General features: G+C 36.8%; 119 protein-coding genes, 12 tRNA genes, 3 rRNA genes, 3 pseudogenes, 1 riboswitch and 1 other annotated feature (2 of these 139 running past the window's edge). Of the genes and pseudogenes, 40 read left to right on the top strand and 97 right to left on the bottom strand.

Features of this window, described 5'->3' with window-relative positions; translation table 11 throughout:
- The 5 genes from tsaD to MHI02_RS03625 form a co-directional block, all read right to left on the bottom strand.
- Positions 1–553: the 5' portion of a tRNA (adenosine(37)-N6)-threonylcarbamoyltransferase complex transferase subunit TsaD gene (gene tsaD, locus MHI02_RS03645; RefSeq protein WP_060668712.1), read on the bottom strand. Its footprint begins 458 nt before the window's first position; only the first 553 of its 1,011 coding nucleotides appear in the window; its start codon is at positions 551–553; its stop codon lies beyond the left edge, outside the window.
- A complete protein-coding gene (gene rimI / locus MHI02_RS03640) occupies positions 550–999 on the bottom strand; it encodes a ribosomal protein S18-alanine N-acetyltransferase (protein ID WP_047185555.1) in 450 nt (149 codons plus the stop codon). The genes tsaD and rimI overlap by 4 nt, the downstream gene beginning before the upstream one ends.
- Positions 1,000–1,001: 2 nt before the next feature.
- The gene (tsaB, locus tag MHI02_RS03635; RefSeq protein ID WP_060668713.1) at positions 1,002–1,700 is read right to left on the bottom strand and encodes a tRNA (adenosine(37)-N6)-threonylcarbamoyltransferase complex dimerization subunit type 1 TsaB; all 699 of its coding nucleotides are present in this window, start codon (positions 1,698–1,700) and stop codon (positions 1,002–1,004) included.
- Between the two features lie 12 nt (positions 1,701–1,712).
- A complete protein-coding gene (tsaE, locus tag MHI02_RS03630; protein ID WP_186301056.1) occupies positions 1,713–2,165 on the bottom strand; it encodes a tRNA (adenosine(37)-N6)-threonylcarbamoyltransferase complex ATPase subunit type 1 TsaE in 453 nt (150 codons plus the stop codon).
- Between the two features lie 365 nt (positions 2,166–2,530).
- Positions 2,531–2,607, bottom strand: a tRNA-Met gene (locus MHI02_RS03625).
- A 250-nt stretch (positions 2,608–2,857) separates the two neighbouring features.
- Between MHI02_RS03625 and MHI02_RS03620 the strand changes: the two genes are divergently transcribed.
- Positions 2,858–3,691 (top strand): metallophosphoesterase family protein, encoded by an 834-nt coding sequence (locus tag MHI02_RS03620; protein ID WP_052771736.1) that lies wholly within the window; start codon positions 2,858–2,860, stop codon positions 3,689–3,691.
- 113 nt (positions 3,692–3,804) lie between these two features.
- Here the strand turns inward: MHI02_RS03620 and MHI02_RS03615 are convergent, their stop codons facing one another.
- The 4 genes from MHI02_RS03615 to MHI02_RS03600 form a co-directional block, all read right to left on the bottom strand.
- The gene (locus MHI02_RS03615) at positions 3,805–4,638 is read right to left on the bottom strand and encodes a carbohydrate ABC transporter permease (protein ID WP_060668714.1); all 834 of its coding nucleotides are present in this window, start codon (positions 4,636–4,638) and stop codon (positions 3,805–3,807) included.
- A gap of 6 nt (positions 4,639–4,644) precedes the next feature.
- Positions 4,645–5,514, bottom strand: a complete 870-nt coding sequence (locus tag MHI02_RS03610; RefSeq protein ID WP_047185559.1) for a carbohydrate ABC transporter permease — start codon at positions 5,512–5,514, stop codon at positions 4,645–4,647.
- Positions 5,511–6,599 (bottom strand): ABC transporter ATP-binding protein, encoded by a 1,089-nt coding sequence (locus MHI02_RS03605; RefSeq protein ID WP_047185560.1) that lies wholly within the window; start codon positions 6,597–6,599, stop codon positions 5,511–5,513. The genes MHI02_RS03610 and MHI02_RS03605 overlap by 4 nt, the downstream gene beginning before the upstream one ends.
- A gap of 71 nt (positions 6,600–6,670) precedes the next feature.
- Complete coding sequence (locus MHI02_RS03600) at positions 6,671–7,951, bottom strand: ABC transporter substrate-binding protein (protein WP_060668715.1); 1,281 nt, start codon at positions 7,949–7,951, stop codon at positions 6,671–6,673.
- Positions 7,952–8,382: 431 nt separating this feature from the next.
- Here MHI02_RS03600 and motA point away from each other — a divergent pair, with 431 nt between their 5' ends.
- Together motA and motB are read left to right on the top strand one after the other, a co-directional pair.
- Positions 8,383–9,183 carry a flagellar motor stator protein MotA gene (gene motA, locus MHI02_RS03595; RefSeq protein ID WP_060668716.1) on the top strand — a complete coding sequence of 267 codons (801 nt, stop codon included), beginning with the start codon at positions 8,383–8,385 and terminating at the stop codon, positions 9,181–9,183.
- Positions 9,173–9,940, top strand: a complete 768-nt coding sequence (motB, locus tag MHI02_RS03590) for a flagellar motor protein MotB (RefSeq protein ID WP_341165638.1) — start codon at positions 9,173–9,175, stop codon at positions 9,938–9,940. The genes motA and motB overlap by 11 nt, the downstream gene beginning before the upstream one ends.
- Positions 9,941–10,624: 684 nt before the next feature.
- Here the strand turns inward: motB and ltrA are convergent.
- The 17 genes from ltrA to MHI02_RS03505 all read right to left on the bottom strand — a co-directional run bounded on the left by ltrA (position 10,625) and on the right by MHI02_RS03505 (position 21,634).
- The gene (gene ltrA / locus MHI02_RS03585) at positions 10,625–11,884 is read right to left on the bottom strand and encodes a group II intron reverse transcriptase/maturase (protein WP_047183676.1); all 1,260 of its coding nucleotides are present in this window, start codon (positions 11,882–11,884) and stop codon (positions 10,625–10,627) included.
- Between the two features lie 595 nt (positions 11,885–12,479).
- Positions 12,480–12,594, bottom strand: a 5S ribosomal RNA gene (rrf, locus tag MHI02_RS03580).
- Between the two features lie 68 nt (positions 12,595–12,662).
- Positions 12,663–15,579 (bottom strand): 23S ribosomal RNA (locus MHI02_RS03575).
- A gap of 530 nt (positions 15,580–16,109) precedes the next feature.
- A 16S ribosomal RNA gene (locus MHI02_RS03570) occupies positions 16,110–17,675 on the bottom strand.
- Together the 16S, 23S and 5S rRNA genes form the textbook arrangement of a ribosomal RNA operon.
- Before the next feature lie 533 nt (positions 17,676–18,208).
- Entirely contained in the window at positions 18,209–18,559 is a 351-nt protein-coding gene (locus tag MHI02_RS03565; RefSeq protein ID WP_341165637.1) for a hypothetical protein, read from the bottom strand.
- 953 nt (positions 18,560–19,512) lie between these two features.
- Positions 19,513–19,586: transfer RNA gene (locus tag MHI02_RS03560), tRNA-Ile, on the bottom strand.
- Between the two features lie 13 nt (positions 19,587–19,599).
- Positions 19,600–19,673 (bottom strand) — tRNA-Gly (locus tag MHI02_RS03555).
- A 185-nt stretch (positions 19,674–19,858) separates the two neighbouring features.
- Positions 19,859–19,935, bottom strand: a tRNA-Pro gene (locus tag MHI02_RS03550).
- Positions 19,936–19,942: 7 nt separating this feature from the next.
- Positions 19,943–20,019, bottom strand: a tRNA-Arg gene (locus MHI02_RS03545).
- Between the two features lie 32 nt (positions 20,020–20,051).
- Positions 20,052–20,135 (bottom strand) — tRNA-Leu (locus MHI02_RS03540).
- A gap of 12 nt (positions 20,136–20,147) precedes the next feature.
- Positions 20,148–20,220, bottom strand: a tRNA-Lys gene (locus MHI02_RS03535).
- Between the two features lie 131 nt (positions 20,221–20,351).
- Positions 20,352–20,426 (bottom strand) — tRNA-Gln (locus tag MHI02_RS03530).
- Between the two features lie 6 nt (positions 20,427–20,432).
- A tRNA-Asp gene (locus MHI02_RS03525) sits at positions 20,433–20,509 on the bottom strand.
- Between the two features lie 12 nt (positions 20,510–20,521).
- A tRNA-Glu gene (locus MHI02_RS03520) sits at positions 20,522–20,593 on the bottom strand.
- A gap of 11 nt (positions 20,594–20,604) precedes the next feature.
- A tRNA-Ser gene (locus tag MHI02_RS03515) sits at positions 20,605–20,695 on the bottom strand.
- Positions 20,696–20,699: 4 nt separating this feature from the next.
- Positions 20,700–20,774, bottom strand: a tRNA-Asn gene (locus MHI02_RS03510).
- 401 nt (positions 20,775–21,175) lie between these two features.
- A complete protein-coding gene (locus MHI02_RS03505; protein WP_341165636.1) occupies positions 21,176–21,634 on the bottom strand; it encodes a SprT family protein in 459 nt (152 codons plus the stop codon).
- Between the two features lie 444 nt (positions 21,635–22,078).
- On the opposite strand from MHI02_RS03505, the gene MHI02_RS03500 reads away from it, so the two are divergent.
- Entirely contained in the window at positions 22,079–23,563 is a 1,485-nt protein-coding gene (locus MHI02_RS03500; protein ID WP_047183650.1) for a catalase, read from the top strand.
- Positions 23,564–23,623: 60 nt separating this feature from the next.
- Here MHI02_RS03500 and MHI02_RS03495 read toward each other — a convergent pair whose 3' ends face one another.
- From MHI02_RS03495 to map, 14 genes are all read right to left on the bottom strand, one after another.
- Positions 23,624–25,783, bottom strand: a complete 2,160-nt coding sequence (locus tag MHI02_RS03495) for a Tex family protein (protein ID WP_379566671.1) — start codon at positions 25,781–25,783, stop codon at positions 23,624–23,626.
- Positions 25,784–26,157: 374 nt separating this feature from the next.
- A complete protein-coding gene (locus tag MHI02_RS03490; RefSeq protein ID WP_225344141.1) occupies positions 26,158–26,760 on the bottom strand; it encodes an indirect negative regulator of sigma-B activity in 603 nt (200 codons plus the stop codon).
- Positions 26,757–27,548: an RNA polymerase sigma factor SigB gene (sigB, locus tag MHI02_RS03485; RefSeq protein ID WP_060668397.1), complete on the bottom strand. Its 792-nt coding sequence runs from the start codon at positions 27,546–27,548 to the stop codon at positions 26,757–26,759. The genes MHI02_RS03490 and sigB overlap by 4 nt, the downstream gene beginning before the upstream one ends.
- Positions 27,520–27,999 carry an anti-sigma B factor RsbW gene (gene rsbW, locus MHI02_RS03480; protein ID WP_060668398.1) on the bottom strand — a complete coding sequence of 160 codons (480 nt, stop codon included), beginning with the start codon at positions 27,997–27,999 and terminating at the stop codon, positions 27,520–27,522. Before rsbW ends, sigB begins: the two co-directional genes overlap by 29 nt.
- Position 28,000: 1 nt before the next feature.
- Positions 28,001–28,330, bottom strand: a complete 330-nt coding sequence (locus MHI02_RS03475) for an STAS domain-containing protein (protein WP_047183654.1) — start codon at positions 28,328–28,330, stop codon at positions 28,001–28,003.
- Between the two features lie 86 nt (positions 28,331–28,416).
- Positions 28,417–29,430 (bottom strand): PP2C family protein-serine/threonine phosphatase, encoded by a 1,014-nt coding sequence (locus MHI02_RS03470; RefSeq protein WP_047183655.1) that lies wholly within the window; start codon positions 29,428–29,430, stop codon positions 28,417–28,419.
- An 87-nt stretch (positions 29,431–29,517) separates the two neighbouring features.
- Positions 29,518–29,922, bottom strand: coding sequence for an anti-sigma regulatory factor (locus MHI02_RS03465; RefSeq protein WP_047183656.1), 405 nt, complete (start codon positions 29,920–29,922; stop codon positions 29,518–29,520).
- Positions 29,923–29,925: 3 nt separating this feature from the next.
- On the bottom strand, positions 29,926–30,282 hold the full coding sequence (locus MHI02_RS03460; protein WP_047183657.1) for an STAS domain-containing protein: 357 nt from the start codon (positions 30,280–30,282) through the stop codon (positions 29,926–29,928).
- Between the two features lie 4 nt (positions 30,283–30,286).
- Positions 30,287–31,156, bottom strand: a complete 870-nt coding sequence (locus MHI02_RS03455) for an RsbT co-antagonist protein RsbRA (RefSeq protein ID WP_047183658.1) — start codon at positions 31,154–31,156, stop codon at positions 30,287–30,289.
- Between the two features lie 320 nt (positions 31,157–31,476).
- The gene (locus MHI02_RS03450) at positions 31,477–32,295 is read right to left on the bottom strand and encodes a DnaD domain-containing protein (protein ID WP_341165635.1); all 819 of its coding nucleotides are present in this window, start codon (positions 32,293–32,295) and stop codon (positions 31,477–31,479) included.
- A gap of 82 nt (positions 32,296–32,377) precedes the next feature.
- Positions 32,378–32,596, bottom strand: a complete 219-nt coding sequence (locus tag MHI02_RS03445; protein ID WP_341165634.1) for a sigma factor — start codon at positions 32,594–32,596, stop codon at positions 32,378–32,380.
- Positions 32,597–33,131: 535 nt separating this feature from the next.
- Positions 33,132–33,257, bottom strand: coding sequence for a hypothetical protein (locus MHI02_RS03440; protein ID WP_255449129.1), 126 nt, complete (start codon positions 33,255–33,257; stop codon positions 33,132–33,134).
- Positions 33,258–33,520: 263 nt separating this feature from the next.
- Positions 33,521–34,252 carry a type II CAAX endopeptidase family protein gene (locus tag MHI02_RS03435; RefSeq protein WP_052771605.1) on the bottom strand — a complete coding sequence of 244 codons (732 nt, stop codon included), beginning with the start codon at positions 34,250–34,252 and terminating at the stop codon, positions 33,521–33,523.
- 205 nt (positions 34,253–34,457) lie between these two features.
- Positions 34,458–35,198 (bottom strand): type I methionyl aminopeptidase, encoded by a 741-nt coding sequence (map, locus tag MHI02_RS03430; RefSeq protein WP_341165633.1) that lies wholly within the window; start codon positions 35,196–35,198, stop codon positions 34,458–34,460.
- 300 nt (positions 35,199–35,498) lie between these two features.
- Between map and MHI02_RS03425 the strand changes: the two genes are divergently transcribed.
- From MHI02_RS03425 to MHI02_RS03415, 3 genes are all read left to right on the top strand, one after another.
- Positions 35,499–35,723, top strand: a complete 225-nt coding sequence (locus MHI02_RS03425) for a DUF1659 domain-containing protein (protein ID WP_047183662.1) — start codon at positions 35,499–35,501, stop codon at positions 35,721–35,723.
- 34 nt (positions 35,724–35,757) lie between these two features.
- A complete protein-coding gene (locus MHI02_RS03420; RefSeq protein WP_047183663.1) occupies positions 35,758–35,976 on the top strand; it encodes a DUF2922 domain-containing protein in 219 nt (72 codons plus the stop codon).
- Between the two features lie 70 nt (positions 35,977–36,046).
- The gene (locus tag MHI02_RS03415; RefSeq protein WP_084823992.1) at positions 36,047–36,181 is read left to right on the top strand and encodes a YvrJ family protein; all 135 of its coding nucleotides are present in this window, start codon (positions 36,047–36,049) and stop codon (positions 36,179–36,181) included.
- 391 nt (positions 36,182–36,572) lie between these two features.
- Here the strand turns inward: MHI02_RS03415 and MHI02_RS03410 are convergent, their stop codons facing one another.
- The 6 genes from MHI02_RS03410 to acpS all read right to left on the bottom strand — a co-directional run bounded on the left by MHI02_RS03410 (position 36,573) and on the right by acpS (position 41,244).
- Complete coding sequence (locus tag MHI02_RS03410) at positions 36,573–36,896, bottom strand: general stress protein (RefSeq protein WP_341166096.1); 324 nt, start codon at positions 36,894–36,896, stop codon at positions 36,573–36,575.
- Positions 36,897–37,116: 220 nt separating this feature from the next.
- Positions 37,117–37,479 (bottom strand): type II toxin-antitoxin system PemK/MazF family toxin, encoded by a 363-nt coding sequence (locus tag MHI02_RS03405; RefSeq protein WP_047183667.1) that lies wholly within the window; start codon positions 37,477–37,479, stop codon positions 37,117–37,119.
- A gap of 5 nt (positions 37,480–37,484) precedes the next feature.
- Positions 37,485–37,769 carry a CopG family ribbon-helix-helix protein gene (locus tag MHI02_RS03400; RefSeq protein WP_047183668.1) on the bottom strand — a complete coding sequence of 95 codons (285 nt, stop codon included), beginning with the start codon at positions 37,767–37,769 and terminating at the stop codon, positions 37,485–37,487.
- Positions 37,770–38,230: 461 nt separating this feature from the next.
- On the bottom strand, positions 38,231–39,265 hold the full coding sequence (locus MHI02_RS03395) for a LolA family protein (RefSeq protein WP_341165632.1): 1,035 nt from the start codon (positions 39,263–39,265) through the stop codon (positions 38,231–38,233).
- Positions 39,266–39,315: 50 nt separating this feature from the next.
- A complete protein-coding gene (locus MHI02_RS03390) occupies positions 39,316–40,830 on the bottom strand; it encodes a bifunctional ADP-dependent NAD(P)H-hydrate dehydratase/NAD(P)H-hydrate epimerase (RefSeq protein WP_047183670.1) in 1,515 nt (504 codons plus the stop codon).
- 57 nt (positions 40,831–40,887) lie between these two features.
- A complete protein-coding gene (acpS, locus tag MHI02_RS03385) occupies positions 40,888–41,244 on the bottom strand; it encodes a holo-ACP synthase (RefSeq protein ID WP_047183671.1) in 357 nt (118 codons plus the stop codon).
- A gap of 128 nt (positions 41,245–41,372) precedes the next feature.
- Here acpS and MHI02_RS03380 point away from each other — a divergent pair, with 128 nt between their 5' ends.
- Positions 41,373–42,146 (top strand): rhomboid family intramembrane serine protease, encoded by a 774-nt coding sequence (locus MHI02_RS03380; protein ID WP_047183672.1) that lies wholly within the window; start codon positions 41,373–41,375, stop codon positions 42,144–42,146.
- 268 nt (positions 42,147–42,414) lie between these two features.
- Here the strand turns inward: MHI02_RS03380 and MHI02_RS03375 are convergent, their stop codons facing one another.
- On the bottom strand, positions 42,415–43,896 hold the full coding sequence (locus MHI02_RS03375; protein WP_047186201.1) for a DEAD/DEAH box helicase: 1,482 nt from the start codon (positions 43,894–43,896) through the stop codon (positions 42,415–42,417).
- A gap of 415 nt (positions 43,897–44,311) precedes the next feature.
- On the opposite strand from MHI02_RS03375, the gene MHI02_RS03370 reads away from it, so the two are divergent.
- Together MHI02_RS03370 and MHI02_RS03365 are read left to right on the top strand one after the other, a co-directional pair.
- Positions 44,312–45,223 carry a DMT family transporter gene (locus MHI02_RS03370; protein ID WP_341165631.1) on the top strand — a complete coding sequence of 304 codons (912 nt, stop codon included), beginning with the start codon at positions 44,312–44,314 and terminating at the stop codon, positions 45,221–45,223.
- 27 nt (positions 45,224–45,250) lie between these two features.
- On the top strand, positions 45,251–46,099 hold the full coding sequence (locus MHI02_RS03365; RefSeq protein WP_341165630.1) for a DegV family protein: 849 nt from the start codon (positions 45,251–45,253) through the stop codon (positions 46,097–46,099).
- Between the two features lie 138 nt (positions 46,100–46,237).
- On the opposite strand, the gene MHI02_RS03360 is transcribed toward MHI02_RS03365, so the two are convergent.
- Both MHI02_RS03360 and MHI02_RS03355 read right to left on the bottom strand, forming a co-directional pair.
- Positions 46,238–46,924, bottom strand: a complete 687-nt coding sequence (locus tag MHI02_RS03360) for an alpha/beta hydrolase (protein WP_047186204.1) — start codon at positions 46,922–46,924, stop codon at positions 46,238–46,240.
- A gap of 236 nt (positions 46,925–47,160) precedes the next feature.
- On the bottom strand, positions 47,161–47,646 hold the full coding sequence (locus MHI02_RS03355) for a YppG family protein (RefSeq protein WP_047186205.1): 486 nt from the start codon (positions 47,644–47,646) through the stop codon (positions 47,161–47,163).
- 304 nt (positions 47,647–47,950) lie between these two features.
- Positions 47,951–48,052: riboswitch (guanidine-I (ykkC/yxkD leader) on the top strand.
- Positions 48,053–48,324: 272 nt separating this feature from the next.
- On the opposite strand from MHI02_RS03355, the gene MHI02_RS03350 reads away from it, so the two are divergent.
- The 4 genes from MHI02_RS03350 to MHI02_RS03335 all read left to right on the top strand — a co-directional run bounded on the left by MHI02_RS03350 (position 48,325) and on the right by MHI02_RS03335 (position 50,246).
- Positions 48,325–48,666: a DMT family transporter gene (locus MHI02_RS03350; protein ID WP_047186206.1), complete on the top strand. Its 342-nt coding sequence runs from the start codon at positions 48,325–48,327 to the stop codon at positions 48,664–48,666.
- On the top strand, positions 48,666–48,980 hold the full coding sequence (locus MHI02_RS03345; protein ID WP_047186207.1) for a DMT family transporter: 315 nt from the start codon (positions 48,666–48,668) through the stop codon (positions 48,978–48,980). Before MHI02_RS03350 ends, MHI02_RS03345 begins: the two co-directional genes overlap by 1 nt.
- A 104-nt stretch (positions 48,981–49,084) precedes the next feature.
- The gene (locus MHI02_RS03340) at positions 49,085–49,603 is read left to right on the top strand and encodes a GNAT family N-acetyltransferase (protein ID WP_047186208.1); all 519 of its coding nucleotides are present in this window, start codon (positions 49,085–49,087) and stop codon (positions 49,601–49,603) included.
- 28 nt (positions 49,604–49,631) lie between these two features.
- Complete coding sequence (locus MHI02_RS03335) at positions 49,632–50,246, top strand: FMN-binding negative transcriptional regulator (RefSeq protein WP_047186209.1); 615 nt, start codon at positions 49,632–49,634, stop codon at positions 50,244–50,246.
- A 108-nt stretch (positions 50,247–50,354) separates the two neighbouring features.
- On the opposite strand, the gene MHI02_RS03330 is transcribed toward MHI02_RS03335, so the two are convergent.
- Positions 50,355–50,675, bottom strand: a complete 321-nt coding sequence (locus tag MHI02_RS03330) for a thioredoxin family protein (protein WP_047186210.1) — start codon at positions 50,673–50,675, stop codon at positions 50,355–50,357.
- Positions 50,676–50,696: 21 nt separating this feature from the next.
- Complete coding sequence (locus tag MHI02_RS03325; RefSeq protein WP_047186211.1) at positions 50,697–51,509, bottom strand: DUF368 domain-containing protein; 813 nt, start codon at positions 51,507–51,509, stop codon at positions 50,697–50,699.
- Positions 51,510–51,676: 167 nt separating this feature from the next.
- Between MHI02_RS03325 and MHI02_RS03320 the strand changes: the two genes are divergently transcribed.
- The 4 genes from MHI02_RS03320 (at position 51,677) to MHI02_RS03305 (ending at position 54,137) form a co-directional block, all read left to right on the top strand.
- On the top strand, positions 51,677–52,006 hold the full coding sequence (locus tag MHI02_RS03320) for a PadR family transcriptional regulator (RefSeq protein ID WP_047186212.1): 330 nt from the start codon (positions 51,677–51,679) through the stop codon (positions 52,004–52,006).
- Position 52,007: 1 nt separating this feature from the next.
- Positions 52,008–52,700 (top strand): DUF1129 family protein, encoded by a 693-nt coding sequence (locus tag MHI02_RS03315; RefSeq protein ID WP_047186213.1) that lies wholly within the window; start codon positions 52,008–52,010, stop codon positions 52,698–52,700.
- A gap of 355 nt (positions 52,701–53,055) precedes the next feature.
- Positions 53,056–53,244 (top strand): hypothetical protein, encoded by a 189-nt coding sequence (locus MHI02_RS03310; RefSeq protein WP_047186214.1) that lies wholly within the window; start codon positions 53,056–53,058, stop codon positions 53,242–53,244.
- 35 nt (positions 53,245–53,279) lie between these two features.
- On the top strand, positions 53,280–54,137 hold the full coding sequence (locus MHI02_RS03305; RefSeq protein WP_341165629.1) for a dimethylarginine dimethylaminohydrolase family protein: 858 nt from the start codon (positions 53,280–53,282) through the stop codon (positions 54,135–54,137).
- Between the two features lie 433 nt (positions 54,138–54,570).
- Here MHI02_RS03305 and MHI02_RS03300 read toward each other — a convergent pair whose 3' ends face one another.
- On the bottom strand, positions 54,571–55,452 hold the full coding sequence (locus tag MHI02_RS03300) for an IS3 family transposase (RefSeq protein ID WP_052771788.1): 882 nt from the start codon (positions 55,450–55,452) through the stop codon (positions 54,571–54,573).
- Positions 55,449–55,748: a helix-turn-helix domain-containing protein gene (locus tag MHI02_RS03295; RefSeq protein ID WP_052771711.1), complete on the bottom strand. Its 300-nt coding sequence runs from the start codon at positions 55,746–55,748 to the stop codon at positions 55,449–55,451. Before MHI02_RS03295 ends, MHI02_RS03300 begins: the two co-directional genes overlap by 4 nt.
- Positions 55,749–55,836: 88 nt before the next feature.
- On the opposite strand from MHI02_RS03295, the pseudogene MHI02_RS03290 reads away from it, so the two are divergent.
- Positions 55,837–56,344, top strand: a pseudogene (locus MHI02_RS03290) (transposase); the annotation flags it as partial.
- A gap of 127 nt (positions 56,345–56,471) precedes the next feature.
- Here the strand turns inward: MHI02_RS03290 and MHI02_RS03285 are convergent.
- The gene (locus MHI02_RS03285; RefSeq protein ID WP_047184976.1) at positions 56,472–56,909 is read right to left on the bottom strand and encodes a hypothetical protein; all 438 of its coding nucleotides are present in this window, start codon (positions 56,907–56,909) and stop codon (positions 56,472–56,474) included.
- A gap of 23 nt (positions 56,910–56,932) precedes the next feature.
- Complete coding sequence (locus MHI02_RS03280) at positions 56,933–57,373, bottom strand: hypothetical protein (RefSeq protein WP_216884275.1); 441 nt, start codon at positions 57,371–57,373, stop codon at positions 56,933–56,935.
- A gap of 468 nt (positions 57,374–57,841) precedes the next feature.
- Here MHI02_RS03280 and MHI02_RS03275 point away from each other — a divergent pair, with 468 nt between their 5' ends.
- A complete protein-coding gene (locus MHI02_RS03275) occupies positions 57,842–59,194 on the top strand; it encodes an IS1182 family transposase (protein ID WP_047184974.1) in 1,353 nt (450 codons plus the stop codon).
- A 63-nt stretch (positions 59,195–59,257) separates the two neighbouring features.
- On the opposite strand, the gene MHI02_RS03270 is transcribed toward MHI02_RS03275, so the two are convergent.
- From MHI02_RS03270 to MHI02_RS03250, 5 genes are all read right to left on the bottom strand, one after another.
- Positions 59,258–59,446: a hypothetical protein gene (locus MHI02_RS03270; protein WP_047184973.1), complete on the bottom strand. Its 189-nt coding sequence runs from the start codon at positions 59,444–59,446 to the stop codon at positions 59,258–59,260.
- A 76-nt stretch (positions 59,447–59,522) separates the two neighbouring features.
- Positions 59,523–59,894: a hypothetical protein gene (locus tag MHI02_RS03265; RefSeq protein WP_047184972.1), complete on the bottom strand. Its 372-nt coding sequence runs from the start codon at positions 59,892–59,894 to the stop codon at positions 59,523–59,525.
- A 124-nt stretch (positions 59,895–60,018) separates the two neighbouring features.
- Positions 60,019–60,252, bottom strand: coding sequence for a hypothetical protein (locus MHI02_RS03260; protein WP_047184971.1), 234 nt, complete (start codon positions 60,250–60,252; stop codon positions 60,019–60,021).
- A gap of 181 nt (positions 60,253–60,433) precedes the next feature.
- Positions 60,434–60,694, bottom strand: a complete 261-nt coding sequence (locus MHI02_RS03255) for a hypothetical protein (RefSeq protein ID WP_047184970.1) — start codon at positions 60,692–60,694, stop codon at positions 60,434–60,436.
- 23 nt (positions 60,695–60,717) lie between these two features.
- Complete coding sequence (locus MHI02_RS03250) at positions 60,718–60,900, bottom strand: hypothetical protein (RefSeq protein ID WP_047184969.1); 183 nt, start codon at positions 60,898–60,900, stop codon at positions 60,718–60,720.
- 389 nt (positions 60,901–61,289) lie between these two features.
- Between MHI02_RS03250 and MHI02_RS03245 the strand changes: the two genes are divergently transcribed.
- Positions 61,290–61,694: a hypothetical protein gene (locus MHI02_RS03245; RefSeq protein WP_047184968.1), complete on the top strand. Its 405-nt coding sequence runs from the start codon at positions 61,290–61,292 to the stop codon at positions 61,692–61,694.
- Positions 61,695–61,883: 189 nt separating this feature from the next.
- Here MHI02_RS03245 and MHI02_RS03240 read toward each other — a convergent pair whose 3' ends face one another.
- The 3 genes from MHI02_RS03240 to MHI02_RS03230 all read right to left on the bottom strand — a co-directional run bounded on the left by MHI02_RS03240 (position 61,884) and on the right by MHI02_RS03230 (position 62,953).
- On the bottom strand, positions 61,884–62,198 hold the full coding sequence (locus MHI02_RS03240; protein WP_047184967.1) for a hypothetical protein: 315 nt from the start codon (positions 62,196–62,198) through the stop codon (positions 61,884–61,886).
- A gap of 134 nt (positions 62,199–62,332) precedes the next feature.
- Positions 62,333–62,533, bottom strand: a complete 201-nt coding sequence (locus MHI02_RS03235) for a hypothetical protein (RefSeq protein WP_047184966.1) — start codon at positions 62,531–62,533, stop codon at positions 62,333–62,335.
- A 162-nt stretch (positions 62,534–62,695) separates the two neighbouring features.
- The gene (locus MHI02_RS03230) at positions 62,696–62,953 is read right to left on the bottom strand and encodes a hypothetical protein (protein WP_047183629.1); all 258 of its coding nucleotides are present in this window, start codon (positions 62,951–62,953) and stop codon (positions 62,696–62,698) included.
- A gap of 143 nt (positions 62,954–63,096) precedes the next feature.
- Here MHI02_RS03230 and MHI02_RS03225 point away from each other — a divergent pair, with 143 nt between their 5' ends.
- Entirely contained in the window at positions 63,097–63,519 is a 423-nt protein-coding gene (locus MHI02_RS03225; protein WP_060667835.1) for a hypothetical protein, read from the top strand.
- Between the two features lie 30 nt (positions 63,520–63,549).
- Here MHI02_RS03225 and MHI02_RS03220 read toward each other — a convergent pair whose 3' ends face one another.
- The 5 genes from MHI02_RS03220 to MHI02_RS03200 all read right to left on the bottom strand — a co-directional run bounded on the left by MHI02_RS03220 (position 63,550) and on the right by MHI02_RS03200 (position 68,517).
- The gene (locus MHI02_RS03220) at positions 63,550–63,876 is read right to left on the bottom strand and encodes a hypothetical protein (RefSeq protein ID WP_047183630.1); all 327 of its coding nucleotides are present in this window, start codon (positions 63,874–63,876) and stop codon (positions 63,550–63,552) included.
- A 56-nt stretch (positions 63,877–63,932) separates the two neighbouring features.
- Positions 63,933–64,115 carry a PspC domain-containing protein gene (locus MHI02_RS03215; RefSeq protein WP_047183631.1) on the bottom strand — a complete coding sequence of 61 codons (183 nt, stop codon included), beginning with the start codon at positions 64,113–64,115 and terminating at the stop codon, positions 63,933–63,935.
- Between the two features lie 284 nt (positions 64,116–64,399).
- Positions 64,400–66,223, bottom strand: coding sequence for a translational GTPase TypA (typA, locus tag MHI02_RS03210; RefSeq protein WP_047183632.1), 1,824 nt, complete (start codon positions 66,221–66,223; stop codon positions 64,400–64,402).
- A 273-nt stretch (positions 66,224–66,496) separates the two neighbouring features.
- Complete coding sequence (locus MHI02_RS03205; RefSeq protein WP_341165628.1) at positions 66,497–67,828, bottom strand: sensor histidine kinase; 1,332 nt, start codon at positions 67,826–67,828, stop codon at positions 66,497–66,499.
- 2 nt (positions 67,829–67,830) lie between these two features.
- Positions 67,831–68,517 carry a response regulator transcription factor gene (locus MHI02_RS03200; protein ID WP_047183634.1) on the bottom strand — a complete coding sequence of 229 codons (687 nt, stop codon included), beginning with the start codon at positions 68,515–68,517 and terminating at the stop codon, positions 67,831–67,833.
- Between the two features lie 351 nt (positions 68,518–68,868).
- Here MHI02_RS03200 and MHI02_RS03195 point away from each other — a divergent pair, with 351 nt between their 5' ends.
- Positions 68,869–70,218, top strand: coding sequence for a S1C family serine protease (locus tag MHI02_RS03195; protein WP_341165627.1), 1,350 nt, complete (start codon positions 68,869–68,871; stop codon positions 70,216–70,218).
- 573 nt (positions 70,219–70,791) lie between these two features.
- Here MHI02_RS03195 and MHI02_RS03190 read toward each other — a convergent pair.
- The gene (locus MHI02_RS03190) at positions 70,792–71,472 is read right to left on the bottom strand and encodes a TraR/DksA C4-type zinc finger protein (protein WP_047183636.1); all 681 of its coding nucleotides are present in this window, start codon (positions 71,470–71,472) and stop codon (positions 70,792–70,794) included.
- Positions 71,473–71,687: 215 nt separating this feature from the next.
- Between MHI02_RS03190 and MHI02_RS03185 the strand changes: the two genes are divergently transcribed.
- Both MHI02_RS03185 and MHI02_RS03180 read left to right on the top strand, forming a co-directional pair.
- Positions 71,688–72,569, top strand: a complete 882-nt coding sequence (locus MHI02_RS03185; protein WP_047183637.1) for an NAD(P)-dependent oxidoreductase — start codon at positions 71,688–71,690, stop codon at positions 72,567–72,569.
- Between the two features lie 234 nt (positions 72,570–72,803).
- A pseudogene (locus MHI02_RS03180) lies at positions 72,804–73,990 on the top strand (MFS transporter).
- Between the two features lie 22 nt (positions 73,991–74,012).
- On the opposite strand, the gene MHI02_RS03175 reads toward MHI02_RS03180, so the two are convergent.
- A complete protein-coding gene (locus MHI02_RS03175) occupies positions 74,013–74,318 on the bottom strand; it encodes a hypothetical protein (protein WP_047183639.1) in 306 nt (101 codons plus the stop codon).
- Positions 74,319–74,620: 302 nt separating this feature from the next.
- On the opposite strand from MHI02_RS03175, the gene MHI02_RS03170 reads away from it, so the two are divergent.
- On the top strand, positions 74,621–74,851 hold the full coding sequence (locus MHI02_RS03170) for a hypothetical protein (protein WP_145524149.1): 231 nt from the start codon (positions 74,621–74,623) through the stop codon (positions 74,849–74,851).
- Between the two features lie 260 nt (positions 74,852–75,111).
- Here MHI02_RS03170 and MHI02_RS03165 read toward each other — a convergent pair whose 3' ends face one another.
- Both MHI02_RS03165 and MHI02_RS03160 read right to left on the bottom strand, forming a co-directional pair.
- Positions 75,112–75,309, bottom strand: a complete 198-nt coding sequence (locus tag MHI02_RS03165; RefSeq protein WP_047183640.1) for a cold shock domain-containing protein — start codon at positions 75,307–75,309, stop codon at positions 75,112–75,114.
- Between the two features lie 234 nt (positions 75,310–75,543).
- Positions 75,544–78,381, bottom strand: coding sequence for a 2-oxoglutarate dehydrogenase E1 component (locus MHI02_RS03160; RefSeq protein ID WP_341165625.1), 2,838 nt, complete (start codon positions 78,379–78,381; stop codon positions 75,544–75,546).
- Positions 78,382–78,943: 562 nt separating this feature from the next.
- Between MHI02_RS03160 and MHI02_RS03155 the strand changes: the two genes are divergently transcribed.
- Positions 78,944–79,027, top strand: coding sequence for a putative holin-like toxin (locus MHI02_RS03155; RefSeq protein WP_225344134.1), 84 nt, complete (start codon positions 78,944–78,946; stop codon positions 79,025–79,027).
- A gap of 224 nt (positions 79,028–79,251) precedes the next feature.
- Here the strand turns inward: MHI02_RS03155 and MHI02_RS18520 are convergent.
- Positions 79,252–79,551, bottom strand: a pseudogene (locus tag MHI02_RS18520) (transposase); the annotation flags it as partial.
- 198 nt (positions 79,552–79,749) lie between these two features.
- Here MHI02_RS18520 and trhO point away from each other — a divergent pair.
- Positions 79,750–80,727 (top strand): oxygen-dependent tRNA uridine(34) hydroxylase TrhO, encoded by a 978-nt coding sequence (gene trhO / locus MHI02_RS03150; protein ID WP_047183642.1) that lies wholly within the window; start codon positions 79,750–79,752, stop codon positions 80,725–80,727.
- 560 nt (positions 80,728–81,287) lie between these two features.
- Here trhO and MHI02_RS03145 read toward each other — a convergent pair.
- The 13 genes from MHI02_RS03145 to ytzI all read right to left on the bottom strand — a co-directional run bounded on the left by MHI02_RS03145 (position 81,288) and on the right by ytzI (position 94,636).
- A complete protein-coding gene (locus MHI02_RS03145; protein ID WP_047183643.1) occupies positions 81,288–82,010 on the bottom strand; it encodes an amino acid ABC transporter ATP-binding protein in 723 nt (240 codons plus the stop codon).
- Positions 82,003–82,662 carry an amino acid ABC transporter permease gene (locus MHI02_RS03140; RefSeq protein WP_047183644.1) on the bottom strand — a complete coding sequence of 220 codons (660 nt, stop codon included), beginning with the start codon at positions 82,660–82,662 and terminating at the stop codon, positions 82,003–82,005. Before MHI02_RS03140 ends, MHI02_RS03145 begins: the two co-directional genes overlap by 8 nt.
- Positions 82,663–82,689: 27 nt before the next feature.
- The gene (locus MHI02_RS03135; RefSeq protein WP_047183645.1) at positions 82,690–83,523 is read right to left on the bottom strand and encodes a basic amino acid ABC transporter substrate-binding protein; all 834 of its coding nucleotides are present in this window, start codon (positions 83,521–83,523) and stop codon (positions 82,690–82,692) included.
- Between the two features lie 147 nt (positions 83,524–83,670).
- Positions 83,671–84,834 (bottom strand): amidohydrolase, encoded by a 1,164-nt coding sequence (locus tag MHI02_RS03130; RefSeq protein WP_204798830.1) that lies wholly within the window; start codon positions 84,832–84,834, stop codon positions 83,671–83,673.
- A gap of 169 nt (positions 84,835–85,003) precedes the next feature.
- The gene (gene proS / locus MHI02_RS03125) at positions 85,004–86,443 is read right to left on the bottom strand and encodes a proline--tRNA ligase (protein WP_060667828.1); all 1,440 of its coding nucleotides are present in this window, start codon (positions 86,441–86,443) and stop codon (positions 85,004–85,006) included.
- A 100-nt stretch (positions 86,444–86,543) separates the two neighbouring features.
- Positions 86,544–86,767, bottom strand: a binding site (T-box leader).
- A 522-nt stretch (positions 86,768–87,289) separates the two neighbouring features.
- Entirely contained in the window at positions 87,290–87,775 is a 486-nt protein-coding gene (locus tag MHI02_RS03120) for a DUF456 family protein (RefSeq protein WP_204798258.1), read from the bottom strand.
- A gap of 47 nt (positions 87,776–87,822) precedes the next feature.
- A complete protein-coding gene (locus tag MHI02_RS03115) occupies positions 87,823–88,443 on the bottom strand; it encodes a glycerol-3-phosphate acyltransferase (protein WP_047184958.1) in 621 nt (206 codons plus the stop codon).
- A gap of 73 nt (positions 88,444–88,516) precedes the next feature.
- A complete protein-coding gene (locus MHI02_RS03110; RefSeq protein WP_052771694.1) occupies positions 88,517–89,950 on the bottom strand; it encodes an ABC transporter ATP-binding protein in 1,434 nt (477 codons plus the stop codon).
- Positions 89,951–89,968: 18 nt separating this feature from the next.
- Positions 89,969–90,784, bottom strand: coding sequence for an ABC transporter permease (locus tag MHI02_RS03105; protein WP_341166095.1), 816 nt, complete (start codon positions 90,782–90,784; stop codon positions 89,969–89,971).
- A 5-nt stretch (positions 90,785–90,789) separates the two neighbouring features.
- Positions 90,790–91,782 carry an ABC transporter permease gene (locus tag MHI02_RS03100; protein ID WP_341165624.1) on the bottom strand — a complete coding sequence of 331 codons (993 nt, stop codon included), beginning with the start codon at positions 91,780–91,782 and terminating at the stop codon, positions 90,790–90,792.
- Between the two features lie 12 nt (positions 91,783–91,794).
- Entirely contained in the window at positions 91,795–93,387 is a 1,593-nt protein-coding gene (locus tag MHI02_RS03095) for an ABC transporter substrate-binding protein (protein ID WP_047184956.1), read from the bottom strand.
- 128 nt (positions 93,388–93,515) lie between these two features.
- Positions 93,516–94,481 carry a Gfo/Idh/MocA family protein gene (locus MHI02_RS03090; RefSeq protein WP_052771693.1) on the bottom strand — a complete coding sequence of 322 codons (966 nt, stop codon included), beginning with the start codon at positions 94,479–94,481 and terminating at the stop codon, positions 93,516–93,518.
- On the bottom strand, positions 94,478–94,636 hold the full coding sequence (ytzI, locus tag MHI02_RS03085) for a YtzI protein (RefSeq protein ID WP_371690292.1): 159 nt from the start codon (positions 94,634–94,636) through the stop codon (positions 94,478–94,480). The genes MHI02_RS03090 and ytzI overlap by 4 nt, the downstream gene beginning before the upstream one ends.
- A gap of 542 nt (positions 94,637–95,178) precedes the next feature.
- Here ytzI and ehuB point away from each other — a divergent pair.
- From ehuB to ehuA, 4 genes are all read left to right on the top strand, one after another.
- On the top strand, positions 95,179–96,060 hold the full coding sequence (gene ehuB, locus MHI02_RS03080; protein ID WP_052771692.1) for an ectoine/hydroxyectoine ABC transporter substrate-binding protein EhuB: 882 nt from the start codon (positions 95,179–95,181) through the stop codon (positions 96,058–96,060).
- Positions 96,061–96,156: 96 nt separating this feature from the next.
- Positions 96,157–96,825 carry an ectoine/hydroxyectoine ABC transporter permease subunit EhuC gene (ehuC, locus tag MHI02_RS03075; protein WP_047184955.1) on the top strand — a complete coding sequence of 223 codons (669 nt, stop codon included), beginning with the start codon at positions 96,157–96,159 and terminating at the stop codon, positions 96,823–96,825.
- Entirely contained in the window at positions 96,822–97,541 is a 720-nt protein-coding gene (gene ehuD / locus MHI02_RS03070; RefSeq protein WP_341165623.1) for an ectoine/hydroxyectoine ABC transporter permease subunit EhuD, read from the top strand. Before ehuC ends, ehuD begins: the two co-directional genes overlap by 4 nt.
- Positions 97,541–98,314, top strand: a complete 774-nt coding sequence (gene ehuA, locus MHI02_RS03065) for an ectoine/hydroxyectoine ABC transporter ATP-binding protein EhuA (RefSeq protein ID WP_060667822.1) — start codon at positions 97,541–97,543, stop codon at positions 98,312–98,314. Before ehuD ends, ehuA begins: the two co-directional genes overlap by 1 nt.
- A 434-nt stretch (positions 98,315–98,748) precedes the next feature.
- Here the strand turns inward: ehuA and murB are convergent, their stop codons facing one another.
- The 4 genes from murB to MHI02_RS03045 all read right to left on the bottom strand — a co-directional run bounded on the left by murB (position 98,749) and on the right by MHI02_RS03045 (position 102,222).
- Positions 98,749–99,666 carry a UDP-N-acetylmuramate dehydrogenase gene (gene murB / locus MHI02_RS03060; RefSeq protein WP_047184952.1) on the bottom strand — a complete coding sequence of 306 codons (918 nt, stop codon included), beginning with the start codon at positions 99,664–99,666 and terminating at the stop codon, positions 98,749–98,751.
- 196 nt (positions 99,667–99,862) lie between these two features.
- Positions 99,863–100,678: an alpha/beta fold hydrolase gene (locus MHI02_RS03055; protein ID WP_047184951.1), complete on the bottom strand. Its 816-nt coding sequence runs from the start codon at positions 100,676–100,678 to the stop codon at positions 99,863–99,865.
- A gap of 158 nt (positions 100,679–100,836) precedes the next feature.
- Positions 100,837–101,220, bottom strand: coding sequence for a YbaN family protein (locus tag MHI02_RS03050; RefSeq protein WP_047184950.1), 384 nt, complete (start codon positions 101,218–101,220; stop codon positions 100,837–100,839).
- A 201-nt stretch (positions 101,221–101,421) separates the two neighbouring features.
- Complete coding sequence (locus MHI02_RS03045; protein ID WP_047184949.1) at positions 101,422–102,222, bottom strand: histidinol-phosphatase HisJ family protein; 801 nt, start codon at positions 102,220–102,222, stop codon at positions 101,422–101,424.
- A gap of 174 nt (positions 102,223–102,396) precedes the next feature.
- Between MHI02_RS03045 and hisZ the strand changes: the two genes are divergently transcribed.
- The 8 genes from hisZ to hisIE are packed head-to-tail and all read left to right on the top strand — an operon-like array spanning position 102,397 to position 108,884.
- Positions 102,397–103,641 (top strand): ATP phosphoribosyltransferase regulatory subunit, encoded by a 1,245-nt coding sequence (gene hisZ, locus MHI02_RS03040; protein ID WP_341165622.1) that lies wholly within the window; start codon positions 102,397–102,399, stop codon positions 103,639–103,641.
- Positions 103,642–104,268 (top strand): ATP phosphoribosyltransferase, encoded by a 627-nt coding sequence (gene hisG / locus MHI02_RS03035; RefSeq protein ID WP_047184947.1) that lies wholly within the window; start codon positions 103,642–103,644, stop codon positions 104,266–104,268. It abuts the gene before it with no gap.
- Positions 104,269–104,273: 5 nt separating this feature from the next.
- Complete coding sequence (gene hisD / locus MHI02_RS03030; RefSeq protein WP_060667819.1) at positions 104,274–105,560, top strand: histidinol dehydrogenase; 1,287 nt, start codon at positions 104,274–104,276, stop codon at positions 105,558–105,560.
- Complete coding sequence (hisB, locus tag MHI02_RS03025; protein ID WP_060667818.1) at positions 105,553–106,137, top strand: imidazoleglycerol-phosphate dehydratase HisB; 585 nt, start codon at positions 105,553–105,555, stop codon at positions 106,135–106,137. The genes hisD and hisB overlap by 8 nt, the downstream gene beginning before the upstream one ends.
- Positions 106,138–106,162: 25 nt before the next feature.
- Complete coding sequence (gene hisH / locus MHI02_RS03020; protein WP_060667817.1) at positions 106,163–106,771, top strand: imidazole glycerol phosphate synthase subunit HisH; 609 nt, start codon at positions 106,163–106,165, stop codon at positions 106,769–106,771.
- Positions 106,768–107,490: a 1-(5-phosphoribosyl)-5-[(5-phosphoribosylamino)methylideneamino]imidazole-4-carboxamide isomerase gene (gene hisA / locus MHI02_RS03015; RefSeq protein WP_047184943.1), complete on the top strand. Its 723-nt coding sequence runs from the start codon at positions 106,768–106,770 to the stop codon at positions 107,488–107,490. Before hisH ends, hisA begins: the two co-directional genes overlap by 4 nt.
- Complete coding sequence (gene hisF, locus MHI02_RS03010) at positions 107,480–108,238, top strand: imidazole glycerol phosphate synthase subunit HisF (RefSeq protein ID WP_047184942.1); 759 nt, start codon at positions 107,480–107,482, stop codon at positions 108,236–108,238. Before hisA ends, hisF begins: the two co-directional genes overlap by 11 nt.
- Before the next feature lie 4 nt (positions 108,239–108,242).
- Complete coding sequence (gene hisIE / locus MHI02_RS03005) at positions 108,243–108,884, top strand: bifunctional phosphoribosyl-AMP cyclohydrolase/phosphoribosyl-ATP diphosphatase HisIE (RefSeq protein WP_222115728.1); 642 nt, start codon at positions 108,243–108,245, stop codon at positions 108,882–108,884.
- Between the two features lie 39 nt (positions 108,885–108,923).
- Here hisIE and MHI02_RS03000 read toward each other — a convergent pair whose 3' ends face one another.
- The 7 genes from MHI02_RS03000 to fni form a co-directional block, all read right to left on the bottom strand.
- On the bottom strand, positions 108,924–109,616 hold the full coding sequence (locus tag MHI02_RS03000; protein WP_060667815.1) for a SurA N-terminal domain-containing protein: 693 nt from the start codon (positions 109,614–109,616) through the stop codon (positions 108,924–108,926).
- 111 nt (positions 109,617–109,727) lie between these two features.
- Positions 109,728–110,684 (bottom strand): siderophore ABC transporter substrate-binding protein, encoded by a 957-nt coding sequence (locus tag MHI02_RS02995; RefSeq protein ID WP_047184940.1) that lies wholly within the window; start codon positions 110,682–110,684, stop codon positions 109,728–109,730.
- A gap of 529 nt (positions 110,685–111,213) precedes the next feature.
- Positions 111,214–111,969 (bottom strand): iron ABC transporter ATP-binding protein, encoded by a 756-nt coding sequence (locus MHI02_RS02990; protein WP_047184939.1) that lies wholly within the window; start codon positions 111,967–111,969, stop codon positions 111,214–111,216.
- A complete protein-coding gene (locus MHI02_RS02985) occupies positions 111,963–112,913 on the bottom strand; it encodes an iron chelate uptake ABC transporter family permease subunit (protein ID WP_047184938.1) in 951 nt (316 codons plus the stop codon). Before MHI02_RS02985 ends, MHI02_RS02990 begins: the two co-directional genes overlap by 7 nt.
- On the bottom strand, positions 112,903–113,856 hold the full coding sequence (locus tag MHI02_RS02980; protein ID WP_047184937.1) for an ABC transporter permease: 954 nt from the start codon (positions 113,854–113,856) through the stop codon (positions 112,903–112,905). Before MHI02_RS02980 ends, MHI02_RS02985 begins: the two co-directional genes overlap by 11 nt.
- Positions 113,857–114,532: 676 nt before the next feature.
- Positions 114,533–115,252 (bottom strand): DsbA family oxidoreductase, encoded by a 720-nt coding sequence (locus MHI02_RS02975; protein ID WP_047184936.1) that lies wholly within the window; start codon positions 115,250–115,252, stop codon positions 114,533–114,535.
- 70 nt (positions 115,253–115,322) lie between these two features.
- Positions 115,323–115,343: the end of a type 2 isopentenyl-diphosphate Delta-isomerase gene (gene fni / locus MHI02_RS02970; protein ID WP_047184935.1), read on the bottom strand. The gene runs 1,029 nt beyond the window's last position; 21 of the gene's 1,050 nt are visible here — the last part of the coding sequence; the start codon falls outside the window, past its right edge; the stop codon is at positions 115,323–115,325.

Here is a 115,343-nt window from a genome sequence, read left to right as displayed (position 1 = left end):
GTGGACCACCTGGATAGGGAAGTCCTAGCATACGCGCTACTTTATCATAAGCTTCACCAGCAGCATCGTCACGAGTTTCTCCAATAACTTCATATTGTCCATGCTCTTTCATAATGACAAGCTCTGTATGTCCACCAGAAACAATTAATGCTAATAGAGGGAAATCAAACTCCTGTTCCAAACGATTTGCGTATATATGACCAGCTATGTGATGCACACCAACTAAAGGTTTTTGTTTTGCAAAAGCCAAAGCCTTAGCTGAATTTACCCCTACTAACAAAGCCCCTACTAGCCCTGGACCTTCTGTAACAGCAATTGCATCAATTTCATTCCAAGTAATCTGTCCTTCATCAAATGCTTGTTCTAACACTAGTGTCATTTGTTCTACATGGTGCCTGGAGGCAATTTCAGGTACAACTCCTCCAAATCTCTTATGACTTTCAATTTGAGAAGAAACAACGTTAGAAATAATCTCCGTCCCATTTTTCACAATGGCAACGGCTGTTTCATCACAACTTGTCTCAATTCCTAATATAATTGTGTCTTTACTCATACTATATTCACCCACATGACAATAGCATCTTCTCCGCTATCCGTATAATAATTTTTCCGAATCCCACCGGGTACTAAGCCAAACTTACGGTATAACTTTTGTGCAGCTATATTGGACACACGTACTTCAAGAGAAAGTCTCTTCACCTGGACACTTTGAAGCCATTGCATGACAAATTTGAATAGTTTTTCACCTAGTTTTTTACCTCTATACTCCGGTAGAATAGCAAGATTTGTAATTTGTGCATCGTCTATCACAATCCACATTCCTACAAACCCGACAATTTTCTTATCTATCTCCATAACATAGTAATACGCATGTTCATTATCTATTAATTCCTTATAAAAGATATCTGTTGTCCATGGTGTCGTAAAGGATGCTTTTTCCACTTCCATTACCTGCTCCACATCAGCAAATATCATTTCTCGAATAACCAATTCTGCCATTTTTACTTATTTTCCTTTTGCGCTTGTAGCCATTTGGCCTCAGCTTCTGCCAATCTTAAATAGTTTGGTGTTAATGTATGTGTCTGATCCGCTTCTTTATATAACCCAGCTAAACCTAAGAATCCTGGATTCGCTATATGAAAAGGCCCTTCCGGAATAATCGCTAAATCTCCTAAAACACGATGAATACTATCCTTATGTTTGATTATATCAGGACTCAAACATAATACCTTTTTATGATCATCTTTTAATTTCAATAAAGCATCTTCCATTGGTAAATTCTTTTCTTCATATACTATTTTCAACCTAGAACCTTGGGATTGATAAATACCCGTATAAACCAACCCCCGCCTAGCATCAAAAAATGGGAATACATATCCATCAAAAAATCGTCCTTGATATGCAAGTACTTCCAAACTTGAGACACCTACTACAGGAATTCCCAAAGCCCAAGCCATTGATTTAGCTATGGAAAGCCCGATACGAACTCCAGTATAAGAACCTGGACCTTTTGCTACGACAATTTTATCTAATTGATCTGGTGTTAGTGAAACTTCCTTCATCAATTTCTCAATTGCAGGCATTAGGCGAACGGAGTGATTCTTTGCTATATTCGTAACCATTTCTCCAATTATCTCATCATCTTTTAATAGAGCAACACCCATTGCTTGATTAGACGTATCAATTGCAAGAACGTTCATATATTGTAACTCCTAACTCATCAATTCATTAATGATAGATTCAAAATGGGAACTATTCGACAAAAACTCTAAAATCCTCGAATCCCCATTATATTTTATTCTTATATCAAGTCGATTTGTCGGTAAATATTCCTCGATAAATTGAGCCCATTCAACAACAGACACGCCATTACCATTGAAATATTCGTCAAATCCAATATCCTCATCGGAATCTTCTAATCGATACACATCCATGTGATACAATGGTAGCCTACCCTCATATTCCTTCACAATGGTAAAAGTTGGGCTATTGACTGTGCGTTTTACCCCTAAGCCTTTTGCAATTCCTTTGGTGAATGTTGTCTTTCCAGCCCCTAGGTCACCTTCAAGTGTTAAAACATCGCCTGCTTCAAGTAAAGAAGCCAATCTTTCTCCTATTAATTTAGTTTCTTCCGCACTATTCGAAACCATTTGGTGTTTACTCACTTATTCACCTACTTTTTATAACTTTAGCCTATCTCAAGAGCATAAATTATTTTATTCAAACTACCCTAATGATAGCAAAAAGAATAAGAAAAGAAAAAATTAATGTGACAAAGTAAGGAATTTTAATACCGATTTATTATGTTTTTCAGTGTATATAAAAATAGCTTAATTATTTATTTTGAATACTAAAAAACACATGATTTTATGATTAAATCATGTGTATTTAAAAGTAATCTTATTTAAAAATGGCGGTCATTTCCTTTATAGTAAATTTCCGCTACAAGAGAATATTCATAAAGATGAGTCGTTTAATCATACTTTATTTACTGATTCCTAATTAGCTTACGAAGTTAATTGGAATATTTTGGTTGCGGGGATAGGATTTGAACCTATGACCTTCGGGTTATGAGCCCGACGAGCTACCAGACTGCTCCACCCCGCGATATGAGAAAATTTTATGGTATGCATGCCCTAAAAGATACCATGTGCTTATGAGGTTACTCATACACAACCCTAATCAAATAGGACCAATATAATATACCATATTGCTTACTGTTCTGTCAATAAAGTTTTTAGAATCAAACTGATGATACCAATTTCTATTAACTTTAACCAATCTTAACACATTATCCACTTTCCGTTAATATTCCACCGCTATAATGAAGATAACAAAAAATAAGGAGAGGATAATTTTGAGAATTGCTATTTTTGGAGATTTACATTACCCATCTATGATTCATAAAGATAAGGAGGTAAAAGAAGCTAGAGATGAATTTTATGCTAAATTTCTTCAATCCTTTTTTGAAATTAAAGCAGATTACTATGTTTCCCTCGGTGATTTAACCAACTTTGGAAAAGATGACGAATGGCATGAAGTCTATGAAATCATTCGAAAATACGATAAACCATTTATTCACACTTTTGGCAATCATGATTTATACGGTATTCCAAGAGTAGAGGCATTAAACATTTCCAATATGAAACAAAATATTTCGATTGAGACCGATCAAGTAAACCTTATCTCCTTAGAAACGGCCCGTGATCACAATCATGAAGACCATAGCGGTTACTTAAGCGACGAGCAGTTAGAATGGTTGGAAGATGAACTTGTACAAAGTGAGGAAAAACTTGTAGTTATCTTGGCCCACCATCCGGTTTACGACACAACAGCAAATTCGAATTATCCATACCTATCAATCGTACCTGAAGTACCCATTATTAATATTTTACGTAAAAAGAAAGGGAACGGAATTTATATAAATGGCCATAATCACAAAGATTCGATTGAAACGATAGATAACTGGACCTTTGTTCAAACAAGTGCTGTACTAGATGATCAAAGTATCCGCTTATTGGAAATAGATGATAAAGAAATATCCATTCAATCTATTCATATAGGGAACTCAGAACTAAGGGGACTTGCGGAAATAATCGGTTCAAACATGAATCATTTTCAATTGAATCCTCTAGGTATTGGCACCACACCAAACCGGGAAAAAATAATTAGGAAAACTTTATATGTCTAAGATAAACCAAGGCCCCTACTCGGTGCCTTGGTTTTTTAGAAAAGATTAGATCTTAGCGACTACAAAGTTATTTAGAAAAAAGTGAGCCTCTTCTCAAAGCCCACTTCCCTTATTCACTTAACCCCTGTATACGTAAATGCCCGAATAATTTGACGTTGTGCAAAGAAAAAAGTAATCAAAATCGGGATAACTAGAATAACGTTACCGGCCATTAAAATATTCCACGCGACACCACCATCCACTTGGCGCAGCTGCGCAATTCCAACAGGAAGGGTACGTGCCCTTTCCGTTGTTGTCATAACAAGTGGCCAGAAATAATCGTTCCAGTGTGTAATAAAATTGAATAGCCCCAATGTAATTAATGTTGGTTTGGCCATTGGCACCATCATTTTCATCATTATTTTAAACTCCGATGAATTGTCCAAACGTGCCGCTTCTAATAATTCTTCCGGAACTTGCTTAAACGTTTGGCGCAACATGAAAATCCCGAATGCACTTGTCGCAAATGGCAAGATTAATCCCCATAAGGTATCAAGAAGCCGCCATTCACTTAAATTTAAAAACACAGGCAAGAAAATAAGTTGAGCAGGAATCATCATAGTCACCATAACTAACCCAAACAAGATATTTTTGCAGCGAAATTCATACCTTGCAAATGCATATGCAGCAGGAATTACCGTAATAAATTGCAACATTAAAATACCAACCGAAACAATGACACTATTTATAAAATATTGCAGAAATGGCCCGGAATTCCATGCTTCCATGAAGTTTTCCCATATAAGTTCATCTGGAAGCCATTTTGGTGGAAAAATCATCGTTTCTCCTAATGTTTTTAAACTTGTGGAAATCATCCAGATAAACGGCATAGCGAAGATAATAACGACCACAATCAAACCAATCACATTCAATATTTTTATAGGTAAGGATGTTTTCAACGTATACATTCCCTTCTATTGATAATGAACTCTTTTACCTAGAACTTTAAAATAAATCAATGTAACAATGCTTAGAATGACTAATAATATCACACCAGCTGCAGAAGCATAGCCAATTTTAAAGAAGATAAAACCATTTTCATATATGTAGTACACAAGGGTATTCGTTGAGTTAAGCGGTCCACCCTTTGTAATAATGCTGATCGTTTCAAACACCTTAATGGAGTCCAAAATACCAATAATTGTTAGGAAAAATATGCTTGGCGATAACATGGGAAACGTAATTTTCGTAAATCGTCGAAAGCTACTAGTTTGATCCAAGGCAGCCGCTTCATATAAATGTTTTGGAATACTTTGTAATCCTGCAATAATAATTAAAGTATAGTACCCAATATTTTTCCACACCGCGATAATAATAAGTGAAGCTAAAGCTGTATTTGGATCCGTTAGCCATGGCACTTTATCCATCCCAACCAAACTTAAAATCCAGTTTAGTAAACCATAGTCCGCATCCATAATCCACATCCACAGCATCGCAATCGATACAAGGGAAATAATATGTGGACTGAAAACCGCACCTTGAACAAAGCTGTACATCCAGCCTCGCCTGTTTAACCAAATAGACATAAGGAGCGCAATACTAATTGAAAACAACACCGTGAAAAAGGTGTACATCAACGTATTGCGAATTACTTGCAAAAACATCGGATCCGATAGCAATGCTTTGAAATTTTCAAGGCCAACAAATGTTTTATCAGGACTAATGAAATTCCAATCATGAAAGCTTAAATAAATCATGTAAAAAATCGGTTGAATGAAAAATACTAAAAAAACGATGATTGCGGGCGTGATTAAAAGGTATGGGCGCCACTTCGCTACTTTCATATGAGCACCTCTCCCCTAACCTCTTTACCCATACTTTCAAAAGGAAGTTCATCCACATAAACCCGATTACCCTGTGTGTCAAAGTAATACAATTTATCAAATGGAATGGTGACATGAATTTTTTCTGTATTCATTAATGGGTTGTTAAAGCTTTTTACTTGAAACTGCCCTGCATCGCTATTCACCAAATACAATGTTTCAGATCCCAGTGTTTCTATTGTCAACAATTCACAAGGTAGATGTATTCCGGAAGTCGTTTCCTCTGCTGTTTGTATTTCCACATGTTCCGGCCTAAAACCAATGTAAAAAATTCGCTCATCGATTATCTTTCCAAGTTTTCCTTCTAACATTGCGATTGATATAACATTCATTGCTGGTGTACCGATAAATTGCGCTACAAATTGGTTTGCCGGATTATGATACACTTCCATCGGTGCTGCCTGCTGCATAATGTGACCTTTATTTAAAATAACAATCTCATCTCCCATCGACATTGCTTCCACTTGATCATGAGTCACATAAATAAAAGTAGTTCCTAAGCGTTTGTGTAATTGGATTAACTCCGTCCGCATTTGCCCCCGTAATTTCGCATCTAAATTAGATAATGGTTCATCAAAAATAAAGACATTTGGCTTTTTTACCATTGCTCGAGCTAATGCTACACGTTGACGCTGTCCACCAGACAAGTTTTGTGGCTTTTTATCTAAATACTCGGTAAGGTCCACAATCTCCACGATTTCATCTACCATCTTTTTCCGCTCTGCTTTTGGTATTTTCATATTTTCCAGGCCAAATTCGATGTTCCCTTGCACCGTCATCGTTGGGTATAATGCATAGTTTTGAAAAACCATGGAAATTCCTCTTTTCCCAGGCGCCACTTCATTCACTAAATGATTGCCAATCCAAATTTCACCAGAAGTAACTTCCTCCAAACCAGCGATAAGTCGTAGTGTCGTAGATTTCCCACATCCTGAAGGACCAACCAAAACAGTAAACGATCCATCTTGAATTTCCAAATTCATGTCATCCATTACTTTGTTATTCCCATATACTTTCGATACATTTTTTAATTGGATTTTAGCCATGTTATAACCCCTTAACGTTAAATTGATACATAGGAACGTGACACAAAACGCCCGTTCCTATGTGAAACCATTTATTTAATCAAACTTGCTGAACGCTCAGCGGCTTGATCTAACACATCCTGTGCATCTAGGCTTGTATCAAGCATTAAACGTTGAATTTCTTCTATAAGAATTTTTTGTACTTCAGGATATCCTTCAATCATTGGGCGGGCATTTCCATATTGTAATTGGTCTACCGCAACTTTAAATTGCGGTTTTTCCTCATAGAGCTCTTGCATCGTATCAGATTCCACAGAAGAAAGTCTGCTTGGCAAATATCCAGTGTAGCTACTTGCATAAGCGGTCTGTTCTGGAGCAGTCATAAATTTAATGAACTCCCATGCAGCTTGTTGTTTTTTCTCATCCAATCCAGAAGTCATAACTAAATTCGCTCCACCAGTTGGGACACTACGTTTTTCATTTTCAGGGAACATAATCGTTTCTAATTTATACCCATTTTCTTCCGCTAGTTGCATCATTAAAGTTAAGTCAGCTGTAGAAGAGAAATACATTCCCGCACGACCAGTAGCAAAATCCTGTCTTGCCATGTCAGCTGCTTGTTGTGGTTCTCCACCTGGAACACGCATCCTTCCCTCTATCACCATTTCCTTCCAAAAATTTAGAGCCTCTACTCCACTTTCTCCGTTAAAAGCAATCTTTCCATTCTTATCGAACATTTCTCCACCAGCTTGAGCAACAAATGCCTCATAGAACCAAATATCTACCGGCATCGAAATCCCAACATGTTCATCATCTGTTAATTTTTCTGCTACTAATTGAAAATCCTCCCAAGTTTGAATAGACTCAGGGTCAATCCCTTTTTCTTCAAACATCGTCTTATTAATATAGACAATAGGAGTACTTCTTAAATAAGGAAGGCCATAGAGCTTGTCATCTACATAAGAGTTCCCCATTAAACCAGGATTAAAATCTTCCATGTTAATTTCTTCCGCATCTTCTTCCACAAATTTTGATAAATCTTGGATCATATCGGATTTTGCAAATGTTTCAATTGAAGAAATTTCATTTTGTGTTACTTCAGGAGCATTACCAGCTGCAAACGCTGCTTGTGTTTTTGATTGTAACTCATCATAGTTACCTTGGAATTCCGCAGTAACATGGATTTCATCCTGCATTTCATTAAATTGTTTCACTAGATTTTCATTGTTTTCCCCAATCTTATCTCCCCATGCATACCAATATGTAATTTCAATTGGGCCATCACGGTCTGAATTAGCTGCCTCACCATCTCCACAAGCCACTAGTAAAAGCATCATCGCAATGAATATTAATAAATACGAAACCTTCTTCATATTCCCATTCCCCCATTGTTTTTAAAATTGGAATTCTAGTTACCGATTAATGAAATGCTTCTCCTCTGTGAATACAATTATTAATGTAACAGATAACTATTAACTAGATTTAAAGTCAATGTTAACTTTTGTTAATAGTAGCTTCTATCTAAAGGTGCGTATTCAAAATGAAGGATGAAAAATTGACTAAGAATATGTTCTAGGGAATGAACGTATAGAACAGATTTTTGCATAGAAGAACGGACATTGCTGAAAATGTCTTTGCAGAAGAAGTTATAGACGGAATACGGTATCCGATTAACAACAGACTTTACGAAAAATATATAATCCTATTATCAACTATCCTGTTATTTTTACCGATATATAAGTTATGGGATAGGTTGCTAATTAAAATCAACCTATTGTTAAACTTTAAGGAGGTATAACAACTAATGGATATAACATCGGTCATTGGTTTAATTTTAGGGATAATTGCAATAGGTATTGGGATGGTACTTAAAGGTGTTGGTTTAGGTGCCTTAGTCAATCCAGCTGCCATTTTAATTATCCTATTAGGAACGATAGCAGCCGTTACTATTGCCTTTCCACTGAACACTTTAAAAAAGGTACCAGCGCTCTTAAAAATACTATTTACGGAGAATAAGCAAACGGACAATAAAGAATTAATCCAAACATTTGGAGAGATGGCAGATCAAACTCGTAAAGAAGGACTACTGTCTTTGGAAAGTCAATTAACTAACATGGATGATCCATTTATTAAGTCTGGGATTGAACTCGTTGTAGATGGGCAGTCTCCCGACTATATTAAAGAAGTGTTGATAGAAAAAATCGATGCAATGGAAGCAAGGCATGAAGAAGGTGCGGCAATTTTTACGCAAGCAGGAACCTATGCACCAACACTGGGAGTATTAGGAGCCGTAATTGGATTGATTGCTGCATTAGGGGATATGACAGATATCGAGAAGCTGGGCCATGCAATCTCTGCTGCTTTTGTCGCAACATTATTAGGAATTTTTACTGGATATGTCTTATGGCATCCGTTTGCTAATAAATTACGGGAAAAGTCAAAACAAGAAATTCGGCAAAAAGAGCTGATTGTAGAGGGGATTCTATCCGTTGCTAATGGAAATTCTGCGATGATGGTGAGAGATAAATTAGGAGCTTTTATCGCAACAAAGGAACTTGCTGAACTAAAAAAAGAAAATAATCAACGGGAGGATCATGATGCGTAGAAAGAAAAAGAAAAGTAATCACATTAGCGAATCATGGCTCCTTCCGTATTCTGATTTGTTGACATTATTAGTTGCATTATTTATTGTACTTTTTGCCATGAGTGATATTAATGCTGAGAAATACGAACGACTCTCCCAAGTGTTTGAAAGTGAGTTTTCTTCTGGTGGAATTGGAATTCTAGACCAGAATAAGCAACCTAATGAGATACCTACAGCACAAAAGGAAGACGATGAAAATGATGAAAATAAAGAAAAAAATAAAACAAGTAGTGAACTCGAGCTTGAAAAGTTGCAAGGCATTCAGGGTAGTATTAATACCTATATCCAGGAGCAACATCTTGAAGGGGATATAGGAACCAAATTAACGGAAGAAGGACTATTAATTACGATTGTAAATAATGTCTTCTTTGACTCTGGTAGTGCTGAAGTGAAGAAAGATGAAGAAAAGGTGGCAAGAGAAGTTTCTAATTTACTTGTTGCCGATCCACCGCATGAAATCGTAATTAGTGGACATAGTGATGATGTGCCAATTCATAATTCTGGCTATGCATCAAATTGGGACCTAAGTGTAACGAGAGCACTTAATTTTATGCAAATTATCCTAGAAAATGAGAAATTAGATCCTGCCCTGTTTAGTGCGAAAGGATATGGCGAAAACAAGCCTGTTGTTCCCAATACAAGTGCAGAAAACAGGGAGAAAAATAGACGTGTAGAAGTACTAATTCTGCCTAATTATGAAATTAATATCACAGAGTGAATATCTTTGTATAAAGAAAACTTCCGTTAGTGGGGCTTTCCTTCATCCCCCACTGATGGTTATTCGCACTTACCGAACCTTTACGGGCAGTAAGACTCCCACCCACCTTTTGTTTTCCCAGAAGCTTAAGGTGGGAGTCTTACTGCCCGTTTAGGTAGGATAAAAAATACTAATCTACGAAGGCAACGCTAAGCTAAGCCCTTCATTTTATTTTTTGAAGGGCTTAAATGATTACTTCATGTAATTTTAGCCGTTTGTTGATTTAAAGATGATATACTAGATTCTTTTCTTATTTATTATAGCTTCCAAGATTTTACGTCCTATCTTACCAAAAATATAAGAAAGAACAGAAATAAGTTGATATTCACATCTTGAAGTATCTTATGGATGTGATTCTGTTCAGCCGTATAATTATGGACCAACTTTTTCCGACCGTTTCCTAATAGCGTATCCCTTTTAAAAGATCCGCCAAATTATTTTTGACCCGGTTGTAGTGTTGGTATAACTAGAAACAATTGAGGTTTATACTTCTTTTTTGGCTATAAATCCATTTTCATGATAAATAGCAGTGGCATACCCTTGGACGCTATGGTGGTTTTCCTATCTGCAATCGAGTAGGAGGAGGCGACTAACCTCCGACCTCTCACACCACCGTACGTACGGTTCCGTATACGGCGGTTTCATTTAAGTCCAACGTAATGTTTGATATCGATAATATAGACTCTTCAGCCCTTGGTTTGACCAGTATCGGTCACCAAGGGCTTTATGCAAGATTGGGCTATTGGCTATTCGCCAATAGGCTTTCCTTGTGTTTGCCCATTCCCACGCTTTTCCCTTATTGATTCCTTGTTTCATTAAGTTCTTATACTTTGTTTTGACTTTCTTCCACTCCTTCCAACGTATCATTCGCAGCCTTCTTCGAATCCAGCTATCTAGACCTTTAAATATAGAAGGTGTATCTGCCAGTTGATAATAACCAAGCCAGCCCACTAGGTATCGATTTAACTTCTCAATCCTATCCTTCATGTTCATAGACTTCCTTCTAGAAGTTAGTTCTCTAATACGTTGTTTGAAACGTTGGACACTTTCTTTAGAAACCCGAATCTTCGGTTTTTCCTTATGGACAGTGAAAGAAAAGCCAAGGAATTTGCGTTTCCATGGACGGTCTACTGCACTTTTCTGTTCATTTACTTTTAATTTAAGTTTTCCTTCGATGAATTTAGTAATACTTTTCATCACTCGCAAACCGGCTCTTTTGGAGCGTACATAGATATTACAATCGTCCGCATAGCGGACGAAATGAAGTCCTCTTTTCTCCAGTTCCTTGTCTAACTCATCTAGGACAATATTTGAAAGTAGTGGACTTAATGGGCCACCTTGCGGCGCTCCTTCTGTGTTTGGACGCACTATCCCGTCCTCCATTACACCTGCTTGTAGATATCTGCGAATTAGTTTAAGCACTCTGGAATCATTAATCCTTTGGCTCAATGTACGCATTAATCTATCGTGATTAACTTTATCAAAGAATTTCTCTAAATCCATGTCGACGACCCAACGATATCCTTGTTTAATATAGTTTCTTGCTTCTCTTACAGCGTCATGACCTCGCCTTTTAGGACGAAATCCATAGCTATGTTGAGAGAATGTTGGGTCATAAATATCTGTTAGGACTTGTGCAATTGCTTGTTGGAGGAATCGGTCCATCACAGTAGGAATCCCCAACTTCCTCTTCCCGCCGTTTGGTTTCGGGATTTCGACACGACGAACGGGTTGAGGATAGTAGGTTCCCTTTTCGAGTTGTCCTCGAATGGTAGTCCAGTGTTCCAAGATATGCGCTCGTAGGTTTTGTACGGGCATTTCATCTACACCGTGACTTCCTTTATTTCCTTCTACGCGTGTTAGCGCTTGTATTAAGTTTTCCCGTGATAGTATTCTCTCCAACATGGTATCTAACTCCTACGTGAATTGTCCGTCCTTCTTGTGTGGCAACTACTTTCAGCCCTTCTAATGTCCCCCACGGATTCACCGTTTCCTCCATTAGGAAGGAATAAATGTTTCTGCTTCATTAAGTGTTGCGTACGTAAAGTGGCAATTCTCCTTAAATGATTCAGCCCTTCCTAGATATTCTAGAAGTATCTAGTACTATGGCTTCTGCTGATTTCTGATAGTTCAGCGAACATTCGCATGTTCGGTTACGCAATGTGTTGCGCATTTCTAACAGACCTCCCCGGGTAAGGATGCAATCTTTCCTTCCACCTATCTGCTTCATTTACTCTGTATCACCTTCGACAGAAAGGACTTTGTTTTGTTTTGCAAACTCATCCAATGATACCTAGCCTTATATGAAGTTTGTGTTCCTCAGACCGGAAGTTTGCCGCCCGCTTCCTTCAGATTCCGCGTCACCACGGACACCCTTGCGTTGAGCTAACCGCTACTTCTGTCTTCACGGCTCGGGACTTTCACCCTAGAGATTGCACCCATGCCGGGCGCACAAAAAGACAGGATATGATTTTTCTATCATATCCTGTCTTTCCATATTGCCTGGCGGCGTCCTACTCTCGCAGGGGGAACCCCCAACTACCATCGGCGCTGGAGAGCTTAACTTCTGTGTTCGGTATGGGAACAGGTGTGACCTCTCCGCCATCGCTACCAGACAATTGATATTCAATTAGGATTTGTATCCTGAAAACTAAATAAGAGTAAATCAAGACATGAAAAGAAATTAGTTAAGTCCTCGATCGATTAGTATTTGTCAGCTCCACGTGTCGCCACGCTTCCACCTCAAACCTATTAACCTCATCGTCTCTGAGGGATCTTACTCATTTAAAATGATGGGAAGTCTCATCTTGAGGGGGGCTTCATGCTTAGATGCTTTCAGCACTTATCCTTTCCATACGTAGCTACCCAGCTATGCTCCTGGCGGAACAACTGGTACACCAGCGGTATGTCCATCCCGGTCCTCTCGTACTAAGGACAGCTCCTCTCAAACTTCCAACGCCCACGACGGATAGGGACCGAACTGTCTCACGACGTTCTGAACCCAGCTCGCGTACCGCTTTAATGGGCGAACAGCCCAACCCTTGGGACCGACTACAGCCCCAGGATGCGATGAGCCGACATCGAGGTGCCAAACCTCCCCGTCGATGTGAACTCTTGGGGGAGATAAGCCTGTTATCCCCGGGGTAGCTTTTATCCGTTGAGCGATGGCCCTTCCATGCGGAACCACCGGATCACTAAGCCCGACTTTCGTCCCTGCTCGACTTGTAGGTCTCGCAGTCAAGCTCCCTTCTGCCTTTACACTCTGCGAATGATTTCCAACCATTCTGAGGGAACCTTTGGGCGCCTCCGTTACCTTTTGGGAGGCGACCGCCCCAGTCAAACTGCCCGCCTGACACTGTCTCCGAACCGGATCACGGTCCTGGGTTAGAAGGTCCATACAGCCAGGGTGGTATCCCACGGATGCCTCCACGTAAGCTGGCGCTCACGTTTCTAAGGCTCCCACCTATCCTGTACAAGCTGCACAGACATTCAATATCAGGCTACAGTAAAGCTCCACGGGGTCTTTCCGTCCTGTCGCGGGTAATGCGCATCTTCACGCATCGTATAATTTCACCGGGTCTCTCGTTGAGACAGTGCCCAAGTCGTTGCACCTTTCGTGCGGGTCGGAACTTACCCGACAAGGAATTTCGCTACCTTAGGACCGTTATAGTTACGGCCGCCGTTTACTGGGGCTTCGGTTCTAAGCTTCGGGCAAAAGCCCTAACTCTTCCCCTTAACCTTCCAGCACCGGGCAGGTGTCAGCCCCTATACTTCGCCTTTCGGCTTCGCAGAGACCTGTGTTTTTGCTAAACAGTCGCTTGGGCCTATTCACTGCGGCTCTACTCCGTAGAGCACCCCTTCTCCCTAAGTTACGGGGTCATTTTGCCGAGTTCCTTAACGAGAGTTCTCCCGCTCACCTTAGGATTCTCTCCTCGCCTACCTGTGTCGGTTTGCGGTACGGGCACCTGTGACCTTGCTAGAGGCTTTTCTCGGCAGTGTGAAATCAGGAACTTCGGCCAGAAGGCCTCCCCATCACAGCTTGAAATGGCCAGGCGGATTTGCCTACCTGACTTTCTCACTGCTTGGGCGCACACATCCATCCGTGCGCATTCCTTATCCTACTGCGTCCCCCCATCGCTCAAACGGTCATGAGGTGGTACAGGAATATCTGCCTGTTGTCCATCGCCTACGCCTTTCGGCCTCGGCTTAGGTCCCGACTAACCCTGAGAGGACGAGCCTTCCTCAGGAAACCTTAGGCATTCGGTGAAAGAGATTCTCACTCTTTTTTCGCTACTCATACCGGCATTCTCACTTCTAAGCGCTCCACCAGTCCTCACGGTCTGACTTCACAGCACTTAGAACGCTCTCCTACCATTGTTCGTAAGAACAATCCACAGCTTCGGTGATACGTTTAGCCCCGGTACATTTTCGGCGCAGAGTCACTCGACCAGTGAGCTATTACGCACTCTTTAAATGGTGGCTGCTTCTAAGCCAACATCCTGGTTGTCTAAGCAACTCCACATCCTTTTCCACTTAACGTATACTTTGGGACCTTAGCTGGTGGTCTGGGCTGTTTCCCTTTCGACTATGAACCTTATCACCCATAGTCTGACTCCCAAGTTTAAGTATCTGGCATTCGGAGTTTGACTGAATTCGGTAACCCGATGAGGGCCCCTAGTCCAATCAGTGCTCTACCTCCAGTACTCATCATCTTGAGGCTAGCCCTAAAGCTATTTCGGAGAGAACCAGCTATCTCCGTGTTCGATTGGCATTTCACCCCTACCCACACCTCATCCCCGCATTTTTCAACATACGTGGGTTCGGGCCTCCAGTCAGTGTTACCTGACCTTCACCCTGGACATGGGTAGATCACACGGTTTCGGGTCTACGACCGCATACTAAATCGCCCTATTCAGACTCGCTTTCGCTACGGCTCCGTGTCTTCCACTTAACCTTGCATACAATCGTAACTCGCCGGTCCATTCTACAAAAGGTACGCCGTTACGCATGAACGCGCTTCGACTACTTGTAGGCACACGGTTTCAGGTACTCTTTCACTCCCCTCCCGGGGTGCTTTTCACCTTTCCCTCACGGTACTGGTTCACTATCGGTCACTAGGGAGTATTTAGCCTTGGGAGATGGTCCTCCCGGATTCCGACGGAATTCCACGTGTTCCGCCGTACTCAGGATCCACTCCGGAGGAAATTCTTTTTCGATTACAGGGCTGTTACCCTCTTTGGCTAACCTTTCCAGGTTGATTCATCTAAAGAATTTCTTTGTAACTCCTTGTGGAGTGTCCTACAACCCCAGAGAGCAAGCTCTCTGGTTTGGGCTGTTTCCGTTTCGCTCGCCGCTACTTGGGAAATCGCATTTGCTTTCTCTTCCTCCAGGTACTGAGATGTTTCAGTTCCCTGGGTGTGCCTCTTATGCCCTATGTATTCAGACATAAGTCCTGTTCCATTACGAACAGTGGGTTTCCCCATTCGGAAATCCTCGGATCTATGTTTACTTACAACTCCCCGAGGCATATCGGTGTTAGTCCCGTCCTTCATCGGCTCCTAGTGCCAAGGCATCCACCGTGCGCCCTTATTCACTTAACTAAGTTTACAATGAATAAGCGTGCTATTATATAGCCTTGCTTTAAATCTAGCTTCAGCTCCTAACGACTAGCGTACTTCCTTCACCTTCGTGCGATAAGTCAACATCGATTCACTTTCGTTCATCGTGTTTCCTTTATCTCCTTCGGCTCAGTCCAGTCCGTACGTCGTTGAACAGTCGCTTCAGCCTTTTAATTGATGTCGTTTGATTACTCTTATTTAGTTTTCAAGGTACAAAGTTCCAAAGAGATTTGCTCTCTCAAAACTGAACCAAACAACACAGTATGCTTCATCCAAATTAGGATGTTCCGTAATGTCCAGCTGCAGCACCCAGCGACTAGCAAACTTCCTTTACCTCCGCGCGATAAAGAAGACTTGCCGACTGGTGAAACCAGAGGCTTAGTCGCACTTATACCCTTGTGGTGTAAGTCAACATCGATTCACTTACGTTCATCGTGTTTCCTTTATCTCCTTCGGCTCAGTCTAGTTTGTACGTCGCTAACCGGGTGCTTCCGCTTTTCGTATATCCTTAGAAAGGAGGTGATCCAGCCGCACCTTCCGATACGGCTACCTTGTTACGACTTCACCCCAATCATTGGTCCCACCTTCGGCGGCTGGCTCCAAAAGGTTACCTCACCGACTTCGGGTGTTACCAACTCTCGTGGTGTGACGGGCGGTGTGTACAAGACCCGGGAACGTATTCACCGCGGCATGCTGATCCGCGATTACTAGCGATTCCGGCTTCATGTAGGCGAGTTGCAGCCTACAATCCGAACTGAGAATGGTTTTATGGGATTTGCTTGACCTTGCGGTTTCGCTGCCCTTTGTACCATCCATTGTAGCACGTGTGTAGCCCAGGTCATAAGGGGCATGATGATTTGACGTCATCCCCACCTTCCTCCGGTTTGTCACCGGCAGTCACCTTAGAGTGCCCAACTTAATGCTGGCAACTAAGATCAAGGGTTGCGCTCGTTGCGGGACTTAACCCAACATCTCACGACACGAGCTGACGACAACCATGCACCACCTGTCACTTTCGTCCCCGAAGGGAAATCCCTATCTCTAGGGAGGTCGAAAGGATGTCAAGACCTGGTAAGGTTCTTCGCGTTGCTTCGAATTAAACCACATGCTCCACCGCTTGTGCGGGTCCCCGTCAATTCTTTTGAGTTTCAGCCTTGCGGCCGTACTCCCCAGGCGGAGTGCTTAATGCGTTAACTTCAGCACTAAGGGGCGGAAACCCCCTAACACCTAGCACTCATCGTTTACGGCGTGGACTACCAGGGTATCTAATCCTGTTCGCTACCCACGCTTTCGCTCCTCAGCGTCAGTTACAGACCAGAGAGTCGCCTTCGCCACTGGTGTTCCTCCATATCTCTACGCATTTCACCGCTACACATGGAATTCCACTCTCCTCTTCTGCACTCAAGTCCTCCAGTTTCCAATGACCCTCCACGGTTAAGCCGTGGGCTTTCACATCAGACTTAAAAGACCGCCTGCGAGCGCTTTACGCCCAATAAATCCGGACAACGCTTGCCACCTACGTATTACCGCGGCTGCTGGCACGTAGTTAGCCGTGGCTTTCTGGTTAGGTACCGTCAAGGTCAGGTCAGTTACTACCTGACTTGTTCTTCCCTAACAACAGAGTTTTACGATCCGAAAACCTTCTTCACTCACGCGGCGTTGCTCCGTCAGACTTTCGTCCATTGCGGAAGATTCCCTACTGCTGCCTCCCGTAGGAGTCTGGGCCGTGTCTCAGTCCCAGTGTGGCCGATCACCCTCTCAGGTCGGCTACGCATCGTTGCCTTGGTGAGCCTTTACCTCACCAACTAGCTAATGCGCCGCGGGCCCATCTATAAGTGACAGCTTACGCCGCCTTTCAAACTTCTTATTATGCAATAAAAAGTATTATCCGGTATTAGCTCACGTTTCCGCGAGTTATCCCAGTCTTATAGGTAGGTTGCCCACGTGTTACTCACCCGTCCGCCGCTCTTTCCACTAATTTCATCCCGAAGGGATGAAATTAGCTTCCAGCGCTCGACTTGCATGTATTAGGCACGCCGCCAGCGTTCGTCCTGAGCCAAGATCAAACTCTCCAAAAAAGTTTGTTTAGAATTAACATAATTAATTCTATCTCTTAGCTTCTAGAAGTGTTACCTTCTATTTTAAAAGAAAAAGAGTTTCTTTTATCTTAACATACTGGTTGTTTTGTTCAGTTTTCAAAGAGCAAATTCATTTAATCGCTTCGTAACAGCGACTTTTATAATATATCACTTTTAGCATCTCATGTCAACAATTATTTTTAATTAGTTGTCGTTAATTAGATGCGCCTTTCAGAAGCGACAATGAATACTATAGCATCCTTATCAATCAATTGTCAACAGTTTTTTCAAGAAATTTTTGCGATGTGTTTTTTTGTTTTGCGAACAAAAATAAAACCATCATTTTTGATCAAAAAGTTGAGCAACATTTTTTGAAAATAACACTTAAATTGGACATGGGTATCCTATTATCCAGAAATTCGACTTTAGGATTTTCAATTATTCAAAATCTAGAAAGTTTAAGATATGAGAATTCTTTTTCGCTGTCCCTTTAATCTTTAATAACTTTTTATCTATAATAAACCATAACTTCTTTAATCTAGATAAAGGAGGCTTAGACTATATTCCCCTTTAAAAACAGATACAGGAAATCGATATTTTTGTATGCTCATTTGATATTCTGTATTAATCGTTATTTTTTCCCAGATATCTTCTGTGAAGGCGTAATCCCTCTCTTTATAAATAATCTGGGCTTTATCATTTATTTCAATTGCTTGATTTTTACCTTCATCTTCTAATTCAACAACCAACTCAAATTTATCACCAGTTTTTTGTTTATTAATCACTTCGAAAGTTCCAAAAGAAGAAACGAAATACAAAAAGTGATTAGACATAAAATAAGCAATAACAAGACCAACAAATATGTAAATATATTTTTTCTTCATTCTATCCCCCTTTATTTATTTTTCTTTAGGCAAAGCGTAACATTTTTTCCCATTAATTGGGTATAATTAATTTGAAATTTTATTATTAATTCACCCATTCTAGGTTGATGTAAATGAACCTCCCCTTTTTTCTTGAACACATTATTGATATTCACACTCCTGAACTAAGTAATGATAATGACTCCAAATGCCGTCTAGATTTAAGTAACAAAGGCTGTGGTTTTTAATCTACAATAAAAATAAGAAGACTTTCATCATTGGGAATTCCTTCATCCCCAATGATGGTTAGTCACACTTATCGGATCTTTACGGGTAGTTAATCTCCCACCCACCTCCTTTGTTTCCTAGGGGGGTTCTGGGCTAACAATTAAAAGCCTTTGAATTATTCAACAGAAACAACAAATTAGGAGAAATAAAAAAGAAATTCCTATCAATAAGGGTTAGAATAAAGGTAGTATCGCACTTAACCTTTCTAGGAGGAGAGCATTGTATTCCGTCAGTTTATGAACAAACAAAAAAATAGAGCCATAGTTTGAAATTTTTTTCAAACCACGACTCCACCCTCACAAGTTGTGTATATGGTAACATAGAACTTTCAAATAAAAAGTTTAATACTCGGGGTACACAGAAAATACTTTTAAAGTTAATTTCAAGTTGTTGGAAACTAATTTAAACGGAAAAACATTCACCGAAAAATTCATTCATCATATTAAAGACGAAATAAAGGTATATTTCTACATATCTAATAATCTAGGTATCGTCTTTATTATCAATTGAGAGGAAAACATGAAAGGTACTACAAAGTATATAGCTTCGAGGGATAATTATTATAAGAAAAGAAAAACAGCCGTCATCTTGTCGATGTAAGTATAGGAACAAATCTAGTTATGAGGTAACCTAGATCCCCTAAAATTACAGTAGATACAAGAGGACGAGCCGAATGTCTTGTTGGATGGGCCTGAGTGGACTTGAACCACCGACCTCACGCTTATCAGGCGTGCGCTCTAACCAGCTGAGCTACAGGCCCATTATAAAAATAATGGAGCGGGTGATGGGAATCGAACCCACGACATCAGCTTGGAAGGCTGAGGTTATACCATTTAACTACACCCGCGCAATATAATAAATTTGTACTTCAGATTCAATCTCGACCAACATGCCTCTCCATCTACAAGCCTATTCAAGGAAGTCAATACTTCGAGGCAACTCGTAGATTATTCGGTAGAAGTGTCGCTCGTGGCTGAGGTTATACCATTTAACTACACCCGCATATATAATAGATTGATAGAAAAGTAATAATGGTCGGGAAGACAGGATTCGAACCTGCGACCCCATGGTCCCAAACCATGTGCTCTACCAAGCTGAGCTACTTCCCGATAATAATGGCGCGCCCGAGAGGAGTCGAACCCCTAACCTCTTGATCCGTAGTCAAACGCTCTATCCAATTGAGCTACGGGCGCAATAATGTAATAAAATAAATTATAGTTCATGATGCGGTCGAGAGGACTTGAACCTCCACGGGATTAACTCCCACTAGGCCCTCAACCTAGCGCGTCTGCCATTCCGCCACGACCGCAAATATTAAAAGTGAGCCATGAAGGATTCGAACCTTCGACCCTCTGATTAAAAGTCAGATGCTCTACCGACTGAGCTAATGGCTCGTAATATTTAAAGGTTTTAGTTCTTTTCATAAAAAAATACTATTGCATCAATAGTATTTAAGACCCGCCATTAAACTCTAACAATACATGTAAAGCAGATTAATATAAGGAATTAATACAAAAAGAAAAAATGGCTGGGCCACTAGGATTCGAACCTAGGGTACACGGGATCAAAACCCGATGCCTTACCGCTTGGCTATGGCCCAATTGAATGGCGGTCCGGACGGGACTCGAACCCGCGACCTCCTGCGTGACAGGCAGGCATTCTAACCAACTGAACTACCGGACCTATTTATAAAGATGACCCGTACGGGATTCGAACCCGTGTTACCGCCGTGAAAGGGCGGTGTCTTAACCGCTTGACCAACGGGCCACTATGTAAAGTGGCGGAGAAGGAGGGATTTGAACCCTCGCGCCGCTATCGCGACCTACACCCTTAGCAGGGGCGCCTCTTCAGCCTCTTGAGTACTTCTCCAATATGGCTCCACAGGTAGGATTCGAACCTACGACCGATCGGTTAACAGCCGATTGCTCTACCACTGAGCTACTGTGGAATAAAATTAATTCTTCTATATTCTACTGCATTAACATATGTTTATTTTTAACATTTATTATTAGCAGCGACGTTTTATATAATAAACGATTTAAAGTGGATTGTCAACTGTTTATTAAGATTTTTTTATCATCGCAAAACTTAAAAATAAAAAATCCGAAACAGCTTTATTAATTTATCATGGATAAAAAAATCCGTCAACATTTTTGTAAAAGTTGTAGGAAAACAACGTAAGTCGCTTTTCCTAGTTACCATCTTTCATAAAGGATTCACTAACACACATCCTTATAAGGTATAAGTTATTTTTAAGAAAGTTTATTTTCAACATGTACAGACTTACTTTCTACATAAGTGTAACTTTCGCAGAAGCTAATAACGAACGCCAGTATTTCAAAAACGTTTTTATTCTTCTATTAATATAAGCCTACCTCTACATTTACCGCACCTATATTTATTTGTATCTACTCTACGCTTTCTCTTATATTCATAGTGACAGTCTTTACATCTATATAAGTACTTATACATATTTGCTTGTGAAGGCAAAGGTTTGCAATGCCTTGGAGATCCGGTCTTTTTTAATAATTTCTTAAAATCTGCATCTCCGTGTTTATACCCTTTTCCGTCTATATGTAAATGATAATGACATAATTCATGCTTAATGATTCCGATAAATTCACCAGTTTCCGTCTCTACAGCATATTTTGGATTTAACTCAATTAATCTTTCAGAAGGTAAATACCTACCTCCTGTTGTACGTAAACGATGGTTAAAAACTACCTTGTCTGTGAAAGGTTTGCCGAAGAATTTCAACGATATATCATTAACCAAATTAACTAATGATTTCTCATTTAATGGATCCATTTGAAAACACCTCATTATACTTCTATATCTTATCATATCATAAAAATAAGTTATATAATCATTCTGTTAGTTCCTTTTTAATAACTTCACTCTTACCAATAACATTTACTTGTTTAAAATTATTGTAATTAAATATTGATTTTTAATTGTAATGTATTATAATATGAATTGGGAGTGATTTTAATCCATTCCCGATTATCACATTAAGTGATAATCGTCCTTTTCAATTCATATGGATTTAAATATATACACGCTACATAGATTTATCCCACCTGAAGTCTACGTTATAAAGGTTAAATCTATTTAGAGAACTTGGTATTCGTCAGGCCTTTAGGCGGATGCCTGAGTTACATTTATGCAGAGAGAAAGTTTAATACTTTCCTATCTGCCAGAGTAGTAGTCTTAGATTACTAGAACAAATATTATTCGGAAGGGGATAATACAATGAGTGAAGAAAAGAAAAAACTAACTACCGCATTTGGTGCTCCAGTACCTAATGATGATGATGTTAAAACGGCAGGTAAACGCGGTCCACTATTAATGGAGGACTTCTGGTTTATTGAAAAGCTTGCACATTTCGATAGAGAAGTAATTCCTGAACGCCGTATGCATGCAAAAGGTTCCGGTGCATATGGAACATTTACCGTAACGAATGATATTACTAAATATACAAAAGCGGATATTTTCTCCGAAGTTGGTAAGAAGACGGATATGTTCATTCGCTACTCCACTGTAGCTGGTGAACGTGGTGCACCAGACGCTGATCGAGATATTCGCGGTACAGCAATGAAGTTCTATACAGAGGAAGGTAACTGGGACTTAGTTGGGAACAACACTCCTGTTTTCTTCATGAGAGATCCTAAGAGATTTCCAGATTTAAACCATGTTGTGAAACGCGATCCAAAAACAAATATGCATAGTTCACAAGCAAACTGGGATTTCTGGACATCACTTCCTGAAGCACTTCACCAAGTAACGATTGTAATGAGTGACCGAGGAATTCCAGCAAGCTACCGAAATATGAATATGTTCAGTAGCCATGCGTACAGTTTAATTAATGCAAATAATGAGCGTGTATGGGTGAAATTCCACTTTAAAACACAACAAGGTATTAAAAACCTAACAGATCAAGAGGCTGAAGTTTTAAGAGGTAAAGAACCAGATAGCCATCAAAAAGATTTATATCATGCTATTGAAAATGGGGACTATCCAAAATGGACCATGTACATTCAAGTCATGACAGAAGAACAAGCAAAGGAATTGCCGTACAATCCATTTGACTTAACAAAAGTTTGGTATAAAAAAGACTTCCCTTTAATTGAAGTTGGGGAAGTTGAACTTAATCGTAATCCTGAAAACTATTTTGAAGAAGTGGAGCAAGCTGCATTCGCACCAACCAACATCGTTCCTGGTATTGGATTCTCACCAGATAAAATGTTACAAGGTCGCCTGTTCTCATACGGGGATGCACAACGTTATCGTTTAGGTGTAAACCACTGGCAAATCCCAGTTAACTATCCGAAGAACGCAAAGAATTTCCATCCTTACCACAGAGATGGTCAAGGAAGAGTAATCCCTGCTTCTGGTGGTCGAATCTCCTACTCTCCAAATAGTTATGGAGAATGGCAAGACAGTAAAGAACATCAAGATCCATTATACGATGGTGGCGGAATCGGATACTATGATTTCCGTGAAGACGATGATCTTTACTTCGAACAACCTGGTAAGTTATTTAACCTAATGTCTGAAGAGCAACAAAACCAATTATTCGGAAATACTGCTCGTGCAATGGAAGGAACAACAAAGGACATCCAATTACGACATATTACCAACTGTTACAAAGCTGATCCTAAATATGGTGAAGGTGTTGCAAAAGCTTTAGGAATTTCCCTAAGTGAAGTAGAAGCTGCAATTGGTGTAGAAAAATAAACCACAAAAAACCAAGGTGAACTAAAATGTCACCTTGGTTTTTTTCATTATCTAATTCCATTACTTCTCATTCCGTACCATCGATAAAGCAACTCTTCCTTTATCCACATCAATATCTTCTACCCATACGGTAACAACATCCCCGACTGATGCAATATCCATTGGGTGTTTGACAAACTTATTCGCCATTTTTGATATGTGTACAAGCCCATCCTGTTTGACACCAACATCGACAAACACACCAAAGTCTACCACGTTACGAACTGTACCTTGCAATTCCATACCCGGTTTCAGATCTTCTAATGTCATGACATTTTGTTTCAATAATGGTTGTGGAAAGTCATCACGCGGGTCTCTTTCTGGACGACTTAATGCATTTAAGATGTCTACTAAAGTAGGTTCTCCAATTTCTAATTGTTCCGCTACTTCTTTTTTATCCAATCCATTTATTTTATCTCGGATTTTTTCTGTCCCAATATCACTTATCGTACAGTCCATCATTTCTAAAAGTCTTTCTATACTAGGATAGCTTTCTGGGTGAATGGGAGTTCTATCCAATGGATTCGCTCCATCAATAATGCGTAAAAATCCAATAGCTTGTTCATAAGTCTTCGCACCAAGTCTTGGTATTTTCTTCAATTCTTGACGCTTCGTAAATTTCCCCTCTTCATTTCTGCGTTTCACAATATTATTTGCAACGGTTTTGCTTAAGCCTGAAACATATTGTAATAAAGAAGAAGATGCTGTATTCACATTTACACCCACTTGGTTTACGGCTGTTTCTACAACAAAGGTTAATGACTCATTTAATGCTTTTTGGCTTACATCATGTTGATACTGACCGACACCAATTGATTTAGGATCGATTTTCACAAGTTCTGCCAATGGATCTTGTACACGGCGCGCTATAGAGGCTGCACTCCGCTGTTCTACTTGTAGGTCAGGAAATTCCTCACGGGCAAGTTCTGAAGCAGAATACACACTTGCTCCAGCTTCATTAACAATGATGTAAGGTATGCTTAGCTGATTGTTAGAGATAACATCTGAAATAAATTGTTCGGTTTCTCTTGATGCTGTTCCATTTCCAATCGCTACTAATTCAATATGAAACTTCCTTACGATTTCCATAACTATTTTCTCAGATCCAACTACATCATTCTTTGGTGCAGTCGGATACATGACCCCAACATCAAGTACCTTTCCAGTTTCATCCACCACAGCTAATTTACAACCTGTACGATAGGCCGGATCGACACCAAGAATCGTTTTTCCTTTTAATGGCGGCTGTAATAATAGATTTTTTAAATTTACTGCAAAGACATCAATCGCTTGTTCTTCTGCTTTTTCAGTTAAGCTCGCTCTAATCTCTCTTTCAATGGATGGTTGTATTAAACGCTTATAACTATCTTCTATTGCCGCCTTCAATATTGCCTTGATTTCTTCGTTTGTTTGTTTTTTAATGACTTTATTCTGTAAAAATTCATGAATTCGTTCTACAGGTGGTTCAATGGATACCTTTAATATATCTTCCTTTTCCCCACGATTTAATGCTAGGATTCGATGGGAAACAAGCGAGCGAACCGCTTCATGATATTCATAGTACATGCCATAAACACGTTTTTCATCTTTTTCTTCATCTTTTACTTCTGATTCAATCATTCCTCGCTTAAATGTTTCTTCCCGAATATAATCACGAAACTCCGCATCATCTGAAATCCATTCGGCGATAATATCATTTACTCCCGCCAATACATCTTCCACCGTATGTAATTCGTGTTCTTCAGAGAAGTATTTTTGCGCTTCTTCTTCTACTTGAGCAATCTCTTGGTCCCAAATTAATTCAGCAAGAGGCTCTAGCCCCTTTTCTTTTGCAATCGTTGCTTTTGTTCTTCTCTTTTGTTTATACGGACGATATAGATCTTCCACTCTTTGCAGTTGGGTTGCGGCTTTTATTTCCTTTTCTAAGTCATCAGTTAATTTCCCTTGTTCCTCTATAATCCGAAGAACTTCTTGTTTTCTTTCTGATAAATGGACCGCATATTGATACCTGTCTTGAATATTTTTAATCTGAACTTCATCAAGTCCACCAGTAACTTCTTTCCGATACCTGGCAATAAAAGGGACTGTATTTCCTTCACTTAATAATTCAATAACCTTTTCCACAATATTGACTTTTACTTCTGTATCTTTAGCTACTAGTCCTACAATATCTTGTTCCATATCTACTGCCATTGATAAGCCTCCTTAAGCAATCATTAGAAAACTTGGCACCCACTATTAGGCTGGGTAGACGCCATAGTTACACTTATGCAAATCTATACGGTGGGGCAAGTAATCGGAGCCCCAAACAGGAAAGATCTTTATACTTTCCTTCCTGCAAAGACGTACAACCTCCCTATATCTTACCACATTGTGTTTTAACGTGAACTTTTTAAAAAACTAAGCATCCCCAAGCCTTTTGGGAGGTGCTTAGCTGCTCCAAGGCGGACCTTTACGGTGGGGCGAGTATTCTGGCTCCAGTCAGGAAGTTTTTCACACTGCCTGTCTGCCAAACATGAAAAAAGACCGACACCCCTACTCTAATGTCAGCCATCTTACGCATCTCTATAACTCATTGCTATTAACGTTGTATCATCAGAACGATCCTCTTTGCTTATGAATTTATAAGCCCTCGTTATACTCTCCACATCTTTCTTATTCTCAAAGGATAACTTGGTTAATTCACTATCCAGTACCCCATCAGAAAACATAATAAAATTCGAAATTCCTTCAAGTTTTCCCCTTATTACTTTACATGGCCTTTTAAAACCACCTAAATAACCTGTATTAGGAATACTACGTTTTTTCTTTCCGCGAATAACTTGTAATATCCCGATGTTTCCGACAGAAGAAAAAGAATAAGAACGTTGACTAAAATCCATTTTTAATATTCCTAATACAACTCCTCGTTTCCCTATTAATTGTTCATTGGCCTTGGATAGGATTTGTTCTACTTCAACATCCGGGTTCTTTTTTATAATATCTATGACAATTTCAGATGATTCGTTTGCATATTTTCCACTACCAAGACCATCTGCTAGCGCACAAATGAACCCTTTCTCTGTTTCTTTGTAGAAGTAACTATCTCCGCAATAATAATTGCCATTTTTCGGTTTTTGGAAGATAGAAACTTCTATTTTGTTATTTGTAAAACTCAATCGAAAACCTCCGTACTATTAGATTGAATGGCTTCTCGCAACCTTCTTAAAGCTCGTCTTTGCAGTCTAGAAACATGCATTTGAGATATTCCTAGTTTTTCTCCTGTTTCCTTTTGGCTCAAATTCTCGAAATATGTAAATCTTATAATTTGTTGTTCCCGTTCTGATAAAACTGGGAGGATTTTTTCCAAAATAATCTTGTAGTCGATGGTGTTATAACCACCTTCTTCAGATCCAATTAAATCAATTAATGCAACCGTTCCACCTTCAGAATCCGCCTCAACCTTTTTATCCACAGAGAGTGCATTGTAACTTTTGCCCATTTCCATGGTTTCCAAAATTTCCTCTTCTGAAGCATCCAAGTAATCTGCTATTTCTTTAATAGTTGGAGATTTTTGATTCGTAGCCATTAAAACATCTACCGCTTTTTTAATTTTAGGGCCCAACTCTTTAATACGACGCGGAACATGGACACTCCACGTTTTATCACGAATATAACGTTTAATTTCACCAATCATTGTTGGAATTGCAAAAGACTCAAATGATTTTCCAAATGATGCATCGTACCTTCTAACTGCAGCTAATAAACCAATCATTCCTACTTGTACGAGGTCTTCGTGTACTGTAGAGTTTTTCGAATACTTCATAGCGATGGATTCTACAAGGTTTTGGTATCTAAGAATAATTTTCTCTTGTGTGGCCTTATCTTCAGGGTTTTGTTGGAGATGTTCTATCCACTGGTAAACCTCATCTCTTCCTTTATGATTGGCTTGAGACTTGGTCATCATCTAAGTCCACCCCTACCCCATTTAAATACTTCGTCATTAACACAGTAACTCCATCCAGACCATTATTGATTTGAACCTTATCCATCAAAACTTCAATTAAAAATAGTCCAAATCCGCCTTCCCTGAGATCCTCCATTGATTCAGACTTTTTGTAGGGTCCTATTTTACTTTTCACCTCGTTTAATTGGAAACTTTCTCCGTCATCAGCCACCATTACTTCTAAACGATCCTCATATACACCAAAACTAATGGTTATTTCTCCTTCTCCCTCTTTGACACCACCATGTGTAATAGAATTCGTAATCGCCTCCGAAATGGCAACCTTAATATCTTCAATTTCCTCATAAGAAAAGCCTATTCGATTCGCTATTCCAGATAATGTCAAACGAATCACACCAACATATTCCGCTTTTGCTGGTATTTTCATTTCTATCAAGTCAACATTGCTCATATCATCTCTCCACCTTGTTGATGCGTTCTAAATCCATAATTTCATGTAATCCAGTTATGTTAAAAACACGGTAAACACGATCACTAAGATTAATCATCTTTAATTTACTACTATTCTCGTTCGATGACTTTAACGCACTTATAAAGACCCCTAAACCCGTACTATCCATATATGAAACGAATTCCATATCAACTTCGACTTCATTTCCGGTCATTTTTGTCAGAGGTAATAATTTTTCCTTTAGTTGTGGTGCAGTGTAAACATCAATTTCCCCCGAAAGACGAACTACACTTTTATTTCTTTCCTCCACAATATCAATGTTTAGTTCCATTATTCTTCCCCCCTAGTTCTTTAGCTCTATATAACCTTTTATCACGTTAATTATCGTTAGTAGACTTTACCCAGTTTCTAAAGACTTCAAACTTCTTTTTTTAAGATGATTAATGTAAAGTCATCTCTTCGTTTAAAATCTTGAAGCTGTTCGAAGTATTTAAATACATGTTCGACCATTTCTTGCGCAGAAAGATCTTTATATTTCTTAATAGGATCCAGCACTTCCTGAGTTTCAATAAATCGACCTTGGTCTTTTGTTTCTGTTACCCCATCCGTTAAGAATATGACCATATCACCTGGTTTCATTTCTAACATATATTCTTGATACTGAACATTCCCTAGCACACCTAAAGCTAGACCCTTCGTTTTTAATTCTGTAAACTTGTTTTCTTTTGCATTGTAATAAAAGCCAGGTTCATGACCCGCTGAGGAAAATCGAAGTTTATTGTCTCTAGGGGAATACTGTGCATAAATCATGGTAATAAACATATTTGGATCAACGTTTCTCTCCACTACACGATTAAGATTTTCCAAAATAACGTTAGGTTTCATAGATTCCTCTGGATAACTATCTATTGCATATTTAATCATGGACATGGACAATGCTGCAGGAATCCCTTTTCCAATCACATCGGCTATTGCGAGACCAATTGTGTCATCTTTCCCTTTAACAAAATGATAGTAGTCTCCATTTAATTGATGCGCAGGTACACTAATTGCCCCAATGTCTATCCCTTTCGCTTGAGGAATTTCTGTTTTTAAAAGTGTATTTTGCATTTTTGCCGCTACGGAAATCTCAGACTGAATAGCAAATTGTTTTTCCTTTAAAGATTGTATTTCTTGTTGTTTGATCCCATAGGAAATCATCGCTTCCAACAGAAAGTTCATAGAATGCTTAACTTCTTGAGAAAGCTCCGGGTATAGCTCTTCTAATGCTTGAATGTGCATATCGACAATCTCTTCTGGCAATATATTATTCTTCAAGAAAGATTTACTCATCATTTCTACTCCATATAAGGAACGCTCATCTTGAGTTTCAATAAATGATTTTAATAAGTCTTTGTAACCTTCTATGCTTGAATTGATTACTTCCCCCATATACTTCCTCCTAATCCATTTGCGACTCTACTAAAAATTGATAAGTGCATACGTCTAAATATGTATACACCTATCAATCTAGTATCATTAACGAACTAACTTCTTAGTAGTAATTTTCGTTCCTTTTCCCATTTCAGATTGGATAACAAATTCATCCATTAATCGTTTTACTCCAGGAAGTCCAGCACCTAAACCTCCTGATGTCGAATATCCATCCTGCATTACTTGACCAATATCTGCAATGCCCGGGCCTGAATCTATTGCTATTATGCTTAGTCCTTTACTTTCCATGGTATCTATTTTTTCAAATATTATTTGACCACTTTTGGCATACAAATAAATATTTCGGGCTAGTTCCGATACAGCTGTTGCAATACGCGCTTGGTCCACAATTCCAAACCCTAATTCTTTTGCCATATCTCTTGCAACATGTCTCGCACCGACTATATCCCATTCTTTTTGTATTCTTACGCAGGACGATTGAGGTTTCATGAATTATTCCCCCAATTCCTGATGTAATTTAATAAGGCCTTGCTCTAAATTTAACGCAGTTGGGATATTTTGTAAGTGAATTCCTAATTCAATTAACGTCATAGCAACTGCTGGTTGTATGCCAGTTAAAACCACTTTCGCCCCCATCAGATCTGACATCGCTACAACATCCCCAAGAACTTTGGCAATGAATGAATCAATAATTTCAACCGATGTTAAATCGATGACAACACCCGTTGCACCAGTTGTATAGATTTTGTCTAGTAGGTCTTCTTGAAATTCTATCGCAGTTTTATCATCTATTTCCGTTTGGATAGAGATTAATAGATAATTATGTAATTTTAAAATAGGAATGCGCATCTAATTACTCCCCTTTTAACGATTCAATTAAGTCTCCAATGTTGTCTTCACACGGCGTTACATCGGTTACTTTTCTATTTGTCATTTCTAAAGCTGCCATGAATCCTTTTTTCAACGAACTTTTCGTAGGGAAATTAGTTAAATCAATACCCAAATTTACTATGGTTTGTGCAATTTCTGGTCGAATACCTACTAAAATACACTTGGCTCCAATTAACCGTACCGCCTCAGCAGCTTGAATCAAATGATGGGCAACCATCGTATCAACTACTGGTACCCCTGTAATATCAATTAAAACTACTTCTGAATTATGAGTAATGACACCTTGAAGTAAGCTTTCCATAATTAGCTTTGCTCGATCTGTATCAATGGTTCCAATTAGTGGCATGATGGTAATGCCTTCAATCACAGGAATAAGGGGGGCAGACAATTCTTGCAAAGCAACACGTTGTAGGGAAACGATATTCTCCCAATTTCCAGTATATTCATTTACTAATACACGAATTATCGGTTCTACCCAGCGATCCACACTAGATAAAACATTGGATATGGAATCCGTATCCATACTATCCGATTGACTCAAAATAAAATTAATCGTTACTCTTCTAAAGACTTGTAAACCATCTGTAATATAGCTTAAAGGCCAGCCGAGGCTGATAATCTTTTCCGAGAATGTTTCAACCGCCTTTATGGCCCCTTGATTTTTAATGCTCGTAAAGATAACCTCTACAAATTCCCGGTTCGTATTATCGTACATATCATCTGATATCGTAGCGGTACGATTAGCTTCTTTTAATCTCGCAACTTCCTCAAGCCACATTTCTACAATCGTTTCACTATTTTCAACAACAATCCCTTTAAATTTAGAGTCCATATATGATCCTCCGTTTTGAATATAAAAGTTATAAATATTGTTTCATAATATAATATTTTCTGCAAACAAACATAATATATTATAGCACAAAATGAATACTCATAGTGTATCCTGATATCTTGCTCACCAGTGCTGATATCCCAGCGGTGGTTGCTGATATCTTGGCCACGAGTACTGATATCCGTGGTGGTTACCGATATCTTGCTCACCAGTGCTGATATCCCAGCGGTGGTTGCCGATATCTTCCCTATGAGTACTGATATCTCAGTGGTATATGCTGATATCCTAGCAAACAGGACGATGGACCCGTACTCCATCATCTACACATACCCCAATTCTTCCTTCAACTTCTTGATCTTCAACCGGGTGGCTTCTATTTCTTCCGGATCAACCTCCATCCCTTTATTCCGATCTTCTACTCGCCTATTCTTTCCCTTTTGTTCTTTAAACCAATCCGGAACCACTTCACGTCGTCCACTAGTAAAATAATGATAGTTTCGCCGCTGTTTCTTATTTCGAAATTCTATGTCATCTTCTCTCACTTCATTCATACTTCGAATCCCTTTCTTTTCCCATGCCAGCAAGATACACTTCACTGTCCCCAAACTTGCTTTATTCCGCTCCAATGCTCGCTTCATCGCTTCCATCACTAACAGCTCTCCTACGTCATCCACCCAGCAGCTCAATGACTCCATGACGAAAGGGCTCATTACACCAAAGTTTTCTTGATAAAAATGAAATACTTCCTTTTCCTCGTTTTTTCGTTTCGTTACCCCTTTCCCAGCTAACTCCTTTTCAGTTGAAATCTTATCTACTCCATCCATACTCGAATCCTTCTGTTGTTGCTCATCTCCTCTTTCCATCAAACTAATCATCCGATAAACCGGCGCTTGATTACCACCTTGAGGTTCATAGACAATGTATCCTTTTTCTTTTAACTCCGTACGTGCCCGCTTAAAACTAGATTCAGTCAAACCTGATTTAACTCTTAACACCGTCCCTGCCACGCGAAATTCGCACCTCCACCTAGTCTTATTATTGATATGCATCAGCGCATACCATAGGGCAATTGCCGAACTAGATAGTGGGTTATATTCAATAGAATCATAAAATGCATTCATTTCTTTTATGTAATTCATCCTTTTCATCCCTTTCATATTCTTCATTTGTATCTACTTTCCGTTTTTAGTTTTCTTCCTTCTGTTCGTCCTTGGTTTTCTTTCAGATGAGATCAATGAGGCGATTGCGAATGGTGTAGTTGAAGTAAGTGGCGAAGGGGCCTTTATTTGGCTCATATTTTTGGTGAGCGGTCCACATGGCAAACAACCCTTCTGCGTAAAAGTCACCGAGTGGATCTCGAATGCCAAGCTTGTGCATGTGATAATAAATACGTTTCTCATTTTGTTTAAAAATCTCTTCAAACTTATCGTTTTCCTTCAATTTAAAAAACCTCCCTTTTTCCTGTGCCGCATTTATCATAATCAAACCAATAAAAACGGTAAAGGAGGCTAACTTCGCAAAAACGACAAACTTTGACATATTTCTACTAGATTCTACCCTGATTTCTTGCAAAAATGACGTTTCTGCAAGAGGTTTTGTAAGTTAGCAAGTTTTTGCATCTTTTGGACTCCACTTTGTCTATTTTTGTCGAATGGAAAAAGGCACTTAAAAAAACACCATGCCAAGCCGACCGTAGTAGAAGTAGATATATTTTCTTTTTGTTTCGTTTTGTTTATATAATGTGCTCGCTCTTCGGTTCGTTTTGCAGTTCTTTTACCGGGCCATACCTCGGCCTATAAGCAGTCCGTATAGAGGTCTAAGTTGTAAAAATCCCTTTTCCGAAAATGATCAAACGTTTGTTTGAGTTTTCGCCTTTAACTTTATGTTCCAAAATAAGCGCTCAAAATAGCCCACCACCTTTTTTGGTGATGAGCTCGCTTCAAACTTGTTAAACACATTGAACTGTTCAACATCTTCATAATACGATGTAGAATCCCCATTCATTAATCGGCCAACAATTGAAATATTTGTGGCTTTGTACAACCGCTGTTAGTACTAAGCTAAATTGAGCAATCAAACTGAATGCCTCATATGTCATCATCGGCATCATCCCCTTTCTTTAAAGGAAGTTTAGCCGCCACCTTGCTTTATGTAGATGCTATGTAATATTCCTTTCCTCTGAATATCGTTTAGTTTGAAGGTAGCCATAGACCTGTCCCTATGGTTCTCTAAATGTATATGTCTGAATTAAATCAAATTATAATAAATCATTGCATTAATAAGTGAAATATATGATCCTCTTTCCTTCTAGTGCCGGAACCAGGCTTCTTTTTCCACTTTCAGGCACTCATCCGACTCACCATATCAGAACACCCCCATAAATTCTAACGTTATAACAATTGCCGGTAAACCATTATTAAATATATGTACTAATATAGAATCTAAAATATTTTTCCTTCTGTGATAAGACAAGAAAAAAACGACACCCATACATCCGTACATTAAAAAGGAAATAATATTTGTCGGAGAATGCATGAGGCCAAAAACTAATGAAGTTATGATCAATGGCAACCAAAAACGTTTCTTACTAAACAATAAATTAGCACCTATCCCCCGGTATGTTAATTCTTCCGCTATTGGCACAAGAATACTTAGTGATAGTACAAATAGGAAAAAGTAAAACGCTAAGAAATCCCCCGAATTATCCGTTATGGACATTATTGCTTCATCATTAGCTGTCATGTCTTCTCCATGTATCCAAGTAATTAACAATGTACCAACTACAGCAATAACTCGTGCCATCAAAAAGAAAAGAAAGGCAAATCCAAGGTCACGTAATCCTATTTTTTGTGCTTTTTCATTCGAATACCTGATATATCTTTTCCACAAAAATATGATTATGCTAATAGTTAGTACGAAAAAAACAATTCCAAATACACTATTTACCATGGTTGAAAATTGACTTTGGGATCCTATTAAAATAACTAATATTTGCAAAGGTGCAAGTGATAATATCATAAATCCAATAAACTTTAGTATGCTAAATAAGCGTTGTTTCATATTTCTTTCTCGTTTTGTATTATTTATTTGTTCCATAAAACCCTCTCTTTCCCCTATTTATTAACATTACATCATATACGACTTGTTAATTAATTTAACATTTCCACTGTTAAATACAAGGGGTAATTAGGATATAAACATAAAAGAGGCAGGGACATAACTAGCCAAAAATAGTAAAATAAAAACGTTCCAAGCAATAAAAAATTTGATTATTTATACTCGTATCGCTTAACAATCGCTCCTATAATGTAGTAATAATCGGGCCATCCTTTGTAAGAATAATCGTATGTTCGTATTGAGCTACAAAGCTTTCATCGGTTAAGAAGGTCCATCCATCTTCGGATTGAAAAACTTCCTCTTCCAATGTAGAGATAAAAGGTTCAAAGGCAATTACCATACCTTCTTTTAAAATCTCATCATCCCAACGAGAGTAGTAATTAAAAATATGTTCCGGTGCTTCATGAATAGAGCTCCCGACACCGTGTCCGGTAAGATTTTTTATGACTGTTAAACCATGCCGTTTTGCCACATTGTGTACAACTTTTCCGAGCGCACTTTTTTTCGAACCTGGTTTTGCCTTCTTAAGTCCGGCGTCAAATGCTTCCTTAGCAACGTCACATATTTTCTGTAAAATTATCTCTCCATTCCCAACCACAAAGGAAATTCCGGTGTCTGCAAAATAACCGTTTTTCGAACCTGAAACATCAATATTTACAAGGTCCCCTTCTTGAATGGTCCGTGCCCCCGGGATCCCGTGCGCTACTTCTTCATTTATGCTAATACATGTATATCCAGGGAAATCATATTCTCCTTTTGGTGCAGAATGAGCCCCCGCCTTTTCAAAAATCTCTCCCGCAATTTCATCGAGTTCTTTTGTAGTAATTCCAGGTTTAGTACAATGGACTAATTCATCTCGAATCGCTCCGCAAATTTTACCAATTTCTTTTAATCCATTAAAATCCTCTTCAGTCTTTGCAATCATTGTATGGCCTCACTTTTTAAAGTAGTTTTTAATCAGAGTTCCATTTAGATTCTAGCATAAAGGAGACTTCCATCGTAGGAGTTTTCCTTCATCCCCCATATTTTAGTTTAGGGAGCCTTTCTTTTTTCTCAATTGCCATGAATCTTATCATTTCCGAATTAATATCGAGTCGAAATACAACACGTTCTTTTCCCCTTTTGCTAGAGGGCGACCGTAAGTAAGCCCACGCAAAAATTTACAAAAGCTCCCCCCTCACCCCGATTCCTTTCGATTGTATTTATGAAAGGAGGTGAGAAACAGATGGCAGCATTCGAATTAACCAAGTCTACTTTACAACTCGTTTTAAATGATGGGAATGATTTCAAAACTGGTATGCCAGTATACAAGTATAAGAGTTTCAACAATGTAAAAACTTCTGCAACGGCAGATCAGTTATATGCTGTAGCAAATGCTTTTGCTGGTTTACAAAATCGCCCATTGTACAACATCATTCGCAAGGACACGGCTGATGTTACTGCTGAGTAAAGCCCGACAAAAATAATAGAAAGGAGTGAGAGAGTTGAGAAAATTAGAGCTTAAATTTACAAACGAAGATGGAAAAGTAGTTACATTTTCACTTGAGAACCCTATCGAACCAGTAGATCCTTCAGCTGTTAGTGCTGCAATGGATACGATCATCAACGAAAATGCTTTTACATCAACTGGTGGGGATTTAGTAGAAAAGCATAGTGCTCGAATTGTTGAAAACACTGTGGAAGAAATTGATATTGCAATTTAATCTTAAGAATTTAGACCAGCGGATGTTTATCGCTGGTCTATTTTACTAAACAAAGATTGGAGGTTTTTCAATGGAAGCTTGGATAGTATTCATCACAGATGTAGGTTTCCCTGTTGCGGTCACGTTTTACCTATTACACCGTGTCGAAGGGAAACTAAATCAATTGATCGAATCGATACATGCCTTGCCAGAGAAAATGAAATGATTGGCATAACAGCTTCACTTTTTAGTGGGGCTGTTTTACCTCCGTTTATGTAAATAATACCCCACTTTTAAACTTTCCCTTGTGACTATCATACTTCTAAGTGGGCATTTGTTTTTCGCGAAATTTTGAAGTTGTAACGTAGAAATCCAAATAGGAATAGGAAAAAGGCGACGGAATAATGCTTTCTTCTTCGCATTCCGCTACTCATTCACCTTATGATAGCTGTTCTTATAATAGAAAATATCTCATTAGCAGGAAATTATATATAAGGAAAAAGCTCAAGGATAAGTTTCACCTCAAGCTTTTTTCATTTACGTTTCCACTATTAAATACAAGTGTTAATTAGGTTATATGCATGAAAGAGCAAACTCATGAAGTCTACTCTTTCTCATTAAACTGCTTTTGCAATTACTACTATGCGTCCTCGATCCAATTCTTCTTCAAATCGTTGAGCTTCTAAATTAGATAATCCTAAAGATTCCATTTTAGAGCGCAATTCATCTCCACGAGAACGAAATACATTTGCTATTGAATTAACGATACCTTGTTCCGCTACTCCGATATCATTTGTATTCATTGCATTTGTTAGATTTTCAGAGCGATCTTTACTATGAGCCAATAGGTAGACCTCATCTCTTGTAAACCCTTGATTTAAAAATTGCTCAATTGCCTCTTTTGCCTGTACGTCATTTTCTACTAATTTTACCTGTTCGATTTTAACTACCTCCTAGATTAGAATCGTGACTAGTAGATTTTCGTGATTAGGGTAAGTAAGAAGTGTAACTTAACTTCTTATTAGATATATAACCGTTATGTAAAAATTAAAACTACTTTTTTTATCTAATAATTTCGTATATGCATTTTTACCACAATGATACAGCGTCTATCTTTACCAAAATAAAAATACCCTCTCCTAAATTAAGGAAGGGTACTCTTTAATGACCGTTGTAAATCTCTTTCAACCCGAGACTTATTTCTAAGGCTTGGTTAATTTTTTTCATCATTTCTTCATCTAATTTTGTTATCCTGTCAGTTAGTCGTTGCTTGTCTAATGTACGAATTTGTTCTAATAATATTACCGAATTACGATCAAACCCATATTTTTTGGCATCAATTTCAACATGGGTTGGTAGTTTTGCTTTTTGTATCTGTGCGGTGATTGCTGCAACAATGACAGTAGGGCTAAATCGATTACCGATGTCGTTCTGTAAAATTAATACTGGGCGAACTCCACCCTGTTCTGATCCAACAACCGGTGATAGATCAGCGAAATATACCTCGCCTCTTTGAACGATCAAATTAATTACACCCCGATCACAGTACGCTTAAAGGTGATTTCAGCCTCCTCTTCAGCTTGAAAAGCTTCCGAAGCAATGGTTAGATTAATGCGGCCCATTTCTTCATACCCACGTCGCATTGTTTCACGAAATTGCTGAATATGTTCATTCTTTTTATGTTGGAGATAATTTCTAGTTGCCTGACATATGAAATCACTTAAGTCACTATTTTCATATTTCATTAATCCATCCACCTCATTTAGTAGGTTTGTTGGTAATTTTACCAGTACTTCTTGTAAACTCTCTGACAAACCAATGCACCTCCGCCAACTGTTGAACGTTCTTTTAAAATGTCTACTCTATAATAGCATTGAATACCTTAGTTTGCAAAGGGGTCACGTGAGTTTTTTTAGAGAAATAAGAAAGAAAGAATAAAATTTTGACGTATTTCATTTTATTATAGGAATAGCCTTGTCTAGCCCCAGCCCCCAGGGACTAGTGGACTTCCCTCTCTTCCATATATCTCTAACCGGACGCTTGTGCTTTTGCTCTAAAAAACTACATTTAATCGTAATATCATTCCAAAAACCAATCACCTTTCAGCAAATTTCGTATGATCCTATATACCGCTTTATAAAAATGCACTCCTGTAAACTATATGCAATTATAAAAAAAACATACATCATTTTTAATTAAATCCATCATTGTTATATTTTTCCAAACAAAAGCAGACCCCCCTTTCTTAGCTGTGAGCCTGCTATAATATTCCATGTTATTTCACTGCTTTTACTTGAACGGATTGCGCAACTTGAATAAGCTCTTCCTTTGTTAATTCCTCACTAGAAAGTTGATAATTAACCCCATTGTAATTCCATTCAATTTTATTTTCATCTAAGGCTGCGATTGTATTTCCTAAATTAACAATATCTCCTTCTACTTCTTGTGGAGAGCTTAAAGTCGGTACTACATCTAAACGTTCTTGAATCAATGTAAAGTGTTTTTCTCCTGCAAAAGTAGAAATAATTCGTTTTCCATTTTCTAAATCAACTTCTCTTTGTTCTTTCACTTCAGCTCCAGCTGTAAACTCAGGCATTACTACTTCCAAAACATCTTCAGTAGTATCCTCTTCTACCTCGGTAGATGTTTCCTTACTAGCACCATCATTGGATGGCATGTTTTTCTCCATAGAGAAATCATCTTTTTTAAATGTAGGATTCAACTCAAAGTTAGAAAACTTCACTTCTACCAAAGCATTTTCGTCTTTGTCCAACACTTTTACTAAAGTAGGGGTATAGGTTTTCTTATCAAAATGTACTTCTTGGAATGGTAAATTGTTATTACTTTGATAGTTTGTTTTCGTTTTAAAAATATAACTATTTTCCGTTGACTTAAACGTTGCTTCCTCATCCCCGGCAATATCTTCTATCAGTGATTGGTATAAATATGGCTGACTTCCGTTATTCGGCCACTCTGTCTGGAATTTAAAACTTTTCTCTAGTGCAGGTGTTAATACAAAAACACCTTCCTTATTTTTCAAGATAATTTGCTTACCTTTTTTGTCCGCTTCACTTGTAAGAGCAATTCTGTAAAAATCTTCTTTTTGATGCCAAATATCAATATTGAATTTTTGTTCCTCTTGACCCGTGTTCATCGACATTTCGGCTGCTGCTTTATACCCTGACATTTCTTCAACATTCTTCTGGAGTTCTCCTACAACATCTTCTTGCGACTTTTCCCCACATGCTGCTAAAACAAGCACGATTAAACCGAATACCATCAGCTTTAAAGATAAATTTAGTCTTTTCATTTACATATCTCCCTTGTCTCAAAACATCAGGGAACTTGATATCACGCAGTTTAGAAAAGGGTACGATATACGTTTGGAATACCAGAAATAACATCAGTTGCCATTAAATCATAGTAAGTGTTCTTTTCTTCTATTTGTAAATCTGCCGCCTTACCATGAACATAGCATGCATTACACAATGACTGCAGTAGATCATCATGTTGTAAAACCATTGCTAGTATGATTCCTGTTAAAACGTCACCACTACCACCTTTTGCAAGTCCTTGGTTTCCTGTTGTATTTACTATTTGTCTGCCGTCTGGAGAAGTAATGATCGTAAACTTCCCTTTTAATACAACGTAAACCCCATATTCTCTAGCAAAATCTAAAGAATATTGAAATGGCGATAATAAGAGTTCCTTTATAGATACATCTAATAACATTGCCATTTCCCCTGCATGTGGCGTTATAATCGTTGGCGCTTGTCTCTTCTTCACTATCGATAGACTGGATTTCAGATGGTATAATCCATCCGCATCAATGATAAGAGGACAGTTTGCTTGCATGATTGTTCGCACTAAATTCGTCGTTCCTTCTTTTCTCCCCATTCCAATACCAATGGCTATCGCATCATAATTGGAAGTGGAAATAGAAGTATCATTTACAAGAAATCCATTCACGTCAGAAAGAGGTATGCTCATTGCTTCCGGACAATTAGATGTAATGATTGGGATATTCTCTTTAACCGTAGCTGCAGTTATTAAACCCGCTCCAGCTTTTAAAGCCGCTTGTACAGTCATTGTGATGGAACCAGGCATCACTAGACTTCCTCCAACAATTAATCCTCTACCGTGATTTCCTTTATATGAAAATGGGTTTCTTTTTGGCATCGTTTCCTTAAAAAGTTGTTCACTCCATAGCTCCCTTTTGGAAAATTGGCTTAACACCTTTTTCGGAAATCCAATCGATACGGTTTCCCACTTTCCATAAAAAATTGCAGTCGTTTGGAGAAAAGCACTTAACTTCGGAGCACCAATCGTAAATGTATAGTCGGCTTGTACACTTTCAAAATCTGTTAAGCCTTCATCTGAAGGAAGTCCACTAGGAATATCAACAGAAATAATCATTACATTAGCCTCATTGATTTTCCTTACATATTCCTTAATTGGGCTTCTTAACGGACCATAAACTCCTATTCCTAATATACAATCAACTAGGACGTCCGTTTGTGAGAGAATGATGTCAAACTCATCATTCTCCTTTAATAAAAAGACATCTCCACCGCAATTTAGAAATATTTGCTTATGATAGCTTGCATCCCCACCAATCTTCTTATCCGGAACCAATTGTACCGCTTGTACTCGGTAACCATCTTCCATCAATGTCCTTGCGATAACAAACCCATCACCGCCATTATTACCTGGACCAATAACGATGGTGACCCTATCCTCTTTCCTAATTACTTGTTTTACTTTTTCACTAACGGCTCTACCCGCATTTTCCATTAATACTTTTCCATCCAGCCCGATTTCCTTCATTGTGTAATGATCCACATCGTACATTTCTTCTGCAGTGACAATATTCAACTTGTTCCCTCCTGCTGCATTAAAATATATGAGACAACCTATACAAATATGCAAATGTTATTCTTGTTCCATAACAACCTGGGCAACAGCATAAGATTTACTATGAGTAATCGATAGGAAGATTCTCTCTTTCTCTAAGCCACGAACTTGGACGATAGGAGCACCTAATTCATTTGGTAAAACTTCTATATGTTGAAAGCTTAATTTACCAATCCCGGTACCTAATGCTTTTGCAACAGCTTCCTTTGCGGCAAACCTTCCTGCTACAAATTCAATTCTGCGGTTGTTATTTTCTAATGTATAATATAAATCTTTTTCCTTTTTAGTTAAAATTCTATCTATAAACTTTTTATTCTTTATACTTTTTTGAATTCGATCTAATTCAATAATATCAATACCGATGCCTTTTATCATATGAAAACTCCTAACTTTATACCTTCATAATAGTCATTGTTCATGATTTTAAGTATTATAATAGTTAATAGTACACATATTTAAACTATATAGAAATTATTTTAATTTTGGGAGGAATTACCCTTACAATGTTTATTCGTTATGAACGAAGTATTAAAGAATTTATTGTGAATTATCCGATCGTCTCTACTTTAGTTATTATCCATCTCGTTTTATGGATTATTATAGACTTCCTCTCGCTTCCATTTGGTGCGTTAATTGAAGCTTGGGGTGTTGGCAGTAATTTATTAGTTGCCGAGGGACAATATTGGCGGTTAATTACTCCGATCTTTTTACATGGAGATTTGATGCACGCCTTATTTAACTCCTTTTCCCTTGTTTTATTTGGTCCAGCATTAGAGCAAATGGTTGGTAAATCAAAATTCCTGTTTGGCTATTTTGGAGCGGGAATCATAGGCAATATCGGAACTTTCATTTTTGGTCCGGAAAATTATTGGCATCTTGGTGCCTCAGGAGCAATTTTTGGATTGTTTGGTATTTATGTATTTATGGCAATGAATCGGAAACACTTGATAGATCAAAGTAGTGCACAAATGATCCGCGTGATTTTAATTTTCGGTCTTATCATGACCTTTTTCCGTTCAGGGATAAATGTATATGGGCATTTGTTTGGTTTTATTGGTGGTTTCCTTCTTGCACCACTCGTTTTAAAAAATGCGAGAATTTATTCTCCATGGGGAAATAGTAATCGTCACAACTATCATTATGATGCTAAGGAAGTTCAATTTAATCCAAACCGATGGAGAAGGAAAAGATGGCTTCCAGAAAATATAAGAAAAAATTGGTTACTAATTATCATTGGAATTTTAGCTGCCATTGGACTTTTGAGTAGATTTTTTTAGTAGGGAGTCCGAGTGCTGATATTTAAGAATGAGTACTGATATACGGGAATGACTGCTGATATCGGAAGGTCGAGTACTGATATTTGAGAATGACTGCTGATATCCGGGGGCCGTGTGCTGATATATAGGATTGAATCTGCTGATATCCGTTGCCTGTGAGTACTGATATATAGGAATGAATACTGATATCGGGTAGGAAAGCGACAAGGTTTCTAAAAATGAGAACAAAAAATGAGGATAATCCCTACCAAGGATCATCCTCATTTTTTTATTTACTATTATTACGGCTCTTTTGGTAATTTCCTTTGCGGTTTCTTCCGCCCTGGTTCCTGCCACCTTGGTTTCTGCCACCTTGGTTGCGTCCGCCATAGTAACGTTTGTTGCCTGAACCTGATCTGTTTCGTCTGTCGCCACCTTTTGCCTTTTTGACGCTAATTGGAGCAACAGATGAAATCGTTACAGGGGTATCTTTACGTTCTTTGGTCATTAATTTAAGAGCAGCCGCTATAACAGTTACAGAATCATGATTTTCTAATAATTCATTTGCTGCTTCATGGTAATCTTTTAGATCATGTCTTTCAATCGTTCTCAACAATTTATCTATCGTTAATTGTTGTTTACCTCTTTGAGCATCTTTATAAGATGGAGGCATTAGACGCTTCATTTTACTTTTTGTTACTTTCTCAATTAAGTTTAAATGCGCCATCTCACGTGGAGTGATAAACGAAATAGCTTCCCCTGTTCTTCCAGCCCGACCTGTACGACCAATACGGTGTACATAGCTTTCTGGGTCTTGCGGAATATCAAAGTTATATACGTGAGTTACTCCTGAAATATCTAAGCCTCTCGCAGCAACATCTGTCGCTACTAAAACATCAAGACGTCCATGCTTAAATTTATTTAATACAGACATACGTTTACCTTGGGTTAAATCGCCATGGATCCCCTCAGCACGATAGCCCCTAGCCTGCAATCCTTCCGTGATTTCATCCACACGTTTTTTCGTTCTTGCGAAAACGATAGCTAAGTCTGGTGAATGAATATCTAAGTGGTTGTTCAATGTTTCGAACTTTTGTTTTTCAGGAATTTCAATAAAGTATTGATCAATATTCTCTACCGTCATTTCCTTCGCTTTCACTTTTACCTCTTTCGGATTATTCATTAAGGTAGTCGCAATTTCGCGGATTTCTTTAGGCATTGTTGCAGAGAATAGTAATGTTTGATGACCTTCTGGAATAGCTTTTAAAATTTCACGAATATCGTCAATGAAGCCCATATTCAGCATTTCATCCGCTTCATCTAATACTGCAATTTGAACCATACTTATATGGATTGTTCTTCTTCTCATATGGTCCAGCAATCTTCCTGGTGTAGCCACAACAATTTGTGGGCCGTCTTTCAATGCACGAATTTGGCGATCCATCGGTTGTCCACCAAAAATAGCTAATGCACGGACTCCAGTATGTCTACCAATTCTATTTAATTCCTCAGCTACTTGTATTGCAAGTTCTCTTGTCGGAGCAACAACAAGTCCTTGAATCTTTCTTAATTTCGTATCTACTTTTTCAAGCATTGGAATTCCAAACGCCGCCGTTTTCCCCGTCCCCGTTTGCGCTTGTCCAATCACATCGTTACCTTCAACTCCGAGTGGTATTGTTTGTGCTTGTATTGGTGTCGCTTCTTCAAATCCCATATTATTTATTGCTTTCAAAATAGGGGCTGAGACACCTAAATCTTTAAATGTAGTCACCTAATAGTCTACTCCTTTTTTTGTGAAAATTTCTGCAAAAGAGGCCATCTAAAACATTTTCTCATACTTTATTTAAATAGTGTTTCCATCTTATTTAAAGGTAAACTTATATAAAATCACAATTTTATTGACATTCATCATTGTAAAGTATTAGAAAACTTGGTATCCACCAAGCTTTTAGGCGCATGCCTTAGTTGTACTTATGCAAGTGGGAATGATTTTCATACTTCCCTTCTGCCAAAAAAGGCGTCACCAAAATTGGTAAGAGGCCTCAAACTACGCATTCTTTATCATACCACAAATACATTCATAATATCTACTACCTAACCAGTTTCGTGATTTTTTGAACACTGCATGGTAAAATATAATAATACTACTGTTATATTTACATACATAATTTGAAAGGGAGTTGATCATGCGCATCCCTCCATTTAATCCATATATTGCCGTAATCATTGGTGTAATTGCTGTATCTTCGTCACCGATTTTTGTCAAATTAACAAACGGCGTACCATCGGCAATTATTGCTAATTATCGATTACTAATTGCTTTTTTAATTATGACACCTATTATATTATCTAAGTATCGTAAAGAATTTCGAAATATAAATTATAGAGATTGGATATTAGCTGTTATCTCTGGAATATTCTTAGCAGCGTATTTTGTATTATGGTTTGAATCACTTAATGATACTACCGTAACAAGCTCCATTATTTTTATTACAATCCATCCAATTTTTGTTTTTTTAGGAACATATTTTTTATCACAAGAACGTTTCTCATCCGGCTCCACCATTAGTTTAATTATTATTTTATTTGGTAGCGCTATTATTGGCTGGGGAGATTATCAAGAGAGCAATGCCTTTATTTATGGGGACTTACTAGCTATTGTAGCATCCATTTCCTTAGCTATTTATATCCTATCAGGACAAAAAACACGTAAAAGTTTATCCTTAATCACCTATACCTATATCGTGTACGGTGTTGGAATGATAACACTATTATTATATAACATCATCATGCAAAATCCGTTCGGAAATTATTCAATGAAAAACTGGTATATCTTTTTAGCTTTAGCCGTCATTCCAACATTTTTGGGGCACTCTTTATTTAATTGGGCAATAAAATGGCTAAATAACTCGACTGTATCCATGGCCATTGTTTTCGAACCAATTGCTGCAACATTATTAGCATACATTATGCTTAAGGAAACCATGATTTGGTCCCAACTATTAGGCGGTACGATTGTTATTTTTGGTCTGTTTTTATTTATATTAAGCACCTCAAGAAAAAACAGCGTTACGATATCTAAAAAGAGTAATAAATAATTCTAACTTATATAAGTAGGTGTATACATGAATATACAATTAATGACGGATGGTGGGGCAGATATTCCGAATTGGTTAAAAGAATCATTGCATATTAAAATTGTCCCACTGTATTTACATTTTAGTGATGAACAATATAATTCGGATCAAGTTGAGTCACAAAAACTCTTTAAAAAAATTAAAGATTTAAAAGAACTACCGCGCTCATCAACACCAAGTCCAAATGATTTTTATCAATACTATAAAGAAATGGATCCAAACAAACCAATCTTAATGCTAAGCATTTCAGGAGGCTTAAGTAGTTCATATGAAAATGCGGTTGCAGGAAAAAACATTCTTGAAGAAGAACCTAATCGGCAAATAGAAGTGATCAACACGAAAACAGCTTCTTGTGGTATTGCTTTACTATTGCATGAATCTGGAAGGAAAATAGAAGAAGGTCTTACCTTTGATGAACTAGTAGAACATATACATGGAAGGGTTCAGCAAACAGCAACATTATTTGTATTAAAAACATTAGAAAACCTTGTTATCGGTGGACGATTAGATAAAGTAAAAGGCACCATCGCAAAAACCCTTAATATCCGCCTATTAATGCGGGGTAGTGAAGAAGGAACGATTGAAGTAAGTGAAAAAGTGCGAGGCGATAAAAAATCCATCCGACGATTGATAGAACAAATTGGAGAACAGGCAAAAAATATGGAAGATAAAATTATCTCTATGTCACATGGCGACGATGAAGAACGCGCCAAAACCATTCTTAGCCAAATACAAGAAAACTTTAAATTCAAAGATGCCTTGTTAATGGAAACCGGACCTTTAATCTCCACATATGGAGGAGAAGGAGCAATCGTCATTTCCTTTTTTAAAGATTAGTTAGGATACTTGCACTTATAGAATTCTTTGCGGTGGGGCTTGTAATCGGAGCCCCAGATGGGAAAGATTATGATGCTTTCCTACTTGTGAACAAAATTTACTAAATAAGAGAGATTGGATCATCAACCTATCTCTCTCTTATTTCAACAGAAAGTCATATACCATTTGGTTTAATGTATCTTTATCTTCCCCTAAACAAATCAAATGCTTGGAACTTTCAAATAACACAAGCTCTTTCTCCTCTGAACTTAATTCTTTATCCAGATCATAAAGCGTTTTAAACGGAACCATTCCATCTTGCCTACCTTGTGCAATTAGTACTGGTGCCTTCACCTCATGTAAATATGGCTTTGTAAACTTGACTAATTTCATAAATTCAATATTTGCCTTCATCGGTACCGTTCCCAATTTATTTTTATAATGTGTGTATAGTTTATTCTCATCTAACGTTCCCTTTACACTATCCTCTACAACTTCGCCGATATCATGAGCAATTTGTTTAAATGATAAGTATTTTCTCGCTGGTGCAAGTAGTACGAGTTTTTCTATTGTATATTTTGCTGCTAAGTAAGCCGCAATCATCCCCCCCATAGAAAAACCAATTAAGTATATTCTTTTAAATCTTTCAGTCATTCTCTGCAAAACTTCTTCCGCTGCATCAATCCATTCTTTATATGTTGTGTCCTTCAAATCCAGCTCTCTACCATGACCGGGAAGTGTAGGAACTTCTATATGCCAATCGGTATTTTCTTTTAAAAAGTTAACTAATGGATTTACTTCATATGGTCCACCAGTAAAACCATGGATAACTAAACAACCTATCATATAGACCCTCCTTATCCCAATTTAACTTTTATTCTAATGTAAAGTTAGAATAACCGAGACTAAGGTAATTATTCTTTATATAATTACCCCCTTTCTAAATTCTATAAGGAATACTTCCATTAGTTGCACTTAACCTCTACGGGCAGTTAATCTCCCACCTGCCTTCTTTATTTTCCAAGAAGCTTGAGGTGAGATAAACCCCGGTGAAAAAAGAGGCTGACATGTATTCAATTGTATCAGCCTCCTGCTCTAAAGTTTTTCATAAAGGAACTAAATTGTTGAAATATCGGGGCCACTTGGTGATACGTCTGTGCCAACTGACCAACCGTACCAAGAACTTTATCAAGATCCAATTGGCCATTCTCTTTTTGAAATTGCGAGATTACATTCGGAGGCATCCCAGGTTGTTGCTGTTGAATTTGATTCGGTTCAAACGCGGCATTATTCGGCCAATTCATTGGTTGTTCTGGCTTTTGAAAATACTCATAAGGTGTTTGATTAGCATGTTCGCTCATCGGCTGTTGTTCCATCGGGAATGATTGTGGATGACCCGGTAGAAACGATTGTGAAGGATTCATTCCTTGTTGTTGATTCCATGATGACGCCTGTGAATAATTCGGCTCCTGTTGATGAAAGGCTTGCGGAAATGGATAATTCATTGGAGTCGATGAGCGATAATAGGGTCGGTCAAAATGGGGATGAAAGTTAGTTCCATAATACATAATGACACCTCTTTTTCTTCCTGACCTATAAATAAATTATGCATAAAAGATTAAATGTGTGTAATACAGCCGTTTACATTATTAGAAAACGTGGCATTTGCACTTATGCAATTCTTTAAGGTCGAGGGAGTAATCGGAGCCCCAGACGGGAAAGATTTTTATGCTTTTACAGATTGAATATATTCCATCTATTATTTTACTTATATTCTACTCTACCAGTTATATAAGCAACAAATAAACCGACTACATAAAATAAACTTGAATCATCTTTAAATTTGTGTATAATGGGAAGAAATTGCAACCATTAAATGTTTTCTAGGGTTCCGCAACTCTACCATGTTGGTCTGGTCCGAGAGAAAACTCATAGTGAACTACTATGTCACGGAGGGATAAAAGCCCGGGAGAAACTGTTTTAACAGTTGTCTCCCAGGGCTTTTTTCTTTGTAAGAACAAAGGAGTAAGCGCCCGTTTAGCGACGTACGGACTGGACTGAGCCGTAGGAGATAAAGGAAACACGACGAACGGAGTGAGTCGATGTTGAATTATCGTACGGAGGTGAAGGAAGTCTCGCTAGTCGCTGGGCGCTGGAGCCGGACGTGGCCTTTTCTGAATAATTATCCATATGCAGCAAATTTTATAATTTCCTAGTAAACAATAATATAGTTGGAGGTGTTTTTCATGAACCGAAACTGGATTAAAGTGTTTGTTGCAGCCTTTTTGGAAGTTTTTTGGGTGATTGGTTTGACACACGCATATGATTTTTGGACATGGACTGGAACTGTTATCGCTATTGTAATTAGTAATTATTTAATGATTACAGCAGCGCAAGTACTTCCAGCTGGAACGGTCTATGCCGTTTTTGTAGGATTAGGAACAGCAGGCACTGTCATTGCGGGGATTCTTTTCTTTGGAGAATCATTCAAATGGGGAAAAATTATTTTAATCATAACACTATTATCTGGAGTGATTGGTTTGAAATTAGTCACACCTGATAAGTCTGAAGAAGGAGCTGAATCCTGATGGCTTGGTTTACATTGATTTTGGCGGGATTATTGGAGACATTTGGTGTTGCAATGATCAATCAACTCTCTGTCAATCGAAATTGGAAAACAGTCGTTTTACTAATTTTAGGGTTTGGTTCAAGTCTTGCATTACTAAGTTATTCGTTGCAATTTATCCCTATGGGAACAGGTTATGCAATTTGGACAGGAATTGGTGTTGTTGGTGGTGCACTAATTGGGATGATATTTTATGGTGAATCAAAGAACTGGAAGAGGATTGTTTTTATAACAATGGTTTTATGCTCAGCAATTGGACTTAAACTTGTCACATAACAAGGGAAATTCATATTTATTTAAAGTCGCATTGCACCTTGTATAAGGAAATGGGATAAATCTCTACCGAATTAATATTATGATTAAAGGAGCGAATCATTCAGATGTCTATAGTTATTAATGAATGCACAATGAAGGATGTAACAGAACTTCAAAAAATCAGTTATAACACGTTTTATGAGACCTTTTCCCCGATGAATTCGGAGGAAAACATGAAAACTTATATGGAAGGTGCCTTCAACATAAAGAAATTGGAGGAAGAAATATCAAACCCTTCTTCAACGTTTTACTTTCTATATGATCATGATGAACTAGCAGGTTATTTAAAAGTAAATGTCAATGAAGCCCAAACAGAAGAAATGGGGAAAGAAGCGCTAGAAATTGAAAGGATCTATATCAAGAAGGAATTTCAGAAAAAGGGGCTCGGAAGGCATCTTTTAAACAAGGGGTTGACAGTCGCTAAGGATCAAAATAAGAGGAAAATTTGGTTAGGTGTATGGGAACATAACGTGAATGCCATCCACTTTTATCATAAGGCGGGTTTTGTTCAGACTGGTACTCATTCTTTCTACATGGGGGAAGAAGCCCAAACAGACCTAATTATGATGAAAGTGGTTGAGTGACTCACTAAAATTACGGGAGAGTGATGATATGTTTATTCCTTCTCATTTCTTAATTCAGGACGATGAAGAACTTTATCAAATGATAGAAGAGTATGGTTTTGCCACTTTATTTTCGCTGAATGAAGGAGAGCCCACCGCTACACAAATACCTTTAATGATGAATGAAGACAGGAAATATCTATATGGCCATTTTGCACGATCGAACCCGCAATGGAAAGATATCAATCAACAGAGGATTCTTGCTATTTTTAATGGCCCGCATTGTTATATTTCACCATCTTGGTACGAGACAAATAGAGCAGTACCTACATGGAATTATGTTACCGTACATGTTTATGGGCATGTTGAACTTGTTGAAGGAAAAGAATTAGAGGACTCATTAAAGGAGCTTGTATTAAAATATGAAGGTTCCGATAGTTCCTATCAATTAGATGAGGTCGAGTCCAAATATATGGAAGCTCAAACTAAAGGGGTTGTAGGATTTAAGATAAAGATCGATAAAATGGAAGGTAAGGCTAAATTAAGTCAAAACCATCCCCAAAAACGACAAAGATTAATCATTCAAGAGCTTGAACAGTCTGGACGGGAAGACGAACAAAAGATTGCTTCCTATATGAAAAGAAACTTAGAGGCGAAGAAATGACTACTTTTTACACCGTCTTCCAATGAGGGCGGTGTGATGTAGTCGGGTCATTAAATGGGAAGCGTAAAAAAAAGACGACCATTCTTTTTGAACGATCGTCTTTTTAGTTTAACCTAGTTGTTGATGCAAAAACTCTGTAACAGATTCTGGTGTTTTAGTGTAGGCACTATGTTGATGCGCTAATTTCTCACCATTTTGGAAGATTAAAATGCTTGGTATACCCATTACTTCATATTCTTGTGCAATACCTTCGATTTCATCCGTATTTACTTCATACCATTTATAATTATTGAATTCCTCTAGAATTCCTCCAATAAACATATCCATCCGTTTACAATCCGGACACCAATCAGCGAAGAATTTCACAATGACTGGTTCTGAACTTTGAATGACTTCGTTAAACTTTTCTTTTGTTTGAATATATTCCATCTAAGTCCACTCCTTGTTATTTTACTTATATTCTACTCTACCAAGTATATAAGCAACAAATAATCCGACTGCAAATGTTAGGATACTCAACAATATTAATGATGTTTCTGAAGGAAAGCCAGGAAATACTACAAAAACAGATCCGATTACTAGTCCAATAATAATGGCAAAGGTTACGGTGTAATGATTTTCTAAAAAGTAATTAATTACTTTACTCATAAATAAAATTCCCAGCACAATTCCTATACCTGTTACAATAATAATATCGAATTGTAAATTACTTATTGCGGAGATGATTGTCGTATACATACCTAGAAGTAATAACATAAAAGACCCACTAATACCTGGAAGAATCATCGCGCTACTTGCAATAAAACCAGAAACAAAAAGTAAAATATAAGTCGTTCCTGTTATATTTTTAATAACATCTCCCTCTGACGGGCTGAAAAATGCCATGGAACCAACGATAATAATACCAATTGCTAATAATATAAAATGCTTTGCTTTAAAGGTATTCTTTGCATCTGCTTTATGAAACAAGAAAGGCAATACACCAAGAATCAAACCTAAAAAGAAAAATTTGGTTGGAGCAGGATAATGTTCAAATAACCATTCAATCACATTAGCCAATAGAAATATAGCGGTAACCATTCCTATACCTAAAGGAATTAAAAATCCTAAATGTTTCTTCCACTCTTTTCCTAGAAAACCGTTTATTGCAGCAATTAATCTGTCATAAATACCAAGTAATACAGCAATGGTCCCCCCACTAACTCCTGGTATGACATCACTTGCCCCCATAATTAAACCACGGTAAATATTTTTCCATTCCATAAAATATAAAGCTCCTTTTTATTAAAAAGTAATAGCTGAAAATATCATATCAAAAATTCTTTAAAAAGAATACGAAATACTTTATAATATAAAACAAAGCTACTTTGCAAAACAAGATAGCTAATATTTTTAGGTAACTATATGGCTATACAAGGTAGGTGTTTTTCATGTCTAGGCGTAGTCAATTACTAAAAGGCGTTTTAGAAGGGTGTATCTTATCTATTATTAAAACAACTCCCACTTATGGCTACGAATTATCAATGAGGTTACAGGAATATGGTCTATCTAATGTAAGCGAGGGTTCTATTTACCCTATCTTACTCCGACTTCAAAAAGAAAAATTAATTGTTGGTGAAATGAAAGACTCCGACTCTGGACCAAAGAGAAAATATTATCAACTAACAGAAGAAGGAAAACAATCACTACATAATTTTATCGAACAATGGGAGTCCATTAAGGAACCTGTGGAATCCATCTTAAACAAAGGAAGGGAATAATATGGATGCAAAAGATATTATTAAGTTAAATAACGAAAAAAGAGAACTACTAAGTGAGGTTAATAAGGAATATTATGAGGATATGTTATCTTACATTCGGTTATCCACAAATAAATCGGAACAACAAACAGAAGAAGTACTTCTAGAATTATTGGAGCATTTACTAGAAGCTGATCGTAATGGGCAAACAGCTAAAGAGGTATTTGGAGAAGATTTAAAAGCTTATTGTAATGAATTAATATCGGAAATACCAGGAGAAAAAACTTCCAAAAATGTATCGTTCATTGCCTTTCTGATTCTCGATTTGGCATCTATTATCCTTATCTTTCAAGGTGTGATTGGATTTGGCCTTTATTACTTTTTTGGCCTAGGTAACAATTATTTTTCTATTCCAATCGGCTCCGGATTACTTATTGTAGTTATAAATATGATATTACTAGCAGTAACTATCATGATTATAATAAGATGGTTAAAAAACTCCTCGTTTAAAGAAAAGAAAACTAAAAAGTGGGTTGAATTCCTACAAGTTTGGCTGATTTGTACGGCCTATATAGGATTATCAGTCTGTATCTTTATTATAACACCTGACTTTGGTAGAACAATAAATATTCATTCACTAACAATCATCATCATTGGCGTAGCTCTGTACATCGTTAAAGTCATCATTAACAACAAATATAGAATAACAAAGTAATGCTCATCAAACAGATGAGCATTTCTAACTTTAGGAAATACTACTCTATTGACCATTGGGACACATCTTATCCATGTTGTTGCGACTTTTATTTTCTCTTTGAATATGCTAATTGTATTCATCGCTTGAGTCGAGGTATATGATTGTAATATCATGATTAAATGATTATTGCATACAAAAGTCCACTTTGCAGGCGGGATAATCCCAGTTCTTCTTATAACAATCATTTTCCCCTGATTAGCACCCCCCTATTGGCATGTTTAACCCATTGTTTTGGTATACTATGAAGGTTACTTAACATTTTTTAACAAAAAGGATATAAAATATATAGTGAAGGTCTTAAGGAGGGAAAATAGTGAAACGCTATCTTACTGTCATTCTTATTTTGCTTAGCATCGTGTTTATTATCATCGGGATCGGTTTAGACCTGTATTGGAGTGGGATGGTAGGTTGGGGACTAGCTTTTATTTCCCTTATTTTCGCTGTATATTTCACAAAATATATACCTAATGATAAAAAGGAAAGAGAATCAGAGTCCAAGTAATCCCTCGTTCAATCTAATCATTGGGAGGAAACAAAATGGAAAATCCAACATTGGACCAGAATTTCCGTATTAGTTGCTTTAATGAATACGATCCGTTAAAGCATGTTATTGTTGTTCCACCTAACTTCATGAAAATAACAGATGTGATTAATGTAACGCAACGGCATTACATTCAAGAAAATATTAATACTGCTGTCGCCATGAAGCAACATACTCATTTTATTGAAACATTAAAGAACGAAGGAATTCATGTCATTTCTTTTGAGCCGAAAAAGGAATTAAATGAGCAGGTGTTCACACGAGATATTGGTTTTACCCTAGGGAATAAGTTTTTTCTTGCTGCATTAAACAAAGACTTAAGGAAACCTGAAAGTAATGTATTAAAAGAATGGCTAGATGAAAGGAAAATTCCATTTCATCAAATCCAAACAAAGTCCATAGAAGGCGGAGATGTAATAGTAGATAACAACAAAGTATGGGTCGGGGTAAGCAATCGAACCACGCTTCCTGCTATCCACCACTTACAGACCATACTTTCGGATTTTCAGGTAATTCCTGTCCCAATCCGAAAAGATATTCTTCATTTGGATTGTTCGTTTAATATCATCAGTCCTGACACAGCAATTATTTTTAAACCTGGGATCAACGAATCTTCTCTTAAAGATTTACAACAACATTATCATCTAATTGACGTAACGGAAGAGGAACAATTTTCTTTAGGCCCCAATGTCCTTTCCATTGGTAATAAAAAACTAATTAGTATTTCTTCAAACAAACGTTTGAACAAGGAATTAAGCCGTCGAGGATTTGATGTTAAAGAGGTAGAGTTTTCTGAAATCATTAAATCGGGTGGTTCATTCCGATGTTGTACTCTTCCATTGGTTAGGGGTTAGCTAAATGATATCAATGGATCACGGACAAAATGCCCCTCTTTTTACTTTGAAACGTCCATGAGCGAGCCCATCACGGACAAAGCGCTTCTCTTTTTACCTTGAAACGTCCATGAGCGCGCTTGCACCTGGTTCTGTCAAGTAGACAGTACTGAAGTGTCTCTAAATTTTTACTCAATACATTGTCTTACCAAATATTTGAGCTCTTATCATATCCACCACCCTTGCCAGGCATTTGGGTTCGTGGTGGTGAATAAAGTGGCGAATCGGGAAAAATAAAGCTATTAAAGCTCCCTATTCGCACACACAGCGTACCACGAACCATCTCTTCTAAGCTCTCGTTGGTCGGGGCCCCTATCCCCAACACAACGAATCGCCAAGAAGAGGCATGCCTGGCAAGGGCAAGCAGCTCCGCTGTGGCTCCCTGCATGCATTTTTAACTGGCATAACGCTTGATGTATTTTACGGGACTTGTTTGTAATTTTGTGTTGATTCGATTATGATTAAAGTAATGGATATATTGGTTTGCCGCATTTTGAACTTCAAATACATTCTTTGCATTTTCAAAGAAGCATTCTATTTCACACTTGTAATGACTAAAGAAGTTCTCAATGCATGCGTTGTCCCAGCAATTGCCTTTGCGAGACATAGATGGGGTGAGGCCCATCTCTTTGACACGCATTTGATAACCAGCGTTTGTGAATTGTGTGCCTTGATCACTATGTAGAATGGCACCTTTCACAAACTTTTTTTCTTTTAAACGATTTAATGCTTCGTACACAAGTTCTATATCTTGACGATGACTAATTGCATACGCCACAATCTCGTCATGAAATAAATCTTTAATCGCACACAGATAAATATATTTGTTTGGTCCCTTTTCCACTGGTAAATAGGTAATATCAATCGCAAACTTTATTCCAGGTTTCTTCGCTTGAAAGTTGCGGTTTAATAGATTAGGTACTTTTTTATTTATTTCGTTACGCTTGACAGAACGCCTTTGACGGATTTTACAACGAATACCATATTTCCGCATGATCTTGGATACACGCCTCTCTCCAACCTCAATGCCATATTCATCTTTTAATGCCATTTTCATTCTTTTTCTCCCCAACGTACCACGATGTTTATGATGTAATTTGATGATGTAGTTGTATAATTCTTCATCCCTTTGTGCCTGAACACTACCCCCTCCACGTTTTTTCCATTTATAATAACCAGATCGTGATACATCAGTCAGTTGAACTAACATCGTAACAGGATAATCTTTCTCATTCGCTTCTATAAAGGAAAATTGTACCTCTTTCTGCTTTCTCACATCCTTTCCAGCTCCAAAAGCTTTTTTAAATATTCAATTTGTAATGCTTGTCTTTCGATAATTTCATCTTTGGTTTCCTCTTCTTTTCGTTTCTGTTTACCTATGCTTTTCATACCTCTTGTATCTTTTAACGCTTCATAACCTCCTTCACGTACTTTATTAACCCAACGATTCGCTACTCGAGGTGCACTAATGTTATATTCTTTTATCAAATCACGGATCGCGTGCCCCTCGAAATATTTTTCAACTACTGTTTTCTTTAATTCATAACTGTATCTTTTTAGTTGTCTTGCCATATTCATCCCCTAATTTCTATCTTTTTCTACTATAAGATTATCAAATGAATAGGACACTTTCTAAAATTGTCTACTTTACTGATACAATAACAACCGAAATCGGACACCACTTATTACATACAATCAATATCGAAAGGAGAAGAAAAAGAAGCATAAGAACAACGCTTTTCATGTAGATAATTGGGATTATAAGGAGGACGAAGATACCTTTCTGTGCCCAAATGGACGGAAGGTACGGTTTAGCCATCATTCCAAACGAACAGACAGGTACGGATTCACCCGTGAATTTAAAGTGTACGAATGTGAGGACTGTTCGGGCTGTCCACTCCGCGATTTATGCACGAAAGCAAAAGAAGGGAACAACCGAACGGTCTACATGAACGAAAAGTGGGAGGCCCAAAAAGAATATGTACGTACGAAGCTTTCAGACGAGAAAACTGGTGAAATTTACGGTAAACGTAAAATTGACGTAGAACCAGTGTTCGGTTTTCTGAAGGCTAATTTGGGTTTCACTCGTTTTTCTGTCAGGGGAAAACAGAAGGTGAAAAATGAACTAGCATTTGCGTTGATGGCGGTGAACTTGAGAAAAAACGCCGTCATGGACGGTAAAATAATGGCGGAAGATGGAAAAAAGCCACAAAAAAGGTTCCAAGCAAATTTTTTATTGCCTGGAACCTTTTATTTTACTATTTTTGGCTAGTTATGTCCCAGCCTCTTCAAATACTAGTGACTCGAAAGAATCATTTTACAAACAGGAAATGTATTATCTTCATCATTCATAAATTTTTCTAGCACATTTTTAGTTACTTCTAATGTGAAGATTTTTTGATCGTCTTCAGTAAGCGAAAATAATTCAATTACCTTTTGATGGAATTCCTGGATGGTAGGGAATTTACCTGTTTTTCTAAATTCCCTCTCAGTTTTACTAATTAATAAGGGTAATTCGTGATACTTAGTTCCATCAATATTTAATTTTAAGAAGACATATTCTAAATCATGAACACCTAACCTATTTTTTTCTTCAATAATATCGATTAGTAGATTAGTTGCCTTTTCAAGTTTTTGAGTCAAACTGTAGACCTCTTGATCAAGTCTATCAATTTGTGGGAGACTATCTTCTATTTTTTGTACTCTGGCCTCTAATTCTGAAACATTGAACATATTATCCCTCACTAATTAATATTTTAAACTGGAGCAAGAATTTTGATGGCTTCTACAATTACACTAGCTGCAATTCTAGCCGGAGTTTTACCAATTGGTCCCTCAAGTGCTCCTTTAATCGCAGTTTCCATTTTACCATAGGTTAAATTTTCCGCCTTTTCTAGCTTTCTCAAAGCTGGTTTTACGTGAGAGTTCATTACTTGACCAACTTTAACTGCTGCATCTTTTCCTAGGATTTTACCAACATAATTTGTAATAGTTGTAGTATTTTTAATAGCCCATTGTAGAGATTTTTTTACAGCGTAACTTGGAACAGAGTAGGTTTGAACCCCACCTGGATTAGTACTAACTAAAGATACATTACGACTATTAAGGTAGTTTTTTTCATTTTCAATGAAGTCATCACCAAAAACTTTAACACCATTAATCTCATAATCCTTGCCAAAACTAGCATAATCAAGCACTAAATCTTCAGATACCTCTTCAGTAAATTCTACTGTTGAAGCACTAACCTGTTGACCATAGACTCAAAAAATCGATAATAGCATTACCAATGAAGTCAAGGATCCTAATATTTTCTTAAACATTCTTTCTCCCCCCACTTTATATGAAAATATTGACAAATCCAAAACTGATAATAACAAGGTATATTGGTTCTGTCAAAAAATACCAAAGGAGTTAAAATCACCTTGCTATTTTTTATATACAAACTTGGACAAATCATAAGTGATGTAGCCAAAGAATTGGAAATTGAAAATATAGATACTCATTCATATTAGTACTTCTTTTTATTTGGTTATAGGAGTAAATTTCATAATTCTTAGCCCTTGAGCCCCAAGGGGTTTGAAACACAAAAAAGGAAGTACCTCCCCAGATCCTGTATAATGGTAGTCGACTATAACAACCAAAAAAAGACTGGAGGAATACTTCCTATGACCATTATACGACAACAAAGCTTATTTGGCATCCAAGAATTATACGAGATGGAACCTACCCAACGTTATGAATCGATTATTTTCGCGGTAGATTTAGATTCTATCTACCTTGAAATAAACAAACAGTTACGTCTTGGTGCACCCGTGGAACTGAATTACGCTGCCATGATTATTTCTATGTTTGTACGAATTGTGGAGCGCATCCCAACGATAAAAGATTTAATCAAGCGACTAAATGACGACTTTGTATTTAAATTGAATTGTGGATTTCTTGTTTCTGATAACACCCCTTCAGAAGCGGCTTATTCTCGAGTTTTAACGAGGCTAAGTGACTCTAAGATCCTCGAAAAGGAACAAGAAAAAGTGGTCCTTCAGGCAATAGCGGAAGGCTTTATCACCGATGACACTGTAGCTATTGACGCAACTCATTTTGAAGCACGTGGTCAAGCGCCACCAAAAGAAGAAAAACCAAAATCCGAACCAAAAAAACGTGGGCGTAAATCCAAGGATGAGCGGGAACAATGGCTGATAGAACAGGCAGAAAAAGAAGCTAATCTTCCCATTTTCGAAAAGAAAATCGAAGCTCAATTGGACGTACCTTTAGCTGAATTGCGTGCTGAAGTTCCCAGGGACCCAAAATGGGGTGTGAAAAAGAACAGCGAAGGTAAAAATGTATTCTGGTACGGCTACAAAGGACATTTAGCTGTTGGTACATCTAGCCAATACATTTTACAGTCTCTTTTTTCGTCGGGAAGTTTGAATGATGGGAAGGCTGCAATCCCACTATTAAAGGGTGTGGATGAGCTTCCTCTTCCGTTTTTGCGCTATGAGGTAATGGATGCTGGTTATGACTATGAACCATTTTATGAACAAGTCCATCGTATGGGAAATCTGTCCGTCATTGCTTATAATAAGAAAAATGAAAGCGAGCCAATAGGCTTTGATAAAAACTTTGCCCCAACCTGTTTTCGGGAGCATACCTATCGATATGATAGCTTTGACACCAAATACGAAACATTGAAATATACAAGACCAAAAGAGTACAGTGACTGTCCTTTAGCTAATGAAGGCATCTGTCATAAGGTTTATAAAGTGAAAATCACTACAGACCTTAGGAGATATACAGCGCCAGCCCGTGGTTCTGAAGCTTGGAAAAAACTGTTTAAACGCCGTTCGGCTGTAGAACGAGTTAATGCCTATCTCAAGGAATTCTTTCAACTTAACAATGTCCGCTATCGTACCGGAAAACGCGCAAAAGTTCACTTTGACATCGTGACGCTTATTTATAATGCTTCAAAATTAGCTGTAGACCGTATTAATGTATTATTAAATCAACAACAAGCCGCTTAAATAGAAATTTTTAAAAATGCATTTTTAAAATTCTGCAGGTCTTTGTGTTTTTAAAAAGAGCAATTATGAAATTAATTCAATTGATTTCCAATACTTTTGAACAAAAAAAGTTGTTCCAACAAATATTAATAATCCGCATAATTTAAAAATGAACTTAGTTATAAATGCTGCGCCATCGTTTTCAATAGCATATAAAGTAGCTCCAATAATAATTCCCACCAAGCCCAGTAATAAAACTAAGAAAGTTTTCATTTTGGCTATTAGCCTCCCCAAATTTAAAATAATGTAAAAAACTCGAAGGAATAGCACTATAATATAAAGATCAACATCATTTATACCTATTTTTGTTGTATTCTATAGCTTTCTCGTGAGCATCCTCAATGGACAATCGATAAAAGTCTGGTTCTTCGGATTGTTTTGTTTTAGTCACAGAATAAATAGAATCCGATTTTTGTTCCATTTCGTAATTCAGAATACGAATGCTTTCCCATACCTTATTCTCATAAGGTCTATCCCCGGGAAACGGAATAGGGTGATATCCTCTATAAGGTTCAAGTTGTACCTTCTGATAATTGCCTTTTTCTTTGTCGTACCTTTTTACGGTATAGGTTTTTCCTCCATTGAATTGTATAATGTCACCGATACCAATTACTTCAAATTTTTTCCTCCTTTGCAAGTTACTTTTAAACTTACGAAACACATTACTCACCCTTTCTTACTCTATTCATCACTTGTACGATAATACTGCCAGTTGATTGGATAAGGTTGCTTTTTTTGCGTTCTATTTGCTGTATTAAAACACCATATAATTGAATTTTAAAATCTTATACATTGACATTGGTTGTTCTTTTACTCTGAACGTACGCTCCGAAGAACAATCCCCCAAAAATAGATGTAATTGAAACAAATAGCAATTCCATCAGTGAGTAGTCCCAACTAATTGAACTAATGAAAAAAGTAACCAAGAGTTTAAATATATAATAGTTAATTGCTAATGGAATAGATATGATAAGACCAAATAATAGAACAAATTTAAATCTATCTGGTTGTTTTCGCATCTTTATCCTCTCAATCTTTATAAGCTATTTTTATCCCTCATATTAAGTACAATTAAACCTTCAAAAATGTTTCATTAACAAACAGACCTTCCAGTTACTAAAATAATCATCGTCACTTACTTTAGTAATGCGCCCGTTACTTGAACAAGATTCTTTTTGTACAACATAAACATTAACGTATTTAACTACTCGTATTCGCCTGTTTGTAATCCATAAATAAGAATACAGCAAAAAGAATAAGTTGAATAAGACCAAAGGAATCCAAGAATGCTGTAAGAACAACTTCACCTTGAACGAATACTCTTGTCACAAATAAAACCAATGAATGTAGCACCATAATATAGATAAGATTTCTAAACTTATATTTTTTTATAATGAAGTATAACATCATACAGACGGCCAATACCGTAACAATTAACATAAATGTTTCACTATAATTCAAACACAAACACCTCCATCTCTTTCCTACAAAAATACGCTTTGAATTAGCGTAATGGTTGTAACTAATGCAGATAAAGATCCTGCAGACAGTAAGGTTATCATTTTCCACCAGTTTATCTCTTTAGAAGGTTTTTCAGCCTCTCGAGTCACCGTAATCCATATAGCCATAGATACTATTACTAAGATGAAAGTAACTTCTTTAGACATATTTGACTCCTCCATCATTTATATTAATCTCCGTACCTTATGTACGAATTAGAAAAATTAAAGTTTCACTATTAAAGTAATGAACAAATTAGCTTAACAATCACTTTTCATATATTGGCATTATATTTTGTAAAATAGGCACCTATAATCAACAAAATTATGAAATAGACCAATTCAATAATCCCATAATATTGCTTGTTTAAGGAATTACGGCATTATAACACACCTTTCTAAAAAATATCCATGACCTAATTAACGTATATAAAATGACTTGTCAAGCTATTTTATATAAAACTAAATAAATCATCTGTTTTAAATTTTAGGTATAGTGCATCGCCTTACAAATTATGTTATTGTATGCAGGTAAGAATCGTTAGAGGGGGAATTACATGCTAAAGGTTATAGCCGCTTTCTTAGCTCCTTTCGTATTATCTTTCTTTTTTATTCTATATAATCTGCTAGGCATGATATTAAGTAATGATCCACTAACCTTTTCTTTCGGAGGGTTCTCTTTCGTTTATATTTTTGCATTACCAGCTTTTCTTTTCATTGCAGTACCAGCTTCCTTTATAATTGAACGTGTTAATAAGGGTGTAAGATGGTTAAATTACATATTAGCAGGAATTATCGGTGGAGGAATTGTAATTTTTATCAATACAGTTAATAGTAATCAAGACTTTGTATATACCCCTGATGCCATAGTTGCATACATGCTAGCAGGCTTTTCTTTCTACCTAACAATCTTGATTTTAGAAATATTAGAGCAGAAGTTTCAAAATAATGAAGATAATTGATGACATTAAGCGGCAAGTTTTGTCTGACAGTATTTAACTTTGTTTAAATCAAAAAATATTCATCTAAATTGATCAAAGTTTTAAGATGCCCTGTCTAGGTTACATAGGAACAAAAAGCCTAAAATGAGCAAGGGATAATCTCTTCAGCCATTTCGGGCTTATTAACGCTCAAAATAGTTTAAATCTGATTTAATAATGTATTCCCTTATTAGAAAACACATTTATTTCATATTGTGCTAAATCATCTTTAGATAAATTATTTTCTAGGTATTTCTCAACTTTTGGTATATCATTTTTATCATAAACATCTACGGAAATCGCAGGTTCTCCCTCACTAGATTCCCCAAATCCACCAATTTGGGTACTTTGCACTTTATATTTATCCCATACAGAATCAACTACCCCATCTACACTGTATGGCTCTTTCTGTGCAAACCCGATAAAAGTAAAAGCAGCAATAACACACATTAAAACTAATATTCCTAACTTCCTTTTTATCCCCATTTTTCAAACCCCCGTTACTTATACTTATTACTTGAAATATTATTTCATAAAATTCTCCTAATTCCAGTACAATTTTATTTCATTATTGCCCTCGTTAATACAATAACTCTTCCCTGAGAATTCTCACTATTAAATCATTTTGCATTAATTTTCTTCGCTTTCCTTTGGGAAAATCTTATTTTATTTCCAATCAAACCACCGATTAAAGCTGATAACCCTGAAATAGCCATTGATATAAAAAAGTTGGCATTAGGAATTAAAATCTCGGAAAGGAAAATTACAATTCCAACAAATAGGCCAGTAAACAAAGCCCATTCAATGTTCCTTTTTTTCATTTTCACCCACCTAAATTATAACGATAAATTTAATAATATTACGTTTATCTTTGAAAAAGGTTTCGAACCACCATTCTGCTACTTCCCTACAATCTTTTTAGCGAAAAAGGGACTTATTTCTCTTAAAGATAAGCACCAGTTAATAAAAATCATTTAAAATAACTAGTTATCAAAAATCACTATTAGTAAAACAATGGTTAGCCCTATGATAGCTCCCATATCAGTTGAAGTTTTTTTACCTTCTTTCCTTTTTTCGAAAACGGTTATGGTCTTACCCATCATAACTAATATTAAAGATATACTTATCACGATATAACTAAAAAGGGAATTAAATGAAGCATCGGCAATTAAAACAATTGATGTTGGAATTAAAATCAATAACAAAGCACTTATATACAAAAATGGTCTTAATTTACTCATATCTTTATAACCACCCCTTATAGTTTGTTTTTTACTTTACTGTTCTTTACTTCAAAAATAAACGCACAATCTCCTTGTTGAAGTACCTCACCCGTTAGGTATTATTATTCTATCTTAGGTTACTCTAAAACTGGGGTGATTCGGTGCTTCAGAAAACGTTACTTTCAATAATTCTTGTTTTCTTCCTTTTCAATTTATCTACGGTAAATGCTCAGGATAATAAAAGTATTGAGATTATGGATATTGTAAAAAATGAGATAATAAAAACAACACCAACGGATTCTAGCATACAATTAGAGACTGAGAAAATCATTAAAGAAATCGATGGTGTCGTTAAAGCATTCAAGCCAATTCCAGACAAAGGTTATATGATTAAAATTCCCTTGGAACCATCTTATCAATTAGAAAATAAATGGATTAACGCTTTAATTGATGAAGTTATAATTATTATTCCTGAGACGGAAAAACCTTTCTTACTTATCTTTGACGATGAAAATAACTCTTATTTTTTTACATTCCAAATAAAAATTGATAAGTTGTTAAAAACATTAGGATTTCCCATTTGAAAGACCTTTCTTCGTTGCCCTTTTTTAACTCTAAGGTTCTTGAAAGCCAACCGTCGCCATAAGAAACACAATGAAATAAAAACCCAATGCTAAGACGTTTAACCCAATTAAACTTATTCTTAAATCACCTTTAATTCCTAGCCACCCAAGAACTATTCCCAGCACACCAAACACAAAAGGTAAGAAAAAACTTAACTTCAAAATAAAGGAAAATGATTCGCTCAAAATTGGAAGAATAGTCAAAGCAGCAAAGACAAGAGATAATAGAGAAAAATACTTTTCTGTAATCTTTGAGTTACTTTTTATTATAAAATAGTAACTCACAATAAGAATGGCTAATAAAATAATCCAAACCATTATGACATCCACCTCTTTTCACAAATACACCAATTAGCTACATATTAATTCTTTCTTTACAATAACAAAGGGCTATCAGGAAGTATTGTTGCAAGGATTAAATAAATAACAAAATTAGCAGGTAGAAAAATAAAAATTAGCCTTACTCCCAATGAAGAAATACCAAAATAATCGGCAATTCCCCCACATACTCCAACCACTCCCCTATCCGTTGATGATTTTCTTAGTTTATTATTCAACGCTACTCCCCCCTTAATATATTTTTTAAAGAAACCTACTCTACTATAGTTCTACGTATCTCTAATTAAAATGTTTCATTGCACTAACCCGCCCATTAGCTTAAGAATAATTCTTCACAAACCCGTTATTATTCTAACATAAATATTCAGAAATTCTTTTGCTTTACAGGAATTAACATAGCTAATAACGCCCTTTTGATAGAAACACTAATATCTTATCAAAACCAAAAAATAGCCCTACCATTTAATATGGTAAAGCTATCTCTAATAATAATTTTTATTTATTATTTACTACGCTTCGCTGCTTTTTCACGCTCATTTTTATTCAAAATCATTTTACGTAAACGAATGGATTCAGGAGTAACTTCACAATATTCATCGTCATTTAAATATTGAAGAGCCTCTTCTAAAGACATTTGGCGTGTTTTACGAATCGTTGCTGTTTGGTCTTTCGTAGCGGAACGAACGTTTGTTAAGTGTTTTTCTTTCGTAATGTTGACTGTTAAATCATTTTCACGATTATGTTCACCAACAATCATTCCAGCATAAACTTCTGTACCAGGGCTAACGAAAATGACACCACGATCTTCTAATTGCATAATTCCATAAGTAGATGCTTTTCCATTTTCTAAGGCAACTAGTACACCTTCACGGCGACCACCAACTTGTCCTTTAATAACAGGTTCATATGCTTCAAATGTATGATTTAAAATTCCATAACCATGTGTTTGGGACATAAATTCTGTAGAGTATCCTAAAAGTCCACGAGAAGGAACTTTAAATTCTAAACGAACTTGTCCATTACCATGATTCACCATATCAAGCATTTCACCTTTTCGTGCACCTAGTGATTCCATTACAGCACCAGTATATGCTTCTGGAACATCTACTTGTACACGTTCTACTGGTTCACAAGGAACACCATCGACTTCCTTAATGATAACTTTTGGTTTGGAAAGTTGTAATTCATAGCCTTCACGTCTCATATTTTCAATTAAAATAGATAAGTGAAGCTCTCCACGCCCAGAAACAGTCCATACGTCTGGAGAATCGGTTGGATCTACCCGTAAACTTACGTCTGTTTCTAATTGCTTCATTAAACGTTCTTCAATTTTTCTAGATGTAATAAATTTACCTTCGCGACCCGCAAAAGGGCTGTTATTTACTAAGAACGTCATTTGTAAGGTTGGTTCATCAATTCGAAGCCATGGCAATGCTTCTGGATGTTCCTGAGAGCAAACAGTCTCTCCAACGTTAATATCTTCTAAACCAGAAATCGCTACAATATCTCCTGATTTAGCTTCTTCAATTTCGATACGTTTCAAACCAGTGAAGCCGAATAATTTGGAGATACGGAAATTTTTCTGTGTCCCATCCTGTTTCATGACAACTACTTGCTGTCCAACTTTAATGCTTCCTCGAACAATTCGTCCAACCCCAATTCGACCTACATAGTCATTGTAGTCGAGTAGTGTAATTTGAAACTGTAAAGGTTCTTCACTTGTATCAACCGGAGCAGGAATATGATCTAAGATCGTCGTAAATAAAGGATCCATTGTTTCTTTCTGGTCATCAGGTTCTAATCCAGATGTTCCGTTTAATGCAGATGCATAAACAACCGGGAACTCTAATTGATCGTCGTCTGCTCCAAGTTCGATGAATAAATCAAGAACTTCATCAATAACTTCCGCAGGTCTTGCATTAGGACGATCGATTTTATTTAACACAACGATTGGTGTTAATTTTTGTTCTAAAGCTTTCTTTAGTACAAATCTTGTTTGTGGCATCGTACCTTCATAGGCATCCACAACTAAAGCAACACCATCCACCATTTTCATGATTCGTTCTACTTCTCCACCGAAGTCAGCGTGTCCCGGTGTATCTAAAATATTAATCGTTGTATCATGATATTTTACTGCTGTATTTTTTGCCAAAATGGTAATTCCACGTTCACGTTCTATGTCACCAGAATCCATCATCCGTTCATCGACTTGTTCATTTTCACGGAATGTTCCGGAGTATTTCAATAATTGGTCGACTAGAGTCGTTTTTCCATGGTCTACGTGGGCAATAATGGCGATATTACGTATATCTTCTCTTAATTGCATAAAGTACACTCCCTTTTTAGAAAACTTGGTATTTGCCAAGCTTTTTAGGCAAATGCCTTAGTTGCACCTAAGCAGGAGGGATAGATTTTTGTGCTTTCCTGTCTGCGAAAGTGAACCTTCACTAAAGTGGTTCCACTCTAGCGTTCGTGCTTATCTATAATCTTCTGGTTGCTCCGTAGTTTAGAACTTCCAGTCATACGAGAAAGTTTCATGAAAACTAGACAATTATATCACATAATGTGCTTTAATGGATTATCTTTTTAAAAAAAATATCTATTTTGTAAAGGTTATTGTAAATTTCGCACCACCCAAATCGGATTTACCTGCAACAATCTTTCCTTTTGAATGTTCAATGATCGTATGTGCTATCGCTAATCCGAGACCCGTTTCTCCATCTTTTCCTTTTACAAATCGATGAAAAATATGCGAAGCAAACTCTTCAGGAATTCCCGGTCCATCATCTTCTATTTTAATGACAATGTCTCCATCTTTCTTAACAGCACTAATCACAACCTGTGATTTTGCGTGACGAATACCGTTGAAAACTACATTTAATAAGGCTCTCAACAATTTTTCCTCATCCGCATATAGTTGTATATTATTTTCTACTCGATGGCTTAAAGTTATTCCTTTTTCATTTACTATTGGTAAGGCACGATCAACAATCTGACCAACTATCTCTTCCACCTTTATGTTAGTTGGATCGTAGGAATTTACTTCTGTATCTAGTTTGGCGAGAAGAATCATTTCGTTAATAATACCTTTCAACCTGAGAACCTCTGAAACCATGACCTCAAGCCCTTTGTCTGCTTCCGCTTCGTCAAAAATACCATCTTTTATCCCTTCCGCATATCCTTGAATAGTCATTAAAGGTGTTTTCAATTCATGGCTGGCGTTTTGAAAGAATGTCTGTTGTGTATTAATATACCGCTCTAATTCATTCGCCATTTCATAAACGCTTTCCGCTACTTCTTTTATTTCACCTGTCGCTTTTATATGTTTAATATCATCAAATTGCCTTTTCTCTATTTTCTTTAGTTGACGTTTCAATTGAGTTAGTGGTGTCACTAATTTTTTCGTGAAATAATGTGCTAAAACCGACGCAATAAATAGCCCAACAAGAAAAACAAGAAATAACCGAACAAAAAAACTTCGCTGAACTTCTTGCAAATCACTTACAGGAGTTAGGAGAATCATCTCGAGTCCAGAGTTTCTAGATAAAATCAAAATTCGAGAAGTAACAAATTTTTCATTTCCTAGGTCCCATATCGTTTCACTATAATCCGAAATATTATTTTTACGATGAAAGCCTTCAACCACTTTATTTGGCATGGTTGAATAAAGTATTCGGTTTTGACTTCTATCGTATAAAATCATTTGTAATTCTTGATCATCTAAAATACTATAGAATTGCTGAATACTATCCTGAGTATGATATTGTTCATTAAGTATTTCGACTAACAATTCACCTGTTTGTTCCAATTGGCGTTGTTCATCCTGTATTAAAACATTCAATATTAAGGAGTATATGACATACCAAACAACTGCCATAATGACTAACAATAAAGAAGTAAAGGCAATACTAAGCTGTGTTTGTAATTTCATGCCTATTCCTCTTCATTTCGCATTCTATATCCATATCCCCACACGGTTTCAATAGGAATATCGGTAAATTTTTTACGAATGCGTTTAATTAAATCATCTACTGCACGATCGCTTCCGAAATAATCATTACCCCATATTTTCATTAATAAATCTTCCCTGGAAAATGCGCGATTTATATTTTCGGCTAGAAAATATAACATATCAAATTCTTTGGTCGTTACTTCATATTCTGTCCCTTGCCAAAATACTCTTCTATCGCTTTTGAAAATAACAAGTTCATCTACGCTCAATCGATCCCCATCCATCCATGCTGGTTGATGGGACAGACTCGTTCTTTTAAACAAACGTTTTACCCTTGCAACAAGTTCCCTTGGGCTAAACGGCTTTGTTAAATAATCGTCCCCACCTAATTCTAACCCTAAAATTTTATCAATTTCATCATCCTTAGCAGAAATGATAATGATAGGCACTTCACTTTCACTTCTTATTTTTTTACACAATTCATACCCATCCATACCCGGTAGCATAATATCTAAAATCCACATATCGGGTGGATTTTGTTTCCATATTTCCATTGCTTCCTCTGCCGAATTTAAGATTTCCACCTGATATCCTTCTTTTCTTAAATAAGCCGAGACTATATTTTGAATGTTCATATCATCTTCAACTAATCCAATTAAATAATTCATTTTTTCACCTTTTCTTAGATTGGCACCTGCTTACGCTGCCTTCATTTCACTTATGCAGATAAGAAAAAATATCTTCATCTTCTTATATTCTTACATAATTATAAGAAGGTTGACAATAACATACATATTGTTTTACACATTTGTGCCACATTTATACCTTATCCGTTCCACTGGAAGTGTCTATACTAAGGGTAGTATAATAAATATAAGAGTTCAAAAAGAAGGATGAAAAAGACCGTGGTCAGCTAAATAAGCAACGTCCTGGGACTCCGATTACGCGTCCCACCGCGTCATTTTCACCGGACTTTTTGAACAACCACTAATACACAAAAGTTAAGGGAAGTGATTTTTATGAGTGATAATGACCATCGTTATTCTCAAGATCCTGACTTTAACAATCAGGAAAATGAAGAAAACTCTATGGATACACCAGAAAATAATGAGGTAATAGAAGAACGCAATCATGTTAGCCCACCCCCTCAACCATCCTCTGATGATTCTAATAAAGAAAATAGCAAGCCAAGTAAAAAACGAAATACGAAAAAGCAAGGGAAATCCTTGCTAACTGCAATTTTCGGAGGAATTGTCGGTGGTATTATATCTGCTCTTCTAGTTACCATCCTATTTACTAGTGGTGTCATTGATACGGAAGATACTGCTAATTCAGAACAACAAACTTCAGAAGCTGTCCAAGTACATGGAAAACCAGCGACTGAAAAACTTTCTGCAGAAGATGCAAATGTATCATCCAATATACAAGAAGTATCTGAAGCAGTTGTTGGGGTGGTAAACCTACAACAACAAAACATTTGGACTGGTAGTGAAGAAGCAGGTACAGGTTCAGGAATCGTTTATAAAAAGAAAGATGGAAAAGCTTATGTCGTAACCAATCAACATGTTGTTGATGGTGCAGAACAAGTGGAAGTAGTTTTAAATGAAGATGACCGAATTCCAGCAAAAGTCCTTGGTGAAGATGATTTAACAGACTTAGCTGTTCTAGAAATCGATGGAAAAAAAATAAACACAGTCGCTGATATGGTATCTTCAGACGATTTAACTGTTGGTGAAACTGTATTAGCAATAGGAAACCCATTAGGATTAGAATTTGCTAACTCCGTCACAAAAGGAATTATTAGCGGTTTGAACCGATCTGTTTCAGTGGACACAAACTCTGACGGCCAACCAGACTGGGTAACTGAAGTTATACAAACAGATGCTGCTATCAACCCAGGTAATAGTGGAGGAGCACTTGTGAATGCAGATGGTCAGGTTATTGGTATTAATTCAATGAAAATAGCCCAAAGTTCTGTGGAAGGAATCGGTTTTGCCATTCCAACAAGTACTGCCCTACCAATCATGGAACAATTGGAAAAGGACGGAGAAATAACAAGACCACAAATCGGTATTTCTACTGTCTCTCTAATGCAAGTTCCACCACAATATCGTTATGAAATTAAACTCCCAAATGAGGTAGAGGGAGGAATGGTTGTCGCAAACGTTCAAGCTAATTCACCAGCAGATCGTGCAGGCTTAAAACAATTTGATGTCATAACCAAAATTGATGGTAATGAAGTAACATCTATATTGGAACTAAGGAAATATCTGTATTCCAAAAATGTAGGGGACAAAGTTAAACTGGAATATGTTCGCGACGGTGAATTTCATAAAACTGACTTAAAACTGGAAGAAATGGCAAAATAACCTTATACCGTGAAGTATTATTTTACAAATATTAAAAAACGCTTGGAGGATCCAAGCGTTTTTTTATGTAGACGATAAATACTTGGAGAGAATGGTTGTCCAAGGGCTTATCGTGGTTATGAGTGACTGAACAGGGTTTCCTTTTCTGTATTCCGGTACTCATTCAGCTTATGAGTGACGGAATAATGCTTTCCTCTTCTCATTCAGGCACTCATTCAACTTATGAGTGTCCAAATAATGCTTCCCTCTTCTCATTCAGGCACTCATTCAACTTATGAGTGACCGAATAATGCTTTCTTCTTCCCATTCGGGCACTCATTCACCTTATGAGTGACCGAATTATACTTTCTCCCTCTCATTCGGGCACTCATTCACCTTATGAGTGACCGAATTATACTTTCTTCTTCTCATTCGGGCACTCATTCACCTTATGAGTTGCGGAACACAGCTTTCCTTTCCTCATTCCGCAACTCATCCAACCCATGAGCACACGCAGCCCACTAAACTGAGAAAAAATCCCCATAAAAAAACAGCATACCATTTAAATTTGGTATGCTTAATAAAGGTAACTCACTAAAACTCCTGTGCTTCCTCATTATCTTCATACTTCTTATGATTTGGTGTAACCCCAGTAAAACTCCCATCTATGTCTGCCGCTACAAAATTTTCATAGTCCTCTACAAAGCCAACATTTTCATCACTGTTTGGATACATGTCATCATAATTGTCGATGTCCGTATAAAAGTCTGAATAAGTTTCACTTGTACCGTATCGACTGACATCTTGCCATGAATCTTCCGCATCATACCCTACTTGTTCTTCATCCGTAATTTCATTAGGATTTATATTAGGAGAAAAGACTTCTTCCTCCATCGTTCTAGGATGATCAAAAATTCGACTTTTTGCATGCTTCACACAGCGATCGGTTGTCGGCATGGCTAATAATCGCTCAGAAGGGATATCCGCTCCACATGTAGCACAAATACCATACGTTCCTTCCTCTATGGCATGTAGTGCCTCATTAATATCTTGTAATTCCTTTTCGGTATGTTCATTTAAAGCTAAATCCTTCCCTCTTTCGAACAGTTCAGTTCCTTGATCAGCCGGATGGTTATCATAATTAGATAAATCCCCAACCGATTCCTTAGCCATTTCAAGAGTTCTTCCAAAATGGTCTTGTATATGATGAATTAATTCATTTTGTCTTTGAATTAACATATTTTTACACTTCATTAGTTGATCGTTTGAGATCATTATAATCAGCCCTCCATGAAATTGGTATGTGTGGCTTAAAATGATTCCTATCTATACTATGTGTAACTAAGATAGATTGATTCTAAATCGGCACTCCCAATTCATGTCAATACCGCCAATCCCATCCTTTAGAAAACAAACAATTTTTAGTTAATTGTTTGTTATAAATTACCAAACACGATAAAATTAACTAAAGAGGAAGGGAGAGTAGGAAAATGGTAAATACTAATACAGTAATAGGCTTTGTTGGTACTGGAGTAATGGGGAAAAGTATGGCTGCCAATTTGCAAAAAGCTGGATATTCCATCAATGTTTACACAAGGACAAAGGCTAAAGCAGATGACCTAATAAAAGACGGGGCGGCATGGAAGGCTACAGTTAAAGAATTAACAAATGATTCAGACGTCATTATAACGATGGTCGGTTATCCTTCCGATGTAGAAGAAGTCTATTTCGGTTCTAACGGAATTTTAGAAAATGCTAAACAAGGATCTTTTGTCATTGATATGACCACTTCTAAGCCTTCTTTAGCAGTAAAAATATACGAAGCGGCAAAAGAAAAAAACATTCATGCTCTCGATGCTCCGGTTTCCGGCGGAGATATTGGTGCAAAAAATGGTACCCTTGCTATTATGATTGGCGGAGAACAAGAAGCTTATGACTCCCTTTTACCAATTTTTCAAGTAATGGGGGAAAATATCATATTACAAGGAAAAGCGGGTGCGGGACAATACACAAAACTTGTCAATCAAATTGCTATCGCTTCTAATATGATAGGTGTTTCAGAAGCTATTGCTTTCGCTCGAAAAGCCGGATTAAATCCAGAAAAAGTTCTTGATAGCATTTCTACGGGGGCTGCAGCTAGTTACTCTCTTTCTAAACTTGCACCAAGAATGTTAAAAGAAGATTTTGCACCTGGATTTTATGTAAAACATTTTATAAAAGATATGACAATTGCTTTGGAATCAGCAAAAGAGCTTGGATTGTCTACTCCTGGTTTAGAATTGTCCTTAAATTTATATAAGGAATTGGCCGAAAAAGGAGAAGAAGATAGTGGTACGCAAGCATTAATTAAATTATTTGAGCAATACGCTTAAATACTGTTCAAAAATTAAAGGAGACTTCCAGCTAGGTTTTACTAGCAGAAGTCTTTTTTTGTTAGCGGACTTTTTATCAATCCGCTTCATTTTTCCAGAGTCTTATAAATGTTTGCACATCCATTAATCTGAATATTACTTTTTTATTTAGAAACCTAGACACGGAACATCTCTTCCAATATGATAGTGCTATTGCTTTTTTAGGTAGACGGAAGGGAAGTGTTAACGATAACAATGAAATTTTCACGAAATGTGATCTTATCGATATTTATGATTGGTACATTTGCAATTGGCATGACGGAATATGCGGTAACTGGATTACTAACGCAATTTGCCGCTGATTTAGATGTAGCCGTTTCTACAACAGGACTACTGCTTAGTGTTTATGCTATTAGTGTTGCTGTTTGTGGCCCACTGCTTCGGATACTAACAGTTAAATATTCACCGAAACCATTATTAATTGTACTTATATCCATTTTTATCGTAAGTAATATGGTTGCTGCAACAGCACCTTCTTTTGAAATACTACTTCTCTCAAGACTTCTTTCCGCAACCATGCACGCACCATTTTTTGGTCTAGCCATGAGTATGGCAGTAGAAATCTCTCCTCCTCATAAACGCACAAGCGCAATTGCTGCAGTGCAGGGAGGGCTTACAATCGCTGTTATGTTAGGGGTTCCTTTTGGGTCCTATATCGGCGGAATACTTGATTGGAGATTAGTATTCTGGTTTATTACCTTAATGGGAGTTATTAATTTAATTGGTCTCATGATCGTTACACCAAATATGAAACAAAAAGAAGTTCCTAAATTAAAGAATGAATTAGCTGTTTTAAAAAATAAAAATGTTTGGATGCTGATTGCAATAATTGTCTTTAGTTTTTCTGGTGTATTCACTGCTTATACGTTCACAGAACCGATGCTGAGAGAACTTGCAGGTTTTGACCTAACCAGTATCACGATTGGATTATTTCTATTTGGGTTTGGTGCAGTAACCGGGAATTTCTTATCTGGAAGGTTTCAGCCTGAAGTACTGACCGAACGCTTAATGGTAGCCATGGCGATCTTAGGAACGGTACTTATCAGTTTTACATTCTTACTGATGAATCCATTCTTAACTTATGTCGCTTGTTTCCTATTCGGCGCTGGAACATTCGGTACCACGCCAATCTTAAATACAAAAATCATTCTTGCAGCAACAGAAGCTCCAGCCTTATCTGGAACGATTGCTGCATCTGTGTTCAACTTAGCAAATTCGATTGGGGCAACCTTAGGCAGTCTGTTACTGACAAATCATTTTTCATTCAGAGAAATCACCTTTGTCGCTGGGGTATGATTTTCTTTGGGGTGATCCTGATTATTGTTACGCATAAGATCGAGGATAAATCTTTATTTACAGCTCCGAAAGAAGTTTACGAATAAAAAGATATAGAGAAACCGAGACCTATTTCCGCTCGCGTTTCTCTATTTCTTTTTGAACGATAAAAGCCAAGTCATCATTTCCAAAAAGTTGAAGTGCCTGAATGACCAGTTGATCATCAATTTCTTCCGATTCCTTTTTAGAAACCGTATTTTCTAGCACTTCTAATAGCACCTTATTTTTACCCTGGTTTGGATAAGCCTCTTCATACAATTGTTCCGGATCCAAATCATGATTGATACACCACTGTGCAAAAACCAATATCATCATTTTTTCATTCTCTTGATAATTTTCTATGACTTGTCTATCTTTATCTTCCTTACTTAACATTTTTTCACCTCATTTAAAAAACGATCCACAAGAAGTTTATTATCATCTATAGCTAGAATCTCCATTTCATCGTAGCACAAATAAAAGAGCTATCCAATATTTTTTGGGTCTTCAACTTCCCTAGATAACCCGGGAAGTGCACAAAAGGAAAACTAGGTTAATTAATGGCTTTTGTCATAATATGTCGAAGGAAAGTAGATTATAATACAATAACCTATATGATAAAATAAAGTAGCAACTGAATATTGTGAGGGTGGTTGGTTGTCGCTCTTCTTTCCTTTCTTGGGAAGGAGGTGATAATCATGGAAACATTTCTTGGCAGAAAGAAGCATACACATTCTTTCTGCATAAGTGCAACTAAGACATTTGCCGAAAAGGATTGGCAAATGTCAAGTTTTCTAAAATTTCTACGAGAAGTTCTGAAAGGGATTGTGCGTGAACTAAGTGCTTTCCTCTTTCGGAAAAACATACTAGAAAACAAGAAAACCACCCCGTGTCGTCCAAAGCAAAAGGGTGGTTCTCAGAAAAAGTAAACAACATAGACAACCACCACCCTGACGGTAGAAGGTTGCATGGAGAAGTGTTTGCGCACTTCTCTTTTTATTTTATTATAATTCTATTTATATTATACCTAAAATTCATTTGTTCATGCAATGATTTATTATAATTTAATTTATTTCCTAGGCTACGGTATCGGGGTTATAGCCAATTTGTCAGCCCCCATTACGCCAATGCAGCTATAAACAACAAAAAAGGCTTATCTCCTAAATGAGATAAACCTTTTAAAAATCAATTATATACGAGTAACGTTAGCTGCTTGTGGTCCGCGGTTACCTTCAACGATTTCAAATTCAACATCTTGACCTTCTTCAAGAGTTTTGAAACCTTCAGCTTGGATTGCTGAGAAATGTACGAATACATCGTCTCCATCTTCACGTTCGATAAAACCGAAACCTTTTTCTGCGTTAAACCATTTTACTTTACCAGTCATGTAAATGACCTCCTTATAACTTTTTGCTGCAAAGTAATGGAATCAAAAATACTTTTACAGCTCCTAAGTAGGAGGTCGTAAAGTATTGCTCCAATTTCCTTTTGCTTCTTTAACTTTAACCTTTTTTAACACAAAATGCAAGTGTTAAGGAGACTTTTTCTCAAAAAATTCTATTTTAGTTTCAAAATTCCCTATTTTCTAACTTAACACTTGCATAGTCTATATTTCCCATTATTAGCTAATTTTTCTAACATTCGTTTCCTGCTTAACTGTTTTGTTAATAGCTTGGTGGATAATTCTGAATTGCTCTTCTTTATGCACTAACGGGTCTCCTTCAGAAGGACTTGCCATATCGGGTCTACCATTATACCGGACAGCAACGTCTTTAGGTGCAATGTTTAGTAAACGCGGCTCCATGTAAGACCATGCCCCCATATTTTTAGGCTCCTCCTGAGTCCAGATGATTTCCTCTAAATTTTTATAGTTACTTAATACCTCACTAATTTTTTCTGCTGGGAATGGATAAAGTTCTTCCACTCTAATCATATCAAGCCAATCATAAGCTTCCTTATTTTCGGATACATAATCAGATAGTTCTACGGCCAATCTACCAGTTGATAATACCAGTCGTTTTACATGATCTGGATTTCTTCCCAATCCTGGCTCTTTTATAATTGGCTCAAATTTCCCCTCTGTTAAATCCTCTAGATAAACTCCTGCAGATGCATTCCTTAATAAACTCTTAGGTGACATGATAACTAGTGGTCTAACATCATCCGTATTTAAAAGTGCTGCCTGCCTTCTAAGGATGTGGAAATAGTTACCTGAGTTAGACAAGTTGGCAACAGTCCAATTATTTTCAGCCGCTAATTGTAAGAACCGTTCTAATCTTGCACTAGAGTGCTCAGGACCTTGCCCCTCATATCCATGAGGAAGTAACATCACTAATCCAGATTTTTGTCCCCATTTTTCTCTTCCAGAAGAAATAAATTGGTCAAAAATAACTTGCGCTCCATTTGCAAAATCACCAAACTGTGCTTCCCATAAAACAAGCGTTTCTTTTGCGAATACGTTATAGCCATATTCATAGCCTAATATAGCGGCCTCTGAAAGCGTACTATTATGAACGGCAAAAGAAGCATTTGCTGAACTTAACTGATGAAGCGGACTGTACTTCTCCCCTGTTTTTTCATCACTTAAAACAATATTACGGTGTGAAAAGGTTCCGCGTTCAGAATCTTGCCCAGTTAAACGGATTGGTGTGCCATCTTTTAAAATAGATGCAAATGCTAGAGTTTCGGCATGTCCAAAGTCCACCTTCTTATTATTTTCAAGTGCATCTTTTCGGCGGTTTAATATTTTCTTTAACTTACCAAAAACATTAAATCCTTCAGGCCATTGTAGTAAAGCATTATTTATAGTTAAGAGTGTTTCCTTACTAACGGAAGTATCGATTTTAGGTAGCTCACTCTTATATAATTCATGTCTGTCTTGAGTGGTACGGATTGGTTCTTTTTCTTGATTGATATGGTTATATGCCCGCTGTAATTTATGTTGTACTTGATTCGCCATTTCGTTAATTTTATCATCCGTTAACGAACGCTCATTTATAAGTTTCTCTTTATATATCGCAGTAATCGTTTGATGATTATCAACTAGCTTGTACATAAGTGGGCTTGTAGAACGAGGCTCATCCATTTCGTTATGTCCAAGTCTTCTATAGCCAATTAAATTAATGAGCACATCTTTATGGAATGTTTGACGATATTCAAAAGCCAATTGAACTACCTTTAAGCAAGCCTCTGGGTCGTCAGCATTAACATGGAAAATAGGAACATTAAAACCTTTCACAATGTCGCTTGAATGTTTCGTCGAACGATCGTCCTCGGGTTCAGTCGTAAAACCAATACAGTTATTAGCGATAATATGGATAGTTCCACCAGTACTATATGCCTTTGTATTTGCATAATTAAGTATTTCAGTAACTACACCTTGTCCAGTAAAGGCAGCATCCCCATGAACTAATACAGCTATGGCTTTGGAAACATCTTGTTTTGGATATCCTTTCTCCGTTCGTACTTCTTGTGCTGCTCTTGTGGATCCTTCTATTACCGTTCCAGCAATTTCTAAATGACTAGGATTATTTGCTAGAGAAACCGTAACCTTCTTATCACCAATCTGTTTTCTCTTTGTTGCGCCAAGATGATATTTCACATCCCCCGTAGCTCCCTCGGTCATTTCTAAAGTTGGATCAGCATTCTCCCATTTCGCATGTTGAAACTGAGAGAAAATGGCTTCATATGGTTTCTCTAAGACATGCGTCAACACATTCAGTCTTCCACGGTGCGCCATAGATATTAATACATTTTCAATATCATCTTTAGCAGAAAGATTAATAACTTCATTCATTACCGGAACTAAAGATTCCAATCCTTCTACTGAAAATCTTTTTTGACCAACAAATGTTTTTCCTAAAAATTGCTCAAACCCCTCAGCTGATAGCAGGCTATGGAATAACGCTTCTTTCTCAGCATTAGTAATTTCCTTAGAAACATTACCGGATTCTATTTTATTTTTTAACCAATCTTTTTCTTGGATATCCATATGATCGATATCAAAGCCAATGGTTGATGTGTAAATTTCCTTTAAATAATTGATTGCCTCAAGGCCATTCTTAACACTATTATTGTTACAAATAAATTCAGCAGGTATTTCTTTTAAATCTTCTTCTGTTAATTTATAAGACGTTAGATTCAATAATTCATTGGATGGTTGTTTTTCTAAAGGAAAAATATCCGCTTCCAAATGTCCGTAAGCTCTAATATTTTCTGCTAATGTAACCGCAGAGACTAATTTTCTCATTTTATTTAAAAGAACATTCATGGATATATGATTGGATGATTGTTCTTCATTATCCATCATAGCTTCGGGATTTCCCCAAACATCAAATAATTCTTTAAAACTCTTATCAACTAAGCTAGGATCTTGAGAATATAAATCATACTGTTCTAAAATATAGCCCATATTAGGACCTTTCACATCTGCCCACGGATTTACCCCATTGTTGTTCATCTTCTGTACACTCCTACATCATGTATGTTGTTATATTAACTACTGTATTAAGATTCCCATTTTTTACAACGGTTAATCTGCCTATTTATTATTTTGTTAAACTCATAATGTAAGCACTTACATAATCTATACTTCTATAATAGTACAAAATGATTAATAATTAAAGAGACAAGGTTCAAGTTTTTATCGTTATAGGAAGTTTTGTCATATCACATAAGGTATAGAAGAAATGACAAAAGAATCTATTCTTTTCATTATTTAAAGATTTTGCTATTGATTCAGAAAAAAACTGCACCCCAATTGTTGGACACACAATAATTGGAGATGCAGTTTTCTTATGACTAAATTTACTGAAAAAGATAAAATAAATGCAGTTCAAAGCTATTTAGAAAGCAAAGAGAGTTATCTTTTCTTAATACCGTAAAGTTAATCGCCAAGTAAAATTAAAATAATTTCATTACTGGTCACAATATGAGAATTGAAAATGTTATAATTATAGGACAATGGCTAAAATAGGTTAACTCAAGGGTGGTTGGCACGCTCCCAAAAGGGGGTGGTGCTAATGACAGTTGCAGAAGGATTAATGCTAATGATTAGTTTCGGAGCGTTAATAGTTGCGATTATGTCAGATAAAAACCATAAATAAAATCCACCCTTGAGTTCGCGGCTCATTAATAGGGTGGAATATCACTAATCGGGCCAGCCCCCTTGTAGGGAACCAAGCTATTGTATGACTAAAGGTGTTAGCGCACCTTTGGTCTTTTTTAATGTATTCATTTTCTAATACCAGTATACCCTTTTTTAGTGAAAAAGAAAACATGTTGTTTTGAGGCTAGGACATAACTAGCTGATAATAAGCTAAATATTATTTTAACCTTCGTTTTGCTTAGGTCTCCTGGCGGTGTACTTTCTCAAGTTTACCGGCAGGAATGCGGATCCCATTTCATTTTTTACTTTCTCTTTTACAGAGAAACGAGTGAAACGCAAATTAGCCTTCAGGAGTCCTAAGATCAGCTCTACGTCCATTTTGCGTTTACCGTAGATTTCACTGTTTCTCCTTTGAAAGCTTCTCTCTGATATATGCTTTTTGTTTTTCCCATGTTTATTGTAATAAGGTTTCCAGTTATTCCCTTCGCTAGTAGGGTCTTGCGTATATTGACTTGATGCAGGAATGTACCACCTTTGCTTGTGTAAAAAACTGTAATATACGATAAAATGTAGGGCAATTGGTATTTTGGGTTATTTTTTATAGACTGGAATAAAGGATAAAAACGTGATAAAATAATGACTTGCAAGACTAAAAACGAATAGTAAAGACCAACTTACATTTGTATCTTGCAAATATAAATGGAATAGGTGGTAAATAAAATGGAAAACAAAGATTACAGAGTATTATTGTACTATCATTATGTAGATATTGAAGATCCTGAAACTTTCGCTGATGAGCATCTTCAATTTTGTAAGGAACTTGGATTAAAAGGAAGAATTCTTGTAGCTAAAGAAGGAATTAATGGTACCGTTTCTGGAACGGTTGAGGCTACAAACAAATATATGGAAGCAATGCGTAACAGTGAACTATTTAAAGATATCATGTTTAAAGTAGATGAACATGATGGGCATGCTTTTAAAAAAATGCATGTACGTCCACGTAAAGAACTAGTTACACTTCGTTTACCTGAAGAAGAGGATACAAATCCACAAGAATTGACAGGGGAATTTCTTTCTCCAAAAGAATGGTACGAAGCAATGCAACGTGAAGATACCGTTGTTGTAGATACAAGAAATGATTATGAATATGATTTAGGACATTTTAGAGGTGCAATTCGCCCTGATGTAAAAACATTTCGCGAGATGCCGGAATGGGTGCGTAAAAATAAACATTTAATAGAAGGCAAAAAAGTTCTCATGTACTGTACTGGTGGTATTCGTTGTGAGAAATTCACTGGTTGGATGATTAAAGAAGGCTTTGAAGACGTAGCCCAATTACATGGCGGAATTGTTACTTATGGTAAAGACCCAGAAGTACAAGGAGAACTATGGGATGGCAAATGCTATGTATTCGATGAACGTATCTCAGTAGATATTAATCAAAAAGAACATGTTGTCGTTGCGAAAGATTACTTCGATGGACAACCATGTGAACGTTATGTAAATTGCGCTAACCCTGAATGTAATAAACAAATTATCTGCTCTGAGGAAAATGAGCATAAATATATGAGAGGCTGTACACATGAATGCCGTGTTCACCCTCGCAACCTATATATTCAAGAACACAATCTAACAACGGAAGAAGTTCAAGCTAGACTTGAAGCTCTTGGCGAAACGTTAGAGAAACAAGAAGCATAATATCCTAAATAGGGTCGGATTCATTTGAATCCGACCCTATTTTTTTATAAAGGCTATATCGAAATTTGCTTAGAAAACTTGCATTTGCGAGGTGCTTGGGGAATTTATGGGGTAACGAATTCTACAACATAGGTTACGGAATGCGAAAAAGGAAGCCGTGTTCCGGCACTCATAAGCTGAATGAGTTACTGTATACTGAAAGGAATTCCTCGTTCGGGCACTCATAAGTCGAATGAGTTACCGTATACTGAAAGGAATTCCTCGTTCGGGCACTCATAAGCCGAATGAGTTACCAAATACTGAAAAGAATTCCTCGTTCGGGCACTCATAAGTCGAATGAGTTACCGTATACTGAAAGGAATTCCTCGTTCGGGCACTCATAAGTCGAATGAGTTACCGTATACTGAAAAGAATTCCTGTTCGGGCACTCATAATCCAAATGAGTAACTAATTCACTTCCACGAATATCAAATGATCACATTGAACCTACTAAATAAAAAAGATGTATATTAAAGGCGAATATCCTAACCTTTAATACACATCTCCAAAAATTTTATTTATTACAGAACCTTATCCAAAAAGTCCCTCGCCCGTTCTGTTTTTGGTTGCTTAAAGAATTCTTTTGGGTCTCCCTCTTCCAGTAGAACCCCATCATCTAAAAACAGTACTCTATCCGCAACCTCTTTAGCAAAATTCATTTCATGCGTCACAATGACCATCGTCATTCCTGTACCTGCTAAATCCTTCATAACATCTAATACTTCTTTAACCATTTCCGGATCAAGTGCAGAAGTTGGCTCATCAAACAACATAATTTCTGGTTCCATGGCAAGTGCACGCGCAATGGCTACACGTTGTTTTTGTCCCCCAGAAAGTCTATTCGGATAGGCATTTTCTTTGTCTGTTAATCCGACTTTCGCCAGTAACTCTTTTGCAATTTTTTGTGCTTCCGATTTGGAAAGACCTTTTACCTTTTGTGGAGCATACGTAACGTTATCTAATACGGTCATATGCGGGAATAAGTGGAAATGCTGAAATACCATTCCAATATTTTTTCTAACGACTAATTTATCTACCTTTTTATCCGTAATTTTTTTATCATTTAAATAAATTTCCCCTGATGTTGGTTCTTCTAATAAATTCAGACATCTTAAAAAAGTAGATTTACCAGATCCTGATGGTCCTATAACTGCCACTACTTCTCCCGTATTAATCGTAGTAGAAATATTCTTCAATACTGTATTATTTCCAAATACCTTGCTTATTTCTTTAGCCTTAATCACCTTGTCTTAACCTCCGTTCGATAGCTTGGCCAATTTTCGTTAATATAAATACCATAATCCAATAAATGGCCCCTGCCAACAATAACGGTTCAAAATTACGATAAATATCTGCACCGACAATTTGGGCACGACGCATTAAATCTAAATAACCTATAGTAGATACAATAGCAGATTCCTTTGTTAATGTGATGAATTCATTTAATAAGGCCGGCAAGATATTTTTAATGGCTTGTGGCAAAATAATATTTAACATCATCGGTCTATATGGCACTCCCAATGCCTCTGCAGCTTCCATTTGACCTTTATCAACAGCCATAATTCCCGCACGAATAATTTCAGATACATATGCCGCTGAATTTAATCCAAATGTTAAAACAGCTGATAAAAATATCGGAATATCATAGCCTGTTAATTGTGGAATTGCATAATAGATAATCATTAATTGTAGAATTAGGGGAGTTCCACGAAATATGGATGTATATGCATTTGCTATCCATTTTAAGAAGGAAACCTTTGTAATCTTACAAAGCGCAAGAAGTGTCCCTAATACTAAACCAATTATAATGGAAAAAATAACGAATTCTAAAGTAGCCCATATTCCTTTTAACATAAAAGGAGTATAAGGCACGATTTGGCTAAAATCCAAATTCATGCCCTAACACCTCGCTTTCTTTGCTGTTTATTCTGCGTTAGTTAGATCCCATTTCTTTTCTAATTCAGCAATCGTACCATTTTCAATCAGTTTTTCTAATGCACCGTTAATTTCCTCTGTAAGTTCACTTCCTTTAGGAAATGCAATGCCCATTCCTGGTGAACTTGTTGTCGGATCATCAAAACCTTCTAGTCCCTGTTCCGCGATAAAACCTTCTGCAACTGTTTTATCCAAATAACCAACATCAATACGGTTTGAATTTAACTCTTGAATTAATAATGCAGCTTTATCTACTTTCTTCACCTCAAAGCCATACTTACTACTTAGTTCATCCGCACCTTCTTCTTGAATGGTACCCAATTGAACCCCAACAGTAAGCCCCTTAAGGTCTTCTAAGCTATTGATATCAGCATCTTTCTTCATTATAAACATTTCACCTGATCGATGATACGGTTCAGAGAAATCCACGTTTTGTTTACGTTCTTCGGTAGCACTCATACCAGACATTACCATATCCACACGACCAGATTGCAATGCCCCAATCAACCCATCAAAACTCATATCTTGAATTTCCAACTCATACCCTAATTCATCCGCGATAGCTTGAGCTACCTCAATATCAAAACCAACAAAGTTTCCTTCTTTATCATAAGATTCAAACGGAGGAAAGTCAGCGGAAGTAGCCATTTTTAATACTTTTCCATCTGCTTTTTCAGCCTTTTCACCTTCTTGGCTATCCGTTGCTGTATCTCCTGTATTATTATCAGGAGTTTTCTCAGCTTCCGGATCACCTGCTCCACATGCTGCCAGCACTCCAATGATGAATGCCATAACTAAAATTTTAAAAAATGTAGATTTCATTTGATTCTCCCCTTTTCTTTATCATGTCTGTTCAAAAAGAACCGAGATCGGCTAAATTCACAACGTCCTATCGCAACGCCGACACTAGCACTATTGCCAACTAGAAACATTAAAGTGTCATTTTCACCGGACTTATTAAACATCCTTTTATAGACTGTTGTTTTTGAACTCTTCCTTTATAGCTTGTAAAAGTTCTTCACTAGAAATGACATCATACCCAGTTTGCGCTAGAGCTAATGCGCCACTTACTAATGTTGTATATCCATCTTCAGTTATGGTTTGATCAGCAAACTCTTTCGTATGATGTACTAATCCCGGTTTGTTCATTCCAATATATGGGTGAATCGCCGGTACAACTTGACTAACATTTCCCATATCAATCGATCCTAAACCAGATTTATCTTTATTTAGTGGTAATGTGCTAGTTTGCTTCAAGTTTTGATTAAAGGCTTCTGAAAGTGTATGATTCGTTACCATATTATCGTAACTTAATTCATAATTTGAGATTTCTAAAGTGGCACCTGTCATTAATGCAGCACCTTCAGCAATATGTTTTACTTTTTCTACAACTTCATTTAAGTATTTACGATTATTCGCTCTGATATAAAATTGGGCAACTGCATAATCTGGAACAACATTAGCAGCTTTTCCTCCTTCAGATATCACACCATGAATACGTACATCTGATTGGACATGTTGCCTTAATGCATTAATTCCATTAAATAATTGTATGACGCTATCTAAAGCATTAATACCTTCTTCTGGGGATGCAGCTGCATGTGCTGATTTTCCAGTGAACGCATACTGAATCGCGTCCATTGCTAAAGACTTTCCACTCATGTAAGATTGGTCACTTGGATGGAGGATCATTGCTACATCCGTATCATCAAAAACTCCTTGTTGACTCATAGGAACTTTTGCACCGTTCGTTTCTTCTGCAGGAGTTCCTAATACAACAACATTCCCACCAATTTCATGTAATACTTTACTCAAGGCAATTCCAGCACCAACGCTCATTGTCCCGATTAAGTTATGCCCACAAGCATGTCCAACTTCAGGTAATGCATCATACTCCGCTAAATAAGCAATCGTTGGACCTGGCTTACCACTTTTATAGGTAGCCTTAAATGCAGTTGGTCGATTAACGGTTCCTATTTCTATTTCAAATTGATGCTCTTTTAAAAAATTCGTATGTAGTTTCATAGATTCAAATTCTTGATCGCCTAATTCAGGATTTTCATATAAGTTCTTATTCATTTCCCAAAGTTGACTTTTAATTTGTTCTAAATGATTAGACAAATGTTCTTTCATGGTGTTTATCACTCCTATACTTTGTATAACGTGTGTATATTTATGAATATTATTGTATATTTATTAACTAATTCAGTTATACCATGATTGAACAACATGCGCAAGGGTTTTTTTCTTTTAAAACTAGATATAAAAAAAGACGCCGAATCATCGACGCCTTTTCTCCTAATTAATAAGCTTTTGCCCAATAAACCATTTCTTTTGCTTCTTTACCACAGCAAACGCATGTATCTGCTACTTTTTCTTGCTCAAATGGAATACAACGTGAAGTTGCTGTTGTTTCTTCTTTTATCTTTTCTTCGCATGCAAGGTCTCCACACCACATTGCTTTGATGAAGCCGCCCTTTTGATCAAGTGTTTGTTTAAATTCATCCATATTCGTAGCAGTTGTTGTCATCTCATTACGATGTTCAAGTGCTTTATTATATAGGTTGGTTTGAATTTCTTCTAGTAATTGAGGCAAGCGTTCTTCTAATTCTGTAAGTGCCACGAATTCTTTTTCTCCCGTATCTCGACGAACAAGAACAACTTGTCCTTTCTCAATATCTTTCGGTCCCATCTCAATACGTACAGGAATTCCTTTCATTTCATATTCATTGAATTTCCATCCTGGCATTTTATCACTTGCATCAATATCGACACGGACTAAATCTTTTAATTGATCACGTAGCGCATAAGCTTTATCTAGTACACCTTCTTTATGTTGAGCGATAGGAACAATCATCGCTTGTGTAGGTGCAATTTTTGGAGGTACAACTAATCCACGATTATCACCATGCACCATAATCAACGCACCCATAATTCGTGTAGAAAGTCCCCAAGATGTTTGATGAACATATTGGCTTTCTCCATTTTCATCTAAGTACGTAATATCAAAAGCTTCTGCAAAGCCAGAACCGAAATGGTGGGAAGTTGCAGATTGTAGAGCTTTTCCATCATGCATTAAACTTTCGATGGTTAGTGTATAATTAGCACCAGCGAATTTTTCCTTATCTGTTTTTCTACCTTTTAGTACAGGAATAGCTAGATATTCTTCCACTAAGTCTGCATATACTTCTAACATACGATTTGTTTCTTGTGAAGCATCTTCATCAGTTGCATGAGCAGTATGCCCTTCTTGCCACTGGAACTCTGAAGAACGTAGAAACGGTCTTGTTGTTTTTTCCCATCGTACAACATTCGCCCATTGATTGTATAACATTGGTAGGTCACGATAGGAATGAATATTTTTGGAATAGTAGTCACAAAATAGAACTTCAGAAGTAGGGCGGAATGCTAAACGTTCTTGAAGTTTTTCCTCTCCACCATGTGTAATCCAAGCAACTTCAGGAGCAAATCCTTCCACATGGTCTTTTTCCTTTTGAAGTAGACTTTCTGGAATAAACACCGGAAAAGACACATTAGAATGGCCTGTTTCCTTAATCCTCTTATCTAATTGATCCTTAATATTTTCCCAAATGGCATATCCATAAGGTTTCATAATCATCGTTCCACGAACCAAACCATAGTCAACTAATTCTGCTTGTTTCACAACATCTGTATACCATTGTGCAAAATCGTCTTCCATTGCTGTGATCTTTTCGACAAACTGTTTATTTTTCTTTCCCAAAGTAAACACCTCTTTAATATATTCTTGTTTAGCTTCAACGCCCATCGACTAGCTCGCGTTTCCGCTTTTCGTATTTCTGCACAAAAAAACCCCCATCCAGTAAAGGGACCGAGGTTTGGCGTTACCACCCTTGTTTGCAAGAGGGATTCCCACTTGCACACTTTTCCTTCGTAACGGTTATGAACCGCGCTATCTTACAGCCAAAAGCTTTCCGACAGCGAACTAAAAAGGTAGGTTCTAATTCATGTCTTTAGAAATTCGCACCACCCATTTCCTCTCTTAAAAGACATTAAAATTATACTAATCCTCTTCAAACGTTTTAATTATATTCAATATCTTTTAATATATATGGATGAAAATAGAAAGTCAAGATGGAGGGGATTAAAAGTAGTATGATCGATTCCTTTATTATTTTAGATCTTTACTCGTTACTTAATCTAATGTAATAATAAAGTCAGTAAAAAAATATTTGCAGGTATTTAATTTGAAGAGCGGTGGTTTTTATGAAAAATAGATTATCTGGAAAAACTGTATATATAATTTTTTTAATAATAATGGTCTTCCTATATATTTCTTCAAAGTATATTAGTAATCAAACAGCCTTTCTCATCATAACTATTTTCCCTTTAGTATATTGGGGTATATATAGTTTTATAAATAGGCAGGTGGAGAAATAGCCTTTCTATTCACACTTGAAAGACCGGGTAACTGAATTTTAAAACTGTTTATTTTTTGGTGAAGAAAATCCTATATAATTTAGTTGATAAAACAGGATTTTCTTCACTTTCTCGATATCCTTTGTGATGGACCCACATCAAGTGTAAGAATTTACTAAAAACGTCATCCTCAAAATATAATAACAATAAAAAACCAAATGATCATAATCAACTGAATCAATACTTTGGCAATAGACCCGCCTAAAAAGCCAAGCAACGAACCGATGGATGCCTTGATTGCGTCGTTAGGAGGTCTCTGTTGTAATAACTCTATGACAAATACGGTAATAAAGGGAACAATAAGAATACCAAAAGGTGGGATAATAAATGATCCAACAATAACCGCTACTACCGCACCTCGTTCTCCCCATTTACTGCCACCATATTTTTTCACAAAATAACTATTTGCTAATATATCTGCTAAAAATAAAAACAGAGTAAAGATAGCCATTATTATCCAGAAAACAATCGTGAGTTCATCTGGGTTGATGATAAACTGATAAAGCAAAAAACCAACCCAAATGACAAGGACTGACGGAATGATTGGATAAATGATTCCGGCAAAACTCAATATGAACAACACAATAATGACAATCCAGACCATCCAATCTAACATATATGCTTCCTCCAAAAAGAAATTTGAATAAGGCCTAGAACCATTTGTTAAGAAGTTTTCCGATATATACTGGAAAGTTTAATCTCTTCCTTATTCATAAAACGTCTTAGATTTTCCCAATGTTTCATCATACCCATTAGAATAAGTACTAAAACAATTGTTGCTGGATCAGTACCATAAACCATGTATGTCTCTATAAAATAAACTACATACATACTCAGAATTCCGAATACAGCATAATCCGTTGTAAATGTTACTAGTAGTAATATGATAACCCCAATAATTGCAATTCTAAAATCGATTGCTAAAAATGCACCTATAATAGAGGCTGTACCTTTTCCACCTTTGAAATTCATTGTTATTGGATAGTTATGACCTAAAATAACAAAAAAGGCAGTATTATATAGTAGTATAATCTGATATTCATTCATTACTCCATTATATTCCAAGAAGGATACCATTAATAAAATTGCCAAGGTTGCTTTAAAAATATCTACGAGAGCAACGACTATACCATATTTCCACCCTAACAACATCGTAGTGTTAGAGGCGCCTGCATTCTTACTCCCTAATTTTTTAATATCTATCTGTTTTCGTTTAGCAACAAGCTGTGAACCATTTAGGCAACCGAATAAGTATCCAATCAAAGTTGAGATTAGAAAATACATATGATTCTCCCCCTGTATGATTACTTATTTCTAATATATTAAAAAAATGCCCTATTGGGTTCAAAAGTTTGAGTCATTTTTGAAATTGGGCGCCTTGAAAATCCTGGAAGTCTATCATACGGTCGCTTATACGCTGCAATAAATAGGAATCATGACTTATCGCAAGGACACCAATATTCCGCTCCTTCGCAACACGATGTAACATTTTCCACAAATGCGCTTGTGTAATGGCATCAAGCATTGTCGTAATTTCATCGGCTATAATGAATTTAGTCTCGTCTTGAAATGCTCTTGCTATACAAAATCGTTGTAGCTCTCCTCCTGACAATTCACTTGGCCAACGGGATAACCACTCTTCTTTTATTCCAAGTTCATCTAATACTTTACGATCCATATTACTTTCCATCCATATTTTTTGCATTTTCCATCTTGGATTGATGGACTTCTCCGGATGTTGCCAAATAAACTGAACAGGATGTATTCCCCTACTTTTAATTTGCTTACCGCCAAGCAGTACCCTTCCACTTTCAGGCTTCATATAACCGGCAATGATTTTGGCCATCGTTGTTTTTCCTGACCCGCTATATCCATGCAAACCAACGATTTCACCAGGGTGAATGGTTAGATGAAGGTCCTTAAATAAATAATCTCCATCCCCATATTTAAAGCTGATTCCTTCCACCTCAAGTTTCGATGATTCGTTCGTTATTGGAATAATCTCTTTTTCCTTAACAAAAAAATCATTTCTCGGCAGTGCATTCCACAACTCCTTTGTAAATGGATGTTGCAGCATTTCCCCTTTTCCCCAGAAATCCTCAACCTTGGCTATTTCAACTGTTTCACCATCACGGAAAACAACTACCTTATTTGCCAATTTTAATGCCGTATCAATATCGTGGGTAATGAACATGATACCTTTCCCTTTTTGGGATAGCTGTTTAAGAAGAGAGGTAAGTTCGTCTAGGGTTTGTGGATCAAGTCCCGGTGTTGGCTCATCAGCAATAATCAATTTTGCCGGGCTAACGATAGCCGTAGCCGCTAAAATTCTTCTTGCCATCCCACCAGATAATTCAAATGGATATTTATCAGAAACCTCACTTGAAAGACCTACTTGAGTAAAAACCTTTTGTTGAACAAGTTTTTTATCTTGATTCTGTATAACCTCTTGAACCTGTTTCCCAACTTTCATTAAAGGATTCAAAGCTTGAGTGGATTGGGGAATATACGAAATTTCCTTCCCCCTATATTCCTCTCTCAATTTGTCGCCTTTATAAAAAATTTCTCCATCCGTTAATGCATGCTTTGGTAATATACCAAGAATCGCACTGGCTAATAAGCTTTTCCCTGAACCACTAGCTCCAACGACTGCAACAATTTCTCCTTCATTTATCGTCATGTTAAGATTCCTAATCACTTTCATTTCTGTTTCTACTAACCCTTTTTTAAAGGTTCGAAACGCTAATGAAAAATTCTTCACTTCTAATAATAGAGGTTGCGGGTTTTCCATCCATTTCCCCTCCTTGCACTAAGACTTCATCCCATCAAAGGGATCGATGAATCGTTTCACATTTTTCCCTAACATATCAAATAGACTTACCATAACTAATAGAGCTAGTCCCGGAAAAAAGGCAAGCCACCACATACCTACCGAAAGATAACGCATAGACTCTGATAATATAATACCTATTGCTGGTTGTTCAGGTGATAATCCAAAGCCTAAAAAGGTTATTGCAGCTTCATGGAGAATGGCATGTGGAAAGATTAACAAGAAACCTACAAACAATTGCGGGAATACATGTGGAAAAAAATGATTTCTAGCAATCCATAATTTGCTTTTTCCTAATTTCATGGAAATGTTAACATATTCAGCTGTTTTTATTTGTAAGATTTCTGCACGCAAGATCCTTGTTATACTAGGCCAATGAGTGAGTGCTAAACCAATCACCACACCATAAAAACCCCCACCCGCGGCGAAGGAAATTAATATTAAAACGACTATATGGGGGACACTTAAAAATAGATCTATTAACCATGTGACAAACCGATCCCACATTCTATTCCACGAAGCTAATAAACTAAAAAATAAAGCAAGGATGGAACTCGTTAATGCGGCTACTATACCTACTCCAATACTTAACGTTAAGCCCTTTAAGGTTCTTGCTAACATGTCACGCCCTAACCAATCCGTACCAAATATATGATTCCAGGATGGTGCCTCATTTTTCCCTTCCATATGGATAAGAAGTTCCTCATCCGTTATCGACATTCCGGAACTGATAATGGCTAAAAGGAAAAGAACCGAAACGGCTATTTTTATCATTGTTTTTCTTCTTATATTTATCCGATTCAATGAAGGTCCCCCTTTCTTATACGGGGGTCAATTACTTTGTAAAGAATATCGGCAAGTAAGTTTCCGATAAATACAAATACCGTACTAAATAATACAATACCTAATAATAAAGGAACATCTCCACCAAGACCAGCTTGTACAACTGCTTGCCCAAGACCTGGATAGGAAAATACTTGCTCCGCAATAACAGCTCCGCCAAAAATTTCCCCGAAAGATGAAAAATGAATAGAAATAGCAGGCAAGGCGATATTACGTAAGCCATGTTGATAAGCAAGTTGATAGCCTTTTTTTCCTTTAGCCTTCGCATAAAGGATATATTCACTTTGTAATACTTCTACTAGCTTTTCCCTAGTATGAAGCGCAATGTTGGAGACCCCGATAATACTTAATGTTAAAACTGGCAATAATAAATGCTTGAACTTATCTAGTATAAATACATCTTCTGCCAATACACCAGCTGGAGTGCCTAGACCAATTGGGAACCAACCGAGCCATACTGAAAAAACAGTTAATAATAATAAACCTAACCAAAAAGTGGGCGTGGAAGCTAATGTATAGCAATAAGTTTTAATGAACCGATCTATGATTGTCCCTTGCTTAACCGCCGCAACGACACCTAGTAAAAAACCGATAACCCCTGATAATAGCCAAGCTAGCCCCATTAATCCTAATGAGGCTAGAAAACGCTCCAAGATAATATCGATTACAGGGGCCCGATAGATTAAGGAAGTCCCAAGATCCCCTTGGATGACCGCACTTCCCCAATTCATAAATTGCAATATTCTAGATTCATTCAGGCCCCAATATTCAGCAATCTCTTCTCTTTGTTCCGGACTCACCCTCGTTATATCCGCACCTACATAGGACTGAATAGGATCAATTGGTGAAATTGCCACTAATGTAAAAGAAATAACACTAACTGCAAAAAGTAAACTTAATAGTTTTACTGCCTTACTCAAAATAAACTTAAATACACGTTTTAAATTCAAACTCAGCCTCTCCTACTCCTTCCAATGCCAGTCTTCAATAAAGTCTGTAATTGGCCACCCATGTCCATGTGGTTGAATCTTTTGTTCCCCAATTTCTAGATTTTCATCGATTAAATACAAATGTTGCAGGTTAACAAGCCATGCCCATGGCGCATCCCCTTTTGCTGAGAAGCCTTCTTTTCCATCCCATTGTGCTTTCTTCCAATACTCATTCGCTTCTTCTGTTGATGTTGCCCGTAACGCTTGTTCCATATATTGATCAACAACTTCATTCGAATAATAATTCGTATTATAATAACCTATTCCTCGTGTTTTACTACTGTACAAGTTATACATTTCAAGCGGATCATGACTACCCCAGCCCATCATGATAGGCTCAGAATACATTAATTGTTCTAATTCATTCCAGCTTTTTCCCTCTGTCGTAACGGAAATTCCTAATGGTTTCATCATTTCAGCGAAAGCCATGGATAGAGACTGACGATTTTGATCATCTGCAGGATAAAATAACGTAAAAGCGGCTTCCTTACCATCTTTCACTCTGACACCTTCATCCGTTTCCTTCCAGCCACCTTCGTCTAGAATTTCCTTTGCCTGTTCGATATCATGATCCTCTATCACCGAATCCGGATTCCACCACGGTAATCGATCGGCAACGGAATAAGCTGGTGTTCCATATCCATCCAATACCCCGTCTACCAAGGCCTTTCTATCCACTCCAACGTTTATGGCTTTTCGAATAGAAATATCTGCTGTTACATCATTTCCAATCGGAAACCCATCCTCTGTCATATCCCCACTAGGGACAAATGGGAACATAACTCCTCGATTATCAACAGATTCTAGTTGGATTAATTTCATACCTGGCACTTTTTCGTTCGCAAAGCTGGAAGGAATGGAAACGACATCTACTTCTCCAGCCTTTGCAGCAGCATATCCCGCATCTTCAGATAGGAAAAGAAACGTTAATTTTTTAAAGTATGGTTCTTTTCCATAATAGTGTGGATTTCGTTCTACTATAATTTGTTGACCTTTATCCCACTGAACAAGTTGATATGGTCCTGAACCTATAGGATGTTCCCGATAATTTTCATCATAGGCATGTTCTGGAACAATTCCAGTTGTTACAAGTAAATCGATAAAGGTTGAATCTGGCTTCTCTAAATGAAAGCGAACCGTGTAATCATCAACCGCTTCTATGCCTTTTACATTACTTAAATCCACAACCGAACCACTTCCTTTGGTTTGTTGAAAAGTAAACACAACATCATCCGCGTTCAACTGTTCTCCATCAGAAAACTGAACGTCTTGGCGAATTTCCACCGTCCATGTAAGTCCATCATCGCTCACTTGATAACTTTCTGCGAGGTCATTTTGAATTTCAAAGATTTTGTCATATCGAAGTAATGTACTTTGAAATAAAGGCGAGCCATATCTCCCCCACCCTGTAGTAGGGTCAAATCCCTCTTCCGGCTCACTTCCAACTGCAAGAATTAACTCGTCACTTTGTTTATTAGCATCCTCACTTTTTTCAGTCTCCGTATTAGAGCAAGCAACTAAGCTTATCATTGCAAAAAATAAAACAATAAATGATAATTTTTTCATTTCATAATCTCCTTATTAAAGCTTGTCTTTCCGTACAGTTTATTTTACTATTTTACAACCTCCAATTAAATGTTTTATTACCAAAAAAGATGTCTGTCATTTCTTTTCTAACAGACATCTCATATGTATTATGGATTGAGTTTAAGTCTAGCAGCTTCTAACGCCTTAACTACTATTTTACTTCTTTCCAATGCTTGTTTATACGTAGTATCATTGCTTTCTGAGATCATTTGAATAAATGCCTCCGCCTCATAAACCATGTCTTGCTCTTCCTGTTCAACAGCAAGCTCGTTCATTTGTTTATTTTTACGATCATAATAGGAAATTTTTCTAATAGGAGCAATGTGATCAATCGTAATCGTTCCTTCTTCCCCTTGTATTTCAGAAGGCATGATTGCTTGAGTTATTTTGGAGCAAAGGATAGTTACAACGAAACTCCTATAATCTAAAACTAGAGTGCCACTACCATCCACCCCGTTATCTAACATGACTGGGTAATAATCCAGATTACTAGGCTCACCAAACATATCAATTGCCATACTTAATGGGTAAACACCTAAATCCGTAAGAGCTCCCCCAGCAAACTCTTTTGAAAATACATTTGGTTTCTTTCCCTCTTTTAATGCATCATAACGGGAAGAGTATTGATTGAAATGAAGAACACAACTACGAACCGATCCAATTTTTTCTACCGTATTCTTAAATATTTCATAATTAGGAGAGTATAAATGTCGGTATCCTTCAAATACAAATACATTTTCTTCTTCAGCTAATCCTGAAATGATTTGGAGCTGTTCTTCAGTTAATGCCATTGGTTTTTCACAAAAAACATGTTTTTTTGCCTTTATCACTTTAATAATGTGTTCAACGTGTAATGTATTTGGAGAAGCAATATAAACAAAATCGGTATTTTCCTTTAACATCTCATCTAATTCAGTATACCAACGGTCTGCTCCATTTTTTGTTGCAAAAGACTTAGCTCCGTCCTCTGTTCTAGAGTAAACCGAAGAAAGCACTGCTTTTCCAGTTAGGTTAACTGCTTCAATAAATGATTCGGTAATCCAACTTGTCCCAATTGTAGAATAAGAAATCAAGCATTATCCCTCTCTTCATCTTGTTTAGTTTCATCTGGGTGTGGGTCAATCGTATGTTGATATTCATATCCCTTATTAATTTGTACAATGACTAATACTAAAATAAGGATGACAATAAAGACAGACACGATAGTAATGAGTGTTAATGTACTCACTTTCATCCCCCAATTCTTCTTAGAAGTAGTTCTCTGCTAAATATTTACCCCACCTAAACAGGCAGTAAGACTTCCACCTCAAGCTTCTAGAAGGTAGGTGGGAAATCAACTGCCCGTAAAGGTAACCATCAGTGGCGAATGAAAGAAACCCCCAACTGATAGAAGCCTTCTTTATTATACCATTCTTTCCTTTTCAAATAAGGGGTTCCCTAACAAATTTTTAGTATTTAAGAGAATAGTAGATGATTCGCTCGGATATCTTTGGATACATCATTTGTACTCGTTTAATAAAAAGCATTCACGGATAATCCTTTATTTTCAGAAAATACTGGATTTGAATCCATTTATGAACACCTCTATCATTATAATAGAAATTTACTTTTTTACAGTTCCCCAGAATTTCACCCAGTTTCTTGACATTTTTTCACTATCTTAACTTCTTTCTTACCATGGATCCAGTGGTAAAAGTTTCAACTGAATTATTTTTCTTAATTAGAAATATGGATACAAATACTTCATTTAAAAGGAGAGGACATTTAAACTTGAAGAAATTATTATTAACTTTTGTAACCATAATAGGTTTAATCTTTTTAGCTGCATGCGGCGGATCAGGTGATGCTGGCGCAGAAGGAGGAAAAAGTAAATTAGAGCAACTTCAAGAAAAGGGAACCGTAAAGATTGGTTTTGCCAATGAGCCACCTTACGCTTATGAACAAGGCGGTGAATTAAAAGGGGCGGCTGTTGACATCGCAGAAGCAGTTTTTAAAGAACTAGGAATTGAAGAAATGGATTCACAACTAGCAGACTTTGGTCAACTTATCCCTGGTTTACAAGCACAACAATTTGATGTCGTAACGGCTGGTATGGCAATTAACCCTGACCGTTGCAAAAATGCATTATTTGGGGAACCAGAAATGCAATATGGAGAAGGTTTAATTGTGGAAGCTGGGAATCCACTAGGTCTAGAAAGCTATAAAGATATAGCAGATAATCCCGACGTAACCGTAGTAGTTATGGAGGGTGCTACAGAAATTGAATTTTTAAAATCAGAAGGAGTAAGTGAGGACCAAATCACGACGGCTCCAGATATCCCAGCTACATTCTCTGCCGTTCAATCTGGGCGTGCAGATGCGACAACTGGAACAGAGATGACAGTTAAAATGGCGCTAGAATCCGCTAATACAGATGCTTTGGAATTTGTTGAGACATTTGAACAACCCGATATCGATGGAGTGCCTAGCTATGGTGCTGCTGCATTTAATCTAGAAGATCAAGAACTAGTAGACGCATACAACGAAAAACTGGCTGAACTAAAAGAAAATGGAACCGTTACTGAATTACTGGAGAAAAATGGTTACAGCGCACAAATGAATGCCGTGCCTGATGAAGTTACAACAGAAGCCGTTTGCAATGGGGAATTTTAATGAAGGAAAAATAGACGATGACTCCATAGGGTCCGGTTCCCTCGCCTAGGGGCCTGACTCTATATTTTTTTCTACACCTATTTTTATAAAGGAGTGATGAACATTAGTGCAATAATAGACATATTCCCACAACTACTAAAAGGGCTTGGCGTTACAGTTACCGTTCTGATCGCATCCGCACTTATCGCCTATCTCATGGCTTTTATTGCTGGCTTATGCCGTCTTTCTAATCATATAGTCATTCGAAAAATTACAGGATTTTATGTAGAGGTATTCCGCGGAACATCTCTAATCGTACAGTTATTCTGGTTGTATTACGCCATACCAATGCTCTTCGGAATTCAGTTAGGTTCCAATTGGTGGGCAGGGGTTATTGCCATTGGTTTAAACTATGGTGCCTATTTATCAGAAGTTGTACGCGGATCCATACAGTCTGTCGCAAAAGGACAAACAGAAGCAGCTATTGCGTTAAATATGTCAAGATTCCAACGGATGCGTCTCATTATATTTCCGCAAGCCGTTCGGATGATGTTACCCGAGTTCGGCAACTACACCATTCAAATGTTAAAAGGGACTGCATTAGTATCATTAATAGGTTTAAAGGATGTCCTTTATTATGGTGATATTATGCGAAGTACGAATCTATCTCAGGCACCACTTATCTATTTATTAGTATTAGTACTCTATTTTATTCTCGCTCTCCCACTTATCTGGTTAACTAGAAAGGGAGAAAGCATTTCTAAGAAAGGGGTGGCTAGTGGATGAATAGCAACTATTGGAATTGGGATACATTTCTTGAAGCCCTCCCCATTGTTCTAAAAGGTTTGGGAATTACGATAGGACTTACCATTACATGTTTTTTATTTGCATTACTTTTCGGCTTTGTCTGGACATTTTTACGAAGAATCCCGAATAAGGCACTAAATTGGTGTGTTACATGGATGATGGAATTTATTAGATCTACCCCACCACTTGTGCAACTTTTTTTCATTTTTTATGCTTGGCCAATGATTCCAGGAATTGGTGTTACACTTAGTCCATTTACAAGTGCGGTCATTGGCTTAGGGATTCATTTTAGTACGTATATTGGCGAAATCTATCGTTCAGGAATTGAAAGCGTTGATAAAGGACAATGGGAAGCTGCGAAGGCACTAAATTTCTCTACAGTTGATAAATGGAGAAGAATCATCTTACCACAGGCACTCCCTCCAACCATTCCAATGCTAGGAAACTATTTCATTATTATGTTTAAAGAGGTTCCATTAGCATCAACTATCGGTGTCGCAGGTATCCTGTTAATGGCAAATACGTATGGGGCACAAAATTGGGCCTATCTAGAACCATTGACTATCGTTGGTATCATTTTCTTATTGCTAAGTTATCCGTCCGCCATTCTCATTAAAAGATTAGAAATAAAATTGAACACACGTTTTGATAAGAAAGCAACATTGGAAAATATGAAAAAAGGAGCGATGATGTAATGTCAGAACCAATTGTAACGTATAGGAATGTTCATAAGGCATTCGGCGATGTCAAGGTTCTTAAAGGCATCGATTTAGATATTTTTCCAGCTGAAAAGATTGCCGTTATTGGTCCAAGTGGCTCGGGGAAAACAACGATTATTCGTATGCTAATGACATTAGAAGAACCAACTTCTGGAGACATCATTATCGATGGAACGAATTTATGGAAAATGGCAAAGAATGGGAAAATGATTCGCGCGAATGAGAAACATTTAAGAGACGTTCGCGGAGATATCGGAATGGTCTTTCAACATTTCAACTTATTCCCTCATATGACTATTTTAGAGAATTGCATGGCCGCTCCAATCCACGTAAAAAAGGAAGATAAACGTGAGGTACACGAACGTGCAATTCAAATGTTGGAAAGAGTTGGACTCGGTGACAAGTTGAACAATTATCCTAGCCAACTTTCTGGCGGGCAAAAACAGCGTGTTGCCATGGCAAGAGCATTAGTGATGAGACCAAAAATCATGTTATTTGATGAAGTAACATCTGCTTTAGATCCCGAACTAGTCGGGGAAGTACTTGAAGTTATTCGTGATATAGCACGCAACGACGATATGGCAATGGTTCTCGTCACACATGAAATGGACTTCGCACTAGATATTGCTGACAAAGTATTATTTTTAGATAATGGAGTGATTGCAGAACAAGGCACCGCAAATGAAGTCATCGAGCACTCCACAAACGAACGATTACAAACATTCTTGCACCGTTTTCGGAGTGTTTGAAGAATCCATGTTGAGATGTTCATAAACGGATGAGTTACCGAATTTGGAAAAAGAAGCTGCGTTCCGGCACTCATAAGGTGAATGAGTTACAGAATTCGGAAAAGGAATCCGTGTTCCGGCACTCATAAGGCGGATGAGTTACCGAATTCGGAAAAAGAAGCCCTGTTCCGGCACTCATAAGGCGGATGAGTGCCCGAATCTGGAAAAAGAAGCTGCGTTCCGGCACTCATAAGGCGAATGAGTTACCGAATTCGGAAAAAGAAGGAGATTTTGTCCCTGATAACCACTCATGGACATTTGCTTGGAAAAAGAGGGAAATCTGTCCGTGATAACACGGTTAAAGTCCAACTAATACAGACACATCTAACCAAAAAAATAAGCGTGATACCCCACTCTTTGTTGATAAAAGTATCACGCTTATTTTTCCAAGCCTTTTATTTATCTTCCCCAATAATACGAACTTCACGTTCCAACGCTACACCGAATTTTTCTTTTACTGTATGTTGAACAAAGTGAATTAATTCGATATATTCACTTGCAGTCGCATTATCGACATTTACGATAAATCCTGCATGTTTACGAGAGACCTGTGCCCCTCCTATTTGTTTACCTTGTAAATGACTATCTTGAATTAATTTACCTGCAAAATATCCAGGTGGGCGTTTAAATACACTTCCGCAAGATGGATATTCTAAAGGCTGTTTCGATTCACGCTTATACGTCAAATCATCCATAATTGCTTTAATTTCATCATATTTTCCATTCTTTAATGAAAATTCAGCTTCAAGGACAATGTACCCATTATCTGGGATATTACTTTTCCGATAAGTCAAATCTAACTCATCAGCTGCAACAGTATGTAATTCCCCTTCTTTTGTAACAACGACTGCACTTGTTAATACATCTTTAATTTCGCCACCATAAGCACCGGCATTCATATATAATGCTCCACCTACAGAACCTGGAATTCCACAGGCAAACTCCAGACCAGTTAGCTCCTCTTTTAAAGCGTGCCTAGAAACATCAATAATTCTTGCCCCACTTTGTGCAACAACGACATTTTCCTCTGTCTTAATTTCATTTAGCTTTTGTAAATTTAATACAATACCTCGAATCCCACCATCTTTTACAATTAAATTAGAACCATTTCCTAACAAAGTAAAAGTAGTGTTTTCACTGTTTGCAAGTTTTACAATATCTTGTACTTCTTTATAGTTTTCTGGAGTAACATAAAAATCTGCATTCCCACCTAATTTTGTATACGTATGATTCCTTAGTTCCTCATTTGCTAATACATTTTCTTTTGAAGTAATCTCGATTAGTTTATTATAAAGATGATGATTGATTTCCAACAAAATCATTCCTTTTATTTAATATATATGGAAGCATAACAATTCAGCTTATTAATCTTTTTATAAGAAAGGCCACGTCCGGCGACTAGCACTTCCGCTTTGCTCTTTACATTTCAACTATATGTTAAAAGTATTTAAAAAACCACCAAAGTATTTGGTGATTTTTTAAATAGATAATTTCCTTTTATATTGTAAGTCATTGTGACTCATCTTGCCACAAAAAAGAATGAATCATTTGATCAACTTTCTGACTTTCATGCAAATCACTATGTCCTAAATCATCATCCTGTATGATAACTTCTTTTAGTTGATTTTCTGGAACGATATTCCGAATCGTTTGGACACTTTCAGGATAAGCAACTAAATCTCCTGTACTACCGATGTTTAATACATCAACTGTTTGAGGAAATCCCCCTTGGTAAAGCATTCGGAGTGCTACTGAATTTGGTTTCAAATCATTTGCAGCTGCATCTTGATGCTTTTTAAAATATTCCTTATTATAAATCCCATCAAATGGACTTCCGATTGCAACAAATCGTCGAACATTAGGATAGTCTTCCGTATTATATTGCTGCATGTAATAAACGGAAATAATTCCCCCCATGGAATGTCCAACTAAATTAACTGTGTTTACATTATAATTCTCTTTCAAATGGCGTAATGCATCAGATAGCCATCTGGCACTATCCGAAAAATTAGCTCGATTATTTTGCAGTATAATTTGAACAAACATTTGATCGGCTTGTGCCCCATTTACTTTATAATCCAGGATTCGTCCATTTGAAGAAATAAAATAGACCAATCCTTTTTTCCCCCAACCATTCTTTTCAAAACGGTTAAGCATCGTATTAAAAGATTTAGCTGTCCCTTTGTACCCATGAATAAACACAGTTGGTATACTATTCGTTGTTTCTGACCTTGCTTTATTTGGGATATAAATATATGCAGTAATACCAGTTAGAAAAAGTATAAATAGAATGATACCGATAATTAGTCTGATTTTATTTTTCAAATTCTTCCCTCTTTAAGCGTGAGTTCAAAAGTACGATGAAAAAACCTAGGTCGGCTAAATGTGCAACGTCCTGGGGATCCGATTACTCGCCCCACCGTAAGCTATCGCCAACTAGAAACGTCGAAGTATCATTTTTACCGAACTTGTTGAACCCTTTCTCAAGTTGTATGATTTTGTAATGTTTTTTGTTTTAATATAAACCAAGTAAAATATGCAGCGATACATAATAAAAGTATTTTAACAAAGATTAACGGAACGACGAAGATAACGGTGTATAACATAGAAACCCAAATCATCGTAACACCAATCACCTTTGCCTTTAAAGGAATCCCTCTTCCTTCTCGGTAATCTAAAATATATTGGCCAAAGTGTTTATTTGTAATTAGCCAATGATAAAGTCTCTTTGAGCTACGGATATAACAAGCAGCTGCTAGTAAAAGTAATGGTGTTGTTGGTATTAAAGGTAAAAATATCCCTATAATACCTATTCCCAATGAAAGAGAACCTACAGTTATCAAAAATAGCTTTTTCACTGTTTGCATATTTTTACACCTACTAATTAAGCAATCGTACTCATTATAACACCATTAATAACTGTTTGATCTGTATGGTTTAGAACATTTTATGACATCTTATACGGATGTCCGTTTATTATGCGCGTTCAAAAAGGGGATGAAAAAGGACCGAGATCGGCTAAAAACGCAACGTCCTATTTATTTTCACCGGACCTTTTGCACAACCGCTTATCGTTTTATCTCAGTAATTGGATTAAAGATAGGTTGCCCATTTTTAAATGTAGCAATGTATTGAAAGCCAATGGATTCTAAGAGTTCCAGTGATTCTTTGAATTTGTATGCTAGCGTTGTTTCTAGATGAGAATCCGAACCTAATGTAATAATCTCTCCACCGCATTCTTTATATAGAGATAAGATATCCGGACTTGGCATTCCACCTTCAAGGCCATATCTATATCCTGAGGTATTTAATTCAATCCCTTTTCCTGCTGGAATAATTTCTGCAAAGATTTCTCGAATGACCTCATGAAAATGATGTTTACTTTTCTCGTTTGTATAACGCTTAACTAAGTCAAGGTGACCTAAAATATGAAAACCTTTAAAACGTTTGACACATTCTAGTAATTCCTCATAATAAATTTCGTATGCCTTATCAACTGTTTTATCTTTGAAAAAGTCTCCCGAATGAAGATCCTTTTCTTCCGTTGAGTGCATGGAACATATAACAAAATCAAAGGTTTCCTCTTGCATTAATTTTTCATATCTATCAAGCAACCGTGGTTCTACCCCGATTTCTACTCCTTTTTTAATACGAATTTTGCTGCGATATGTTTCTTGTAGTTCCTTTATCTTTTTATCATATTCTTTTAAGTCAAACTCAAAAATCCAATCTTTATCCGGATAATCGTAATCAATATGATCTGTAAAGCAAATTTCCTCTAAACCAATTTCGATTGCCTTTTCAACTGTCTTTTCCATTTCCGTATCACAGTCTGCGGAAAAATCACTATGTATATGATAATCAAACATGTAAAACGCTCCTTTTGTGCATTGACTTTTATTCTTATCTTCTTTATAATACAATATAACTTTAATTAGATAAAGTAATAAAGCAATAAAGCTTTTGGAATATATATTTTTTTCAAATTGTATAACAGTTGAACTGTAGTTTGTTAAAACCTTTAACGAAAAGGAGAATTCTTCATGCAGAGATACGTGATGGATAACAATAAAAATACAAATGTAAAAGACTTTCAAATAAGGGATGAACTTATTCAAAGCTTAAAAAACAGATTTTCTACCTATGGATATAAACAAGTTCGAACATCAACATTTGAATCCTATGACATGTACTCGAATATTATTGGAACCGTAAATAAGGATGAGATGATTAAAGTAATTGATTCTTCAGGGAAAGTATTAGTGCTAAGGCCAGATGTTACGATTCCATTAAATCGAATGACAACATTAAATGGTCTTCATCAAGATAATCAACGCGTATTCTATGTATTAGATGTGTTCCGCCAGTCTAAAGAACAGGCAGATCAAAAGGAAAGTACACAGGCTGGTGTGGAGTGTTTTGGTAACCAATCAGCCGAAACTGATTCCGAAATCATTATGATGGCTATACACACATTAAAAGATTTAGGTTTTCGAAATTTTAAATTAGAGGTTGGGCACGCCGGGTTTTTTAAAGAATTGATTCAGCAAACAACATTAACTTCACATCAATTAGATGCTTTGCAATCACTCGTTCACTCAAAAAATTCAATTGAAATAGAACCATTTCTAACACAATTGGATATCAAGGAAGATGTAAGAAAGGCCATTCAATCCATCCCAATGCTTTATGGAGACCCGGAAGTAGTTATGGAACAGGCAAAATCCATTATCCAAAATGAATCCATGCAATCGATTCTGCAAAATCTTATTGATATTTATGAATTATTAAAAGCATACGGAGAAGAAAACTCCATTGTTTTAAACCTTGGCCTTATTAATAATATGAACTATTACTCAGGGGTTATATTCCAAGGATTTGTAGACAGTGTAGGTAAGCCTGTATTAATGGGTGGTAGATATGATAATTTAAGTGAACAATTCGGTCAACCTAATCCAGCTATTGGATTTGCCTTTGAGGTAGATTTATTAATTCACGCATTGCAACAACAAGGACTAACCAATAATCTTGGGGCGGTGGCGGATATGATTATTCAGTACGATCAAGAAGTACAAACAGAAGCACTTCGCTCAGCATATCTTCTACGCGACTATGGATATCAGGTACTTACCTACTCTACTAGTAGCGACATGATTAATAATAACTTAGAGGCGAAGTTCACTGCCCGATTTTCTTCTGAAGCTTATCTATTATATGGTCAAGGAACGAAACAATCTTTTTCCAATCAGGAAGAGCTAATGTCCTTGTTACAGAAGGAGGAGCTATAATTGGAACCTATTACACTAGCACTTGCAAAAGGAAGACCGGCTAAAAGCACCATAGAATTGTTAGAAAAAACCGGAGAGCATTTTGTTGAATTACATGAGGACAGCAGAAAACTTGTATTTTATAATGAAAACCAATCCATGAAGGTCATTTTCGTTAAAGCACTAGACGTTCCTACATATGTAGAAAAAGGAGCAGCAGACATCGGGATTGTCGGGAAAGATAACATTATGGAATCTCAAGCCGATGTTTATGAACTACTTGATTTGAAAATAGGAACATGTAAGTTTTCTGTTGCTGGAAAACCGAATCATGAAATAAAAAATAATCAGAAGTTAACTATTGCTACTAAATATCCAAATGTAACAAAGAAGCATTTTCAAACAAAAGACCAAGCAATTGAAATAGTGAAATTAAATGGGTCAGTAGAATTAGCACCTATTATTGGGTTATCTGATTACATCGTTGATATTGTTGAAACGGGTAGCACTCTAAAAGAAAACGGGCTGGTAGTATTAGAAGATATTGAAAATATTAGTACAAGATTAATCGTTAATAAAGCTAGTTTTGCAACAAAGGCAACAGAAGTTCAGAATTTTATTAATCAATTAAAATCAGCTATGGAGTGATATAGATGAAAATAATAACATCCGGGGAGTTTTTCACGGAGAAAAAAAACACCACCTCCACACAGATAAACGAAAAGCAACTAGACAATATAGTTTTAGATATCATTACACAAGTAAGGAAAGATAAGGATACCGCTTTATTCCGTTATACGGAGCATTTTGATAACGTTAAACTGGATAGCTTGCTCGTTTCGGAATCAGAATTCAAAGAAGCTAGAGAAAAAGTAGATACATCGTTTATCGAAGCAATTCAAGAAGCAAAACAAAATATTCGTACTTTCCACGAGGCTCAAAAAGAACAATCATGGTTTATGGAAAAGGAAAATGGGATCGTATTAGGCCAAAAAGTAACTCCACTTGAAAAAGTAGGCGTTTATATCCCTGGAGGAAAAGCTGCATACCCTTCTTCTATTTTAATGGATGTAATCCCAGCACAGATAGCTGGTGTGGAAAAAATCGTTATTACAACACCACCTCAACAAAATGGCAAAATCAGTCCATATGTACTTGTTGCTGCAGAGGAAGTTGGTGTGACTAGTATTTATAAAGTTGGTGGTGCACAAGCCATTGCCGCATTAGCTTATGGAACGGAATCGATTGAAAAAGTAGATAAAATAGTTGGTCCGGGAAATGCCTTTGTTGCAAGAGCGAAAAAATGGGTATACGGAGATGTTGCCATTGATATGATTGCAGGGCCTAGTGAAATTTGTGTAGTTGCAGATGAATCTGCTCCAGTAAATTATGTCGCTGCAGACTTACTTTCTCAAGCGGAACATGATGAATCAGCCAATGCCATTTGTGTAACAACGAATAAGGAATTAGCGGAGGAAATTAAAGTTGAGATTGAAAAACAACTAGCAACACTTGAAAGAAAGGCAATTGCAGAAAAATCAATAGAACAAAACGGTCGAATTATTGTTGCAAATAATGAAGATGATGCATTCAAGGTGGTTAATGAAATTGCCCCAGAACATTTACAATTAATGATTCAAAACCCAACCGAAAAGGTTAATAAAGTAAAACATGCGGGAGCCATTTTCTTAGGCAATTATTCACCGGAACCATTAGGAGATTATTTTGCAGGTCCAAATCATACACTTCCTACTAGTGGTACTGCGAGATTTGCTTCCCCATTAGGTGTATATGACTTTGTGAAAAAATCAAGTATTATTCACTATTCACAAGAAGCATTATTAGAAGCAACGAACAAAATCACAAAAATTGCAAATGTGGAAGGGTTTACTGCCCATGCAAATTCTATAACAATAAGAAAGGATTATCCAAATGCGTAGTGCAAAAGTATCTAGAAAAACAAGTGAAACAGATATTCATTTAGAGTTAAATATTGATGGAACTGGAAAACCAAATATTGAGACAGGTGTAGGTTTCTTTGATCATATGCTTATTCTTATGACAAAGCATGGATTATTTGACCTAAACGTGAAATGTCATGGAGATTTACAGGTTGATCAACATCATACAGTTGAAGATATTGGTATAGCTTTGGGACAGGCATTCTTGGAATCATTAGGGACAAAGGAAGGAATAACTCGTTATGCGACAGTAACTACTCCAATGGATGAGGCCCTATCAACGGTATCGATCGATATTAGCGGACGTGCTTACCTCGTTTTTAATGTGGAAGGTCTTAAAGACAAAGTAGGAAATTTCGATACGGAACTCGTACAAGAATTTTTTCAAGCTTTTGCTAGTAATGCTAAAGTAACCTTACACATTAATCTTGCGTACGGCGACAATACACACCATATGATTGAATCTATTTTTAAGGGGTTTGGCCGTTGCCTTGATCAAGCAACATGGAAGAACCCTCGTATTCAAGGAATCCCATCTACAAAAGGCTCATTGTAACCACTAGAACAAGGGGGAAATCATTTTGATCGCAATTATCGACTACGATGCTGGAAATATTAAAAGTTTACAATTTGCATTAAATAAATTAAAAATGGAATCTGTATTAACAAAAGATCCCGAAATAATTAAAAACTCTAGCTCCATAATCCTTCCTGGTGTAGGCGCATTTAAAGATGCTATCGCCTCTTTAAATGAATTGGGAATGACTGAGGTTATTCGAGAAGAAGTTATGAATGGAAAACCAATTTTAGGTATATGTCTTGGCATGCAATTATTTTATGAAACTAGTTATGAAGACGGAGAATGGGAAGGAATTGGTTTGCTAAAAGGAAGTGTCAATCGAATTCCTGATATTGTTAAAGTGCCTCATATGGGTTGGAATACCATACAGAAGCACCAAGAAAGTCCTTTATTTCATAACATTTCTGAGGGCCCCTTTGTATACTTTGTTCATTCCTATGCAATTGGCGGTAATTATGAAAAAGATACCCTTGTATCCAGTTCCCAATATGGAATAACAGTCCCAGCAATTGTACAAAAGGGAAATGTGACAGGTATGCAATTCCATCCCGAAAAAAGTGGTGATGTTGGGCTTCAATTATTAAAAAATTACGAGGAGATGATTTCATGATCTTGTTTCCAGCAATAGATATTCGTGGTGGAAAATGTGTCCGCCTAACACAAGGAGATTATAACCAAGAGAAGGTATACAGTGACGCTCCAGAAAAGATGGCACAAGCATGGCAAAAAAAAGGAGCAAAATTCTTACATGTGGTTGACTTAGATGGTGCCAAGACCGGGGATTCTATGAATCAATCTGTCATTAAATCCATTGCGGAACTAGTAAATATTCCTGTTCAAGTAGGTGGTGGAATCCGTTCTATCGAAGTAATCGAGAAATACATAACTGCTGGAGTGAACCGTGTAATTATTGGAACAGCTGCCATTAATCATAAGGAATTTTTAAATGAAGCTGTATCTACATACGGTGATAGAATAGCAGTGTCTATCGATGCAAGAAATGGTTTTGTAGCAACAGATGGTTGGACAAAAGCAAGCAATATAAAAGCTACAAACCTAGTAAAAGAATTGGAATCTATCGGTGTGAAAACCATTGTTTATACTGATATTCTAAAAGACGGAATGTTAAAAGGGCCTAATTTCGAGGAACTTCAAACTATTAATGAAATTACAACAATGGATGTAATCGCTTCTGGCGGAGTATCGACAAAAGAAGATATTCAAAGATTAGGTGATCTAAATATGTATGGTGCCATTATCGGTAAAGCATTATATGATGGCACGTTGAAATTTGAAGAAGCATTGGAGGCGAACAGTAGTGTTAGCTAAACGTATCATCCCATGCTTAGACGTTGATAAAGGCCGTGTTGTAAAGGGGAAAAAATTTAAAGATATTCAAGATGTCGCAGATCCAGTTGAACTAGCAAAACGCTACAATGACGCCGGAGCCGATGAATTAGTATTCTATGATATTACTGCCTCAAACGAAGAAAGAAATATTTTTCTAGATGTTGTGGAAAAAGTTGCTCGTGAGATATCCATTCCATTTGCCGTTGGTGGAGGTATTCGTTCGATTGATGATATCCATAGCGTCTTACGTTCAGGTGCAGAGAAGGTCTCTATCAACAGTGCTGCCATAAGTAACCTCGAATTAATTAGAGAAGCAGCAGCAAAGTTTGGCAACCAATGTATTGTACTTTCTATCGATGCAAAAGAAACGGCATCAGGAAAATGGGAAGTAGTCATTAATGGCGGACGCAAATATACAGGTATCGATGCAATAGAATGGGCGAAAAAAGGCGAAGAACTAGGAGCCGGTGAAATCGTTGTGAATGCAATTGATACAGATGGAGAGAAAGATGGTTATAATTTAGAATTAACCAAAGCAATTGCTGATGCTGTTAATATTCCAATTATTGCTAGTGGTGGCGCTGGTACACTTGAACATTTTTCAACCGTACTGAAGGAAGCCAATGCTGACGCGGCTTTAGCAGCATCTGTATTCCACTATGGGGAAATTCCTATACCCAAACTAAAAGCTTATTTAGATAAAGAAAATATTACTGTTAGGAGGTAAACTAGTGGAAATAAACATTAAGAACTTATCCTTTGACCAAAATGGACTTATTCCAGCAATCGTTCAAGATGCCGGGACCGGAAACGTATTAACATTAGCTTATATGAATAAGGAATCCCTTCAAAAGACAATAGAAACAGACGAAACATGGTTCTTCTCACGTAGTAGACAAGAACTTTGGAATAAAGGTGAAACTTCAGGTAATAAACAAAAAATCAATAAAATAAGTTATGACTGTGACGCAGATGCTCTCTTAGTTCAAGTAACGCCACTTGGCCCTGCATGTCATAAAGGAGAAGAAACTTGCTTCCACAATAATTTATATGAGAACGAAGCCCCATCGCAGGATATCATTCCTCAAGTTGTGGCAAAAATAAAAGAACGCCGTGAAAATCCTGTAGATGGTTCCTATACAAATTATTTATTCAACGAAGGATTAGATAAAATCCTCAAGAAAATTGGCGAAGAATCAACCGAAGTAATTATCGGCGCGAAAAATAATGATAAACAAGAAATAACAAATGAAATTGCAGATTTAACATACCATACGCTTGTTCTAATGGAGTTACTCCATGTGTCTATTAAAGATATTAAAGACGAATTAAAGAATAGACACGTAGAAACAGATAAGAAAAATAAATTATAGAAAAAAACATCTCCTTGTGAGATGTTTTTTTGGAAAGTATTATATTAGCTCCTCGATTTCCGTTTTTTCTTTTAGTTCTGTTAATCGAGATTTCAGTTGTTTTCTTTGCTTTTCCGTATGAAGAAATGATTTAATATTATCCTTTACTTCTTCTAGCTCAGGGATTTCTTTATTTTTCTCTTTTAATTGCTTATAATATTCCTCTACTTCTTTGTCTGTAACTTCAACATCAAATTCATGGTTCATATATTTTTCTGTTGTTAAATCTTCTAATAGTTGGTGTTCAAAGTCTTTTTCATTCATATTAAGTTGTTCCAAAATAGTAGAAAACTGATCTCCAGTTTCTTTCTTGATTGATTCCAACTCTTTGCTTGCCTCTTCTTCTTTAACTTCAATCCCCTTCTCTGACGCTTCTTGATTAATTAATTCCTGTTCAATAAGGGCCGTTAGTGTCCTTTCTTTTATCACATCTAAATCACTAACATCCTGACCATTCTGGTACATGATTGTTTTAATTTGTTTATATACTTGATTGTATTTTTTACCTTCTAACTCTTGTCCATCTACATTCACAACAGGAGTCTTATCATCTACTATTTCTTCATCCGTAAATTCCGGTTGTTCTTGTGCCGCTTCTTCTGTTTCTTTTTTCTCTGTTTTATCATTATTTCCACATGCAGCTAAAAATAATAATAAGCAAGAGATAAATAAAACTAGCCCTTTTTTAGTCATGGCATTCCCTCACTTTTTCTTGATCTTACTCCATTCAAACATAAGTTACGGCGTTTTTTCAAGTTGTACCGTATAATACAAAAACAGGATGGGGATCCCCATCCTGTTAAATTATTTTATCGTTGCATCTATTTCTTTAACCATTTCTGCTACAGATTGAAGTCCTCCACCTGATAAATACCAGTAGTCTGGATCAAGATAATAGATATTATCATTTTTAAAGGCTTTTGTATTTTCTACAAGTTGATTCTCTACAAGTTGTTTTGCGGAGGATTCCCCACCAACAACTGCTCCCCTGTCAATTACATATAATAAATCAGGGTCTTGTTCCATTACATATTCAAACGAGACGTTCATTCCATGTGTAGAAGCTTCGATAGATTCATCGACTGGCTTTACACCAAATACATCATGAATAAGTCCAAAGCGAGAGTTTGTTCCATATGCACTTATCTTATCATCATTTGCTAGTATAATAAGAGCATTCTTGTCACTTGCAGATGCCTTTTCATGTAATGCGGCAATAGATTCATCAATATCTGCAAGTCCACTTTCTATTTCTTCTTGTTTGTCAAAAATGTCACCAACCATATTCATATTTTCTTTAAAAGAATCCATGTATCTTGTTGTGTCAACACCAAGATGAATCGTTGGAGCAATTTCTGAAAACTGATCATATAGCTCTGCTTGACGACCAGAAATAATAATTAAATCCGGATTAATTTCAGCAATTTTTTCAAAGTCTGGTTCCTTTAATCCTCCCACATTTTCATATTCGTCAGAAGCATATTTTTCCAAATAGCTAGGAATAGTGCCAGATTGCGGTACGCCTGCAACATTAACACCTAATTTATCTAGGGTATCTAAAATCCCAAAGTCAAAAACAACAACTTTTTGCGGATTCTTTGGTACTTCCGTTTCATCTAATTCATGTTTAACGGTAATGGTTTCTGGTGATGTATTCTCTTTTTCTACATCTGAACTACCTTCATTTTCCTCTGTTGAACCACAAGCCGCTGTAAAAAGTAAAATTGCTGCAATGAAAAGAACATAAATGGACTTTTTCATACTTCTTCCCCTTTATCTATTAAATTTTTTTAATTCCATGCTGCATGTTATATAAAAAGGTATGTACGCTATACTTATGATCTGAGTACTTTAAACTAAAGCATTCGTTAGGCCTTTTACGAATACCTTAGTTGCACTTAACAGTCATACAAAAGTGTATAAAAGCATTATCTGTTTACGTAAACAAAAAAGTAAGTTACAATTATATTAGGTTTGTTTCCTGTATGATGTAATTGGTTTTGCCAACTAACATCATATGGGATTTTTTTATCTTTTAGAGGTTGTTCAAAAAGTCCGGTGAAAATGACACTTCGCATTTCGCACGAATGCTTGCTTTTCCGTTCCTCACGTATTAACTGCATACGTTCCGGTACTCAAAGCTAAGCCGCCTCGAACTGCTCGGTCCTTTTCATCCTCCTTTTTGAACACGCACTTTTAAAAATAAATACTCTTTTTTATACATCGCATGCAGCATTTCACTTAAAACGAGATTAAGAATGGCAGTAAGAAAGGAAAACCTTCCTACCGCTTAGTAATAAACGCAAATCCTACGATTATCAATTTCTTTAATATCAATATCCATATCATATAAATCTTTAAGAACACATTTATCAATGACATCACATGCTCTACCTTGTTTCATTACCTTTCCATCCTTTAACGCAACGATGTTATCAGAATAACAAGAAGCAAAGTTTATATCGTGAATAACGATTAATATCGTTTTACTCATTTCGTCTACAAGTTTACGTAACGTCTTCATAATTTGAGTAGATGCACGCATATCCAAATTATTTAATGGCTCATCGAGAAGAATATATTCCGTATCTTGGGCAATAACCATCGCAATATGCGCACGTTGCCTTTGACCACCACTTAATTCTTCTAAAAATTTGTCCTGCATATCTTGAAGTTCCATATACTCAATTGCTTCATCTACCTTACCCCAGTCTTCCTTTGTTAACTTCCCTTGTGAATACGGAAATCGTCCAAAGGAAACGAGCTCACGAACCGTTAATTTTAAATTAATGGCATTCGATTGTTTCAAAATAGATATTTTCTTAGCAAGATCATTATTTTTCGCTTGAAAGATATCCTTTCCATCAATCGTAATATCCCCATTATCCTTTGCAATTAATCGACTGATCATAGAAATTAACGTACTTTTCCCTGCACCATTCGGACCAATAAAGGAAGTAATGGTTCCCTTGTCAATCGTCAAAGAAACATCTTCAATTACCGGCTTATTATTATACGCCTTGAATACATTTTTCAAATCTACCATGATCTATTCTCCTTTAACAAAAGATATATAAAGTACACGCCACCTACAAAATTAATGATGACACTTAATGTTGTGTTAAACGTAAATATCTTCTCAACTATAAACTGTCCACCAACTAAAGCTATGATACTAAGGAATATACTTCCCAGAAGTATGTATAAATGGCGGAAGGTTTTCATCATTTCATACGTTACGTTTACTACGAGTAATCCTAGGAAAGTGATTGGTCCAGTTAGTGCTGTAGCTACGGAAATTAGTATGGCAACAACGATTAATAGTCGCTTTACAACATAATCATAAGGAACACCTAAATTCACAGCTTGATCTTTTCCCAAGGATAAAACATCCAAGTATTTATAAAAACGTGAAAAGTAAATTAAGACTAATCCAATAAGCACCACAGATAACCAAACTAAGTCTGTATGAACATTGTTAATACTTGCAAACATGGCATCCTGTGCAACCATAAATTCATTTGGATCAATGAGAACTTGCATAAAATCAGTAAAGCTATTGAAGAAAGTTCCTAATATCATCCCTATTAATAGTAGGAAGTAAATATTATTCTTCTCACCTTTAAAAAGAAATTGGTAAAGCAATAAGGAAAACAAAACCATCAATACAATGGAAATTAAATAATTAATACTGCTTTCCATCATGACAATGGAATTGGAACCAAATATAAATATGATAACGGTTTGTAATAATAGATAGAGAGAATCTAGCCCTAATACACTCGGTGTTAGAATTCTGTTATTCGTTATGGTCATAAATATCGTAGTGGAAAAAGCAATTGCTCCACCCGTTATAATGATAGCAATAAGTTTAATGGCTCGTTTTGGCAAAATATAGCCAATGTTTCCACGTAAATCATAAAATATATACAAACATGCTAGTGCTAATGCGACAATGCCTAGGATGATAGTCTTTTTCTTATAGCCCATATTTCTTTCTCCTTAGAAGTAGGTAGATAAAGATTCCACTTCCGATAACTCCTACTGTTAAACTAATCGGAATCTCATACGGATAAATAACGATCCTACCTATTATATCGCAAAATAGAACAAATACAGCACCTAGCAACGCCGTGTGAGCTAACGTATTCTTTAAATGATCTCCTTGGTAAATGGTTACAATATTGGGGATGATTAGTCCAAGAAACGGAATAACACCGACCGTCAATACAACGGACGAAGTAACCAATGCACTAATCGAGAGCCCTAGGTTAACGACTTGACGATAGTTCAGACCTAAATTCTTTGAAAAGTCCTCCCCCATTCCCGCGATAGTAAATTTGTTAGCAAAGATATATGCTAATATCAAACCAGGAATACTTACATACATCATTTCATAATTTCCACTCATAATCATGGAAAAGTCTCCTTGCATCCAGGAAGACATATTTTGAATGAGATCATTTTGATAAGCAAAAAACATGGAAACAGAACTAATTATATTACCAAACATCAACCCTACTAATGGGATGAATATGGCATCTTTAAATTTAATCTTGTCAAGTATCTTCATAAAGATGAAGGTACCTGCTAGTGCAAATGCAAAAGATACAAGCATTTTCTGAAACGGAGCAGCCGATGTAAAGACCATCATCGATACCAGGATACCTAGTCTCGCTGAATCCATCGTACCTGCTGTTGTTGGTGATACAAATTTATTTCTACTTAATTGTTGCATAATTAAACCAACAATACTCATACTAGCACCAGCAATGACAATACTTATCAAACGCGGGATTCTACTAACCAACAATACCTGTTGTTGTTCTTCGCTTAAGTTAAAAAGAGATAATGGTGAAATATCGGTGACACCAATAAATAGAGATATCACTGAAAATATAATTACTGCTAATACTAAGTATCGTATCTTCATAAAATGTCCTTCTCTGTATAATTCTCCCGCAAATTTAGCGGTACCTTTATACTCCCCAAAAATATTTTCATTATTTTCATAGTGCTAATTGAGGTTGTTCAAAAAGTCCGGTGAAAATGACACTTCGCATTTCTCACGAATGCTTGCTTTTCCGTTCCTTGGAAAAGAAAACCACTTTTCCGGCGTGCAAGAGCGTCTGCTCACGTATTAACTGCATACGTTCCGCTACTCAAAGCTACGCCGCCCCGAACTGCGACGCACAGGACGTGCTAGTGTCGGCGTTGCAACAGGATGTTGCGCACTTAGCCGACCTCGGTCCTTTTCATCCTCCTTTTTGAACCACTAATAAGAATAATTATTACCTTTTATACATTCTAATTAAGAATGAGATTCATTATCAATTAGCTTCTCAACTATAAGTATAACAGATTTGTAGGCGTAGTCAATAACAACAATCCTTAAAAATATGGAAATTAAAAAACATGCTACCAGCTTCACTGTAGGTAGCATGTTTTTAAGATTTTACGTCCAGCTCCAGCGCCCAGCGACTAGCGAGACTTCCTTCACCTCCGTACGATAAGTCAACATCGACTCACTACGTTCGTCGTGTTTCCTTTATCTCCTACGGCTCAGTCCAGTCCGTACGTCGCTAAACGGGCGCTTCCGCCTTTGTTCCTTACTTTTCAATATTGCATCCTTCATCCGTACAATACGATGTTTCTGATTTACTAGGATTTAACGATTGTAAGATGGGTTTTTCACGTTCTTCTTCCCATACCTGATTTAATACTTGTGTAAATACTTCTTCAGGTTGCGCACCAGAAACAGCGTATTTTTCGTTAAACACAAAGAATGGCACACCTTGTACACCTATTTGACGGGCTACATTTATATCTTCACGAACCGCTCTAGCATAACGATTAGATTCTAATATATCCCTTACTTCTTCTTTGTCTAATCCAACTTCCCCGGCAAGAGAAATAAGGGTTTCAAAATCACTCATTAATTTAGATTCCGTGAAGTAAGCATGAAGAAAGCGTTCCGTAATTTCCTTTGCTTTTCCTTTTTCTTCCGCATATTTCGCAACTCGATGCGCGTCAAACGTATTCGCATATTTCATCGTGTCAAAATGATATGTTAACCCGACAGCTTTTGCTTGTTCACCAACTTGTTGGTTCATCGTCTTCACTTGTTCCAACGGTATCCCTTTTAATTCCGAAAATGTTTCATAAAAGTCTTTACCCGGAATGTGCTTGGCATTCGGATCTAATTGATAACTCTTATATTCCACAACAACTTTATCTTTGTTTTCAAAGTTCTCCAGCGCATGTTCCAGTCTTCTTTTACCAATATAGCAAAATGGACAAACAAAGTCAGACCAAACTTCAATTTTCATACCATCCACCGCCTTATTCAAATATTGTAGCACAGCTATACTTGATAAAAAAACGATGTGCCTATCCTATTTATTCATCTAATAAAGATTT

Origin of the sequence: Oceanobacillus sp. FSL K6-0118 (assembly GCF_038006665.1) — a bacterium.
Lineage (GTDB): Bacteria > Bacillota > Bacilli > Bacillales > Amphibacillaceae > Oceanobacillus > Oceanobacillus caeni.
The sequence above is the reverse complement of the archived record's forward strand: the minus strand, read 5'-3'. Positions and strand labels throughout refer to the sequence as shown.

What these genes read in the sequence shown, in the direction of transcription:
- rimI (WP_047185555.1), bottom strand. Translation starts at nt 999, where the DNA reads ATGGCAGAATTGGTTATTCGAGAAATGATATTTGCTGATGTGGAGCAG.
- tsaB (WP_060668713.1), bottom strand. Translation starts at nt 1,700, where the DNA reads ATGAACGTTCTTGCAATTGATACGTCTAATCAAGCAATGGGTGTTGCT.
- MHI02_RS03615 (WP_060668714.1), bottom strand. Translation starts at nt 4,638, where the DNA reads ATGTATACGTTGAAAACATCCTTACCTATAAAAATATTGAATGTGATT.
- MHI02_RS03610 (WP_047185559.1), bottom strand. Translation starts at nt 5,514, where the DNA reads ATGAAAGTAGCGAAGTGGCGCCCATACCTTTTAATCACGCCCGCAATC.
- MHI02_RS03605 (WP_047185560.1), bottom strand. Translation starts at nt 6,599, where the DNA reads ATGGCTAAAATCCAATTAAAAAATGTATCGAAAGTATATGGGAATAAC.
- MHI02_RS03600 (WP_060668715.1), bottom strand. Translation starts at nt 7,951, where the DNA reads ATGAAGAAGGTTTCGTATTTATTAATATTCATTGCGATGATGCTTTTA.
- motA (WP_060668716.1), top strand. Translation starts at nt 8,383, where the DNA reads ATGGATATAACATCGGTCATTGGTTTAATTTTAGGGATAATTGCAATA.
- motB (WP_341165638.1), top strand. Translation starts at nt 9,173, where the DNA reads ATGATGCGTAGAAAGAAAAAGAAAAGTAATCACATTAGCGAATCATGG.
- ltrA (WP_047183676.1), bottom strand. Translation starts at nt 11,884, where the DNA reads ATGTTGGAGAGAATACTATCACGGGAAAACTTAATACAAGCGCTAACA.
- MHI02_RS03565 (WP_341165637.1), bottom strand. Translation starts at nt 18,559, where the DNA reads ATGAAGAAAAAATATATTTACATATTTGTTGGTCTTGTTATTGCTTAT.
- MHI02_RS03505 (WP_341165636.1), bottom strand. Translation starts at nt 21,634, where the DNA reads ATGGATCCATTAAATGAGAAATCATTAGTTAATTTGGTTAATGATATA.
- MHI02_RS03500 (WP_047183650.1), top strand. Translation starts at nt 22,079, where the DNA reads ATGAGTGAAGAAAAGAAAAAACTAACTACCGCATTTGGTGCTCCAGTA.
- MHI02_RS03495 (WP_379566671.1), bottom strand. Translation starts at nt 25,783, where the DNA reads ATGGAACAAGATATTGTAGGACTAGTAGCTAAAGATACAGAAGTAAAA.
- sigB (WP_060668397.1), bottom strand. Translation starts at nt 27,548, where the DNA reads ATGATGACCAAGTCTCAAGCCAATCATAAAGGAAGAGATGAGGTTTAC.
- rsbW (WP_060668398.1), bottom strand. Translation starts at nt 27,999, where the DNA reads ATGAGCAATGTTGACTTGATAGAAATGAAAATACCAGCAAAAGCGGAA.
- MHI02_RS03475 (WP_047183654.1), bottom strand. Translation starts at nt 28,330, where the DNA reads ATGGAACTAAACATTGATATTGTGGAGGAAAGAAATAAAAGTGTAGTT.
- MHI02_RS03470 (WP_047183655.1), bottom strand. Translation starts at nt 29,430, where the DNA reads ATGGGGGAAGTAATCAATTCAAGCATAGAAGGTTACAAAGACTTATTA.
- MHI02_RS03465 (WP_047183656.1), bottom strand. Translation starts at nt 29,922, where the DNA reads ATGAAACCTCAATCGTCCTGCGTAAGAATACAAAAAGAATGGGATATA.
- MHI02_RS03460 (WP_047183657.1), bottom strand. Translation starts at nt 30,282, where the DNA reads ATGCGCATTCCTATTTTAAAATTACATAATTATCTATTAATCTCTATC.
- MHI02_RS03455 (WP_047183658.1), bottom strand. Translation starts at nt 31,156, where the DNA reads ATGGACTCTAAATTTAAAGGGATTGTTGTTGAAAATAGTGAAACGATT.
- MHI02_RS03450 (WP_341165635.1), bottom strand. Translation starts at nt 32,295, where the DNA reads ATGAATTACATAAAAGAAATGAATGCATTTTATGATTCTATTGAATAT.
- MHI02_RS03440 (WP_255449129.1), bottom strand. Translation starts at nt 33,257, where the DNA reads ATGATGACATATGAGGCATTCAGTTTGATTGCTCAATTTAGCTTAGTA.
- MHI02_RS03435 (WP_052771605.1), bottom strand. Translation starts at nt 34,252, where the DNA reads ATGGAACAAATAAATAATACAAAACGAGAAAGAAATATGAAACAACGC.
- map (WP_341165633.1), bottom strand. Translation starts at nt 35,198, where the DNA reads ATGATTGCAAAGACTGAAGAGGATTTTAATGGATTAAAAGAAATTGGT.
- MHI02_RS03425 (WP_047183662.1), top strand. Translation starts at nt 35,499, where the DNA reads ATGGCAGCATTCGAATTAACCAAGTCTACTTTACAACTCGTTTTAAAT.
- MHI02_RS03415 (WP_084823992.1), top strand. Translation starts at nt 36,047, where the DNA reads ATGGAAGCTTGGATAGTATTCATCACAGATGTAGGTTTCCCTGTTGCG.
- MHI02_RS03395 (WP_341165632.1), bottom strand. Translation starts at nt 39,265, where the DNA reads ATGAAAAGACTAAATTTATCTTTAAAGCTGATGGTATTCGGTTTAATC.
- acpS (WP_047183671.1), bottom strand. Translation starts at nt 41,244, where the DNA reads ATGATAAAAGGCATCGGTATTGATATTATTGAATTAGATCGAATTCAA.
- MHI02_RS03380 (WP_047183672.1), top strand. Translation starts at nt 41,373, where the DNA reads ATGTTTATTCGTTATGAACGAAGTATTAAAGAATTTATTGTGAATTAT.
- MHI02_RS03370 (WP_341165631.1), top strand. Translation starts at nt 44,312, where the DNA reads ATGCGCATCCCTCCATTTAATCCATATATTGCCGTAATCATTGGTGTA.
- MHI02_RS03365 (WP_341165630.1), top strand. Translation starts at nt 45,251, where the DNA reads ATGAATATACAATTAATGACGGATGGTGGGGCAGATATTCCGAATTGG.
- MHI02_RS03360 (WP_047186204.1), bottom strand. Translation starts at nt 46,924, where the DNA reads ATGATAGGTTGTTTAGTTATCCATGGTTTTACTGGTGGACCATATGAA.
- MHI02_RS03355 (WP_047186205.1), bottom strand. Translation starts at nt 47,646, where the DNA reads ATGTATTATGGAACTAACTTTCATCCCCATTTTGACCGACCCTATTAT.
- MHI02_RS03350 (WP_047186206.1), top strand. Translation starts at nt 48,325, where the DNA reads ATGAACCGAAACTGGATTAAAGTGTTTGTTGCAGCCTTTTTGGAAGTT.
- MHI02_RS03345 (WP_047186207.1), top strand. Translation starts at nt 48,666, where the DNA reads ATGGCTTGGTTTACATTGATTTTGGCGGGATTATTGGAGACATTTGGT.
- MHI02_RS03340 (WP_047186208.1), top strand. Translation starts at nt 49,085, where the DNA reads ATGTCTATAGTTATTAATGAATGCACAATGAAGGATGTAACAGAACTT.
- MHI02_RS03335 (WP_047186209.1), top strand. Translation starts at nt 49,632, where the DNA reads ATGTTTATTCCTTCTCATTTCTTAATTCAGGACGATGAAGAACTTTAT.
- MHI02_RS03330 (WP_047186210.1), bottom strand. Translation starts at nt 50,675, where the DNA reads ATGGAATATATTCAAACAAAAGAAAAGTTTAACGAAGTCATTCAAAGT.
- MHI02_RS03325 (WP_047186211.1), bottom strand. Translation starts at nt 51,509, where the DNA reads ATGGAATGGAAAAATATTTACCGTGGTTTAATTATGGGGGCAAGTGAT.
- MHI02_RS03320 (WP_047186212.1), top strand. Translation starts at nt 51,677, where the DNA reads ATGTCTAGGCGTAGTCAATTACTAAAAGGCGTTTTAGAAGGGTGTATC.
- MHI02_RS03315 (WP_047186213.1), top strand. Translation starts at nt 52,008, where the DNA reads ATGGATGCAAAAGATATTATTAAGTTAAATAACGAAAAAAGAGAACTA.
- MHI02_RS03305 (WP_341165629.1), top strand. Translation starts at nt 53,280, where the DNA reads ATGGAAAATCCAACATTGGACCAGAATTTCCGTATTAGTTGCTTTAAT.
- MHI02_RS03295 (WP_052771711.1), bottom strand. Translation starts at nt 55,748, where the DNA reads ATGGCAAGACAACTAAAAAGATACAGTTATGAATTAAAGAAAACAGTA.
- MHI02_RS03285 (WP_047184976.1), bottom strand. Translation starts at nt 56,909, where the DNA reads ATGTTCAATGTTTCAGAATTAGAGGCCAGAGTACAAAAAATAGAAGAT.
- MHI02_RS03275 (WP_047184974.1), top strand. Translation starts at nt 57,842, where the DNA reads ATGACCATTATACGACAACAAAGCTTATTTGGCATCCAAGAATTATAC.
- MHI02_RS03270 (WP_047184973.1), bottom strand. Translation starts at nt 59,446, where the DNA reads ATGAAAACTTTCTTAGTTTTATTACTGGGCTTGGTGGGAATTATTATT.
- MHI02_RS03260 (WP_047184971.1), bottom strand. Translation starts at nt 60,252, where the DNA reads ATGCGAAAACAACCAGATAGATTTAAATTTGTTCTATTATTTGGTCTT.
- MHI02_RS03250 (WP_047184969.1), bottom strand. Translation starts at nt 60,900, where the DNA reads ATGTCTAAAGAAGTTACTTTCATCTTAGTAATAGTATCTATGGCTATA.
- MHI02_RS03245 (WP_047184968.1), top strand. Translation starts at nt 61,290, where the DNA reads ATGCTAAAGGTTATAGCCGCTTTCTTAGCTCCTTTCGTATTATCTTTC.
- MHI02_RS03240 (WP_047184967.1), bottom strand. Translation starts at nt 62,198, where the DNA reads ATGGGGATAAAAAGGAAGTTAGGAATATTAGTTTTAATGTGTGTTATT.
- MHI02_RS03235 (WP_047184966.1), bottom strand. Translation starts at nt 62,533, where the DNA reads ATGAAAAAAAGGAACATTGAATGGGCTTTGTTTACTGGCCTATTTGTT.
- MHI02_RS03230 (WP_047183629.1), bottom strand. Translation starts at nt 62,953, where the DNA reads ATGAGTAAATTAAGACCATTTTTGTATATAAGTGCTTTGTTATTGATT.
- MHI02_RS03220 (WP_047183630.1), bottom strand. Translation starts at nt 63,876, where the DNA reads ATGGTTTGGATTATTTTATTAGCCATTCTTATTGTGAGTTACTATTTT.
- typA (WP_047183632.1), bottom strand. Translation starts at nt 66,223, where the DNA reads ATGCAATTAAGAGAAGATATACGTAATATCGCCATTATTGCCCACGTA.
- MHI02_RS03205 (WP_341165628.1), bottom strand. Translation starts at nt 67,828, where the DNA reads ATGAAATTACAAACACAGCTTAGTATTGCCTTTACTTCTTTATTGTTA.
- MHI02_RS03200 (WP_047183634.1), bottom strand. Translation starts at nt 68,517, where the DNA reads ATGAATTATTTAATTGGATTAGTTGAAGATGATATGAACATTCAAAAT.
- MHI02_RS03195 (WP_341165627.1), top strand. Translation starts at nt 68,869, where the DNA reads ATGAGTGATAATGACCATCGTTATTCTCAAGATCCTGACTTTAACAAT.
- MHI02_RS03190 (WP_047183636.1), bottom strand. Translation starts at nt 71,472, where the DNA reads ATGATCTCAAACGATCAACTAATGAAGTGTAAAAATATGTTAATTCAA.
- MHI02_RS03185 (WP_047183637.1), top strand. Translation starts at nt 71,688, where the DNA reads ATGGTAAATACTAATACAGTAATAGGCTTTGTTGGTACTGGAGTAATG.
- MHI02_RS03175 (WP_047183639.1), bottom strand. Translation starts at nt 74,318, where the DNA reads ATGTTAAGTAAGGAAGATAAAGATAGACAAGTCATAGAAAATTATCAA.
- MHI02_RS03170 (WP_145524149.1), top strand. Translation starts at nt 74,621, where the DNA reads ATGGAAACATTTCTTGGCAGAAAGAAGCATACACATTCTTTCTGCATA.
- MHI02_RS03165 (WP_047183640.1), bottom strand. Translation starts at nt 75,309, where the DNA reads ATGACTGGTAAAGTAAAATGGTTTAACGCAGAAAAAGGTTTCGGTTTT.
- MHI02_RS03160 (WP_341165625.1), bottom strand. Translation starts at nt 78,381, where the DNA reads ATGAACAACAATGGGGTAAATCCGTGGGCAGATGTGAAAGGTCCTAAT.
- MHI02_RS03155 (WP_225344134.1), top strand. Translation starts at nt 78,944, where the DNA reads ATGACAGTTGCAGAAGGATTAATGCTAATGATTAGTTTCGGAGCGTTA.
- trhO (WP_047183642.1), top strand. Translation starts at nt 79,750, where the DNA reads ATGGAAAACAAAGATTACAGAGTATTATTGTACTATCATTATGTAGAT.
- MHI02_RS03140 (WP_047183644.1), bottom strand. Translation starts at nt 82,662, where the DNA reads ATGAATTTGGATTTTAGCCAAATCGTGCCTTATACTCCTTTTATGTTA.
- MHI02_RS03135 (WP_047183645.1), bottom strand. Translation starts at nt 83,523, where the DNA reads ATGAAATCTACATTTTTTAAAATTTTAGTTATGGCATTCATCATTGGA.
- MHI02_RS03130 (WP_204798830.1), bottom strand. Translation starts at nt 84,834, where the DNA reads ATGAAAGAACATTTGTCTAATCATTTAGAACAAATTAAAAGTCAACTT.
- MHI02_RS03120 (WP_204798258.1), bottom strand. Translation starts at nt 87,775, where the DNA reads ATGTTAGATTGGATGGTCTGGATTGTCATTATTGTGTTGTTCATATTG.
- MHI02_RS03115 (WP_047184958.1), bottom strand. Translation starts at nt 88,443, where the DNA reads ATGTATTTTCTAATCTCAACTTTGATTGGATACTTATTCGGTTGCCTA.
- MHI02_RS03110 (WP_052771694.1), bottom strand. Translation starts at nt 89,950, where the DNA reads ATGGAAAACCCGCAACCTCTATTATTAGAAGTGAAGAATTTTTCATTA.
- MHI02_RS03095 (WP_047184956.1), bottom strand. Translation starts at nt 93,387, where the DNA reads ATGAAAAAATTATCATTTATTGTTTTATTTTTTGCAATGATAAGCTTA.
- ehuC (WP_047184955.1), top strand. Translation starts at nt 96,157, where the DNA reads ATGAACATTAGTGCAATAATAGACATATTCCCACAACTACTAAAAGGG.
- ehuD (WP_341165623.1), top strand. Translation starts at nt 96,822, where the DNA reads ATGAATAGCAACTATTGGAATTGGGATACATTTCTTGAAGCCCTCCCC.
- ehuA (WP_060667822.1), top strand. Translation starts at nt 97,541, where the DNA reads ATGTCAGAACCAATTGTAACGTATAGGAATGTTCATAAGGCATTCGGC.
- MHI02_RS03050 (WP_047184950.1), bottom strand. Translation starts at nt 101,220, where the DNA reads ATGCAAACAGTGAAAAAGCTATTTTTGATAACTGTAGGTTCTCTTTCA.
- MHI02_RS03045 (WP_047184949.1), bottom strand. Translation starts at nt 102,222, where the DNA reads ATGTTTGATTATCATATACATAGTGATTTTTCCGCAGACTGTGATACG.
- hisZ (WP_341165622.1), top strand. Translation starts at nt 102,397, where the DNA reads ATGCAGAGATACGTGATGGATAACAATAAAAATACAAATGTAAAAGAC.
- hisD (WP_060667819.1), top strand. Translation starts at nt 104,274, where the DNA reads ATGAAAATAATAACATCCGGGGAGTTTTTCACGGAGAAAAAAAACACC.
- hisB (WP_060667818.1), top strand. Translation starts at nt 105,553, where the DNA reads ATGCGTAGTGCAAAAGTATCTAGAAAAACAAGTGAAACAGATATTCAT.
- hisA (WP_047184943.1), top strand. Translation starts at nt 106,768, where the DNA reads ATGATCTTGTTTCCAGCAATAGATATTCGTGGTGGAAAATGTGTCCGC.
- MHI02_RS03000 (WP_060667815.1), bottom strand. Translation starts at nt 109,616, where the DNA reads ATGACTAAAAAAGGGCTAGTTTTATTTATCTCTTGCTTATTATTATTT.
- MHI02_RS02995 (WP_047184940.1), bottom strand. Translation starts at nt 110,684, where the DNA reads ATGAAAAAGTCCATTTATGTTCTTTTCATTGCAGCAATTTTACTTTTT.
- MHI02_RS02990 (WP_047184939.1), bottom strand. Translation starts at nt 111,969, where the DNA reads ATGGTAGATTTGAAAAATGTATTCAAGGCGTATAATAATAAGCCGGTA.
- MHI02_RS02985 (WP_047184938.1), bottom strand. Translation starts at nt 112,913, where the DNA reads ATGGGCTATAAGAAAAAGACTATCATCCTAGGCATTGTCGCATTAGCA.
- MHI02_RS02980 (WP_047184937.1), bottom strand. Translation starts at nt 113,856, where the DNA reads ATGAAGATACGATACTTAGTATTAGCAGTAATTATATTTTCAGTGATA.
- MHI02_RS02975 (WP_047184936.1), bottom strand. Translation starts at nt 115,252, where the DNA reads ATGAAAATTGAAGTTTGGTCTGACTTTGTTTGTCCATTTTGCTATATT.